This is a genomic window from Streptomyces sp. NPDC030165 (genome assembly GCF_055573595.1).
This window is the reverse complement of sequence record NZ_JBVIBD010000028.1, coordinates 1-93,484: the sequence shown is the minus strand read 5'-3', so window position 1 is coordinate 93,484 and position 93,484 is coordinate 1. Positions and strand designations below refer to the sequence as shown.

At 72.2% G+C, this 93,484-nt stretch carries 74 protein-coding genes, 1 tRNA gene and 1 pseudogene; 31 read left to right on the top strand and 45 right to left on the bottom strand.

The window, feature by feature from the left end; genetic code table 11:
- Window positions 1-92: 92 nt before the first annotated feature.
- Window positions 93-896 carry a polyphosphate polymerase domain-containing protein gene (locus ACZ4Z1_RS36240; RefSeq protein WP_468490926.1) on the bottom strand — a complete coding sequence of 268 codons (804 nt, stop codon included), beginning with the start codon at window positions 894-896 and terminating at the stop codon, window positions 93-95.
- On the bottom strand, window positions 893-1,567 hold the full coding sequence (locus ACZ4Z1_RS36235; RefSeq protein WP_468490925.1) for a DUF4956 domain-containing protein: 675 nt from the start codon (window positions 1,565-1,567) through the stop codon (window positions 893-895). Before ACZ4Z1_RS36235 ends, ACZ4Z1_RS36240 begins: the two co-directional genes overlap by 4 nt.
- A gap of 212 nt (window positions 1,568-1,779) precedes the next feature.
- On the opposite strand from ACZ4Z1_RS36235, the gene ACZ4Z1_RS36230 reads away from it, so the two are divergent.
- The 3 genes from ACZ4Z1_RS36230 (at window position 1,780) to ACZ4Z1_RS36220 (ending at window position 5,014) form a co-directional block, all read left to right on the top strand.
- The gene (locus ACZ4Z1_RS36230; protein ID WP_468490924.1) at window positions 1,780-2,448 is read left to right on the top strand and encodes a DJ-1/PfpI family protein; all 669 of its coding nucleotides are present in this window, start codon (window positions 1,780-1,782) and stop codon (window positions 2,446-2,448) included.
- Window positions 2,445-2,948, top strand: a complete 504-nt coding sequence (locus ACZ4Z1_RS36225) for a MarR family winged helix-turn-helix transcriptional regulator (RefSeq protein WP_468490923.1) — start codon at window positions 2,445-2,447, stop codon at window positions 2,946-2,948. Before ACZ4Z1_RS36230 ends, ACZ4Z1_RS36225 begins: the two co-directional genes overlap by 4 nt.
- Window positions 2,949-3,190: 242 nt before the next feature.
- Window positions 3,191-5,014, top strand: coding sequence for a serine/threonine-protein kinase (locus ACZ4Z1_RS36220; RefSeq protein ID WP_468490922.1), 1,824 nt, complete (start codon window positions 3,191-3,193; stop codon window positions 5,012-5,014).
- A 145-nt stretch (window positions 5,015-5,159) separates the two neighbouring features.
- Here the strand turns inward: ACZ4Z1_RS36220 and ACZ4Z1_RS36215 are convergent, their stop codons facing one another.
- Window positions 5,160-6,446 carry an adenylosuccinate synthase gene (locus tag ACZ4Z1_RS36215; protein WP_468490921.1) on the bottom strand — a complete coding sequence of 429 codons (1,287 nt, stop codon included), beginning with the start codon at window positions 6,444-6,446 and terminating at the stop codon, window positions 5,160-5,162.
- Window positions 6,447-6,681: 235 nt separating this feature from the next.
- Here ACZ4Z1_RS36215 and ACZ4Z1_RS36210 point away from each other — a divergent pair, with 235 nt between their 5' ends.
- Complete coding sequence (locus tag ACZ4Z1_RS36210; RefSeq protein WP_468490920.1) at window positions 6,682-7,608, top strand: diacylglycerol kinase catalytic domain-containing protein; 927 nt, start codon at window positions 6,682-6,684, stop codon at window positions 7,606-7,608.
- Between the two features lie 42 nt (window positions 7,609-7,650).
- Here the strand turns inward: ACZ4Z1_RS36210 and ACZ4Z1_RS36205 are convergent, their stop codons facing one another.
- The gene (locus ACZ4Z1_RS36205; protein WP_468490919.1) at window positions 7,651-8,169 is read right to left on the bottom strand and encodes a GbsR/MarR family transcriptional regulator; all 519 of its coding nucleotides are present in this window, start codon (window positions 8,167-8,169) and stop codon (window positions 7,651-7,653) included.
- 103 nt (window positions 8,170-8,272) lie between these two features.
- Here ACZ4Z1_RS36205 and ACZ4Z1_RS36200 point away from each other — a divergent pair, with 103 nt between their 5' ends.
- From ACZ4Z1_RS36200 to ACZ4Z1_RS36190, 3 genes are all read left to right on the top strand, one after another.
- Window positions 8,273-9,235 carry an ABC transporter ATP-binding protein gene (locus ACZ4Z1_RS36200; RefSeq protein ID WP_468490918.1) on the top strand — a complete coding sequence of 321 codons (963 nt, stop codon included), beginning with the start codon at window positions 8,273-8,275 and terminating at the stop codon, window positions 9,233-9,235.
- Entirely contained in the window at window positions 9,232-10,872 is a 1,641-nt protein-coding gene (locus ACZ4Z1_RS36195) for an ABC transporter permease (protein ID WP_468490917.1), read from the top strand. Before ACZ4Z1_RS36200 ends, ACZ4Z1_RS36195 begins: the two co-directional genes overlap by 4 nt.
- 214 nt (window positions 10,873-11,086) lie before the next feature.
- A complete protein-coding gene (locus tag ACZ4Z1_RS36190; protein WP_468490916.1) occupies window positions 11,087-11,776 on the top strand; it encodes a DUF6082 family protein in 690 nt (229 codons plus the stop codon).
- 28 nt (window positions 11,777-11,804) lie between these two features.
- On the opposite strand, the gene ACZ4Z1_RS36185 is transcribed toward ACZ4Z1_RS36190, so the two are convergent.
- The 13 genes from ACZ4Z1_RS36185 to ACZ4Z1_RS36125 form a co-directional block, all read right to left on the bottom strand.
- Entirely contained in the window at window positions 11,805-12,461 is a 657-nt protein-coding gene (locus tag ACZ4Z1_RS36185; RefSeq protein WP_468490915.1) for a response regulator, read from the bottom strand.
- The gene (locus ACZ4Z1_RS36180; protein ID WP_468490914.1) at window positions 12,458-13,816 is read right to left on the bottom strand and encodes a sensor histidine kinase; all 1,359 of its coding nucleotides are present in this window, start codon (window positions 13,814-13,816) and stop codon (window positions 12,458-12,460) included. The genes ACZ4Z1_RS36185 and ACZ4Z1_RS36180 overlap by 4 nt, the downstream gene beginning before the upstream one ends.
- Window positions 13,817-13,883: 67 nt before the next feature.
- Entirely contained in the window at window positions 13,884-14,648 is a 765-nt protein-coding gene (locus tag ACZ4Z1_RS36175) for an alpha/beta hydrolase family protein (protein WP_468490913.1), read from the bottom strand.
- Window positions 14,645-15,829 carry a kynureninase gene (gene kynU, locus ACZ4Z1_RS36170; RefSeq protein WP_468490912.1) on the bottom strand — a complete coding sequence of 395 codons (1,185 nt, stop codon included), beginning with the start codon at window positions 15,827-15,829 and terminating at the stop codon, window positions 14,645-14,647. The genes ACZ4Z1_RS36175 and kynU overlap by 4 nt, the downstream gene beginning before the upstream one ends.
- Window positions 15,822-16,682, bottom strand: coding sequence for a tryptophan 2,3-dioxygenase family protein (locus tag ACZ4Z1_RS36165; protein ID WP_468490911.1), 861 nt, complete (start codon window positions 16,680-16,682; stop codon window positions 15,822-15,824). The genes kynU and ACZ4Z1_RS36165 overlap by 8 nt, the downstream gene beginning before the upstream one ends.
- 225 nt (window positions 16,683-16,907) lie before the next feature.
- On the bottom strand, window positions 16,908-17,321 hold the full coding sequence (locus tag ACZ4Z1_RS36160) for a DUF3151 domain-containing protein (RefSeq protein ID WP_003979917.1): 414 nt from the start codon (window positions 17,319-17,321) through the stop codon (window positions 16,908-16,910).
- A gap of 733 nt (window positions 17,322-18,054) precedes the next feature.
- A complete protein-coding gene (gene fbaA, locus ACZ4Z1_RS36155; RefSeq protein WP_468490910.1) occupies window positions 18,055-19,077 on the bottom strand; it encodes a class II fructose-bisphosphate aldolase in 1,023 nt (340 codons plus the stop codon).
- 203 nt (window positions 19,078-19,280) lie between these two features.
- Entirely contained in the window at window positions 19,281-19,823 is a 543-nt protein-coding gene (gene pyrE, locus ACZ4Z1_RS36150; protein ID WP_468490909.1) for an orotate phosphoribosyltransferase, read from the bottom strand.
- 47 nt (window positions 19,824-19,870) lie between these two features.
- The gene (locus ACZ4Z1_RS36145) at window positions 19,871-20,719 is read right to left on the bottom strand and encodes an aldose epimerase family protein (RefSeq protein WP_468490908.1); all 849 of its coding nucleotides are present in this window, start codon (window positions 20,717-20,719) and stop codon (window positions 19,871-19,873) included.
- 113 nt (window positions 20,720-20,832) lie between these two features.
- A complete protein-coding gene (locus tag ACZ4Z1_RS36140) occupies window positions 20,833-21,609 on the bottom strand; it encodes an SRPBCC domain-containing protein (protein ID WP_468490907.1) in 777 nt (258 codons plus the stop codon).
- Between the two features lie 128 nt (window positions 21,610-21,737).
- Window positions 21,738-23,528 (bottom strand): spermidine synthase, encoded by a 1,791-nt coding sequence (locus ACZ4Z1_RS36135; protein WP_468490906.1) that lies wholly within the window; start codon window positions 23,526-23,528, stop codon window positions 21,738-21,740.
- Between the two features lie 194 nt (window positions 23,529-23,722).
- Window positions 23,723-24,241, bottom strand: a complete 519-nt coding sequence (locus tag ACZ4Z1_RS36130) for a DUF2617 family protein (protein ID WP_468490905.1) — start codon at window positions 24,239-24,241, stop codon at window positions 23,723-23,725.
- 347 nt (window positions 24,242-24,588) lie between these two features.
- Complete coding sequence (locus ACZ4Z1_RS36125) at window positions 24,589-24,864, bottom strand: hypothetical protein (protein WP_468490904.1); 276 nt, start codon at window positions 24,862-24,864, stop codon at window positions 24,589-24,591.
- A 266-nt stretch (window positions 24,865-25,130) separates the two neighbouring features.
- On the opposite strand from ACZ4Z1_RS36125, the gene ACZ4Z1_RS36120 reads away from it, so the two are divergent.
- Complete coding sequence (locus ACZ4Z1_RS36120; RefSeq protein ID WP_468490903.1) at window positions 25,131-26,315, top strand: pyridoxal phosphate-dependent aminotransferase; 1,185 nt, start codon at window positions 25,131-25,133, stop codon at window positions 26,313-26,315.
- Between the two features lie 80 nt (window positions 26,316-26,395).
- Here the strand turns inward: ACZ4Z1_RS36120 and ACZ4Z1_RS36115 are convergent, their stop codons facing one another.
- Window positions 26,396-26,746, bottom strand: coding sequence for a hypothetical protein (locus ACZ4Z1_RS36115; RefSeq protein ID WP_468490902.1), 351 nt, complete (start codon window positions 26,744-26,746; stop codon window positions 26,396-26,398).
- Window positions 26,743-27,219 carry a prevent-host-death family protein gene (locus ACZ4Z1_RS36110; RefSeq protein WP_468490901.1) on the bottom strand — a complete coding sequence of 159 codons (477 nt, stop codon included), beginning with the start codon at window positions 27,217-27,219 and terminating at the stop codon, window positions 26,743-26,745. The genes ACZ4Z1_RS36115 and ACZ4Z1_RS36110 overlap by 4 nt, the downstream gene beginning before the upstream one ends.
- A gap of 290 nt (window positions 27,220-27,509) precedes the next feature.
- Here ACZ4Z1_RS36110 and ACZ4Z1_RS36105 point away from each other — a divergent pair, with 290 nt between their 5' ends.
- Window positions 27,510-28,757 (top strand): hypothetical protein, encoded by a 1,248-nt coding sequence (locus ACZ4Z1_RS36105; RefSeq protein WP_468490900.1) that lies wholly within the window; start codon window positions 27,510-27,512, stop codon window positions 28,755-28,757.
- Between the two features lie 83 nt (window positions 28,758-28,840).
- On the opposite strand, the gene ACZ4Z1_RS36100 is transcribed toward ACZ4Z1_RS36105, so the two are convergent.
- Window positions 28,841-29,377: a YbjN domain-containing protein gene (locus ACZ4Z1_RS36100; protein WP_406523087.1), complete on the bottom strand. Its 537-nt coding sequence runs from the start codon at window positions 29,375-29,377 to the stop codon at window positions 28,841-28,843.
- A 185-nt stretch (window positions 29,378-29,562) separates the two neighbouring features.
- A complete protein-coding gene (clpB, locus tag ACZ4Z1_RS36095) occupies window positions 29,563-32,211 on the bottom strand; it encodes an ATP-dependent chaperone ClpB (RefSeq protein WP_468490899.1) in 2,649 nt (882 codons plus the stop codon).
- 439 nt (window positions 32,212-32,650) lie between these two features.
- Between clpB and ACZ4Z1_RS36090 the strand changes: the two genes are divergently transcribed.
- Window positions 32,651-33,055, top strand: a complete 405-nt coding sequence (locus tag ACZ4Z1_RS36090) for a TIGR03618 family F420-dependent PPOX class oxidoreductase (protein WP_468490898.1) — start codon at window positions 32,651-32,653, stop codon at window positions 33,053-33,055.
- A gap of 104 nt (window positions 33,056-33,159) precedes the next feature.
- On the opposite strand, the gene ACZ4Z1_RS36085 is transcribed toward ACZ4Z1_RS36090, so the two are convergent.
- From ACZ4Z1_RS36085 to dnaK, 4 genes are read right to left on the bottom strand one after another with little or no spacing between them, the layout of a single operon-like run.
- Window positions 33,160-33,615 carry a heat shock protein transcriptional repressor HspR gene (locus tag ACZ4Z1_RS36085; RefSeq protein WP_468490897.1) on the bottom strand — a complete coding sequence of 152 codons (456 nt, stop codon included), beginning with the start codon at window positions 33,613-33,615 and terminating at the stop codon, window positions 33,160-33,162.
- 5 nt (window positions 33,616-33,620) lie between these two features.
- Window positions 33,621-34,796, bottom strand: a complete 1,176-nt coding sequence (dnaJ, locus tag ACZ4Z1_RS36080; protein ID WP_468490896.1) for a molecular chaperone DnaJ — start codon at window positions 34,794-34,796, stop codon at window positions 33,621-33,623.
- A gap of 42 nt (window positions 34,797-34,838) precedes the next feature.
- On the bottom strand, window positions 34,839-35,501 hold the full coding sequence (grpE, locus tag ACZ4Z1_RS36075) for a nucleotide exchange factor GrpE (RefSeq protein ID WP_468490895.1): 663 nt from the start codon (window positions 35,499-35,501) through the stop codon (window positions 34,839-34,841).
- The gene (dnaK, locus tag ACZ4Z1_RS36070; RefSeq protein WP_468490894.1) at window positions 35,498-37,366 is read right to left on the bottom strand and encodes a molecular chaperone DnaK; all 1,869 of its coding nucleotides are present in this window, start codon (window positions 37,364-37,366) and stop codon (window positions 35,498-35,500) included. The genes grpE and dnaK overlap by 4 nt, the downstream gene beginning before the upstream one ends.
- 349 nt (window positions 37,367-37,715) lie before the next feature.
- On the opposite strand from dnaK, the gene ACZ4Z1_RS36065 reads away from it, so the two are divergent.
- The 4 genes from ACZ4Z1_RS36065 to ACZ4Z1_RS36050 all read left to right on the top strand — a co-directional run bounded on the left by ACZ4Z1_RS36065 (window position 37,716) and on the right by ACZ4Z1_RS36050 (window position 44,032).
- A complete protein-coding gene (locus ACZ4Z1_RS36065; RefSeq protein WP_468490893.1) occupies window positions 37,716-39,980 on the top strand; it encodes a (Fe-S)-binding protein in 2,265 nt (754 codons plus the stop codon).
- Between the two features lie 345 nt (window positions 39,981-40,325).
- The gene (locus tag ACZ4Z1_RS36060) at window positions 40,326-41,135 is read left to right on the top strand and encodes a trypsin-like serine peptidase (protein WP_468490892.1); all 810 of its coding nucleotides are present in this window, start codon (window positions 40,326-40,328) and stop codon (window positions 41,133-41,135) included.
- Window positions 41,136-41,443: 308 nt separating this feature from the next.
- Entirely contained in the window at window positions 41,444-42,454 is a 1,011-nt protein-coding gene (locus ACZ4Z1_RS36055; RefSeq protein WP_468490891.1) for an AraC family transcriptional regulator, read from the top strand.
- 576 nt (window positions 42,455-43,030) lie between these two features.
- Window positions 43,031-44,032: a Yip1 family protein gene (locus ACZ4Z1_RS36050; protein WP_468490928.1), complete on the top strand. Its 1,002-nt coding sequence runs from the start codon at window positions 43,031-43,033 to the stop codon at window positions 44,030-44,032.
- Between the two features lie 80 nt (window positions 44,033-44,112).
- On the opposite strand, the gene ACZ4Z1_RS36045 is transcribed toward ACZ4Z1_RS36050, so the two are convergent.
- The 4 genes from ACZ4Z1_RS36045 to ACZ4Z1_RS36030 form a co-directional block, all read right to left on the bottom strand.
- Window positions 44,113-45,621 (bottom strand): ricin-type beta-trefoil lectin domain protein, encoded by a 1,509-nt coding sequence (locus tag ACZ4Z1_RS36045; protein WP_468490927.1) that lies wholly within the window; start codon window positions 45,619-45,621, stop codon window positions 44,113-44,115.
- A 271-nt stretch (window positions 45,622-45,892) separates the two neighbouring features.
- Window positions 45,893-46,390, bottom strand: a complete 498-nt coding sequence (locus ACZ4Z1_RS36040; protein WP_030180867.1) for a phosphoribosyltransferase — start codon at window positions 46,388-46,390, stop codon at window positions 45,893-45,895.
- 16 nt (window positions 46,391-46,406) lie between these two features.
- Window positions 46,407-46,982: a dCTP deaminase gene (gene dcd / locus ACZ4Z1_RS36035; protein WP_468490890.1), complete on the bottom strand. Its 576-nt coding sequence runs from the start codon at window positions 46,980-46,982 to the stop codon at window positions 46,407-46,409.
- A 225-nt stretch (window positions 46,983-47,207) separates the two neighbouring features.
- On the bottom strand, window positions 47,208-47,366 hold the full coding sequence (locus ACZ4Z1_RS36030) for a hypothetical protein (protein WP_468490889.1): 159 nt from the start codon (window positions 47,364-47,366) through the stop codon (window positions 47,208-47,210).
- Window positions 47,367-47,589: 223 nt separating this feature from the next.
- Between ACZ4Z1_RS36030 and ACZ4Z1_RS36025 the strand changes: the two genes are divergently transcribed.
- The 7 genes from ACZ4Z1_RS36025 (at window position 47,590) to ACZ4Z1_RS35995 (ending at window position 51,816) form a co-directional block, all read left to right on the top strand.
- A tRNA-Gly gene (locus tag ACZ4Z1_RS36025) sits at window positions 47,590-47,663 on the top strand.
- A gap of 85 nt (window positions 47,664-47,748) precedes the next feature.
- Window positions 47,749-47,937 carry a hypothetical protein gene (locus ACZ4Z1_RS36020; RefSeq protein ID WP_468490888.1) on the top strand — a complete coding sequence of 63 codons (189 nt, stop codon included), beginning with the start codon at window positions 47,749-47,751 and terminating at the stop codon, window positions 47,935-47,937.
- A 42-nt stretch (window positions 47,938-47,979) separates the two neighbouring features.
- A complete protein-coding gene (locus tag ACZ4Z1_RS36015; RefSeq protein ID WP_468490887.1) occupies window positions 47,980-48,288 on the top strand; it encodes a hypothetical protein in 309 nt (102 codons plus the stop codon).
- A gap of 235 nt (window positions 48,289-48,523) precedes the next feature.
- Window positions 48,524-48,829 (top strand): hypothetical protein, encoded by a 306-nt coding sequence (locus ACZ4Z1_RS36010; RefSeq protein ID WP_468490886.1) that lies wholly within the window; start codon window positions 48,524-48,526, stop codon window positions 48,827-48,829.
- Between the two features lie 54 nt (window positions 48,830-48,883).
- Window positions 48,884-50,335, top strand: coding sequence for a putative T7SS-secreted protein (locus ACZ4Z1_RS36005; RefSeq protein ID WP_468490885.1), 1,452 nt, complete (start codon window positions 48,884-48,886; stop codon window positions 50,333-50,335).
- Complete coding sequence (locus ACZ4Z1_RS36000) at window positions 50,335-50,994, top strand: hypothetical protein (RefSeq protein ID WP_468490884.1); 660 nt, start codon at window positions 50,335-50,337, stop codon at window positions 50,992-50,994. Before ACZ4Z1_RS36005 ends, ACZ4Z1_RS36000 begins: the two co-directional genes overlap by 1 nt.
- 246 nt (window positions 50,995-51,240) lie before the next feature.
- Window positions 51,241-51,816, top strand: coding sequence for a hypothetical protein (locus ACZ4Z1_RS35995; protein WP_468490883.1), 576 nt, complete (start codon window positions 51,241-51,243; stop codon window positions 51,814-51,816).
- Window positions 51,817-51,892: 76 nt separating this feature from the next.
- Here ACZ4Z1_RS35995 and ACZ4Z1_RS35990 read toward each other — a convergent pair whose 3' ends face one another.
- Complete coding sequence (locus tag ACZ4Z1_RS35990; RefSeq protein ID WP_468490882.1) at window positions 51,893-52,876, bottom strand: D-alanyl-D-alanine carboxypeptidase family protein; 984 nt, start codon at window positions 52,874-52,876, stop codon at window positions 51,893-51,895.
- A 173-nt stretch (window positions 52,877-53,049) separates the two neighbouring features.
- Between ACZ4Z1_RS35990 and ACZ4Z1_RS35985 the strand changes: the two genes are divergently transcribed.
- The 3 genes from ACZ4Z1_RS35985 to ACZ4Z1_RS35975 all read left to right on the top strand — a co-directional run bounded on the left by ACZ4Z1_RS35985 (window position 53,050) and on the right by ACZ4Z1_RS35975 (window position 56,851).
- Complete coding sequence (locus ACZ4Z1_RS35985; RefSeq protein WP_468490881.1) at window positions 53,050-54,405, top strand: ATP-binding protein; 1,356 nt, start codon at window positions 53,050-53,052, stop codon at window positions 54,403-54,405.
- Complete coding sequence (locus ACZ4Z1_RS35980; RefSeq protein ID WP_468490880.1) at window positions 54,405-55,475, top strand: tetratricopeptide repeat protein; 1,071 nt, start codon at window positions 54,405-54,407, stop codon at window positions 55,473-55,475. The genes ACZ4Z1_RS35985 and ACZ4Z1_RS35980 overlap by 1 nt, the downstream gene beginning before the upstream one ends.
- Window positions 55,476-56,104: 629 nt before the next feature.
- Window positions 56,105-56,851, top strand: coding sequence for an AfsR/SARP family transcriptional regulator (locus tag ACZ4Z1_RS35975; protein WP_468490879.1), 747 nt, complete (start codon window positions 56,105-56,107; stop codon window positions 56,849-56,851).
- Window positions 56,852-56,970: 119 nt separating this feature from the next.
- On the opposite strand, the gene ACZ4Z1_RS35970 is transcribed toward ACZ4Z1_RS35975, so the two are convergent.
- From ACZ4Z1_RS35970 to sbnB, 7 genes are all read right to left on the bottom strand, one after another.
- Window positions 56,971-57,789, bottom strand: coding sequence for an ABC transporter permease (locus ACZ4Z1_RS35970; RefSeq protein WP_468490878.1), 819 nt, complete (start codon window positions 57,787-57,789; stop codon window positions 56,971-56,973).
- Entirely contained in the window at window positions 57,782-58,747 is a 966-nt protein-coding gene (locus tag ACZ4Z1_RS35965; RefSeq protein WP_468490877.1) for an ATP-binding cassette domain-containing protein, read from the bottom strand. Before ACZ4Z1_RS35965 ends, ACZ4Z1_RS35970 begins: the two co-directional genes overlap by 8 nt.
- A 5-nt stretch (window positions 58,748-58,752) precedes the next feature.
- Window positions 58,753-58,965, bottom strand: a complete 213-nt coding sequence (locus ACZ4Z1_RS35960) for an MbtH family protein (protein WP_468490876.1) — start codon at window positions 58,963-58,965, stop codon at window positions 58,753-58,755.
- A 37-nt stretch (window positions 58,966-59,002) separates the two neighbouring features.
- Window positions 59,003-66,211 carry an amino acid adenylation domain-containing protein gene (locus tag ACZ4Z1_RS35955; RefSeq protein ID WP_468490875.1) on the bottom strand — a complete coding sequence of 2,403 codons (7,209 nt, stop codon included), beginning with the start codon at window positions 66,209-66,211 and terminating at the stop codon, window positions 59,003-59,005.
- 29 nt (window positions 66,212-66,240) lie between these two features.
- Complete coding sequence (locus tag ACZ4Z1_RS35950; protein ID WP_468490874.1) at window positions 66,241-74,166, bottom strand: amino acid adenylation domain-containing protein; 7,926 nt, start codon at window positions 74,164-74,166, stop codon at window positions 66,241-66,243.
- Between the two features lie 88 nt (window positions 74,167-74,254).
- Window positions 74,255-75,256, bottom strand: coding sequence for a 2,3-diaminopropionate biosynthesis protein SbnA (gene sbnA, locus ACZ4Z1_RS35945; RefSeq protein WP_468490873.1), 1,002 nt, complete (start codon window positions 75,254-75,256; stop codon window positions 74,255-74,257).
- 48 nt (window positions 75,257-75,304) lie between these two features.
- Complete coding sequence (gene sbnB / locus ACZ4Z1_RS35940) at window positions 75,305-76,348, bottom strand: 2,3-diaminopropionate biosynthesis protein SbnB (RefSeq protein WP_468490872.1); 1,044 nt, start codon at window positions 76,346-76,348, stop codon at window positions 75,305-75,307.
- 262 nt (window positions 76,349-76,610) lie between these two features.
- On the opposite strand from sbnB, the pseudogene ACZ4Z1_RS35935 reads away from it, so the two are divergent.
- Window positions 76,611-77,249 (top strand): annotated as a pseudogene (locus tag ACZ4Z1_RS35935) (response regulator transcription factor); the annotation flags it as partial.
- Between the two features lie 94 nt (window positions 77,250-77,343).
- Here the strand turns inward: ACZ4Z1_RS35935 and ACZ4Z1_RS35930 are convergent.
- Genes ACZ4Z1_RS35930 through ACZ4Z1_RS35905 form a run of 6 tightly spaced genes read right to left on the bottom strand, consistent with a single transcriptional unit; the run spans window position 77,344 to window position 82,825 of the window.
- Complete coding sequence (locus tag ACZ4Z1_RS35930; RefSeq protein WP_468490871.1) at window positions 77,344-78,087, bottom strand: 4'-phosphopantetheinyl transferase family protein; 744 nt, start codon at window positions 78,085-78,087, stop codon at window positions 77,344-77,346.
- Window positions 78,084-78,935: a hypothetical protein gene (locus ACZ4Z1_RS35925; RefSeq protein WP_468490870.1), complete on the bottom strand. Its 852-nt coding sequence runs from the start codon at window positions 78,933-78,935 to the stop codon at window positions 78,084-78,086. Before ACZ4Z1_RS35925 ends, ACZ4Z1_RS35930 begins: the two co-directional genes overlap by 4 nt.
- On the bottom strand, window positions 78,932-79,198 hold the full coding sequence (locus ACZ4Z1_RS35920; protein WP_468490869.1) for an acyl carrier protein: 267 nt from the start codon (window positions 79,196-79,198) through the stop codon (window positions 78,932-78,934). Before ACZ4Z1_RS35920 ends, ACZ4Z1_RS35925 begins: the two co-directional genes overlap by 4 nt.
- A gap of 30 nt (window positions 79,199-79,228) precedes the next feature.
- Window positions 79,229-80,521 carry a type III PLP-dependent enzyme gene (locus ACZ4Z1_RS35915; protein WP_468490868.1) on the bottom strand — a complete coding sequence of 431 codons (1,293 nt, stop codon included), beginning with the start codon at window positions 80,519-80,521 and terminating at the stop codon, window positions 79,229-79,231.
- A complete protein-coding gene (locus tag ACZ4Z1_RS35910) occupies window positions 80,511-81,905 on the bottom strand; it encodes a preATP grasp domain-containing protein (RefSeq protein ID WP_468490867.1) in 1,395 nt (464 codons plus the stop codon). The genes ACZ4Z1_RS35915 and ACZ4Z1_RS35910 overlap by 11 nt, the downstream gene beginning before the upstream one ends.
- Before the next feature lie 26 nt (window positions 81,906-81,931).
- Window positions 81,932-82,825, bottom strand: a complete 894-nt coding sequence (locus ACZ4Z1_RS35905; protein WP_468490866.1) for a 3-oxoacyl-[acyl-carrier-protein] synthase III C-terminal domain-containing protein — start codon at window positions 82,823-82,825, stop codon at window positions 81,932-81,934.
- 363 nt (window positions 82,826-83,188) lie between these two features.
- Here ACZ4Z1_RS35905 and ACZ4Z1_RS35900 point away from each other — a divergent pair, with 363 nt between their 5' ends.
- The 4 genes from ACZ4Z1_RS35900 to ACZ4Z1_RS35885 all read left to right on the top strand — a co-directional run bounded on the left by ACZ4Z1_RS35900 (window position 83,189) and on the right by ACZ4Z1_RS35885 (window position 89,149).
- On the top strand, window positions 83,189-84,658 hold the full coding sequence (locus ACZ4Z1_RS35900; protein WP_468490865.1) for an MMPL family transporter: 1,470 nt from the start codon (window positions 83,189-83,191) through the stop codon (window positions 84,656-84,658).
- 97 nt (window positions 84,659-84,755) lie between these two features.
- Window positions 84,756-86,060 (top strand): sensor histidine kinase, encoded by a 1,305-nt coding sequence (locus ACZ4Z1_RS35895; RefSeq protein WP_468490864.1) that lies wholly within the window; start codon window positions 84,756-84,758, stop codon window positions 86,058-86,060.
- A gap of 164 nt (window positions 86,061-86,224) precedes the next feature.
- The gene (locus ACZ4Z1_RS35890; protein ID WP_468490863.1) at window positions 86,225-86,836 is read left to right on the top strand and encodes a GNAT family N-acetyltransferase; all 612 of its coding nucleotides are present in this window, start codon (window positions 86,225-86,227) and stop codon (window positions 86,834-86,836) included.
- A gap of 114 nt (window positions 86,837-86,950) precedes the next feature.
- Window positions 86,951-89,149, top strand: a complete 2,199-nt coding sequence (locus ACZ4Z1_RS35885) for an MFS transporter (protein ID WP_468490862.1) — start codon at window positions 86,951-86,953, stop codon at window positions 89,147-89,149.
- A gap of 55 nt (window positions 89,150-89,204) precedes the next feature.
- On the opposite strand, the gene ACZ4Z1_RS35880 is transcribed toward ACZ4Z1_RS35885, so the two are convergent.
- Window positions 89,205-89,738 (bottom strand): DUF6344 domain-containing protein, encoded by a 534-nt coding sequence (locus ACZ4Z1_RS35880; protein WP_468490861.1) that lies wholly within the window; start codon window positions 89,736-89,738, stop codon window positions 89,205-89,207.
- 492 nt (window positions 89,739-90,230) lie between these two features.
- Between ACZ4Z1_RS35880 and ACZ4Z1_RS35875 the strand changes: the two genes are divergently transcribed.
- Window positions 90,231-91,613, top strand: a complete 1,383-nt coding sequence (locus ACZ4Z1_RS35875) for an alkaline phosphatase (RefSeq protein ID WP_468490860.1) — start codon at window positions 90,231-90,233, stop codon at window positions 91,611-91,613.
- 112 nt (window positions 91,614-91,725) lie between these two features.
- Here ACZ4Z1_RS35875 and ACZ4Z1_RS35870 read toward each other — a convergent pair whose 3' ends face one another.
- Window positions 91,726-92,706: a PrsW family intramembrane metalloprotease gene (locus ACZ4Z1_RS35870; protein ID WP_468490859.1), complete on the bottom strand. Its 981-nt coding sequence runs from the start codon at window positions 92,704-92,706 to the stop codon at window positions 91,726-91,728.
- A 185-nt stretch (window positions 92,707-92,891) separates the two neighbouring features.
- Between ACZ4Z1_RS35870 and ACZ4Z1_RS35865 the strand changes: the two genes are divergently transcribed.
- Entirely contained in the window at window positions 92,892-93,347 is a 456-nt protein-coding gene (locus ACZ4Z1_RS35865) for a tellurite resistance TerB family protein (protein ID WP_468490858.1), read from the top strand.
- The last annotated feature ends 137 nt before the right edge of the window (window positions 93,348-93,484 follow it).

Below are 93,484 nucleotides of genomic sequence, written 5' to 3'. Positions count from 1 at the left end.
CGCCACCCGCTACGACAAGACCGCCGAGTCCTACCAAGCAGCCGTCACCCTCGCATCGCTCCTGATGTGGGCGTGACATTTGAAGACAGCTCCTAAGCCGCCGCCCGCGGAAACGCCGCCCGCACCGCCCGCCGCCACTGATTGGCCGTCAGTCCGGGCCGCAGCGCCGCCATCGCCCCGCAGTACTTGGTGAACTCCGCGGCGCGCAGCCCGTACGTGTGCAGCAGCCGGTCCGCCTCCGTCAGGTGGCCGGTGACCGGGGTCTTGGTCTCGACCAGGACCAGGCCGCCGTCGGCGCGTACGCTGCGGCCGGTGCCCGCGTCCCGGCAGACCAGGTCCGCGTCGCAGGTGATGCGCTGCTCGTCGGCGACGAACGTGGCGCGCCGGTAGTCGGTCACCAGCGACGGCACCAGTTCCTCGGGGGCGGTGATGCCGTACGTGCCGTGCAGGACGGATGCCAGGAAGGCGCGCGGTCCGCGCCCGAGCGTCGCCTCTCCGGGCAGCAGCGGCTGCCGCCGCTTGAGCGTCTCGCCGCGCCGCCCCTTGAGCTTGATCTCGAACTGGCGCTCCCCGGAATCCTCGTACAGCCGCTCGCGGATCTTGTAGCGGTACCGGCGGCCCTTCCGGTGGTCGTGGAAGGTCTGCAGGTCGGGGGTGTCGTAGTAGACCGAGTGGTAGCCGAACCAGCGGCGGCCGTTGATGCACAGCGCCTGGAAGGGGCCGCCCGGCCGCCGCGGGTCGGTCAGCCGGGCCGCGAAGTCCGCGAAGACCTCGACCGGTACGAGGTAGCTGTGGTCGATGCGGGCCATCAGCTCCGCGCGGGCCTGGAGCTCGGAGAGGGTTATCGGGCGCGCCGCCATGGCGGCGCGGGCGATCGCCCGTACGGCGGGAATCACACGGTCTCCTCGGAAAGGGGACGGGGCTGCGGGTGCGCGGGGGAACGGGTGATCGTGCGGGGCCGGTTGCGGTCGGCGTGCTGTGAGGTCGTACGAGCGGGCCTGCCGAAAGGTTCCGGCAGACGGAAGCGGACGTCCACGACCATCAGGTCCCGGACAAAGTCGATCTCCTTGACCGTCCAGTTGCAGGGCTCGCCGCCGAGGCGGCGTGCCAGGTCGTCGCGGAGCGCCTGCTGGCCGGTGTGGACGGCGTCGAGGGTGACGACGGTGCGGCAGGTGCGGGCCATCAGCCGCGGGTGGTCGGCGCCGTACATGACCAGGAGCAGCAGCCCGGCGAGTGACGCCGCGACGGCGAAACCGAGGTGCGGCAGGCCGCACAGCAGGCCGAGGACCAGGGTCGTGAAGTAGTACGCGACCTCCTCGTGCTGGATCGAGTCGGACCGCAGCCGGATGATCGACAACACGCCGAACAGGCCGAATCCGAGCGCCGTGCCGCCCTCGCCGACCTGGGCCAGCGCGGAGACGACCGCGAACAGCGCGACGTTCAGCGCGAGGTAGGCGGGCACCAGGTCACGGCGCCGGTGGCGCGGGTAGTAGATGGCGAACGTCAGCACGCTCACCGCGGCGAGGTCGAGCACGAGGTGGGCGGCAAGCTGCCCCATCGTCTCCATGGCGTGTCTCCTGTCGGTCGCTGATCGGTACGCGTCAGACGCTAGGAACGGACGGGTTAAGTCCACCCCTCTCCACGGGTTAACGCACGCGGCCCACCCGGACGGCCGACGCTCCGCACCCCTATTGACAGCTTGCTGTCATAGCGACAGGGTGCTGTCACGAGGTCCGTGCGGCACCGTGCGGCGCGGCCCGCTCACCAGGGGGAGCCACCATGGCCCGTACGACCGCCCGGCCCCGCACCACCGTCCACCTCGCCGTCTACGACACGCTCGCCGACTGGGAGCCCGGCTTCGCCACCGCCCACCTCCGCGAGGGCAACGCCTTCCGCGCCGGCCGCACCGGCTTCGACGTCGTGACCGTCGGCCTCGGGGACGGCCGCCCGGTGACCACCATGGGCGGGCTGCGGATCACGCCCGACCTCACACTCGACGCCCTCGCACCCCAGGACAGCGCGCTGCTGATCCTCCCCGGCGCCGGCCTGTGGGACATCGGCGACACCCTCGCCCCGTTCGCCCGTACGGCCCGTACGTTCCTGGAGGCGGGCGTCCCGGTCGCCGCCATCTGCGGCGCGACCGCCGGACTGGCCCGCGAGGGACTGCTCGACGACCGTACGCACACCAGCGGCGCGGCCGGACATCTCGCCGCGCAGGCCGGGTACGAGGGCGGCGGGCGCTACCGGGAGGCGGACGCGGTACGCGACCGCGGGCTGATCACGGCCGGGCCGACCGAACCGGTCGCCTTCGCCCGGGAAATCCTCGCCGAGCTGGAGGTGATGGAGCCGCACGTGCTCGACGCGTGGTTCCGGCTCTTCCGGCACTCGGACGCGAGCGCCTTCCCGGTGCTGGCGGCCGCGGACCGGGCGGCGGAGGGAGCGGCGTGAGCGAGCGCGCACCGGAGGCCGGCACCGCACCCCCGACGGGCCCGGAAACCGGCCCCGCCTCCACCGCCCCCGAACTCCTCAGCCGTACCGCCCTCGGCGTCTTCCGCCTCAACGGCCAGTTCCTCGCCGTGTCCGAGAGGCTGGCGCGCCCGGCCGGGCTGACCACCGCCCGCTGGCAGGTGCTCGGCGCCGTGGCGGGCGGTCCGCTGCCCGTGGCCGGGATCGCGCGGGCGATGGGCATCACCCGGCAGAGCGTGCAGCGGGTCGCGGACCTGGTGGTGGCGGAGGGGCTGGCCGAGTACCGGCCCAACCCCGCTCACCGGCGCGCCAAGCTGCTCGCGCTCACGGACGACGGTCTGACCGCTTTGCGCAGAATCACCCCGGATCATGGCGCGTTCGCCGCCGAACTGGCCGAACAGCTCGGCGGCACACCGGACTTCCGCTCGGTCACGGAGGCGGTGGAGACGCTGTCGCGCGCGCTCGATAACCTCGGCTACTGAGTCCACCGAAGTGTGGGCTCACGCCCGCGTCCTGACGACCGTTCCGACGCCCGCGCCCGGCCCGGCCGGCCCGGCCGCACCGCCACTCGCCGCGCACCACTCGGCCCGACCACGGCCCGTACGGACACCGGGGAACCGAAACGAAACCGGCGGCGTCGTCCAGAACGTTCGCGTCTGCGGCACCGTCCCCGCAGGGCACGTCCGGGAGCACAGGGCGAACAAGGTGAAAGGGCAAGCGGAACGTGAATGAGCGCGCAGAGCGCGGCCGCCTCGGGCAGCTCGGCCCCCAGGACCCGCCGCGGATCGGGGCGTACCGGCTGCTGGGGCGGCTGGGCGAGGGCGGTATGGGCCGGGTCTACCTCGCCCGTTCCGACCGCGGCCGCACGGTCGCCGTCAAGCTGGTCAAGACCGAACTGTCGGGCCAGGACGACTTCCGGGCCCGCTTCCGCCAGGAGGTGCAGGCCGCACGGCGGGTCGGCGGCGAGTGGACCGCTCCCGTTCTGGACGCCGACACCGAGGCCGCCACGCCGTGGGTTGCCACCGGCTACATCGCGGGCCCCTCGCTCCGGCAGGTGATCACCGAGGGCCGTACGCCGCTGCCCGAGCGCTCCGTACGCATCCTCGCCGGCGGGCTGGCGGGCGCGCTGCGCAGCATCCACGCCGCCGGCATCGTCCACCGCGACCTCAAGCCGTCCAACATCCTGCTGACCATCGACGGCCCGAAGGTCATCGACTTCGGCATCGCGCGGGCGCTGGAGGCGGTGACCGTCGGCGGCGGTCTGACCCGCACCAACCAGGCGGTCGGCTCGCCCGGCTTCATGTCGCCCGAGCAGGTGCGCGGCAGACCCGTCACACCCGCCAGCGACGTGTTCTGCCTCGGCTCGGTGCTGATGTTCGCGGCCACCGGGCGGCTGCCCTTCGGTACGTCCGACAGCGGTGTGCACGCGCTGATGTACCGCATCGCCCAGGAGGACCCGGATCTGACCGGGCTGCCGTACGGGCTGCACAGCCTGGTCGCCGCCTGCCTCGCCAAGGACCCGGCGCAGCGCCCGACGCCGGAGCAGCTCATCGCGTACACCAGGTCCGACGACGACGGCCACGAGCCCTGGCTGCCAGGCGCGCTCATCGCCGAGCTGGGGCGGCACGCCGTCCAGCTGCTCGACGCGGAGAATCCGAACGGCGCCGGGGACGAGCCCGGCGACCGGCCCTGGGAGCCCACCGGCCCCCACTCCGACCGCCCCTGGGGCCACTCCGAGGCGATCCGGGAGCAGACTCCCACGCCCACTCCGCCGCCCGCGTCGGTTCCGATGCCGCCCCCGGCCCCCGGGTCCGCGACCCCGCCGCCGTACGCGGCGGCCGGCACCCCGGCGCCCCCTGTCTCCTCGCCGTCCGCCTCGGACGCCACGCCTGCATCGCACTCCGCCACCACCACCCACGGGCGCCGCCGCAAGAGCCCCACCGGCCGCGTCGGCCACGGCGGCAGCTCCAGCCACAGCAGCCACAGCGGCGGCCGATCCGGACACACCGGCCGCGGCCGTACCACCGGCGCCGCCGGCCGTCTCCGCAACCGCACCGTCGGCCTGGCCGCCGCGGTCGGCATCGGCCTCGCCACCGCCGGCATCGGCATCGCGTACGTCCTGTTCAGCCCCGAGGACGAGGAGAGCCCCGCGAAGGCCGACGGCGGCACCGTGACCGCGGCGGACGGCAAGGTCGGCAAGGCGGCCGGCAAGGAGCCCGGGGTCATCCCGCAGAAGTTCCTCGGCGACTGGGAGACCAAGCGCGGCAAGGGCGGCAGCGACACCTACCGCTTCACCATCACCCAGGGCGCGGTCGGCGACACCGTCCTGGCCATGGAGGTGCGCGGCCCCACGTTCCGCTGCGAGTTCAAGGCCATCCTCATGAACGGCGGACCGCCGCTGCGCCTCGGCCCCACCACCGTCGTGGCGGGCCCGGCGACCAGCTGCAGCCCGGGCGCCCCCAGCACCCTGCGCATCCAGCCCGACGGCAAGCTCCGCCGGGCCTTCGACGACGGCAAGCCGACGTTCACGTACACGAAGAAGGGCTGATGCCCGGCCCGCGCGGGCAGCGGTCCGCCGGGCGGGCCGCCCCTCGGGGAGGGCCCGCGACACGCGAAAGCCGTGTCCCCGCTCCTGGGCGGAGCGGGGACACGGCTCACCTGCGGTCACCGCCACTCGGGCGGCATCGGACCCGTCAGTCCAGGAACGAGTTGATCTGGATCGTCTCGTCCCGGCCCGGGCCGACGCCGATCGCGGAGATCGGCGCGCCGGACATCTCCTCCAGCGCCTTGACGTACGCCTGCGCGTTCTTCGGCAGCTCGGCGAAGGTCTTGGCCTTGGTGATGTCCTCGGACCAGCCCGGCAGGGTCTCGTAGACCGGCTTCGCGTGGTGGAAGTCGGTCTGCGAGTAGGGCAGCTCCTCGACGCGCTTGCCGTCGATCTCGTAGGCGACGCAGACCGGGATCTGCTCCCAGCCGGTGAGCACGTCCAGCTTGGTCAGGAAGAAGTCGGTCAGGCCGTTGACGCGGGTCGCGTAACGGGCGATGACCGCGTCGAACCAGCCGCAGCGCCGGTCGCGGCCGGTGGTCACACCGCGCTCGCCGCCGATGGTGCGCAGCGCCTCGCCGTCCGCGTCGAACAGCTCGGTCGGGAACGGACCGGCGCCGACGCGGGTGGTGTAGGCCTTGAGGATGCCGATGACCCGGTTGATCTTCGTGGGGCCGACCCCCGCACCGGTGCAGGCTCCACCCGCAGTCGGGTTGGAGGAGGTCACGAACGGGTAGGTCCCGTGGTCCACGTCGAGCAGCGTGCCCTGGCCGCCCTCGAAGAGCACGACCTTGCCGTCGTCGATCGCGTTGTTCAGCAGGAGGGTGGTGTCGGCGACATAACCCTTTATCTGGTCCGCGTAGCTGAGCATCTCCTCGACGACCTGCTCGGCGACCACCGCGCGGTGGTTGTAGAGCTTGGCCAGCACCTGGTTCTTGAAGTCGAGGGCCGCCTCGACCTTCTGGTGCAGGATCGACTCGTCGAAGAGGTCCTGCACGCGGATGCCGGTGCGGTTGATCTTGTCGGCGTAGGTCGGGCCGATGCCGCGGCCGGTCGTGCCGATCTTCCGCTTGCCGAGGAAACGTTCCGTGACCTTGTCGACCGTGATGTTGTACGGCGTGATCAGGTGCGCGTTTCCGCTGATCAGCAGCTTGGACGTGTCGACGCCACGCTCGTTGAGTCCGCTCAGCTCGGAGAGCAGGACCGCGGGGTCGACGACGACACCGTTGCCGATGACCGGGGTGCACCCCGGCGAGAGGATTCCGGAAGGGAGAAGGTGCAGCGCGTATTTCTGGTCGCCTACGACAACCGTGTGACCGGCGTTGTTGCCGCCCTGGTAACGCACCACATAGTCGACGGACCCACCGAGCAGATCGGTGGCCTTTCCCTTGCCCTCATCACCCCACTGAGCACCGAGCAGCACAAGTGCGGGCACAGGCGTACACCCCTTCCGGGCGGGGCATGTCCAACGTGCGCGAAGCCTTACGCGTGCGGATGCGTGCGTGCGGCAACGCTGAAGCCGTCGAACCGGTGCCCCGGAATAGACGAAGCCCCTGGCGCAATAGCGCAAGGGGCTCTTGCACCGAGATGCTACCTGAGGAAGGACCGAGGTGTCGGCGCAGCCTTCTGGGCACTCTCTCCCGGACGGGGTCCGGGGGCACCCCCTGCTCGTGGTCATCGACCCGGCCGCCCGCAGTACGGACGGGGAATCCGTACGGATCGCCAAGGACGTCCTGTGCGCGGGCGCGGCCGCGAAAATCTGCCTCCCGGACGGCCCCGAGGAGTACGCGCGGGCGCTCGCCCGCCGCGGCCATCGCCGCCCCGTGGTGATCGGCGACGACCACGCCCTGCTGCGCGCCGTGGCGCTGCTGCACAAGGAGCGCGATCTGACGGGCGTGGCACTCGCGGTGGTGCCGGTGGGCGCGCCGGGCACGGTGGAGCTGACCCGCGCGCTGGGCGTGCCGACGGACACCGTCGCCGCCGCCCGCGCGGTCCTGGACGGTACGGACCACAGCCTGCACCTGCTCACGGACGACAGCGACGGCATCGTGCTGGGCGGCCTGGACATCCCGTCCGCCACCGAGCCGGAGTCGCGGGCCGGGCCGGGCCGGCGGCACCGGTGGCAGGGCCCTGAGGTGCGGCGGGGGCGGCGCCTGCCGGGCCCGCGCGCCGGCGCGGAAGCGGGCTCCCGGCCGGGTTCCCGCGCGCCCTGGTGGGCCCTGCTCGCCCGTGGGGCCCGTACGGCCCTGTCGCGGCTCACGGCCACTACCGGCACCCCGGCCCCGCCCGGCAGCCGGCGCTCCCGCCCTGCGGGCCACCGGCTGCGGGTCGAGGCGGACGGCGTGGTGCTGGCCGACCTGGACCGGCCGGTGCGGTGGGTCTCGGTGACGCCCGGCGACGGTGACGGCACCGGGCTGGCCGAGGTCGTCGTGCACTGGCAGGAGGCCGGGCCGCCGGTACGGGCACGGGCGCGGGCGGTGACGGTGTCGGGCGCGGACTTCCGCTACCGGGCGGACGTGGCCGTCGGCGGCCCGGTCAGGACCCGTACGTGGACGGTGCACCCGGACGCGTGGCGGCTGACGCTGCCGCACGGCTGACACGGCAGCGGGGCCGGGAGGAGGCCCCTCGGACGCGGGCGCTCAGCCCTCGCCCCGCAGCTCCTTGTCCCGGTGCTCGCGCCAGCGCTCCAGCATCCTGCTCAGCTCGCCCTGCATGAACTCGAAGAAGGCCACGGTCTCGGCGACCCTGGCACCGGCCGGGGTGTCGGCGCCCAGCGACTTCGCGCCCTCCCGGAGGACGCCTTCCCAGCGCGTGAGCATGTGGTCGCGGCTGCCCAGCGTCTCGTACCAGAGTTCGTTGAAGAGCCGGTAGCGGTCCCGGCGGGTGCCCGGCTCGCGTTCCCGGATCACCATGTTGACCTGCACCAGGTAGCGGACCGCGCCGGAGACCGCGGCGGGGCTGACCTGGAGCCGTTCGGAGAGTTCGGCGGAGGTGAGGGCGCCGGCGTCGGAGGCGAGCAGCGCCGCGAAGACCCGGGCGGCCATCCGCTGCATGCCCGCCTCGGTCAGCTCCGCCGCGAAGCGCTCCACGAACCGGGAGACCGCCTCCTCGTCCCGTCCTGTGGTCCCGCTCTGGTGCTGCTCTGCCTGCTGGTTCACCCTCTGATCCTCTCCCCGGCCCCCGGCCCGACGCTCCGCCCCCACCGACTTTATACGCTTCCTTAACTTCACAAGTTTGTGAAGGAAGCGTACGTTCAGAAACATGACGAAGGCAATCTCGGTGTCCGGCCTCCGCAAGGCCTTCGGCCGGACCCGCGCGTTGGACGGCCTCGACCTCGCCGTCGAAGCCGGTGAGGTGCACGGGTTCCTCGGCCCCAACGGGGCGGGCAAGTCCACCACCATCCGCGTCCTGCTCGGACTGCTGCGCGCCGACGGGGGTGGCGCGCAGCTGCTGGGCAAGGACCCGTGGCACGACGCGGTCGCCCTGCACCGCCGCATCGCGTACGTCCCCGGGGACGTCACCCTGTGGCGCAACCTCTCCGGCGGCGAGGTCATCGACCTGTACGGGCGGCTGCGCGGCGGCCTCGACACGGCCCGCCGGGACAGCCTCCTGGAACGCTTCGAACTGGACCCCACCAAGAAGGGCCGTACGTACTCCAAGGGCAACCGCCAGAAGGTCGCCCTGGTCGCCGCATTCGCCTCCGACGTGGACCTGCTCATCCTGGACGAGCCGACCTCCGGGCTGGACCCGCTGATGGAGGAGGTCTTCCAGGACTGCGTCGAGGAGGAGCGCGACCGCGGCCGTACGGTGCTGCTCTCCAGCCACGTGCTGTCCGAGGTCGAGGCGCTGTGCGACCGCGTCAGCATCATCCGCAAGGGCCGTACGGTCGAGTCCGGCTCACTCGCCGACCTGCGGCACCTGACCCGTACGAGCGTGACCGCCGAACTGGCCGGCGCGCCGAACGGCCTCTCCGGCCTCCCCGGCGTGCACGACCTCGACATCCAGGGCCACCGGGTCCGTCTCCAGGTGGACACCGACAAGCTGGACGCGGTGCTGCGCTCGCTCAGCCAGTCCGGCGTGCGCAGCCTGACCAGCACACCGCCCACACTGGAAGAGCTGTTCCTGCGCCACTACCAGGACGACACCCGTGCCGCCCGGGACACGGCATCCGCCACCTCGGCTTCCGCTTCGGCTTCGGCTTCCGGAAAGGCGACCGTGCGATGACTGCCGTGACACTCCCCGCCGCCGCCCGTACCGGCAGCTCCCAAGACCTGGCCGGCACCGGCACCCTGCTGCGCCTGGCACTGCGCCGCGACCGGCTGATGATCCCGGCCTGGGTGGTGCTGCTGGGACTGACCGTCGTCAGCACGAGCAGCGCTCTGGAAAAGCTCTACGACACACCCGCCAAGCGCGCAGAAGTGGCGGGTTCGATGACCGCCAACGGCTCGCTGCGCGCCGTCTACGGGCCGGTGTTCAGCGACTCCCTCGGCGGCCTGACCGCCTGGCGCATCGGCGGCTTCGCCGCGCTGCTGGCCGGCGTGATGAGCCTGCTCATCGTCGTACGCCACACCCGCGAGGAGGAAGAGACCGGCCGCCAGGAACTCCTCTCCGCCGCCATGGTCGGCCGGCGCGCCCCGCTCGCCGCGGCCCTGCTCGCCGCGCTCGTCGCCGACGCAGCGCTGGCCCTGCTCATCACCGCCGGGCTCGCCCAGGCCGGACAGCCGGCCGCCGGTGCGCTCGCCCTCGGCCTCGCCGTCGGCGGCACCGGCCTGGTCTTCGCCGGGCTGGCGGCGATCACCGCGCAGCTCACCGAGAGCGCGCGGGCCGCCAAGGGCCTGGCCGGTGCCGTACTGGGCGCGGCCTTCGTCCTGCGGGCCGCGGGCGACGCCGCGACCGAGGACGCCTCCTCGCCGCTCACCTGGGCCTCACCCGTCGGCTGGGCCGAAAACCTGCGCGCGTTCGCCGGCGAGCGCTGGTGGGTACTGCTGCTCTTCCTCGCCGGCACGGCCATCACGGTCGGCGCCGCGTACTCCCTCACCGCACGCCGCGACCTGGGCATGAGCTTCCTGCCCGCCCGCCCGGGACCGGCCCGCGCACCCGCCTCTTTGAGCGGCCCCTTCGGCCTGGCCTGGCGCCTGCAGCGGACCACCCTGCTCGGCTGGTCGGCCGGCTTCCTCGTCGCCGGCGCCGTCTTCGGCGGCATCATCGACGGCGCGTCCGACCTGGTCGGCGGCAACGAACAGACCCGCGAGATCTTCCAGCGGATGGGCGGGCAACAGGGCCTGACCGACGCGTTCGTGTCCGCGCTGACCGGAATGCTCGGCATGGTCGCGGCCCTCTACGCCGCGGGCGCGGCCCTGCGGCTGCGGAGCGAGGAGGCCGGTGACCGCGCCGAACCGGTGCTGGCGGGCGCCGTCGGACGGCTGCGCTGGGCCACCGGGCACCTGGCCGTCGCCTTCGCCGGCGCGGCCCTCATCCTCCTCCTGGGCGGCCTGGGCCTCGGCTTCACGTACGGCCTGACGGCCGGCGACGTCGGCGGACAGCTCGGCCCCGCGGCCGGCGCGGCACTGGCCCAGGTCCCGGCGGTCTGGGCCCTCACCGGCCTCGCGGTCCTGCTCGTCGGCGCCCTGCCCAAGGCGTCGGCCGCCACCTGGGCCGTGGTCGGCGGCTGCCTCGGCATCGGCTGGGTGGGCCCGGCCGTCCGGCTCCCCCAGTGGGTGATGAACCTGTCCCCCTTCACGCACCTCCCGAAGCTCCCGGGCGCCGAGGCCACCGCGCCCCCGTTCCTGTGGCTGCTCGGCCTCACCGCGCTCCTGGTGACCACGGGCCTGGCAGGACTGCGGCGCCGCGACATCGGCTGAGAGCCCGCGCCGTCACCCCACGGCCGCCCCCGTACGTGCGGCGCCGGAGCCGTAGCGGACTCCGGCGCCGCACTTTCCCGTACGCCGCCGCTGCGTCGGACGGCGGGGTTGTGCGCAGCACGAACCGGGCACAACCCCCGCGAGCGGTGATGGCGGTGCGGACAGCCGACCGACGCTCCGCCGATTCGCGCCCATCTGCGGGCGGAGGTGCCTCGTGAACCGACGCACGGCGCTCGACGTACTCCGCGATCTCGGTTTCGTGCTCGCGGCAGGCGCCCTCTGTGTACTGCTGAGCCTGATCATGACGCTGGTGCCGGTGCTGCGCACCGCGGGAAGCGGCAACGCGGGCCAGGCTTTCGGCGCCGCGGCCTCCTTCAGTGCCGTACTCGTGCTCTTCTACGTGGCGCGGACCCAGCGCCTGCACCAGGCCGAACTGGAGCTGCAACGAGCCGAGTTCCGGCATTCGGCCACCGCGCTGAACCGCAGCGCCGAAGCCGACCTGCGCCGGCTGCACATGGAATTGCTCAAGATGAGCATCACCGATCCCGAGCTGGCCGACGTATGGCCGGAGTATGCGCCCGGCCTGTCCGCGAAGGAGAACCGTCAGTACCTCTACGCGAATCTGATCTACAGCCACACCATGCTGGTGCACAAGCTCGGAGTGGCCGACGACCGCGAAGTGATCGGCCACCTCCGTTACATCACCGACACCCCGGCGTTCCGCGGCTACTGGGAGGCCGCCCGTGCCATGCGGGGCGAGATAGCGGCCGACTCGCACGAGCGTCGCTTCGCCTCGCTCGTCGACGAGGCCATTGCGCAGGCGGACAGCCGGAGAGCGCGCCCGGTCCCAGGTGCGGCACACGGCCGGGGCACGGCCGCTTCACCGTCGTCAGAACCTGCGTGACGACCTGCCTGGTCGGCAGCCCTCACGCTCACCCGCCCGGCGTGACCAGCCGGGCCTCGTACGCGAAGACCGCCGCCTGGGTGCGGTCGCGCAGGCCCAGTTTCACCAGGATCCGGCTGACGTGCGTCTTCACCGTCGACTCGGCCACGACCAGATGCTCGGCGATCTCACCGTTGGACAGGCCCTGGGCCACCAGCACCAGGACCTCGGTCTCCCGTTCGGTGAGGTCGCCGACGCGTTCCTGGGTGGGTGCCCTGGGCGTGTCGAGCTTGGAGAACTCCGAGATCAGCCGCTTGGTGACGGCCGGCGCGAGCAACGCCTCGCCGTTCGCCACGATCCGTACGCCCTCCGCGAGCTGGCCCGCCGAGGCGTCCTTGAGCAGGAAGCCGCTCGCCCCGGCCCGCAGCGCCTGGTAGACGTACTCGTCGAGGTCGAAGGTGGTCAGCACCAGCACCTTGGCGTCCGCGTCGGCGGCGACGATCTCACGGGTCGCCTCCAGCCCGTTCATCTGCGGCATCCGGATGTCCATCAGCACCACGTCGGGCCGCAGCTCGGCGACCTTGGCCACCGCCTGCCGGCCGTCCACGGCGGCGCCGACGACCTCGATGTCCGGCATCGCGCCCAGCAGCACCGAGAAGCCCTCCCGGACCATCTCCTGGTCGTCCACGATCAGTACCCGGATCACGCCGTCTTCCCCTCCGCCGCACCCGGCGTCGCCGACACCGGGATGAAGGCCGCGACCTCGAACCCGCCGTCCTCGGTGTGGTCCGCGGTCATCTCCCCGCCCAGCATCTGCACCCGTTCCCGCATTCCCAGTACGCCGTGCCCGGCCCCCGGTGACGGTTTGGCCAGGCGGCTCGCCTTGCCGTTGACGATACGCAGTCCGAGCCCGCCGAGCACGTACGAGATCTCCACCCGCGCCTCGGCGCCCGGCGCGTGCCGCAGAGTGTTGCTCAACGCCTCCTGGACGATGCGGTACGCGGACAGCTCGACGCCCTGCGGCAGCGGCCGCGGCGAGCCGGTGACCACGGCCTCGACGACCAGTCCCGCGCTGCGCACACTCTCCAGCAGCGAGTCGAGGCTGGCCAGGGTCGGCTGCGGTGCCTCGGGGTCGGCGTCGGCGAAGGCGTCCGGGTCCTCGGACCGTACGACGCCCAGGATGCGGCGCAGCTCGGTCAGCGCGGCAACCGCGTTCTCCCGGATGGTCGAGAAGGAGGTGGCCAGCTCGGGCGGGGTGTCCTTGACGCGGTACGGGGCGGCCTCGGCCTGGATGGCGATGACGGACATGTGGTGCGCGACCACGTCGTGCAGCTCGCGGGCGATCAGGGCGCGCTCCTCCAGGAGGGTGCGCCGCGAGCGCTCCTCGGCGGTGGCGGTCCGGGTCTCGACGACCTGCCGCCGCTCCTCGCGCCAGGCGCGGATCGCGGCGGCGGGGACCAGCACGAACACCGTGAACACCGCGTACGCCACCACGTCCGTGATCCGCTGCGGCAGGAACACCACCATGAGGCCGCCCGCGGCCATGGTGGTCAGCCACATCTCGGCGGCCAGCCGGGGCCGGGTGCGGAGCACGACCAGGGCCATCACCGCGATGTGGAGGGCGGAGCCGATCTCGTACCCGGCGGAATCGGACCTGTTGACGGCGTACACCAGCATCGTGCAGAACAGCGCCGCGCCCGACAGCCAGAACGCGCCGACCGGCCGGAAGAGCGTGAGCACGATCGGCGCGGCGAGCAGGAAGCTCTGGACCACCGTCAAGAGCAAGGACAGCGGGCCGGAGCGGGCCAGCACGCTCGTCGTCCCGAGGAACACGACGGCCGCGACGCCCGCGAGCACGAAGTGCGGGGCCCAGCGCACATGGCGGCGCAGCCGCTGGGGCGCCCACGACCAGCCGGAGACGCGCGCGTCGTCCAGGGGCAGCATCGGGCGGAAGGCGAAGGCGTCCACGACCAGGTCCTGGCGCAGCCGGTTCAGCGCGCCACGGACGAGTCGGGCTTCCGAGCGCAGGTCGTCGCGCTGCGAGTGGGTCGTCTGGTTCACACACACCACGGTAAGCAGCGGACGGCCCCCGGTCGTCCCCTCCTGAGCGGATCTGCGGGCGTCCTCCTCAAGTACTACGCAGGGTGGCGAGGAGGGCGTGGAAGGCAGCGGTGCCGGGAGTGACGGCCGCGTAGTGGCCGGTGCCGGCCTGTTCGCGGAGCAGCGGCGCGGTGCCGCCGGCGGTCTCGGCGGCCCGTACGTAGCGGCGGGACAGTTCGACGGGCACGTCGGGGTCGGCGGTGCCGTGCAGGATCGTCACGGGCACCGTACCCGGCAGCCGGCGCACCGGGTCCGCCGCGGCGAGCCGGTCCGCCCACCCGGGGCCGTCCCCCAGGAACTCCGCCACCGCGCCGTCGCTCAGCCCCAGCTCGTGGGCGTACGCGAGGTCGGCGACGGGCGCCACGGCGATGATCCGCAGCGGGGCGTCCGGTCCTCGACGGTCCGCACGCGCCGCCGCGAGGAGCAGCGCGAGGTGCCCGCCCGCGGAGTGCCCCACGGCCACCACGGGCCGCCCGACCGCTGCGGTCGCGGCCACCACGTCCTCGTAGGTACGCGGCCAGCCTCCGCCCGCGCCCACCCGGCGGTACTCGGCGAGGGCGACCGGCAGCCCGTGCCGGGCCAGCTCCGCGGCGAGCGGCGACAGATGCGTACGGTCGTACGCGGCGCGCCAGAAGCCGCCGTGCAGCAGCAGCACCACCGGCCCCTCGTTCCGCGGCCCGTACAGGTCGATCACCTGGTCCGGGTGCGGCCCGTACGCCCCCGTCGCGTCGGGCGCCACGGGGGCGAGGCCGAGCAGCGCCGCCTCCTCGCCCGCGGCGCCCGGAGCGTTCACCCCACGACCTCGCCCAGTACCCGCGCGGCCCGCGCCACGTCCGCGAAGGACGTGTAGAGCGGGGTGAGGCCGAAGCGCAGCACGTCGGGGTGGCGGAAGTCGCCGACCACCCCGCGCCGGATCAGCTCCGTCATCACCTTGCCCGCGTCCGCGCAGGCCAGCGCGATCTGGCTGCCCCGCAGCGGGTGCTCGCGCGGGGTGACACAGCGCACCCGCCCCTCCGGCACGTATGCGTCCACGCACTCCAGGAAGAAGTCACCGAGCGCGAGACTCTTGGCCCGTACGGCCTCGACGCGCACGCCGTCCCAGACGTCCAGGGCCGCCTCCAGGGCGAGCATGGACAGGATGTCGGGCGTGCCGACGCGCCCGCGAGTGATGCCGTCGGCCGGGGCGTACGCGGCGTCCATGCCGAAGGGCACCGCGTGCGAGTTCCAGCCGGGCAGCGGCGAGTCGAACCGCGCCTGGAGCTCTTCACGCACATACAGGTACGCGGGCGCACCCGGGCCGCCGTTCAGGTACTTGTACGTGCAGCCCACCGCGAAGTCGACGCCGTGCGCGTCCAGCCGGACCGGCAGGGCGCCCGCGCTGTGGCACAGGTCCCAGGCCGCCAGGGCCCCGGCCTCGTGCAGCGCGGCGGTGGTGCCGGGCAGGTCGTTGAGCCGACCGGTGCGGTAGTCGACGTGGTTGACCAGTGCGAGCGCGGTGCGGGGGCCTGCCTCGGCGGGGATGCGGTCGGCCGGCAGGGCCCGCAGCGTGCAGCCCGTCATCCGCGCCGCCGACTCCGCGATGTACCCGTCGGTCGGGAAGGACGCCTCGTCGGCCAGGATCTCGTCCCGGCCCTCGCCCGCCATGCGTACGGCGCCGACCACCGCCTTGAACACGTTGACGCTGGTCGAGTCGCCGACCACCACCTGCCCCGGCGCGGCGCCCAGCAGCGGGGCGATCCGGTCGCCGACGCGTTCCGGCGCGCTCCACCAGCCCGACTCCTCCCAGGAGCGGATGCGCAGCTCGCCCCACTCCCGGGTGATGACGTCCGCGATCCGTCCGGGCACGTGGCCGGGCAGCGCGCCGAGCGAATTGCCGTCCAGGTACACGCAGTCGTCCAGGGCGAACCTGTCCCGGACGGGCCCGAGTTCGTCCTTCGCGTCCAGCACCGCGGCGCGCTCGTCCTGTTCAGACATGACTGCGCGCCGTCCACAGCTCCGGAAAAACGTTCTTGCTGGCGCGCTTCTCCAACCACGCCACGCCTGCCGAACCGCCGGTGCCCATTTTGGCTCCCATCGCCCGCCGCGTCGCCACCAGGTGATCGTTTCGCCAGCGCCACACCAGCTCCGCGACGTCCGTCAACGCCTCGCCGAGCCGCACCAGTTCGCTGTCGCGCGGCCCCGTGTATACCTCGGCCCACACCGCCTCGACCCGCGCGTCCGGCTCGTACCGCGCCGTCACGTCGCGCTCCAGCACCTCGCGGGGGATCCCGTACCCGCGGCGCGCCAGCAGCCGCAGCACCTCGTCCCACAGACTCGGCTCCTGCAGCGCCTTCTCCAGCTCCGCGTGCTCCCGGGGCGCCCCACGATGCGGTACGAGCATCGACGCCGACTTCTCGCCCAGCAGGAACTCCAGCCGCCGGTACATCGCCGACTGAAACCCCGAACCCTCCCCCAGCGCCCCCCGGAACGCGTTGAACTGCGCCGGCGTCAGCCGCGCCAACGGCTTCCACGCCGCATTCAGCGCCTCCAACTGATGCGTCGAACGCTCCAGCGCCTCCATCGCCACCGGCAGATCATCCCGGCGCAACGCCTGCGCCGCGGTATGCCACTCGTGCACGACGACCGTGAACCACAACTCCATCACCTGGGTCGTCACCAGAAACGCCATCTCGCCCGGATCATCGGACAACGGATGCTGAAGGTGGGTGAGCACATCGGCATGGACATAATCCTCGTACGGCGTCGTCCCCGTACTGCCGATGCTCAGATCGGGCCGCCGGACCTCGGCGGCCTCCGGCCGACCCTGCGGGGCGGACTGCTGCGACATGAGGAACTCCTCGATGCTGCCGGCTTCCGGGTAGCGGTCCGCTCCTTCCCGTCGGCAAACGGAGCCCCGGTCCCCTCGGGCACGGAATCTTCCGGCCCACTGGCATCATCCGTGCTCCACCGAAGGCGCGCAAGAGGCCGCCGACGGCGCGCAAAGGGCCGGCCGCGCACGCGCGACCGGCCCGCGATCCTCCCCGGCCCTCAGCCGGAAACGCAGCTCAACGCCCTACGAAAGGGTGTCCGCCGCGGTCGGCGACGAATCCCGCAGGAACGTCGTGCAGCGCTCGTACTCCTCCTGCTCACCGATCGCCTGCGCGGCACGGGCAAGCGCGTGCAGGGCACGCAGGAAGCCCCGGTTCGGCTCATGCTCGAACGGCACCGGACCGTGCCCCTTCCAGCCGGCCCGGCGCAGTGCGTCCAGCCCCCGGTGGTAGCCGGTACGCGCGTACGCGTACGACTCCACCGTGCGCCCCGCCTGGAACGCGTCGTCCGCCAGCTGCGCCCAGGCCAGCGAGGAGGTCGGGTACTTCGCCGCGACGTCGGTCGGCGCGGCCCCCGAGGCGAGGAGCTCGCGGGGCTCGGGGTCGTCGGGCAGTTCGGTCGGGGGCGGGCCCCCGAGCAGGTTTTCGTGAATGGCCATGGCTCCATCTTCCCGGAGGGGGGTGGGGGGCGTGTACCGGGCCGCTGGCGCGGCGGGTGGGCCGGCCCTCTGCGCTTCGCGCGAGGTTTTGCGCTGTCGCGCGGATCGCATTTGTTTGTGCGGGGGCGGGGGTGCGCAGGGGGCCAACTCCTCGGCACCGTTGAGCCCCACTAGTGCGGATTCGGTGGCCGGGAACCCGGCTGCCTGCGGGGATGGCCCCCTACACACCCCCTCAGGCCGGTTTGGCGAGTCCGGGACAGCTGGGGGGAGTCTGTCGATGATCCTGGTGCCCGCTCTCCTGGGGGTGAGGTCCCTGGCGGTGGGGCGGGAAGGCAGCCCGTTGCCCGGCGCTCGGCATTGTCACGTGAGCCCGGTGGGCCGCAGCTACCCCAACACGTCCGCCGGATGGGGCTCGGCTTGTGCATGCCCCCAGCCCAGATGCTCGGAAAGCCGCATACGGCGCGGGCTCGGGGCCATACAGGGGTCTCCCCGCAGGCAGCCGGGTTCCCGGCTACCGAATCGCATTAGAAGGGCTCAACGGTGCCGTGGGGGTCCCCCCGGCCGAAGGCTGGGGGAGAGTGACCCCTGTGTGGCCCCGAGCCCCCACCCACCGGCAGATCGCGTACCAAGCCCGTCCGGCGTTTGAGGACACAGGAACGCGCACCCCCACCGGGGGCACACACGACGGCCCCGGTCCGCCGAAGGCAAACGCGGGGCCGTGGCACCAGGGGCGTTACTTGATCTTGGTGCCGGTGGAGCGGAGGTTCGCGCAGGCCTCGGTGATGCGCTTGGCCATGCCGGCCTCGGCGAGCTTGCCCCAGCTGCGCGGGTCGTAGGTCTTCTTGTTGCCGACGTCGCCGTCGACCTTCAGGACGCCGTCGTAGTTGCGGAACATGTGGTCCGCGATCGGCCGCGTGAACGCGTACTGCGTGTCCGTGTCGAGGTTCATCTTCACGACGCCGTTCTCCAGCGCCGTGGCGATCTCCTCCGCCGTGGAGCCCGAGCCGCCGTGGAAGACGAAGTCGAACGGCGAGGACTTGCCGTACTTCGAGCCGACGCCCTCCTGGAGGTCCTTGAGGAGCTCGGGACGGAGCACGACGTTGCCCGGCTTGTAGACGCCGTGCACGTTGCCGAACGAGGCGGCGAGCAGGTAGCGGCCCTTCTCGCCCAGGCCCAGCGCCTCAGCGGTGCGCAGCGCGTCGTCGACGGTGGTGTACAGCTCGTCGTTGATCTCGTGGGTGACGCCGTCCTCCTCGCCACCGGTCGGGGTGATCTCGACCTCAAGGATGATCTTCGCGGCGGCGGCCTGGGCCAGCAGTTCCTGGGCCACGGACAGGTTGTCGGCCAGGGTCTCGGCGGAGCCGTCCCACATGTGGGACTGGAACAGCGGGTTCTGGCCCTTGGCCACCCGCTGCTCGGAGACGGCCAGCAGCGGACGGACGTAGCCGTCCAGCTTGTCCTTGGGGCAGTGGTCGGTGTGCAGCGCGACGTTGATGTCGTACTTCTCGGCGACGATGTGCGCGAACTCCGCCAGCGCGACGGCGCCGGTCACCATGTCCTTGTTGTGCTGGCCGCCCAGGAACTCCGCACCACCGGTGGAAATCTGGACGATGCCGTCGCTCTCGGCCTCGGCGAAACCACGCAGCGCTGCGTGCAGAGTCTGCGTCGAGGTCACGTTGATGGCCGGGTAGGCGAACTTGCCTGCCTTCGCCCGGTCCAGCATCTCGTTGTAGACCTCGGGAGTTGCGATGGGCATCTGTCCGCTCCTTGTGATGTGCGGGTGTGCGTTCTGGGCCCTGACCAGGGGGCGACGACATCGCCGTAGCTCATCTTCCCAGACTCGGCGGTTTGCTCCACATCCCGTACACGCCACCCGCACGCAAAGGGGTGGCCGGTTTCACGTGAAACCGGCCACCCCTTTGCGATAACCGCTGGTCAGCGCGGGACGGCGTCGGCGCCTCAGGCCAGGCCGAGGTCCCCGAGCCGGTAACCGGTGATGTACGGCAGCCCCGCGTCGGCGATCGCCGACTCCGCCCCGCGGTCGACGATCGTGGCGACCGCCACCACCTCGGCGCCCGCCTCGCGCGCCGCCTCGACGGCGGTCAGCGGCGAGCCGCCGGTGGTGGAGGTGTCCTCGACCACCAGGACGCGGCGGCCCGTGATGTCCGGGCCTTCGATCCGCCGCTGCATTCCGTGCGTCTTCTGCGCCTTGCGTACGACGAACGCGTCCAGCCGGCGGCCGCGCGCCGCGGCGGCGTGCAGCATCGAGGCCGCGACCGGGTCGGCGCCGAGCGTGAGCCCGCCGACCGCGTCGTAGTCCAGGTCGGCGGTGATGTCCAGCATCAGCTGCCCGACGAGGGGCGCGGCCGCACCGTCGAGGGTGATCCGGCGCAGGTCGATGTAGTAATCGGCCTCCTTGCCGGAGGAGAGCGTCACCTTGCCGTGCACCACGGCCTTGTCCTTGATCTGCTGCAGCAGATCGCCGCGTACGTCGTCAGTCATGCGCACGAGCTTAGATCGTGTCCCGGGCCCCGGCCGGTCGCCGGGGTTCAGGACAGGGCGCGCCAGCTCCAGGTGGTCGAGATCTCCAGCGGGTCGATGGGGGTGACCAGGCGCGGCATCGTGTTGAGGCCGTTCGGCGGGCCGGACTGCGGCTCCACGCAGACGGCCTCCTCCTGCTCGTCGTAGACCACGACCCACTCGGCGCCGCTGGTGACCTTCAGCTCCAGGCGGCCGGGCCAGGTGAGGGTGACGTCCACACCGTCCGGCATGCCGAAGCAGTCGTCCCAGGGGCCGGGCTGCGGGTCGATCCGCCGGCCGGTGGGCAGGTGGTCGTCGCCCCGCTCCTCCTGCCAGGCGGGGGCGAAGTCGATCCGTACGTCGTCGCCGCCCGGTCCGTCCCCGTCCAGGCTGCGCAGGAACCACGGGTGCCAGCCGGCCTGGGCCGGGAAGGAGTCGGCGCTCGCCTCGATGCCCATGGTCAGGGTGAGGGAGCTGCCGTCCTCGGCCAGCTGGACCAGCTGGGTGACGCGGCCCGGGTACGGCCAGGGGGTGGCGGCCGGGTCGAGGAGGTCGTAGGTGAACGCGGCGCCGGCGGCGTCCGTGCGCGCCGTCGTCCAGGCGACGTTGCGGCCGGTGCCGTGGATCGCGTGCGGCGGGGAGTTGACCGGCATCCGGTGCGTCTCGCCGCCGTTGCGGAAGCGCCCGTCCTCGATCCGGCCGCACCACGGCACCATCGGGAAGGAGCCGTACTTGGCGCCCTGCCGCAGCAGTTCCGTACCGCCGATGCGCAGGCTTGCGAGCCGGCAGCCGTTGGCGGGGTCCACGGTCACTTCGGCGTCGCCGGCGGTCAGCCGCACCTGGCCCTGCGCGGCGTTTCGCGTGTCGTTGTCACTCACGGTCCGACCCTAACCGGGAGCCGGCGCGGTACGGCGGCGTGGCAGGCGCGGTGTCGCGCGCGGCGCGGACGGGCCACGTACCCGCATCGGGCCACGCCCCCGCACCGGTCGGCTCAGCGGCGGCGCCGCAGTACGCGCCCCACGACGACCGCCGAGGCGAGCGCGAGGGCCGCGGCCGGTGCCGCCCAGCGCAGGGTGGCGGAGGTGGTCGCCGCCTGCGGGGCGGGGACGGGGGCGTACCGGCCGCGCGGCGGTGCGTGGTCGACTTCCTCGGCGCTGCGGCCGATCATCGTGCGCCGCGCGTGCGCGGCCTCGGCGGGCGGGGTGCCGTCCTGCTCGTCGGCGTCGGCGAGCGGGTCGAGCGACGGCGGCGGGACCTCGGAGTCGAAGACGGTCGCGGCGGCGGGCGGCGCGGCCGGTGTGCCGCTGTCCTCGGCGGCCGGCGAATTGTCGGTGAGGTCGGCGGCGAGGTTGGCGGCGAAGCGGTCCAGGACGCGGCGTCCGGCGGACTCGGCCGTCTGGTCGCCGGCCTCGGCGAGGCGGCCCGTGCTGGTGACCGTACCGGCGCACCGCAGGACGGTCGCGGCGGAGTCGTCGGGCGCGGCAGCGAGCCGTACGGTCAGGGACAGCTCGGCGGAGCCGTCACCCCGCGACTCCATGCCGCTCGCCTCGACCAGGACCGTGTCGGCGCCGCGGCCGGTGACGGTCAGCGTGCCGCGGTAGGTGATGGTGGAACTCCCGATGCGCAGCCGCAGCCGCCCGCCGGGGGTGCCGGGGTCCGCGTCGGCGTCGAGTTGGCATCCGGGGATGCAGCGCGCCACGCGCTCCGGCTCGGTCAGCGCCTGCCGCACGGTCTCGACGGGAAACGGAACGTACACCTCGTGCTCCATGGCATGGGAGCCTACCCAGCCCTCCCGGCCCACGTGCCCGGCCCGGCACCATTTTTCTCCCGCGGGCGAACGCGGGAGCGAAAGCAGAACGCCGCCCCGGGCTTCGGTACGAAGCGCCCGGGCCGGTCTCAGTCCAGGTACCGCGGATGCATCAGCGTCGACGGCGGCAGGCCGGGGATGCGGGTGCCGGTGAGGGAGCGGGCGGCGGCCTGGAGGGCGGCGGGGGTCAGGGAGTGGAGGGCGGGGGTGTCCGGGGAGAGGGTCAGGCGGGGTGGCTGGTGCGCTGCAAGCAGGAAGCCCCAGCCGCAGGCGGTGCGGTGGGTGGCCGGGCGGTCCGGTCCGCAGGAGCGTTCCGGCGCATCGGTGCGGGGCGGGGTCCGGGGCACGGTCCGCCCGGGGATGCGGTACGGGACGGTGCGCAGGCCGGCGGCCCGTACGGTCGCGTCGACCGTCCAGAACGCACGCGGCCGGGAGGCGGGCTCCCCGGCGTGCACCGCCAGCCGGCCGCCCACGGCCAGCGCGCGGGCGGTGAGGCCGTAGAACTCCTGTGAGTAGAGCTTGGTACTGGCTGTGCTCACCGGATCGGGGAGGTCGGCGATGACGACGTCGTACGGGCCGCCGTTGCGGTCCGCGGCGCCGCCCCGCCGCAGCCACTCGAACACGTCACCCGCGACCACCCGGACCCGTGGGTCGTCCAGTGCGTGCCCGTTGAGCGCAGACAGCCCCGGGTCCGTGCGGGCCAGGTGTGCCACGCCGGGGTCGAGTTCGGCGACCGTCACGGACGTGACGCCGGGGTGGCGCAGCACCTCGCGGGCGGCGAGGCCGTCGCCGCCGCCGAGCACCAGGACCCGGCGGTGCGGACCGCCGGCCATGGCCGGGTGCACCAGCCCTTCGTGGTACGGGCGGTCGTCGGCCGCGCCGGCACGCAGCCGGCCGTCCAGGTAGAGCCCGAGCGGCCCGCCGGTCCTCCCGGCCGCTGCGCCGCCCTTGCCGTCTCCCGGCCCGGGCCGCTCGCGTGGGGACGCGTCCCGGCCCGACCTGTCCACGTGATTCCCGGTGGCCCCGGCGCTGCCCGTGCCGTCCGGGCCCGCACCGCCCGTGATCACGACTTCCTGGATGCCGGTACGCACCGCGACCCGCGCCGCCGACCCGTACACCGCGTCCCGCGCGGCCCGTTCGAAGGGGGACACCAAGGCCGTCCCGGCGGCGAGCAGGGCCAGCACCAGCACGTTGGCGGCGATCAGCGCCCAGCGGGCCCGTACGGACAGGTCGCCGCGGAAGAGCCAGAGCACCAGGCCGCCGCCCGCCGCCGCGTTGACCGAGCCGGTGAGCAGCGCGCCGGAGACCTGACCCAGCACCGGCAGCAGCAGGAAGGGAAAGGCGAGGCCGCCGACCAGGGCGCCCACGTAGTCGGCCGCGAACAGGTCCGCCACCGCGCCCCCCGCGTCCTGGCGGCGGACCCGCTGGATGAGCGTCATCAGCAGCGGCACCTCGGCGCCGATGAGCATGCCTATGGCCAGCGAGAAGGCGACCAGGACGGAGCGGGACTGGCCGAACCAGGCGTAGCAGGCGTAGAGCGCCATCGCGGAGAAGCCGCCGACGAGCGCGAGGACCGCCTCCAGCGCGCCGAAGCCGACGGCCGCCCGGCAGCGCAGCCGTTTGGCGAGCAGCGATCCGATGCCCATCGCGAAGACCATGACGGACAGCACGACGGAGGCCTGGGTGACCGAGTCGCCGGTCAGGTAGGAGGCGAGCGCGACCAGTTCGAGTTCGTAGACGAGGCCGCAGGCGGCGCAGACGAAGGCCGTGGCCAGGACGAACAGCCGGCCGAGCCCGGCGGGTACGGGCAGCCGTGCCGGACGCTCCGCCTCGGGCGGCACGGGGGAACCGCGATGGACTGGATCAGGCGGATCGATCATGTCGTGCAACGCTACGTGACGGCCGGATGGCCCTATGTCACCCACACGAGCGTAGTGCGCGTCCCACACGGGCGACTTGGAGCACGACGGGCACGCGGCCGGCCCCGCGAGCCAGTAGGAGCGCCCGCGGATATCGCGGTCGAAGGCTGCGCAGTCGCCGTCCCCGTCGCCGACAGGGCGGTCGCCGTCGCCCGTCAGATGGCCGCCGCCATCCGGACGCCCACCCGCGTACGCGTCGCGACCAGCCGCCCTTCCTGCGGATAGGCGTGCCAGGTACGCCAGCGCACCTGACCGTCCTCGCGCTGCGCCAGCATCGCGGTGAACGCGTGCGGCGAACCGGGGAATGTTCCGGCAAGGCCGAGGGGGTGCTCGGCGACCAGGGCGAGCAGCTCCTGGGCGCGCCCGGCGAACGAGCCCTGCGAGAGCGTCTCGACGTGGGCCGCGAATTCATACTCCCAGTCGCCAATGCGTTTCGCCACGCCGAGCGGAAGCGGGGTGCTGCTGCCGGGTATGCAGGCGACGGTCTCGGAGCAGGTGCCGCGCTCCTCCTCCAGGAGCACCTGGTGGGAGGCGCCGAGCAGCCTCAACTGAACGCGGGCGTCGCCGAGTTGCAGGTCGAGCACGGCCAGGGCCGGCAGCGGCTCCCTGCCGAGCGCCCAGGCCAGGTCGGATGCGCGGGTATCGGTGTAGGCCGTTTTCAGGGTCGTGAGCATGGGTCGGCTCCGCAAGCACGCAGTGGATGGTGGGCCGGCCTGCCCCGGAGACGGGATCAGGGTTACGACTGTCTGCCGGCTCGTGCCCACGTGGGGTCCGAGAACTGGGATTCTCTAAGGAGAGGGAATCATGAAACGAGCGGGGCCCACAGCGTTTTTACCCATCTTCGCCGGGTTTCCATCCCTCAGAGGGCCACTCAGTTCAGTTGTTCAACAACCCACCTCTCAGCGGGCGTTGACCCTGCTGGGCGCATATGCGGACCGGCATGGGCCCCATGCATGTCTACGGGGCAGCAACGCTGCCGGGACCACCCCCGGCCCCTCCCGGAACCGGCCCCCGGACTGCCTCAGGAACCGCCCCCACCGCAGCCGCCACCACCACCGCAGGACGACGACGAATGGTGCCCGCCACCACCCCCGCCGCAGGAGGAGCTTCCGCCGCAGGAGGAGTGGCCGTGGTGGTGTCCGCCGCCCACGCCCGGGTCACCGGCCACCCACCAGCCGGTGCCGTCCCGCCCGCGCTTGCCGAGGCTGCGGCGGCCGCCGCCGTCGCGGCTCTGCGCCGCCGTGGCCACCAAGGCCGCGACCACCACACAGATCACGAGGAAGACCACAAAACCCATCGTCGCCCCACACTCCTTTCCGTCCCCCGAAGCGAGGCACCCGCTCCGCCCGGCGCCGTGTCCCGCGGCCCGGGCGGAGCGCTGTCGTACGTGTCGTCCGTGTCCTTCGATCCCTCTCCGGTCCGCGCTGATCCACTCCGGTTCCGGCGACCTCTTTCGGGCCGTCCGGTCCCGCGCCGTGTCATCGGTGCGGGGCTCCTGCCCGGGCTGGCCGGGCCGCAAAGCACAGTTGAGGAAGTCCAGAGGTTCGGCGGAGGATGGCGGACATGTCACGACCGCTGCTCAACCGCCGCCTCGCCGAGTTCGGTACGACGATCTTCGCCGAGATGTCCGCACTCGCCGTACGCACCGGATCGATCAACCTGGGACAGGGTTTCCCCGACACCGACGGACCGGAGGAGGTCAGGGAGGCGGCGGTCCGCGCACTGCGCGACGGACGCGGCAACCAGTACCCGCCGGGCCCCGGCGTCCCCGAACTGCGCGCCGCCGTCGCCGCGCACCAGCACCGCTTCTACGGCCACCTCGGCGTCGCGTACGACCCCGACACCGAGGTCCTGGTCACCGCCGGCGCCACCGAGGCCATCGCCGCCTCGCTGCTCGCCCTCCTGGAGCCCGGTGACGAGGTCATCGCGCTGGAGCCGTACTACGACTCGTACGCCGCGTGCATCGCGATGGCGGGCGGCACCCGCGTCCCGGTGACGCTGCGCCCGTCCGCGGAGGACGGCACGTACGCCCTGGACCTCGACGAACTGCGGGACGCCGTCACCGACCGCACCCGCCTCATCCTCCTCAACACCCCCCACAACCCCACCGGCACCGTCCTCGACCGCGCCGAACTCACCGAGATCGCCCGCCTCGCCGTCGAACGCGACCTGCTCGTCATCACCGACGAGGTGTACGAGCACCTCGTCTACGAAGGCGAGCACATCCCGCTGGCGTCCCTGCCCGGCATGCGCGAACGCACCGTCACCATCGGCTCGGCCGGCAAGACCTTCTCCTTCACCGGCTGGAAGGTCGGCTGGGTCACCGCGAGCCCGGAGCTGGTCGGCGCCGTCCGCTCCGCCAAGCAGTTCCTCACGTACGTATCCGCCGGGCCGTTCCAGTACGCGGTCGCCGAGGCACTGGCCCTGCCCGACAGTTACTACACCGGCCTGCGCGACGACCTGCGGGCCAAGCGTGACCTGCTGGCCGACGGCCTCGCCGCCGCCGGGTTCCGCGTCTTCCGCCCGTCCGGCACGTACTTCGTCACCACCGACATCCGCCCCCTCGGCGAGGAGGACGGTTTCGCCTTCTGCCGCGCCCTCCCGGAACGGGCCGGCGTCGTGGCCATCCCCAACGCCGTCTTCTACGACCACCAGGACCAGGGCGCCCCGTACGTCCGGTTCGCGTTCTGCAAGCGGAGGGAACTCTTGGATGAGGCAGTAGCCCGCCTCAAGCGGCTTACGCCCTGACGGGCGTCGGATACATGTACTGAGGGGTCACAGGGGCCCGGGCTTGCGCGAGAGACCATCGCCCCTGGACCAACCCCAGGTCATTCGGTGTCCTTCGGGTGCTGTGGGGAGGCGTACACGAGAATCACTGTGGACGTCTCCACGCTGACCAGGTAGCGGACCCGACCGCCGCTGGTGACCTCGTACTCCCACTGCTCCAGATCGGAGCCTTTCCACGCCTTGGTCGCATGCCTTCCGCGTAGCTGGTGCTGACGGCTCCAGTTCGACCGGCTCAGCGGATCGGCGCGCAGTGCGTCCAGGCAGCGATGCGCGCTCGGCAACGCCACGCGGCACAGTTCTTCCCAGCCCGTCACCGCCTCCGTGGTGCCGAAGACGACGTTCCACCCGTTGAGGGGCGGAACGCTGACTCGATCCCCTTTCTTCGGGCTCACCCACACACCTCGACCTGACCGAGGTCATCACCATCGAGTGGCCGCAGCGAATCCCTGAGCTGGTCGGGATCGGCATTGATGCGAGCCGTGGCGCGCCAGGAGACGATCGCGCGGTGCACGGCCTCTCCCGCCCCTAGTTCGGCGGCGTCCGACAGGGCTTCCAGAAGCTCGACGGTGAAGGACCGGACCTCTTCCGCGTCCAAGTGCCGCACCCAGGGGAACACCTCAGGCAGCGCGAGAAGCAGCGACTTGGCACCGTCGTCCTGCTTCATCAGTGCGAGGAAAAGCCGTGAGGCAGTGGTCAGATTCTCCTCGGCGTGCTCCGCGCGCACAGCCGTGGTCAGCACCATGTCCGGCGCGTCCCGATGGGTGACGCGAAGACGTCCCAGGGCGGCAGCTCTGGCCGCTACGCCTTTGGGGTTACGGGAGAGGTCGGTGAAGGAGACGGATTCCGTTTCTGCTTCCAGACGCACAGTAGACATAATCAGAGCGTACTCAGATCGTGCTCTGAGTTCTAGTCCAAGGGGCTCGCCTGTCAGCGCGCACGCCTTCCCTTTCTGCAAGCAGGAGAAGATCCTCCGGGAAGCGGTCGACCGCCTGCGCGGCCTCTGACGGCACGGCCCGTCGCGCGCACCCGAAGGCCACCCGGTCGGCCTACCGGGGTCGCGGGGCGGCCGGACGCCCCCGAGAGTCGTGGTGTCGGGGTGCGCCGGGCGCGCGAGGGCCTGGTGTGTGGCTGCCGCGCGCGTACCGGAGGTGTTTCGTGTCCGCCGAGACCGTCGACACCGCAGCCGCCGCGGCGCCACGGCCCGGTTCCGTACGCGTCCACGTCCGGGCCGCCCTGCGCCGCGCGGCCCCCGCCCTCGCGCTGTTCGCGGCCGTCCGCTGCGCGGGCGTCCTGTGCACGGCGCTCTGGGCATGGCACACCGGCCGCCACCCGCGGGACCTGCTCGGCGCCACCTGGGACTCCAACTGGTACCTGAGCGTGGCCCGGTACGGCTACGGCTCCCCGACGCCCCACCACATGTGGCCGCCGGACCCCCTCGCCGACCTGGCCTTCTTCCCCCTGTACCCGGGGCTGATCCGCGGCGTGTCCGCCGTCCTGCCGGTCGGTGCGCTCGACGCCGGGCTGCTGCTCGCTTGGGCGGCCTCGGCCCTGGCCGCCTGGGGGATCTTCGCGGTCGGCGCGCACCTGTACGGGCGGCGCGCGGGCACGTTCCTGGTGGTGCTGTGGGCCCTGCTGCCGCACGCCGTCGTCGAATCGCTGAGCTATACGGAACCGCTGCTCACCGCGTCGGCCGCGTGGGCGCTGTACGCCCTGCTCACCGGCCGTCCACTGTGGGCCGGCGCCCTGGCGGTGCTCGCCGGACTGGCCCGGCCGAACGGCCTCGCGGTGGCCGCGGCGGTCATGGCGGCAGCCGCCGTACAGACCTGGCGGCGCGGGCAGGACCCGGACGGCGGACCCGTACCGCGGGAACAGGCGGCCGACCGTCCACCCCGGAACCGCCGCCCCCTCTGGCCCTACTGGACCGCGGCCCTGATCGCCCCCGCGGGCTGGCTCGGATACGTCCTGTGGGTGGGTGTCCGGACCGGCGCGGGACCGCGCGGCTACTTCCAGGTGCAGGAGATCTGGGGTTCCCGTTTCGACTTCGGCCGGGACGCCCTTCGGTCCGTGAAGCGGCTGTTCCTGCACGACGCGCCGCTGGCGCAGTACATGGCCGCCGCGGTCGTCGCCGTATCGGTCCTGCTCCTCGTCCTGCTGGTGCTGGACCGGCCGCCCCTGCCGCTGCTCGCCTACACCGCGGTGCTGGTGGCCATGGCCCTGGGCGGCACCGGCTACTTCCCCTCCAAGCCACGGTTCCTGCTGCCGGCCTTCCCGCTGCTCGTCCCGGCGGCGGTCGCGCTGGCCCGCGCCCGCCCACGCGCCGTCGTCCTGGCGACGGGCTCACTGGCCGTGCTCTCCCTCGGCTACGGCCTGTACCTGCTGACGATGGCGCCCGAGCCGCTGTGAGCGGCCGCGCCAGGAAAAACGGCGACGGGCCCCGGAGCACATCGCTCCGGGGCCCGCCTACGCCTGTGGTCCACGCGGGAGGCTCACGCCTCCGCGTCACCCGGCTTCTCGTCGCCTTCACCCTCGACGTCGGCCTCCAGGCCGAGCTGCTCGACAATCCACTTGTCGAACTCGATCGAGGCGCGGACCCAGCTGACCGTGCTCGACACGAAGTGCTCAAGGGCGACGCCGGTACCGATCAGCATCGACGCCTCGCCGATCAGCCGGACCGTGCCGTCGTCGTGGGTGTGGGTGTAGGCCTTGGGCCACAGCGTCCGGCGGTTCCAGTCGTCGAGCGCCTCCAGCAGCTTCGGCTTGTCGTCGATGCCGTGCGGGCGGTCGTAGAACGTGCGGACGGAGAAGATCTGCTGCTCCTCCTCGCCACGGAACATGAAGTACGTGCGGAACTGCTCCCACGGGGCGGCGAGGTCACCCTCGTCGTCGACTACGTACTTCAGCTCCATCTGGTCGAGGAGCTGCTTGACCAGGTCCTGGTCGGGCAGGACGGGACCATCAGGCCCCGACGGCTGCGGTTCGGGCTGGCCCCCGAAATTCGGGATCGAGGACGGGTCGATGCTCACCGTGGAATTCCCTTCGTATGGTCTTCGCCATCCTCCCCCATCCCGGCCCCGTCATGGCAAGCCCGCCGCCCGCTCTCCGCTGCGGGCTGAAGACCCGGAGGGAGGAACGGCGGGCCGCCCCGTGCGACGGCGGCCGGCTGCCGGCGGTCCGCCTCGGCCGTCCGGCCCCGGCGGTCCGGTGCGGCTCACCGTACGGGACCGACCTCCAGCGACCTGCCGTCCGCGGCGACATCCACCCGTACGGTGTCGCCGTCCAGCACCTCGCCCGCCAGGATCGCCTTGGCGAGCTGGTCGCCGATGGCCGTCTGGACCAGGCGGCGCAGCGGGCGGGCGCCGTAGGACAGGTCGGGCCCCGAAGAGACGGCCTGCGGCCGGTCGACGACCGGTTCCTGGCCGAGCCAGGCGAGCCAGGTCAGGGCGCGGTCGGTGACGTCCAGGGTCAGCCTGCGGTCGGCGAGCCGGCGCTGGAGGTGGTCGAGCTGGATGCCCGCGATCCGCTGGAGCTGGTCGGTGCCGAGCGGGTGGAAGACCACCAGGTCGTCCAGCCGGTTGAGGAACTCGGGCCGGAAGGACGCCCGTACCGTCTCCAGCACCTTCTCCTTCTTCTGGTCCTCCTTCAGCAGGGGGTCCATCAGGAAGGTGGATCCCAGGTTGGAGGTCAGGATCAGGATCGTGTTGCGGAAGTCGACCGTACGGCCCTGGCCGTCGGTGAGCCGGCCGTCGTCCAGCACCTGGAGCAGCACGTCGAAGACCTCGTGGTGGGCCTTCTCCACCTCGTCCAGCAGGACGACGCTGTACGGGCGGCGGCGGACCGCCTCGGTGAGCTGGCCACCCTCCTCGTAGCCGACGTAGCCGGGCGGGGCGCCGACCAGCCGGGCCACGCTGTGCTTCTCGCCGTACTCGCTCATGTCGATGCGGACCATCGCCCGCTCGTCGTCGAAGAGGAAGTCGGCGAGCGCCTTGGCCAGTTCGGTCTTGCCGACGCCGGTCGGGCCGAGGAAGAGGAACGAGCCGGTGGGGCGGTCCGGATCGGCGATACCGGCGCGGGTGCGGCGCACCGCGTCCGAGACGGCCCGGACGGCCTCGGCCTGCCCGATCAGCCGCTTGCCCAGCTCGTCCTCCATGCGCAGCAGCTTCTGCGTCTCGCCCTCCAGCAGGCGCCCGGCGGGGATGCCGGTCCAGGAGCCGACCACGTCCGCGATGTCGTCCGGACCGACCTCCTCCTTGACCATCGAGGACTTCGCGTCCTGGGACGCCTCCTGCTCGGCCTCGGCCGCCGCGGCCTCCTCCAGCTCCCGCTCCAGGCCCGGGATCTCCCCGTACAGCAGCTTGGAGGCGGTGTCGAAGTCGCCGTCGCGCTGGGCGCGCTCGGCCTGGCCGCGCAGCTCGTCCAGCTTCTCCTTCAGCTCGCCGAGGCGGTTGAGGCCCTGCTTCTCCTTCTCCCAGCGGGCGGTCAGGCCGCGCAGCTCCTCCTCCTTGTCGGCGAGGTCCTTGCGCAGCTTCTCCAGGCGCTGCACGGAGCCGGCGTCGGTCTCGTTCTTGAGCGCCAGCTCCTCCATGCGCAGCCGGTCGACGGAGCGCTGGAGTTCGTCGATCTCCACGGGCGAGGAGTCGATCTCCATACGGAGGCGGGAGGCCGCCTCGTCGACCAGGTCGATGGCCTTGTCGGGCAGGAATCGGGAGGTGATGTAGCGGTCGGAGAGGGTGGCGGCGGCGACCAGCGCCGAGTCCGCGATCTGCACCTTGTGGTGGGCCTCGTAGCGGCCCTTGAGCCCGCGCAGGATCGCGACCGTGTCCTCGACGGTCGGCTCGGCGACCAGCACCTGCTGGAAGCGCCGCTCCAGGGCCGGGTCCTTCTCGATGCGCTCGCGGTACTCGTCCAGGGTCGTCGCGCCGACCATGCGCAGCTCGCCGCGGGCCAGCATGGGCTTGAGCATGTTGCCCGCGTCCATGGCGGAGTCGCCGCCCGCGCCGGTGCCGACGACCGTGTGCAGCTCGTCGATGAAGGTGATGATCTGGCCGTCGCTGGACTTGATCTCCGCCAGGACGGTCTTGAGCCGCTCCTCGAACTCGCCGCGGTACTTCGCGCCCGCCACCATCGCGCCCAGGTCCAGCGCCACCAGCCGCTTGTCGCGCAGCGACTCGGGGACGTCGCCCTTCACTATCCGCTGCGCCAGGCCCTCGACCACGGCGGTCTTGCCGACGCCGGGCTCGCCGATGAGCACCGGATTGTTCTTCGTACGCCGCGAGAGCACCTGCACCACGCGGCGGATCTCCTGGTCCCGGCCGATGACCGGGTCCAGCTTGCCCTCGCGCGCGGCCGCCGTGAAGTCCGTGCCGAACTTCTCCAGCGCCTTGTACGTGCCCTCCGGGTCCGGGTTGGTGACCCGCCGGCCGCCCCTGCTGTCCTCGAAGGAGCTCAGCAGCTTCTTGGCCGTGGCGCCCTGCTCCGTCAGCAGCTCGCCCGTACGGCCGCCCTTCGCGGCGATGCCGATGAGCAGGTGCTCGGTGGAGACGAACTCGTCGCCCAGCTCCTTCGCGCGCTGCGCGGCGTCGGCGATGACGGCCAGCGTGTCGCGGTCGGGCTGCGGCGGGGCGACTGTGGAACCCTGCACGCTGGGCTGTGCGGCCAGCAGGCGCCCGGCGCCGGAGCGCAGCGCGGCGGCGTCCGCCCCGACGGCGGCCAGCAGGTCGGTGACGTTCTCGTTGTCCGCGCCGGCGAGGAGGGCGAGCAGCAGATGCGCGGGGGTCATGTCCGCGTGTCCCGCCGTCACCGCCCGCTCGTTGGCGGCGCTCAGCGCCTCGCGGCTCTTGTTGGTCAGCTCGGCGTCCACTCGCGCGCTCCTCCTTGGGCTCGGGTGCGTGATCGGTGCCATGGTCCGGCAGCGAAACCTGCTCAACTCAACGTCCGATAAGTTGAGTCTATTCCACTCAACGCGGTTTCGGGGACTTCCCCGGTGCCTTCCGGCCCTTCTACGGGTGCACCGGGTGGCACGGACCATGCCGCCGTGCCGCCAACCGGTCCTCGCGGAGGCGCTCTCCGGTCCGCCGTACGGGCACCGCCGCTGCCCGGCCGTCCCCGCCCGACCTGCCTCCGTCGTCCCGATCCGGACCGTCCGCCGCCGCACCGGAACCGGTCGGCGTCTTCTGCTCCCTCACCCGGGCGTACGGCGGTCCCACGGCTCCTTCACGCCTCCTCCACGTTCCCTGCGCTGTCCCTTTGCAGACCCTCCGCACGGCGCCCCCACAGAATCCCCAATTACTCTTCCGGTCATGGCCCACGACCTGGACGACCTCAGCCCCGAGTACCTCGCCTTCTGGAGCGAGCACCTCCTGTGCACGCTGACCACCCTGCGCCCCGACGGCACGCCGCACGTCGTCCCGGTCGGTGTCACCTTCGACGCGAACCAGCGCATCGCCCGCGTGATCACCCGCAAGGACAGCAGCAAGGTCGGCCATGTCCTCGCCGGCGGCCCGGACGGCGCCCGGGTCGCCGTGTGCCAGATGCAGGGCAGGCGGTGGGCCACCCTGGAGGGCGTCGCCCGTATCCGTACGGACGCGGACGTGGTGGCGGACGCGGTACGGCGCTACGCGGAGCGGTACGGCCGCACCCCGACCCCCAAGCCGGACCGGGTGATGATCGAGATCACCGTCCGCAAGGCGCTGGGCCGGGCCTAGGGCGGGTGCCGCCGTCGGCCGGCTGCAACGGCCGCCGAAACGGCAGAGGGGCCGGGCTGCCCACGGCAATCCCGGCCCCACGGCCTGCGACCTGCGGCGGTCCGCTAGTCGGACCGTTTCTTCCCCGGACGCCACACGACCAGCGCACTGGTCTGCTGCACGTCCTGATACGGCACCAGGTCCCGGCGGTACGAGGCGTGCACCGCCGCCTCCCGCTGCTGGATGGCGGCGGCCGCGCCCTCGACCGCGTGCTGGAGCTCGGCCACCCGCTGGCGCAGCGCCGTGACCTGGTTCTCCAGTTCGATGATGCGCTTGATGCCGGCGAGGTTGATGCCCTCGTCCTGCGACAGCCGCTGCACTTCCCTGAGCAGTTCGATGTCCCGGGCCGAATAGCGCCGGCCGCGCCCTGCCGTACGGTCGGGCGAGACCAGCCCCAGGCGGTCGTACTGACGCAGCGTCTGCGGATGCAGACCCGAGAGCTGAGCCGCGACGGAAATGACGTACACCGGCGACTCTTCGGTCAGTTCGTACGGGTTCCGACGCCCGCCCCGGCCATCCATCCGACTCAAGCTCCCTTCGCGGCCTGGAACAGCTCCGCCCGCGGGTCCTCACCCGCGGTCGCCTCGCGGTAGGACTCCAACGACTCCCGTGCGGCGTCGCCGAGGTCCTTGGGGACGCTCACCTCGACGGTGACCAGCAGGTCGCCGCGGGTGCCGTCCTTGCGCGACGCGCCTTTGCCGCGCACGCGCATCGTACGTCCGTTGGGCGTCCCGGCCGGCAGCTTGAGGGTCACCGGCGGGCCGCCGAGTGTCGGCACCCGCACCTCGCCGCCCAGCGCCGCCTCCGGGAAGGTGACCGGGACGGTGACGGTCAGGTTGTCGCCCTTGCGGCCGAAGACCGGGTGGGCCTCGACGTGCACGACGACGTACAGATCGCCGTTGGGGCCGCCGCGCTCGCCCGGGGTGCCCTTGCCGCGCAGCCGGATGCGCTGCCCGTCGGAGACGCCCGCCGGGATGCGCACCTGCATCGTGCGCGAACTGGTCGCCCGACCGCTGCCCTTGCAGACGTCGCACGGGTTCTCCGCGATCAGGCCGCGGCCCTTGCAGTCCACGCACGGGTCGGTGAGCGAGAAGCCGCCACCGCCGCCGCGGCTGACCTGTCCGGTGCCGACGCAGGTCGGGCACACGCGCGGCGTGCCGTTCTTGTCGCCGGTGCCCGAACACGCCTTGCAGGGCGCCTGGCTGGACATCCGCAGCGGGACCGTGGCCCCGTCCGCCGCCTCAGTGAAACTGAGCGTCACCTCGGACTCGACGTCCTGGCCGCGGCGCGGCTGCGTACGCGTGCCGCCGCCGCGGTTGAACAGGCCGCCGAAGACGTCGCCGAGCCCGCCGCCGAAGCCGCCGCCCGCCGTGCCGCCCTGCGCACCGCCACCGAAGAGGTCGCCCAGGTCGAAGTTGAACGATCCGCCACCGGCGCCGCCGGGGCCGGCCCGGAAGCCGCCGTTGCCGAACAGCGCCCGCGCCTCGTCGTACTCCTTGCGACGCTTGGGGTCACCGAGGATGTCGTTGGCCTCGGAGATCTCCTTGAAGCGCTCCTCGGCCTTGGCGTCCCCCTTGTTGGCGTCCGGGTGGAACTCCCGGGCCAGCTTGCGGTACGCCTTCTTGATCTCCGCCTCGGTGGCGTCCTTCGGGACGCCGAGGACCTTGTAGTAGTCCTTCTCCACGAAGTCCTTGGTGTTCATCCCCGACGTCCCTCCTCCCGAACTGCTGTGCGCGCCGCCGCGTCAGCCCTCCTCAGGGCCACCGCTCTCCTCGTCCGAAGCCTTCGCGTCGTCCTCCGAGGCGGCCTTGCCGGACTGCGCGCCCGGCTGCGGCTCGGCGACCGCGACCCGCGCGGGGCGGATCGTTCGTTCACCGATGCGGTACCCCGGCTGGAGGATCGCGACGCACGTGGTCTCCGTGACATCCGGAGCGTACGAGTGCATCAGGGCCTCGTGGATCGTCGGGTCGAAGGGCTCGCCCTCCTTGCCGAACTGCTGGAGGCCCAGCTTCGCGGCCACCGTCTCCAGCGACTCGGCCACCGACTTGAAGCCGCCGACCAGCTCGCCGTGCTCCCGGGCCCGGCCGATGTCGTCGAGCACGGGCAGCAGCTCGGTGAGCAGATTCGCCGCGGCGATCTCCTTCACCGACACCCGGTCCCGCTCCACCCGGCGACGGTAGTTCTGGTACTCCGCCTGGAGCCGCTGGAGGTCCGCGGTGCGCTCGCTGAGCGCGGTACGCACCTGGTCCAGCTGCGCCGTGAGAGCTACGTCCTGGTTCGCATCCCCGGCCGGGGCCGAGCCCGCCGTGTCGGCGGACTCGGCCTGCGCCGCGTCATCAGGGGTCTGTGCGGCATCGGCGGGGACGTCGGGCTTCTTGTCCTCGAAGCCCGGAGTCTCCTCCGTCACGCGGCACCATCCTTCTTCGGCTTCTCGTCGTCCACGATCTCGGCGTCGACGACATCGTCCTCGGCCTTGGCCTGCTGGCCGCCCTCGGCACCGGCGGCACCCTCGGCACCGCCCGCGGCCGCACCGGCGGCCTGCGCGTCGGCGTACATGGCCTGGCCCAGCTTCTGGCTGACCGCGGCGACCTTCTCGGTCGCGGTGCGGATCTCGGCCGTGTCCTCGCCCTTGAGCTTCTCCTTCAGCTCGGCGACGGCGGTCTCGACCTCGGTCTTCACCTCGGCGGGGACCTTCTCCTCGTTGTCCTTGAGGAACTTCTCCGTCTGGTAGACGAGCTGCTCGCCCTGGTTGCGGGACTCGGCGGCCTCGCGGCGGCGGTGGTCCTCGTCCGCGTACTGCTCGGCCTCCTGGCGCATCCGGTCGACCTCGTCCTTCGGCAGCGAGGAGCCGCCGGTGACGGTCATCTTCTGCTCCTTGCCGGTGCCGAGGTCCTTCGCCGCGACGTGCATGATGCCGTTCGCGTCGATGTCGAAGGTGACCTCGATCTGCGGCACGCCGCGCGGGGCCGGGGGCAGGCCGGTCAGCTCGAACATGCCGAGCTTCTTGTTGTACGCCGCGATCTCGCGCTCGCCCTGGTAGACCTGGATCTGCACGGAGGGCTGGTTGTCCTCGGCGGTGGTGAAGATCTCCGAGCGCTTGGTCGGGATCGTCGTGTTCCGCTCGATGAGCTTGGTCATGATGCCGCCCTTGGTCTCGATACCGAGGGACAGCGGGGTGACGTCCAGCAGGAGGACGTCCTTGACCTCACCCTTGAGGACACCGGCCTGCAGCGACGCGCCGATGGCGACGACCTCGTCCGGGTTGACGCCCTTGTTGGCGTCCTTGCCGCCGGTCAGCTCCTTGACCAGCTCGGCGACGGCCGGCATCCGGGTCGAGCCGCCGACCAGGACCACGTGGTCGATCTCGGACAGCTCGATGCCGGCGTCCTTGATGACGTTGTGGAACGGGGTCTTGCAGCGCTCCAGGAGGTCCGAGGTGAGCTGCTGGAACTGCGCCCGGGTGAGCTTCTCGTCCAGGTGCAGCGGGCCCTCGGCGGAGGCGGTGATGTAGGGCAGGTTGATCGTCGTCTCGGTGGACGAGGACAGCTCGATCTTCGCCTTCTCCGCGGCCTCGCGCAGGCGCTGGAGCGCCATCTTGTCCTTGGAGAGGTCGACGCCGTGGCCGTTCTGGAACTGCTTGACCAGGTAGTCGACGACGCGCTGGTCCCAGTCGTCACCACCGAGGTGGTTGTCACCGTTGGTGGCCTTGACCTCGACGACACCGTCGCCGATCTCCAGCAGCGAGACGTCGAAGGTACCGCCACCGAGGTCGAAGACCAGGATGGTCTGGTCGTCCTTCTCCAGGCCGTAGGCCAGGGCCGCGGCGGTGGGCTCGTTGACGATGCGCAGGACGTTCAGGCCCGCGATCTCACCGGCCTCCTTGGTGGCCTGGCGCTCGGAGTCGTTGAAGTACGCCGGAACGGTGATGACCGCGTCCGTGACCTTCTCGCCGAGGTAGGACTCCGCGTCGCGCTTCAGCTTCTGCAGGATGAAGGCGCTCATCTGCTGCGGGTTGAAGTCCTTGCCGTCCAGGTTGACCTTCCAGTCAGTGCCCATGTGGCGCTTGACCGAACGGATCGTCCTGTCGACGTTGGTGACCGCCTGGCGCTTGGCCACCTCGCCGACCAGCACCTCGCCGTTCTTGGCGAAGGCGACGACGGACGGCGTGGTCCTGGCGCCCTCGGCGTTGGTGATGACGGTGGGCTCACCGCCTTCGAGAACACTGACGACGGAGTTCGTCGTGCCCAGGTCGATGCCGACCGCACGTGCCATTTTCGATTCCTCCATGACTTGAGTGGAACAGGCTCAAGCGTGCAGCACCATCGCCAGCCTGTCAATTGACCTGAGCCGATCACACTCAACTTTTATGTCGGGCTTACCGTCACACCCTCTTCGGGGGACGCGGCAATGGGTGGGAAGGGTTGCCTGCGCGACACAGATCACCGGCCGGGCGGCTTCATGGGGCTGGGGATACTGGGTAACCTCAGCGCAGACCCGAAAAGTTACTGCTTAGTAATCGCTGTAGTCCTTGTACCGCGGACTCCGCGTACCCCTCGTATGTACGCGCAGCCCCTCAAGTATTCCCCGTAACCCCCGCACTCGCAGGCCCGAGGAGCCACCCATGCAACTCGCCGCGATCATCGTGTCGCTGGTCCTAATCGCGGTCGGCGTAGCACTGTTCGGCCGTGCCATCCTGCAGATCGTCCGCCAGCTGCGGCTCGGGCAGCCCGTCCCGGCCGGCACCCGGACCGACGACCCCACGCAACGCACGGTCACGGTGGTCAAGGAGTTCCTCGGCCACACCCGGATGAACCGCTGGGGCGTCGTGGGCGTGGCGCACTGGTTCGTGGCGGTGGGCTTCTTCTCGCTGCTGCTGACGATCGTCAACGCCATCGGCCAGCTCTTCAAGGCCGACTGGCTGCTGCCCGTCATCGGCGAGTGGGCGCCGTACAACGTCTTCGTCGAGTTCGTCGGCACGATGACGGTGCTCGGCATCCTGCTCCTGATCGTCATCCGGCAGCTCAGCAAGCCCGGCAAGGCGGGCCGCAAGTCCCGCTTCACCGGCTCCAACTTCGGCCAGGCGTACTTCGTCGAGGCGGTCATCCTGATCGTCGGCGTCTGCATCTTCATGCTGCACGCCCTGGAGGGCGCCCAGCACCACGTGGACGGTTACGAGGCGTCGTTCTTCATCTCGTACCCGGTGGTCTCGTGGCTGGAGGGCCTGGACGTCGCCACACTCCAGAACCTCACCTACTTCTTCGCCGGCCTGAAGATCGCGACGTCCTTCATCTGGATGATCACGGTCGCGCTGAAGACCGACATGGGTGTGGCCTGGCACCGCTTCCTCGCCTTCCCGAACATCTGGTTCAAGCGCGAGGCCGACGGTGACGTGGCGCTCGGCGCGCTCCAGCCGATGACCAGCGCGGGCAAGCCGATCGACTTCGAGGACCCCGGCGAGGACGACCAGTTCGGCGTCTCCCAGATCGAGCACTTCTCCTGGAAGGGCCTGCTCGACTTCTCGACCTGCACCGAGTGCGGCCGCTGCCAGTCGCAGTGCCCCGCCTGGAACACCGGCAAGCCGCTGTCGCCGAAGCTGCTGATCATGGCGCTGCGCGACCACGCGCACGCCAAGGCCCCGTACCTGCTCGCCGGCGGCGGCAAGGACGAGGAAGGCGCCGAGAAGGCGACCGCGGCCCAGCTCAAGGACGTGCCCGCGGCGGCGCTGGCCGAGGCCGAGCGCCCGCTGATCGGCACCCTGGAGGAGAACGGGGTCATCGACCCGGACGTCCTGTGGTCCTGCACCACCTGCGGCGCCTGCGTCGAGCAGTGCCCGGTCGACATCGAGCACGTCGACCACATCGTCGACATGCGCCGCTACCAGGTCATGATCGAGTCGAGCTTCCCCAGCGAGGCCGGCACGATGCTGAAGAACCTGGAGAAGAAGGGCAACCCCTGGGGCCTGGCCAAGAAGCAGCGGCTGGCGTGGACCAAGGAGATCGACTTCGAGGTCCCCGTCGTCGGCAAGGACATCGAGGACCTCACCGAGGTCGACTACCTGTACTGGGTCGGCTGCGCGGGCGCCCTGGAGGACCGCGCCAAGAAGACCACCAAGGCGTTCGCCGAACTGCTGCACATCGCGGGCGTGAAGTTCGCGATCATGGGCGGCGACGAGGCGTGCACCGGCGACTCGGCCCGCCGCCTCGGCAACGAGTTCCTCTTCCAGCAGCTCGGCCAGCAGAACGTCGAGATGCTGAACATGGCCTTCGGTGAGGACGCCGACGAGGGCGTCACCGTCCCCAAGGCCAAGAAGAAGATCGTCGCGACCTGCCCGCACTGCTTCAACACGATCGCGAACGAGTACCCGCAGCTCGGCGGCGAGTACGAGGTCATCCACCACACCCAGCTGCTCCAGCACCTGATCGACGAGGGCAAGCTGATCCCCGTCACCCCGGTCGAGGGTCTGATCACGTACCACGACCCCTGCTACCTGGGCCGCCACAACAAGGTCTACACGCCGCCGCGCGAGATCATCGCCAAGGTGCCGGGCCTGCGGAACGAGGAGATGCACCGCCACAAGGAGCGCGGCTTCTGCTGCGGCGCGGGCGGCGCGCGCATGTGGATGGAGGAGCGCATCGGCAAGCGCATCAACAACGAGCGCGTCGACGAGGCCCTGTCCCTCAACCCGGACATCGTCTCCACCGCCTGCCCGTTCTGCCTGGTCATGCTGACCGACTCGGTCAACGGCAAGAAGAACGACGGCAAGGCGAAGGAATCCGTCCAGGTCGTGGACGTGGCCCAGCTGCTGCTGGACTCCGTCAAGACTCCGGCCGACCCGGCGGGCGAGGAGGCCACGGCGAACGCGCCCGAACCGGAGCCGGTGAAGTAACCGGTTCCCCTTCCACCTGAACACGGCCGGTCCCGCTTCGGCGGGGCCGGCCGTGGGTGTTTGGAGAGGGGGAGGGAGGTGGGGGGGGGTGGCGTCGTCGCGACGTGCCGGGGGTGGTGCGTCGTGCCGGGGGCGTTGCGTCGTACCGGTAGCGTCGCTACGCACCGGGGCCCGCCTCGACGTGCCGGCCACGTCCCGGCGTACGGAGGGCTTACGACGCACCGTAGGCGTAACGACGCACCGCCACCGTCCCGACGCACCACCCCCGTACCGACGCACCGCCCGCGTGACGACGTACCGAAGTCGTCGCGGCGTGCTGGGCCGGTACGTCGTACCGTCGCGTACATGAGATCCGCTTCCGCCGCCCTCGCCACGGCCGCCGCGCTCGCCGCGCTCGTCACGCTGACCGGGTGCGGCGGCGCGTCGCAGGCGGCGGATCCCGCGCAGCCGGCGGCGCGGCCCTTCGAGGGTCTGCCCTTCGTCGGTGTCCTGATCGCCGGCGGCGAGCACTACTGCACCGCGAGCGTCATCGACAGCCCGAAGGGCAACATGCTGGCCACCGCGGCGCACTGTGTGCACTTCGACGGCGAGGACGCGTCCGACGGGTACGAGCCCGGCCCGGTCACCGGCGACATACAGTTCGCGCCACGCTTCTCCGGGGCCGGGGAGGGCACCTTCCCGTACGGGAAGTGGAAGGTCAGCGGCGTCCACGTGCCCAAGGCATGGACCGAGGACGACGACGACCGCGGTGACTACGCCTTCCTGACCGTCGAGCCGGACGCGCAGGGCCGCTCCGTGCAGGAGGTCGTCGGCGCGGCCACCCCCGACTGGTCCTCGGGCCCTCGCCGGCACGTCACCGTCGTCGGCTATCCCAACGAGGCGTACAACCCCGGCAACAGCCCCATCACCTGTGCCACGGACACCCGGCGCGACGACGACGAGCCGTACCTGCTCCAGATGAGGTGCGGCGGTTTCTACGACGGCACCAGCGGCGGTCCCTGGCTCGCCGACCACCACGACGCCCGCCGCCCCGGGCGCCTGATCGGCGTGCTGAGCGGCGGTGACACCGACGCCGAGTCGACGGCCGTGCTCTTCGACAAGGGGGCGCGGGAGCTGTACGAGCGGGTGGCGCGGGGCGCGGCGAAGTCGGCCTGACCGGCACCGCCGTCCTCGCCCTCCCCCGCCCCCTCGACCTCGCCGCAATCCTCCTCACCGCCTGCGGCCCCACCGGCTCCAGCCTCACCGCCCAAGCCGCCTTCACCACCGCCCCCTTCAGCGGCGGCTGACGCCCGCTGTCCCGGCCGCGCCTCCTGAGCGGAGCCCGCCGTACACGGAACGCCGCGTATGCGGATATCCCGCCTCGGCGCCTGGAGGATGCACCTATTCTTTCCCCCGTGCGCAGGTGAGGCGGCCGGAACCGGACGGACGGTTCTGTCTGCCCCGGGGGAAGGGTCGTACTGAACATGTCTGCGGAGCCGGAGGCCGCCACCCCGCCCGTGCCTTCTGTGCTGTCCCTGCGGACGGCGGACCTGGACGAGGCGCGGTGGGCGATCGGCGAGACGTTCTACGCCAACCACATCGACCGGCTGTCCCGGAGCGAGGACGTGGGCGCGTCCTTCGACGTGGTGCGGCTCGGGGCGGTCACCGTCGGCGAGGTGGGGTTCGGCGCCGAGCTGCGGCTGCGGTTCGGCGAGTTGGGCGCGTACCACGTGGACGTACCGCTGAGCGGCTCCATCCAGTGGCGGCAGGGCGCGCGGGAACCGCAGACCATCACGCCGGAGCGGGCCGGGGTGTTCCAGCCGGACGGCGTCACCACCATCGACCGCTGGGACGGCGGGTGCCGGCTGCTGGCGGTGAAGATCCGTACGGCGGACCTGGAGCAGCACCTGGAGCACCTGCTGGGCAGGCCGGTCCGCACGCCGGTGCGCTTCGCCCCCGGCCTCGACGTGTCCCGGGGGCCGGGGCTGAGCTGGGCCCGGCTGGTCCGGACGGCCGTACGGGACATCCAGGACGCGGGCGCGCTGATGCACCAGCCGCTGGTTGCGGCGCCGCTCCAGGAGGCGCTGCTGAGCGGGCTGCTGCTGGCTGCCGACCATCCGCACCGCGAGGAGCTGACCCAGCCGTCGGCTCCGGCGGCGCCGTCCTACCGCCCGGCACCGGTCAAGCGCGCGCTGGACGCCATCCAGGGGCGGCCCGAGCACCCCTTCGACACCGCCGAGCTGGCCGCCGTCGCGCGCGTCAGTGTGCGGTGGCTCCAGGAGGGCTTCCGGCGGCACGTCGGCATGTCGCCGATGGCGTACCTGCGTGACGTACGGCTGAGCCGCGTACGGGACGAGCTGAGGCGGGCGGGGCCCGGCGAGCTGAGTGTGGGCGAGGTGGCGTACCGGTGGGGTTTCGTGCACCTCGGGCGGTTCGCACGCAGTTACCGGGAGCGGTTCGGGGAGTCGCCGTCACAGACGCTGCACGCACCGTGAGGGAGCGGCGGACCGAGCGCGACCGGGGCGCACCCCGCGGCGAACACGCAGCGTGATCCGGATACCGGCTGCGCAGAATGGATCATGCCCGCGTTCCCGCACCGCTACGGTCTGGGGTGCCAGGGCCGAGCCGGCGTTGCCGATGCGTTCGTCCGTCAGTGCATGCCGACGGCGGTATGCACCGGTGGACCGGCCCCTGGATCCCGGCCGGTATCCCCCCGTAACCGTAGCCGGGCCCGCCCGTGAGGCGTCGGACGACGATGATCCGATGCCTCATGGGCCGGCGGAACCACCGGCCGGAGCCGCCTTCCCGGCCCGCCCTCCCGGGCTCCCGTACGGGCCCACCCGTCCGGGACCACCTGTCCAGGCCCACCCGTCCGGACCCACCCGCCCTTCCGGCATTTCCGCACCCCGCACGCATCTCCCGCATCCTCCGTAACCCCCGTATCCCCTCGGGGACCGGCCCCCTCCCCCTTAGGGGATGTCACAGGTCGGCAGCAAAGCCGCCCCGTGCCCCCGGGCCCGGCCACGTGGCCTCCGAGACCAGGTACGTTCGATGACGTGGCTGGATTCAGGATGGGTCGCGGACGGGACACCCGTTCCGCGCAACAGGGGCAGCAGCAGGGGCAGCGGGCTCCGTACGGGCAGCAGGGACAGCCGTACGGGCAGCAGCCCCCGTCTCCGCACGGGCAGTGGCAGCAGCAACAGCACCGGCCGCCGCAGCCCCCGCAGCCGTACGGCGGCCCGCATCCCGCAGGCCCGCACGTCGGCGACGGGCACGGCGAGCCCGAGTACTTCGGCGACGGCGGCTATCAGCCGCAGCAGCAGTCCTACGCCCCGTACGCCAACGACAACAGCCCGGGCCACACCCAGCAGTTCAGCGTCGGCGAGGCCCCGGACGCGTACGGCGGGCACCCCGGGGGCCCGGCGAACGGCGGGTACGACAACGGCGGATACGGCGGCGGCCAGTACGGCGACGACGGTTACGGCGACGGCGGCACCTACCGCGCGGGCCGGGCCACGGCCCCGCCGGCCGGTCCCCGCCTGCCCTGGAAGCAACTGCTGACGGGTCTGGTCACCCGCCCGAACCCGACGTTCTGGCAGATGCGCGACCACCCGGTCTGGGGCCCGGCCCTGATCGTCACGTTCGTCTACGGCCTGCTCGCCGTCTTCGGCTTCGACAAGGCCCGCGAGGACGTGCTGAACGCCACGCTCTCCAACAGCATCCCGTGGGTGCTGATCACCGCCGTGATGTTCGTCATCGGCGGTCTGATCCTGGGCGCGGTCACCCACACCCTCGCCCGCCAGCTCGGCGGCGACGGCGCCTGGCAGCCGACCGTCGGCCTGTCCATGCTGATCATGTCGGTCACGGACGCGCCGCGCCTGCTCTTCGCGATGTTCCTGGGCGGCGACAGCACCCTGGTGCAGATCGTGGGCTGGGCCACCTGGCTGGCCGCGGGCGCGCTCTTCACCTCGATGGTGAGCAAGTCGCACGACCTGCCGTGGCCCAAGGCGCTGGGCGCCTCCGCCATCCAGCTGGTCGCGCTGCTGGCCCTGGTCAAGCTGGGCACACTCTAGCCGTACGCCCGCGCCACGCGCGGAAGGCCCCGCTCCGGGTATGGAGCGGGGCCTTCCGTCTGAGCGGGTGTGCGCGCCCGTTACGCGAACCGCTGCGCCGCCGACCCGTCGCACTTCTGGAGCCGTACCGCGTCCTTGGCCGAGCCCAGCGTCAGGCACAGCCCCGGCGCGGCCGCCGGCCGGACCGATCCGCTCGCGGCGTCCTTCGTGAACTGCTGGTTGGCCGCGCCCGAGCAGTTCCACAGCACCAGGCCGGTCCCGGCCTCGTACTTCGCGCCCGGCACGTCCAGGCAGCGGTCCTGCGTCAGCCCCACGTGCACGGAGCGCCGTTCCGCGTCCTGCCACCAGTCCTGGTTGCGCTGGCCGTTGCAGTCCCAGCCCACCACCGCCGTACCGTTACCGCTGCTCGCGCCCTTGGCGTCCACGCAGCTGCCGGTCCCGGCGTTCTTCAGTGGCTTGTACACGTCGTCCCAGGCCAGCGGGTACAGCTTCGGCTGCCCGGTGCTCGCCGGGTCGGCGCAGGACGCCTCGCGCCGGTCCGACGCGTACAGCTGCGTGAGGCAGGAGGCGAAGGCGCCGTGGCCGCGCGCGTTCGGGTGGAAGGACTGCCGTACGGAGTTGGCGTCCGGCGGGAACGGGTTCGTCAGGTTCACGTACAGCCCGCGGGCCCAGGTGTCCTCCATGCACACCTCGTGCCCGTGGAAGAGCCGCGAGTTGTCGAGGTACGTGGCGCCGGTCTGCGCGGCGACCTTCCGCATGCCCTTCTCGAACGTCGGAACGGCAACGTTCCGTCCCCACGCGGAGTCGGAGGTGTAGCCCGTGCACCCGCCCGGCAGCTTGCCCGGGAAGTTCGGGTTGTCCTTGATGTCCGGCCCGATGGGGCTCGGGTAGCCCATCACGACCAGCTTGTAGTCGCTGTCCGCGTACCCCGCGTCGCGCATCACGGTCCGCAGGTCACGCACGCTCTTCTCGACCTTGGGCACCAGCGCGTCGACCCGGCCCTGCCACCCCGGGTCGTACTTGGGCTCGCACGGGCCCTGCAAGGTGAACCAGCGCGTGACGCAGTCCGTCATCACCGGCCCGAACTGCAGGTCGTCGTTGGCCCCGGCGACCAGCAGCACCATCTTCAGCCGGGTGTTGCGGGCCTTGATCGCCAGGCTGTCGCTCTGCACCGGCTCGTCGGCGTACTGCTTGGTCCCGCCGATGTTGATGTTGCCGGTGTACGCACCGGAACAGGCGACGTTGTACGTCACGTCGGCCCCGATGCCCGTGCGGTGGATGGCCGCGTCGGGCGAACGGTGACACCAGTTGTCGGGCCCGTCCGTCCCCTGCTCGTACGTCCCGACGCCCTCGCCCGATATCTCACTGTCCCCCAGCGAGATCAGCGAGGTCTTGCGCTGTCCGACCGGCCGCTCGGCCGCGTCCCCGTACAGCTTCACGGCCTCGGCCGCCCGGATCTTCTCCAGCTCGGGCGGCAGCGGCTTGGCCGCCGCGGTCCCCGCCCGGGCGGCCACCGCCGTACCGGCGCCCACCCCCGCGACCACACCCGTTCCGCCGAACCCCACCGCCAACGCCGCTGCGGCGGCCATCAGCCGCCCCGCTCTCGCACGCACCCTTGGGCCTCCCCTCCGGTCTGCTGTCACCGCCGGTTTCTACTCGGAGGTAGTGACCGGTGGAACACCCGGAACGGAATTGGCCCGAAAACACAGGCCGCCCTCTAAACACGGCGGGCACGCCGGAAACAGCCGGAGCGTCTCGTCACGGACGACAAGAAGCGCACCGGGCCGTCACCGCCCGATGCGCTTCCTCCGCCCGGCCACCCGGCCGGACTCGAACCCTTACGGTCCCCGGACCGCCCCCTCAGGCGTCGAGGATCTGCCCCTCGCGCCGCACCACCGGCGGCTCGACGCTCCACGGGAAGTTGATCCACTCGTCCGTGCGCTTCCACACGTACTCGCACTTCACCAGCGAGTGCGACTTCTCATAGATCACCGCGCTGCGGACCTCGGCCACCGTCCCCAGGCAGAAGTCGTGCACCAGCTTCAGCGTCTTGCCGGTGTCGGCCACGTCGTCCGCGATCAGCACCTTCTTGTCCGAGAAGTCGATCGCGTTCGGTACGGGCGCCAGCATGACCGGCATCTCCAGCGTCGTACCGACCCCGGTGTAGAACTCCACGTTCACCAGGTGGATGTTCTTGCAGTCCAGCGCGTACGCCAGACCGCCGGCCACGAAGACGCCACCGCGCGCGATCGACAGCACGATGTCGGGCTCGTACCCGTCGTCGGCGATCGTCTGCGCCAGCTCACGAATCGCGCCGCCGAAGCGCTCGTACGTCAGGTTCTCCCGCACACCACTCACTGGTTCTCTCGCACCCTCAGACCTGTGTCCGATGAAAATTCTTGAACGACCGCGAGGGCGTCGGCCCCCGCTGGCCCTGATACCGCGAGCCGTACTTCTCGGAGCCGTACGGGTGCTCGGCGGCCGACGTCAGCCGGAACATGCACAGCTGGCCGATCTTCATGCCCGGCCACAGCTTTATCGGCAGCGTCGCGACATTGCTCAGCTCCAGCGTGACATGCCCGCTGAAACCCGGGTCGATGAAGCCGGCGGTCGAGTGCGTCAGCAGCCCCAGCCGGCCCAGCGAGCTCTTGCCCTCCAGCCGCGACGCGAGGTCGTCGGGGAGCGTGATGACCTCGTACGTCGAGGCGAGCACGAACTCACCGGGGTGCAGGATGAAGGCCTCGTCCCCCTCCGGCGTCACCTCGCGCGTCAGATCCTGCTGCTCCACGGCAGGGTCGATGTGCGGGTACCGGTGATTCTCGAACACCCGGAAAAACCGGTCGAGGCGCACATCGATACTCGACGGCTGCACCATCGACTCGTCGTAGGGATCGATGCGGACCCGGCCCGCGTCGATCTCGGTCCGGATGTCCTTGTCTGAGAGAAGCACGCATCGAGGATACGCGCCCGGCCCCACCCTTCCCGCACACCACCGCCCCACCCGGCCCGCCCGCCGGTACGGCGAGGGCCCGGCCCCCACCACAGGGGACCGGGCCCTCGCCCACAACGTTCACAGCTCTCGCAGCCGCTCCACCGGCTGCCGTCCGCTCCGCCTCCGGCCCACCACGGGACCGCCGCCATCACAGCGCGCGGTCAGGGCCCGGCGACCTCGGCTTCAGCGCTTCTCGCACTCCACCGGCACCGAATGCCGCAGCCGCGCACAGCGCGGACACCGCAGCAGCCGGCCGGGGCCGAGCCGGTCCGTGGTCTGCATGGGAAACGAAGCGGTGCTGAACACGTGCCCTTCGGCACAACGTACGACGGTGCGCTCCATCAAGTCCTCTCCCGAATGCGTGGACAACAAAAGCCACATTAGGGGATGAACTGGGCGCCACCACACACGGCACTCCGCGCCCCCACCGTACGCCCCAACTCCCGCACCCCACACCGCAACCCACCCCCCACACACGACCGGACCCCACGGCCAACTGCACCGGGGGTCTGCGATGAGGTAGAGTGTGCGACGCTGCACCGCCCTTACTACGGGCGGCGCTCAAGCGGGTGTAGTTTAATGGTAGAACATGAGCTTCCCAAGCTCAGAGCGCGGGTTCGATTCCCGTCACCCGCTCCAGCGACTCAGGCCCGGCCCAGAGGAACAATTCCCCGGCTGGGCCTTTGTGTTACCCAAGCGCTCCGCAGGAGACCCCAGGAGACCCATGGCCAGAAGGCGGTACGTCGCCCGAGGAGTCCCCGGTGGCTACCGGATCCGGGACAACCGGGGACGCCGCTGGTGGGGCGACCTCTACGAACTGTGCCCGGACGATCTCGTCGAGGAACTGAACGCCGGAGCCGACCCCGCGAAACTCACGGCCCTGCTGAAGCGGTACCGGGCTCTGAAGCGGTAGGCGCCGCTCGTGGCGTTTTCGGGTTGAGGTCTCAGGAGCCCGGTGAGTGAGATGAGTGACCCGGCAGCACCCGATGCCGGCCGCGTCCTGAAGCCCCATGCCGCCCGCCTGAAGCCTCACGTCGCCGTACGCCTCGCCGTCGGCGTTCTCCTGCTCGCCGTGCCATTCCTGTGGCCCGCCGGAGCCGCGCCGTCCTTCGTCGTGACGCTGCCCCTGCTCGCCGGATTGTGGGTGCTCTTCCTTCTGGTGGGCCGGGTCGCCAATGGGCTGCGGTCGGGGGTGTGCGAGAAGGCGCTGCGCTTCTATCCGATGGAGTACCGGACGCGGGTCCGCTCTTCGGTGGGGTGCTGATCGTCCCGGCAGCCTCGACGTGCTGTTCGTGCAGCCCACGCGGTGGAAGAGGGGGCGCGCGGGAGCGTGTGCGGGCCGGCTCCGCGCGGATCGCGCAGGCTGAGGCAGGGCCTCGGTTCCTTCCCGCACCGCGCCCGCCGGAACGTTCCTGCTGCTCCTTGTGCGGTCGGACGCACCGCCCGGCGGTAACGTGTGGGGCAGCTGTGCCTAGACGTGGGGACGCCAAGGAGGGTGCATGGGCAGCTATTTCAAGGTCGAGGCGGAGAATCTCGGACGCCTGCTGAAGGACCTGCACGACAGTCAGGACAACATGCGCAAGGCGCTGAGCGCGCTGAAGGACACCGGCCCGAAATCGACCGGGGCCGAGGCGCTGGACAACGCCTGCGACGAGTTCCATGACAGCTGGGACAACGCGATCAAGAAGATCGCCGACGGCACCCAGGCCATCGAGGAGAAGCTGAAGCAGGTCAAGCAGAACTACGAGTCGCTGGAGCACGCGCTGCGCGACGCCTTCGCGAAGAACGCCAAGAAGGCGGCGTGATGTGCAGGTCCGTACGCAGTGTTCCGCGCTCCATGACCTCCGGCAGGTGACCCGATGACTCAGCAGGACTTCCCGGCGCTCGGATTCAATCCGGCGCCCGGCGATCTGGGCTCCGTCGACGCCCTCAACAGCAAGCTCGACGCGGCCAAGCGCTCCCTGGACTCGGCCCACTCCGTGCTCTCCCGCATCGGCAAGGGCGGCGGCGACTGGGAGGGTGACGCGGCGAAGGCGTTCTCGGAGAAGGTCGGTGATCTTCCGAAGTACGTGAGCGACAGCCGCGACGCCATGGGCGACGCCGTCACCCAGCTCCGCGCCTGGCACACCGCACTGTCCTCGTACCAGACCAAGGGCAAGCAGTACGAGGCGGAGGCCGCCGCGGCCAAGCAGACGGTCGCCACCCGCAAGAAGGAGAACGAGCGCGCGGTCGGCGCGTACAACCAGGCCGCGGCCGACCCGGACCTGCGGCTGGCCGGCACGTACTACACCGACCAGGCCGCCCTGGACGCCGCGCAGAAGAAGATCGACGCGGCCAGCGCCCGGCTGAACAAGGCGGACGCCGCCCTCGACTCCGCCCGCAGTCAGCTGGACACCGCCACCCAGGAGCTGGAGGCGATCGTCAAGAAGGCCGAGGGTCTCCTCGGCAACCACCAGGACGAGGCCCGCAACATCGCCGAGCGCATCCGGCGCGCCACGGAGAAGGCTCCCGACCCGGGGTTCTGGGAGAGCCTCGGTGACTTCTTCACCAGCATGGGCCACAGCATCCAGGAGTGGTGCACCAAGCACGCCGACCTGCTGAAGCAGATCGGCGACTGGCTCTCGATCGCCTCCAGCATCCTGGGCGTCGCCTCCCTGCTGACGCTGTGGTGCCCGCCGCTGTCCGGCGCCCTGGCCCTCGCCAGCGCGGGCGCCTCCCTCGGCGCCCTGGCCACGCACGGGGCGGCGAAGCTGGGCGGCGCGAACGTGAGCGTGATGGACCTGGTGGGGGACGGCATCGGCGTGATCCCGTTCGGGAAGTTCGGCTCCGTCGCGATGAAGGGCGCCAAGGTGCCCATGAAGCTGGCGCAGGTGGAAGGCCGTACCGTCGCCTCGATCGACAAGGTCAACAAGATCCGCGCCCTGCGGGACGCCGGATTCACCGGCCGGGCCCTGGAGGGCAAGTCGCTGCTCGGGATGGGCAAGGAGTACGTCGGCGGCAGCAAGGTCTTCACCACGACCGGCTTCGGCAACCGCATGAAGCTGGCGTGGAACAGCCATGTCCAGGACGTGGCGGGGGCGAGCATCAAGGAGGCGGGCATCAGCAAGGGCCTCAACAAGGTCCTGGAGAGCAGCCTGACCCCCGAGGGGATCAAGTCGTCGCTGCGCGGGGCGCTGCGGGCCGACGGCTCCATCGACCCGGTCTCCTGGTGGTCCAGGGGCCCGCAGGTGGCCCAGCAGGTGCCGGGCATCGCCATCGGCGCCCACAACCAGCTCACCGATCCCGGTACGCCGGCCGCGGGGAGGCTCTGATGACCGCGTCTCCGCAGAGCGTGTCGCTCACCCTGGACACTCCGGAGGGTTTCCACGAGCTGCCGCTGCACCTTCCCCCGGACGTCCTCGACGCCGCCCTGTGGGAGCTGGCGGAGAAGATCTGGCCGGGCGGTACGGAGTTCCAGCGCGAGACCACCGCCCTGGTGTACTCCGACCTCACGGCCGCGCTGACCGCCGACGACGTCCTTCACGCGTCGGTCGCCCTCTACGAGACGGAGGACGGCGCGGCGAGCACCGCTCACTTGCTCGTACGGGCGGAGGCCGTGGACCCGGACGCCCCGGACATCGTCGCCGCCTCGCTCCAGGAGGGCCTCGCCCTCGAAGAGCACCGCAGCGTCGACCGGGTGGACCTGCCCTGCGGCCCCGCCGTGCTCTCCCTGCACGCCACGGAGACGGAGGGTACGGGCATCCTTCCGGTACTGGAGTTCGCCCATGTCGAGCTGTACGTACCGGCTCCGGTGCGCGGCTGGCTGGTGGTGCTCGCCCTCTCGACGCCGTGCTTCGCCGACCTGCCGCGGTACACCGGCCTGTTGCGGCAGGTCGGGGAGAGCCTGGACATCCGCCCGGCGGCGCAGGCGGAGGACGAGGACCGTGCGGAAGCGCCGGCGCCCGGCGGCGTGCGCGCGGTGTTCGGTTAGGGCGTTACTGATGGATCTCCGTGGAGGGCATCGAGCGGCGTTCGGTGCGTGCGCTTGGGGGTCCCCCCTGCTCGAAGAGCTTGGGGGAGTGCGGTGTGAAGGGTCATGTGGCGGAGCCACCTGTCCCTTCGCGCCGTGCGGCGAGAGTGCGTGCCGGGCGTCGCGAGGCCACGGAGATCCATCAGAAACGCCCTAGGGCGGCGGTATCTTCCGGCACCTGACCGACGCGACGAGACGGATCACTCCATGACACTCGCCTTCACCCGCCACCCCGATCCCAAGGCCTACGAGCTGCGGCCCCGGGGTGCCGCCCCCGTCCACGTACGCCGGGGCGCTCCCGACGGCCACTCCGTCCCCAAGGGGTGCAAGCCGCGCTTCACCCTCGCCGCCGACCCGTCCGGCGCCTCGCCGCTCGCCGTGGTCGTCCGGACGGACGGCGGCCGCCTCGCCGTTCTCACCCCGGACCACCAGCACCTGGCCGAACTCCGCCTGCCGCCCCGGAAGAAGCGGTGGCGCCCCGCGTACGAGATCCACCTGCCCGACGGGACGGTGCTGCGCGGCCGCGAGGGCACCGTGCCGTCGCTGCTGCTGTGTCTGGTACTGCTGCCGTTCGTGCTGCTCTACCTGGTCGGCCTCGCGCTCTCCGACCTCCCCTCCGAAGACGTCGGCTCCCCACTGCGAACGGCCTGGAAGCGGCCGGGTGAACTCTTCGGCCGGTCGGTCCTGACCGAATCCGCGCGCGGCCGCTTCCGGGCGCGGGGCGATCAGCTCGACCACCGGGTGGCGTACGCGCAGGCGGTGGCGAAGTACTGGGAGCGGTGAGCGGGGGCGGTTCCGGAACGTACGGGGCGCGACCATGCCGGTGGCCGCGCCCTTCGTCCCGTGCCGGGCGGAGTGATCAGTCGCGCTGGGTGTTCGCCGGGAGGGCGCGCAGCTTCATCGCCTTCGCCTTGGTGGTGCCGAAGCCGTGGTCGAGCAGCTTGGCGGCGTCGGCGTAGCGGTCCTTGCTGTTCAGGACGGTGCCGATGAGGGTCTTGTCGCCGCGGGTGGCGGCGAAGACCAGGCAGTCGCCGGCCGGGGTGGTCGTGCCGGTCTTGATGCCGATGACGCCGTCGTAGGAGCCGAGCAGCTGGTTGGTGTTGTTCCAGGTGTAGTAGCGGGTGCGGCCGTTGGCCGCGGGCGCCTCGCCCTTGTACTGCTTGGTCTTGACGACCGTACGGAAGGTGTCGTTCTTCATGGCGTAACGGGCGAGCCTGGCCAGCTCGTTGGGCGTGCCGGCGTCGGTGCCCGCGCCGTCGAAGGAGTCGAACGTGGTGTGGGTGAGGCCGAGCCCGGCGGCCTTGTGGTTCATGCGGGTGATGAAGGAGGCGGTGCGTTCGGTGCTGGTGGCGCCGGTGCCGAAGGTGTCGGCAAGGGCGTACGCGGCGTCCGCGCCGGAGGGCAGGAGGGTGGCGTAGAGGAGCTGGCGGACGGTGACCTTGTCGCCGGTCTGGAGGTCCGCGGTGCTGGAGCCGTGCTGGGCGACGAAGTCCCGGTACTCCTGCTTGATGGGGACCTGCCGCTCCAGGTCGACGCCCTTGGTGTCGAGCACCACGGACGCAACCATGATCTTCGCGGTGCTGGCTATGGGGCGGACGGTGTCCGCGTCCTTGCCGAAGAGGGTCTTGCCGGTCGCGCCGTCGGCCAGGGACGCGCCCTTGGCCGCGATGACGGGGGCGGTCTGGGTGGGGCGGGGGACCGGCGGGGTCTGGGTGGAGGGTGCGTTCTGCGTGGGGAACGTGTCCTGAACGGCCTGAGCGGCCTGAGCGGTCAGGGGGGAGAGAGCGAGCAGGGTGCCGCCGGCGACGGCCGCTACGCGCGAAGTGAAAGCTCTGGCAGTCACGTTGGGACGCTCCATAACTGTCGTGCTCGGTGTCGAACCGTGCTCCCGTGAAAGGCAAGCATGCAGAGATGATGCCCTATACATGAAACGCTGCGGGAGGCCGTACGTGATCTTCGGGCCGCTGCCGGGCTCCCCGCGCCGGGCGGGATCGGTGCGCTGCATAGGCTGTGGGCATGTCGGAGGACTCGTCGCTGATCCAGAGTTTGCGTGCGGCCGTCGCGGGGGCACCGGGGGACGTGCCGCTACGGCTGCACCTCGCGGAGCTGCTGCTGGGGGCGGGGCGGCAGGACGCCGCCGTCGCCGAAGTGGCGGTCGCGTTGCAGCACGCGCCCGGGGACGAGAAGGCCCGGGAGCTGATGGGGCGGGCCATGGGGGTTCCGGCACCCGGACCGGTCCAGGGGGCGACCACCTCGGTGCAGACGTCCACGCCGGTGGAGACGGCCACCCCGGTGGAGACGGCCACCCCGGTGGAGACGGCTGCGCCGGTACGGGAGAAGCCCGCCGACGGCCCGCGTGACGGTTTCGACTGGCGGGCCGCCGAAGGGCAGGTGCGCGACGTGGTGCCGCCCCGGTTCGTGGAGAGCCCGTCGTCCGCGGAGAGCCCGCTGACCGTGGACGGGAGCGGCGACCCCGGCGACGCGGAGGCCTGGGAGGTGGACGCCCCTGGGACGGTACGGCTGGCGGACGTCGGCGGTATGCAGGACGTCAAGGACCGGCTGGAGGCCGCGTTCCTGGCGCCGATGCGCAATCCGGAGCTGCGCAGGCTGTACGGCAAGAGTCTGCGCGGCGGGCTGCTGCTGTACGGGCCGCCCGGCTGCGGCAAGACGTTCATCGCCCGTGCGGTCGCCGGTGAACTGGGGGCGAGCTTCCTGTCGGTGTCGGTCAACGACGTGCTCGACATGTGGATCGGCAACTCCGAGCGCAACATGCACGAGATCTTCGCGGCGGCCCGTCGGCAGGCGCCCTGCGTGGTCTTCCTCGACGAGCTGGACGCGCTCGGCGGCAAGCGCAGCCGTACGCAGCACAGCGGGATGCGCAACACGGTCAACCAGCTGCTGACCGAGCTGGACGGTATCGACGCGCAGGCCAACGAGGGCGTCTTCGTGCTGGCCGCCACCAACCTGCCCTGGGACGTGGACCTCGCCCTGCGCCGCCCCGGCCGCCTCGACCGCACGTTGCTCGTACTGCCGCCCGACGCTCCCGCGCGCGAGGCGATCCTCCGCTACCACCTGCGCGACCGGCCGATCGAGAACGTCGACCTCGGCAGGCTGGCGAAGGCCACCGACGGCCTCTCGGGCGCCGATCTCGCCCATGTCTGCGAGAGCGCGGCCGAGACGGCGCTGCTCGACTCGGCGCGCACCGGCACCGTCCGCATGATCGGTATGAAGGACCTGCTGGGCGCGGTGAAGGCGGTGGTGCCTTCGACCGGGGCGTGGTTCTCGTCCGCGCGGAATGTGGCGATGTTCGCCAACGAGGGCGGTACGTACGACGATCTGCTCGCGTACCTGAAGAAGAAGCGGAAGCTGTGATGAGCCAGCATCCGCTGGTGGACCGGGGCGAGATGCTGGTCGACCTCGGCCGGTACGACGAGGCCGAGGCCGTACTCGGCTCCCGCTTGCGGGAAGAGCCGGAGGACCTGTGGGCGCTGCTGGAGCTGACGCGCTGCCACCTCGCCGCCCAGCAGCCTGACCGGGCCGTCGAGGTGTCCGAGCGCGCGCTGACGCTGGCACCGCGGGACTACGCCACTTTGCACATGCGGGCCCGTGCCCTGCGCGCGGCCGGCCGCATGGAGGAGACCGGCGCCGTACTGCGGGAGGCGATACGCGTCGACCCGCTCCGCTGGACCGCGTACGGGACGCTCGCCGAGATCCAGCCCTGGCTGTCCGACGGCGACCGGCGGGAAGGGGTGCGTTTCGGGCTGGAGGCCGTACGGCTCGCGCCCGAGGAGCCGAGGGCCTACGAGTCGCTCTACAAGGCCGCGCTCATCGCCGGGGACCACGAGCGGGCGCGGCAGACGCTCGTCACCCTGCGCCGGCTCGACCCGGCGAACCCGCTCGCCGTGGTCATGCAGACGGACAGCGCCGCGAACGCTCCCGGTGTGAAGGCCGCGGCGGCGGCCGACCTGTACGCCGACGCGCTCTCCACCCTCCCCGCATCGCAGTGGCTGCGCGGCGGGCTGGACGCGGCGACCTACCGGCTGCTGCGCGGCACGCGCTGGCTGGCGCTGCTGTGCGTGGCGGAGGCGGGGGTGCTGCTCGACCTCTTCCCCCAGGACGGGGAGGTGCCGCGGGCCCTGCCGGTGCCGCTCGGCAACCGGCTCTGGACACTCGTACCGATGGCGGCGCTCTGGGGTTTCGGCGCGCTCCTGCGGTACCGGCGGCTGCGGACCGGCGTTCAGCTGAACGTACGGTCGCTGGTGCGCCGTGCCCGCTGGGCCCGCGTCGTGCTCGCGCAGGGCGCCTGGGCGATGTTCTGCGCCCTGCTGATCGCCCAAATGCCGTGGACGGAACGAACTGTTCCGCAGGTGCTGTTCTGGGCCGGAATCGTGCCGACGCTGGCCACGGTCTGGTTCGACCGGAGGAAGGCCGGTAAGGGGTAGGGGGCGTGGCGGGGGCGGCAAGGGCGCAGGCGGGTGCGGGATTTCGGCGGCTGTCCCCGGCGTAATACGTCGGCGTCGGGAAGCCGCGTAAATGGGCTCCGGACGTATTCGCCACCGCGTGTAGTTGACCGTTGAATGGGTCGGCCAGGTGAAGAATTCGTTGCGGGAAATATACGCCGGACGGCTTGTGGAATCAGCTGCTCCGGTCTCTTGTCGGGCTTGTGGGCAATGATCCCGGCCCTCGGGGAAGGATGCGGGGCCGGGAGCGGGCGGACGGCACGCCACGGGCGGTCCGGACAGGAGGACTTGGCTAAGATGACTTTAAATCTCAGGCGTTTCCCTGTTCTTTAGCGGATTTATGCACCTTTCCCGACGCTTGACAGGCATCATCGAAGACGGGAAGATCTCAATGGTCTAGGTATAGACCATCAAAGAGAGTGTCAAAAAGCTTCAAGAATCAAGCTGCGTACGTAGCGTTGGCATTCGCGATGGCAGCGGGAGCCCAGGGGGTAGGGCGCTGCCGATGAGCTTCCGCTCCCTGCTGGACCGGAAGGCAGTCGCCGGCAGATGCGGCTCTACGCGCACCAGCGGGGATGGGAAAACCGGTGCTGATCAATGTTCTTGGCCCGATGGGCGTCGAACACGGGGGAAAGACCTACCGGATTCGGGCGAAGAAAGTTCGCACACTGTTATCCGTACTGGCGCTGCACGCCGGGCGGACGGTTTCCTGGGACACGCTGGTCGGTGAGCTGTGGCCGGACAAGGACCTGGCGAACAGCAGGAACGCGCTGCACGCCAACACCGTACGGCTGCGCAAGCAGCTGGAGGCCTGGGACCTGGGAGCGCATCCCAACGACGTGGTCGTGACGGCCAACAACAGCTACCTGCTCGCCGTACCGCCGGAGTCCACGGACGCCGCCCGCTTCCTGCGGCTGGCCTCCCAGGGCGCGGAACTGCTCCGCGAGGCCCCCGCGCGGGCGGGCGAGGTACTGAAGGAGGCCCTGCAACTGTGGCGGGGGCCCGCCCTGCTGGACGCGGGGGAAGGGGTGCTCTGCCGCTCCACGGCCGCGCAGCTCGAAGAGCGGCTGATGACCATCCGCGAGGACCTGGTGATGGTGAAGCTGCACACCGGCGGCGAACGCGAAGTGATCGCCGACCTCCAGGAGCTGGTCGTGGCGCACCCCGGACGGGAGCGGTTCAGCGAGCAGTTGATGATCGCGCTCTATCGCTGCGGGAGACAGAGCGAGGCGCTGGACGTGTACCAGCGCACCCGCGCCTGGCTGGTGGACGAACTGGGGCTGGACGTCGGGCGTTCGCTGCGCGAGCTGTACCAGTCCGTACTCGCCCAGGACCCGGTGCTGGACGCGCGGGCCTGAACGGATGTCCAGCTGCTCGCTTTGTCAGCTGAGATGGGCGGGGCGCAACTGCGAGGCTCACACGAGCTTCCGGGGCGCCCCGCCCCGCCGTCCTCCCGAGGCGCCCCGCCGACACACCGTCACGCCTTGCGGTACGCCCGCAGGCTCAGCGGTACGCACACGGCCAGCAGTACGGCCAGCGTGCCCGCCGTCACCAGGACCGGGTGCTCCGCCGGGAACCCCGTGCCGGCCACGACCGGGTTGCCCCACAGGGTGCGGCAGGCCGTGACGACCGAGCTGACCGGGTTCCACTCGGCCAGCGGCCGGATCCACGACGGCAGACCCTGGACGGAGAAGAAGGCGTTGGACAGGAACGAGAACGCCACCAGCACGATCGCGCCGACCGAGTCGATGGTCTCCGGGGACCGCAGGAGCAGGCCGAGCAGCACGCCCACCCAGAGCATCGCGTAGATGAAGGCGAGGATCAGCGCGAAGCCGCCCGCCACCGACAGCGGGTCCGCGTGCGGCCGCCAGCCGACGGCCAGGCCCACCAGCATCACGATCACCAGGCCGAGCGCCGAGACGATCAGGTCGGAGAGCGTCTGGCCGACCAGTACGGCCGTACGGGAGACCGGCAGCGACCGGAAGCGGTCGACCAGGCCGCCCCGCATGTCCATCGCCACGCCGATGGCGGTGGGCCCGATGCTCGCCAGGCCGACCTGCACGGCCACACCGGCCATCAGGTACTCCTGGTAGTTGCCGCTGCCGGGCACCGAGATGGAGTTGCGGAACAGGTAGCCCACCGCGATCAGCAGGATCAGCGGGTTCATCACGATGCCGAGGAACTTCCCCGGCGCCCGCCGCAGGTGCAGCAGGTGCCGCCCGGCCAGGGCGGCCGTGTCGGCCAGGCCGGTGAACGCACCGCCCGGCGGCACGGTCGCGACGCGGAGTTCACTCATGGACGCCCACCTTCGGCTCACTACGCTCGGTCAGTTGGAAGAACACGTCGTCGAGGGTGGGACGCCGCACCTCGAAGTCGGTGACCTCGACGCCCGCGGCCCGCAGCGCGCCCGCGAGGGCCGCGACGCTCTCCAGACCGGCGTCGAGCTGGACGGTCAGCCGCAGCGCCTCGGTGTCCACCACCGGCTCGGCCCCGGTCAGGGGGGAGACGGCGGACAGCGCGGCGGACAGCTGGCCGGGGCGGGCCACGGCGACCTGGAGGTGGTCGGTGCCGACGGCGCGCTTGAGTTCGGCCGGGGTGCCCGCGGCGATCACCCGGCCGGTGTCGATCACCACGATCTGGTCGGCCAGCTGGTCGGCCTCCTCCAGGTACTGCGTGGTGAGCAGCACGGTGATGCCCTCGTCGACGAGGTCGCGCACCACCTTCCACAGCACGGTGCGGCTGGTCGGGTCCAGGCCGGTGGTCGGCTCGTCCAGGAACAGCACCGGCGGCCGGGCGATGATGCAGGTGGCCAGGTCGAGTCGGCGCCGCATCCCGCCCGAGTACGTGCCCACCGGGCGGTCGGCGGCGTGCTCCAGCTCGAACCGCGCGAGCAGTTCGGCGGCCCGCTGCCGGGCGCCGCGCCGGCCCTGGCGCAGCAGCCGGCCGAGCAGGACGAGGTTCTCGCGGCCGGTGAGCAGTTCGTCGACGGCCGCGTACTGCCCGGCCAGGCCGATCCGGCGGCGCACCTCCTTGCTCTGGCGCACCACGTCGTACCCGGCGACGGTCGCGTGTCCCGCGTCCGGCGCCAGCAGCGTGGACAGCACCCGTACGGTCGTCGTCTTGCCCGCCCCGTTGGGGCCGAGCACGCCGAGCACCGAGCCGGCGGCCACCGACAGGTCGACGCCGCGCAGCGCGTGGTGGCTCTTGTAGCGCTTGTGCAGCCCTTCCGCGTAGACCGCGGTGTCCGCCCCCATCGCGGTCAGCTGCCGGAGTGCGCGGTGACGAGGCTCTTGGGCCGCATGTCGGTCCAGTCGCGCTCGACGGCGGCCAGTGCCTCGGCGCGCGGGCGCGCTTCGAGGGTCACCTTCCAGCCGGGCGGTACGTCGGCGAAGACGGGCCAGATGCAGTGCTGGCCCTCGTCGTTGACCAGGACGTGGAAGGTGCCGTCTTCGTTGTCGAAGGGGTTCGCCATGGGGTTCTCCTTGAGTGGGGTCGGGTACGGGCGTGGATCAGGTGTGCAGGCGGCCGAGTTCGGCGGTGACGGTGCGGCCGATGACGGCCTGCGGCCCGGAATGCATCATGAATTCGTGGCCGCACGGGACCGGGTGGACGACCGGGCCGCCGTCTGTGTGCGCGGACCACCGGCCGGGCCGGGCGGCGGATTCCTCAGCGGGCAGGCCCAGTTCCGCGACGAACAGGTGCATCGGTGCCCGTACGCGCCCGGGCGTGTGCTCCCGTACGAGGCGGACGTGGTTGCGCATGACGTCCAGGAGCCGGGGGATGTCCAGGTCGCCCAGCGGGCTGTCGGCGCGGCGCAAGGCGTCGCGGACCGACGCGGGCGTCGGGCCGCCCGTGCCGCCCGGCCCGGGCGCGTCGTGCTCCAGGCCGCAGTATTCGAGGACGGCGCTCAGCAGCTCCGCGTCCGTGGGGACGGGCTCGGCCAGATCGGCCGGGTAGCTGTCCAGGTTGGCGAGCAGGGCCACCTCCTCGCCCGCGGCCTCCAGCTGGACGGCCATCTCGTGGGCGACGATGCCGCCGTACGACCAGCCGAGCAGGTGGTAAGGGCCGGCCGACTGGATCTTCCGCAGGCGCTCGACGTACGTGGCCGCGGCCTCGCCGATGCTCTGCGGCAGCGGATCGGAGCCCGCGCCACCACCGGTACCGGTGAGGCCGGGCGCCTGGAGCCCGTACACCGGGTGGCGTTCGCCGATGTGCGCGGTGAGGCCGAGGTAGGGCAGGGCGAAGCCCATGCCGCCGTGGACGCAGAACAGCGGCGGCAGGTCGCCGCTCGTGCGCAGGGGCAGCACCGGGCCGTACGGGTCGAGCGGCGCGTCGTCGGCGGTCGGGTCGTCGAGCCGCTGCCGTACGCGGTCCAGGAATGTGGTGCCGGCCGCGCGGTCGGCCCGCTCCAGGGCGGCGGCCAGCGCCTCGACGGTCTTGTGCCGGAAGACGTCGGGCAGCGCGAGGCCGAGTCCGGCCTTGCGGGCCCGGCCGACGACCTGGACGGAGCGGATGCTGTCGCCGCCCAGCTCGAAGAAGTCGGCCTCGGCGCCGACCTCCGGCAGGTTCAGGACCTCGGCGAAGACCTGGCACAGCAGCGTCTCGTGGGCGGTGCGCGGGGCCCGGCCGTGCACGGCCGCCGCGGTGGTGTCGAGGGCGGGCAGGGCCTTGCGGTCGACCTTGCCGTTCGGGGTGAGCGGCAGGGTGTCCAGCGTCACGAAGGCGCCGGGGACCATGTAGTCGGGCAGCAGCCCGGACAGGTGCTCGCGCAGTGCGGCGGCGGGCACCGGCGCGTCCTCGGGGACGAGGTAGGCGGCCAGTCGCCGGTCGCCGGGCCGGTCCTCCCGTACGTCGGCGACCGTCCGGGCGATGCCGGGGTGTGCGGCCAGCGCGCTCTCGATCTCGCCGAGTTCGATCCGGAAGCCTCGCAGTTTGACCTGGTGGTCGACGCGTCCGGCGTATTCGAGGCTGCCGTCCGGCGTCCAGCGCGCCAGGTCGCCGGTGCGGTACATCCGGGCGCCCGCCGGGCCGAACGGGTCGGCCACGAAGCGTGCGGCGGTCAGGCCGGGGCGGCCGAGGTAGCCGCGCGCCAGCTGGGCGCCGGCCAGGTACAGCTCGCCGGTCACGCCGGGCGGCACCGGGTTCAGCCGGCCGTCCAGGACGTAGGTGCGGGTGTTGTACAGCGGCCGGCCGATGGGCGGTTTGCCGTCGCCGGTCAGCGGATCGCTGGAGGTGGCGCAGACGGTGGACTCGGTGGGCCCGTAGCAGTTGTACAGGGCCCGGCCGGCCGACCAGCGGGCGGCGACCTCGGGTGGCAGCGCCTCGCCCGCGGTGATCAGGGTGAGGTCGTCCGGGAGCGCGACGTCCTCGGGGAACGCGGCCAGCACGACCGGGGGGAGTACGGCGAGGTTGACGCCGTTACGGGTGATCAGGTCGGCCAGGGGTTCGCCGGGGCCGCGGCTCTCGGGGGTGGCCAGGACGAGCGTGCCGCCGGACAGCAGGGCCATCGACAGTTCGGCGGTGGCCGCGTCGAAGCTCGGTGAGGCGAACTGGAGCACGCGGGAGCGCGCGCCGAGTCCGAAGCGCCGGATGTGGTCGGCGGCGAGGGCGGCCACGCCCGCGTGCTCGACGACCACGCCCTTGGGACGGCCGGTGGAGCCGGAGGTGTAGATGACGTACGCGGCGTCGCGGCGGGTCAGCGGACGGGTACGGTCGGCGTCGGTGAGGTCGGTGTCCGCCACCGTGCGGTCCGCGAGGCCCGTGAGGCCGCCGTCGAGTTCGATCACCTGCGCGCCGCTGTCCCGCAGCGCCCCGGCCGTCCCGGGTGCCGCCAGCACACAGACCGGTCCGGCGTCGCCGGCCATGTACGCGATCCGGTCGGCCGGATAGTCCGGGTCGAGCGGCAGGTAGGCCGCGCCGGACTTCAGGACGGCCAGGACCGAGACGATCATCTCGACCGAGCGGGGCAGCAGCAGCCCGACGAGGGTGCCGGGTCCGGCGCCGTACCCGGTCAGCACGCGGGCCAGCCGGTTGGCGCGGGCGTTCAGCTCCCCGTAGGTCAGCGTCTCGTCGCGGAAGGCGACGGCCTCGTGGTCCGGCTGCCGGGCGGCGTGCTCCTCGAAGAGCTGCGCGACGGTCCGGGCGGGCACCTCGGTGGTGGCGCTGTTCCAGTCGGTGACGACGCGCCGGCGTTCCTCGTCGCCCAGGATGTCGATGCTGCTCAGCGGCGCCTTCGGGGCGGCGGCCACGGTGGTCAGGACGCGGCTGAAGCGCTCGGCGAGCGCCCGTACCGTCTCCGGCCGGAACAGCTGGGTGCTGTACTCGACGAGCAGGTCGATCCCGCCGAACTCCTCCCCCGCGTCGCCGCCTCGTGCCCCGGTGGCGCGCTCGGTCAGCTGGAACGCCAGGTCGAACTTGGCCGTGGCGCTGCCGACGGGCTCCACGGCCGCCGTCAGCCCCGGCAGCGCGGCCTCGGCCTCCGCCGTGTTCTGGAAGGCCAGCATCACCTGGAACAGCGGCTGCCGGGCCAGCGAGCGGACCGGGTTGCAGACCTCGACCAGCCGCTCGAACGGCACGTCCTGGTTCTCGTACGCGGCAAGGTCCGTCTCCCGTACGCGGCGCAGCAGTTCGGTGAAGGCGGGATCGCCCGAGGTGTCCGTACGCAGGACGAGGGTGTTGGTGAAGAAGCCCACCAGGTCGTCGAGCGCCTCGTCCGTACGGCCCGCGATCGGGCTGCCGAGCGGGATGTCCTCCCCGGCGCCCATGCGGGTCAGCAGCGCGGCCAGTGCGGCCTGGACGACCATGAAGAGGCTGACGCCGTGTGCGCGGGCCAGCCCGGCCAGGGCGCGGTGCAGGTCGGGCCCGATGACGGCGGCGTGCTCGGCGCCCTCGTGCCCGGCGACGGCCGGACGCGCGAAGTCCGCGGGCAGTTCGATCTCCTCGGGCAGCCCGGCCAGCGCGTTCTTCCAGTAGGCGAGCTGGCGGGCGGTGAGGCTGTCGGTGTCGTCCTCGTCGCCGAGCACTTCGCGCTGCCAGAGCGCGTAGTCGGCGTACTGGACGGGCAGTTCGGACCACTCCGGTGCCGTGCCGTCGCGCCGTGCCGTGTAGGCGCGGGCGAGGTCGCCGGCCAGCGGGGTCAGGGACCAGCCGTCGCCCGCGATGTGGTGCAGGACGAGCAGCAGTACGTGCTCGGTGGCGGACAGCCGGAACAGGTCGGCGCGCAGCGGGATCTCGCGGGCCAGGTCGAAGCCGCGGGCGGCTTCACCGGCCAGCAGGCCGCTCAGCCGCGCCTCGTCGGTGGTGTGATCGCGCAGCCCGAACTCTGCCTCCGCCAGCGCGAGTACGTGCTGGCGCGGCGTCCCGTCGCGGTCCGGGAAGACCGTGCGCAGGCTCTCGTGGCGGCCCACGAGGTCGCTCAGTGCGCCGCTCAGCGCGTCCCGGTCGAGGTCACCGGTCAGGCGCAGGGCGAGCGAGATGTTGTACGTGCCGTGCGCGCCGTCCAGGCGGTTGAGGAACCACAGCCGCAGCTGGGCGTAGGACAGCGGTACGTCCTCGGGGCGGACGCCCGGTCGCAGCGCGGGGCGGGCGGCGCCGGCGCGCGGCAGCCGCTCGGCGAGGCCCGCGGGCGTGGGGGCCTCGAACAGCGCGCGGACCGGGACGTCGGTGTCCAGGACCGTACGGATGCGGCTGACCACGCGCGCGGCCAGCAGGGAGTGCCCGCCGTGCTCGAAGAAGCTGTCCTCGGGCCCGAACCGCGGGAGGCCCAGCACCTCGCCGAACACCTGGCACAGCAGGTCCTCCTGCGGACTGCGCGCGGCCCGCCCGGTGTTCCGGGACCGGAGTTCGGGGTCGGGCAGCGCCTTGCGGTCGACCTTGCCGTTCGGGGTGAGCGGCAGGGCCTCCAGCGTCACGAACGCGGCGGGGACCATGTACTCGGGCACTCGCTCCGCCAGGTAGGCGCGGAGGGCGCCGGGCTCTGGTGCGGCGGCGCCGTCGGCCGGGGTCAGGTAGCCGGCCAGCAGGGCCTCGCCCGGGCGTGCCTCGCGTACGGCGACGACGGCCTGGGCGATGTCCGGGTGTCCCGCCAGGGCGTTCTCGATCTCGCCCAGCTCGATGCGGAAGCCGCGGATCTTGACCTGGTGGTCGGCGCGGCCGACGTACTCCACCTGCCCGTCCGCGCCGAGGCGCACCAGATCGCCGGTCCGGTACATCCGGCCGCCCGCCGGGTCGGCCGGGTCGGCCACGAACCGCTCGGCGGTCAGGCCGGGGCGGTCGAGGTAGCCGCGGGCGAGGCCGTCGCCCGCGATGTACAGCTCGCCGACGACGCCGGGCGCGACCGGCCGCAGCCAGTCGTCCAGGATGTGCAGCCGGGTGTTGGCGACCGGGAAGCCGATGGCGGGGGCGCCGGGGCGGACGCCGTCCAGCGGCGGGGCGCCGGTGGACCAGATGGTGGTCTCGGTGGGCCCGTACAGGTTGGTGATGCTCGCGGTGGCCTTGCGCAGCGCCTCGCCCAGCGGCTCGCTCAGGGCCTCGCCGCCGACGAAGCCGCGGACGCCGCCGAGCACGTCCGGTGCCGTGGTGACCAGGGCCTGCCACAGGCTGGGCGTGGCCTGCAGGACCGTGGCGCCGGTCGTGGTGACCGCGCGGCCCAGCGCGGCCGGGTCGCGTACGGTCTCCCGGTCGGCGAGGACCAGCCGGGCGCCGCTGACCAGCGGCCCGAACAGTTCGGTGTTGGCGATGTCGAAGCCGAACGTGGTGACGCTCAGCAGGGTTTCGCCGCGCTCCAGGGCGTAGCGGTGCCGGATGTCCTCGACGACGTTGGCGAAGCCGCCCCGGGTGACCACGACGCCCTTGGGGCGGCCGGTGGAGCCGGAGGTGAACAGGACGTACGCGGCGTCGTCCGCGCTGATCGGGCGGGCCCGGCCGGCGTCGGTGGGATCGGTGTCCGGGAAGCCGGCCAGCAGCGCGGCGACGTCCGCGCTGTCCATGATCCAGCGGGCCTGTCCGGCGTCCGGCAGCGCGGCGTCGGTGGCCGTGGTGGTGAGCGCCAGGACGGGCCGGGTGTCCTCCAGGACGACGGTGTTGCGCTCGGCGGGGTGGTCCGGGTCGACCGGCAGGTAGGCCGCGCCGGACTTCAGTACGGCGAGGGCCGCGACGACGAGGCCGGTGGAGCGGGGCAGGGCGATGGCGACGGTGCGGCCGGGCCCGGCGCCGTGGGCGACGAGGGCGTGCGCGAGGCGGTTGGCCCGCGCGTTCAGCTCCCGGTAGGTGAGGGCGTCGTCGCCGCACACCACGGCGGTGTCGTCGGGCAGTTCCCGTACGCGCTCCTCGACGGCGTCGGTGACCGGGCGGGCCGGTGCGGCGGTTGCCGCGGCCTCCCCGGCCGCCTGGAGCAGCCGCGCCTCGGTGGGCTCCAGCACGCCGATGCGGGCGAGCGGCTGCGCGGGGTCGGCGGCGATCGCCGCCAGGACGCGCAGCAGGCGCCGCCCGAACCGTTCGGCGTCGGCGGGCCCGTACAGGTCGGGCGCGTAGTCGAAGCGCAGCGCGAGGCGGGTGCCGGGGCCGGGCAGCACGGCGAGGGCGAGCGGGTAGTGGGTGACGGAGCGGATGGCCGCGTCCGCGACCCGCAGGCCCGGCAGCGACGCCGCCAGCTCGTCCTCGTCCATCGGGTAGCTCTGGAAGAGCATCACCGTGTCGAAGAGTTCACCGATGCCGGCCTGCCGCTGGATGTCGGCGAGCCCGACGTGCTCGTACGGCATCAGCCCGGACTGCCGCTCCTGTACGTCCGCGAGCAGCGCGGCCACCGACTGGCCGGGGCGGGCCGTCACCCGTACGGGAACGGTGTTGGCGAACAGGCCGACCATCGTCTCGACGCCGGGCAGCTCGGCCGGGCGCCCGGCGGTGACCGTGCCGAAGACCACGTCCTCGCGGCCCGTGAGGGCGCCCAGGACGAGTGACCAGGCGCTCTGGAAGACGGTGTTGAGCGTGACGCCGAGGCCGCGCGCCCGGGCCGCGAGGTCCGTCGCCAGTTGCCCGGGCACGTCCATGGTCAGCGACTGCGGCAGCACCGGGGTGCGGCCTTCCGCGGGCGCCAGGCGGGTGGGCTCGGCGAGTCCGGCGAGCGCCTCCCGCCACGCGGTGTGCGCGGCGTCCTCGTCCTGCGCCGCCAGCCAGGCCAGGTAGTTGCGGTACGGGGCGGCCTCCGGCAGCCCGGCGCCGTCCTCCTTGCCGCCGTGCGCGTACAGCGTGAACAGGTCCTGGATGAGCATCGGCAACGACCAGCCGTCGGACAGGCTGTGGTGCAGCGTCCAGATGAACGTGTGCCGCCGCGCCGCCTGCCGGACCAGCACGAAGCGCATCAGCGGCGGCCGCGCCAGGTCGAAGCGGCGGCCCCGCTCCTCGTCGGCCGCGGCGCGCAGCCGCTCGGTGTCCGCGTCCGGCAGGTCCAGTTCGCGCCACGGCAGGCCGACCTCGTGCGGGACGAGCTGTACGGGGTCGCCGGTGGCCCGGCGGCGGAAGCAGGCCCGCAGGTTGGGGTGCCGGCGCAGCAGGCCCTCGCACGCGGCGCGCAGGGCGCCGGTGTCCAGCGGCCCGTCGAGCTCGACGCTGAGCTGGAGCGAGTACGCGTCCGCGCTCCGCGGGTCGTACTCGGACAAAAACAGCAGGCCCTTCTGCAGCGGCGCCAGTGGCAGTACGTCGCTGATACCCGAACGCTTCACGGCGCCCTTCCCTTCGTCTTTCGCCGAACTCACTGAAAGTCCCCGAATTCCATGTCGAACTCGTCGAGTTCGTCGTCCGACAGCGCGACCAGCGGCTGGTCGGCGGCCACCGGCTCGTATGCGGCCGGCGCGTCCTGGACCGGTTGCGCGGCGGCGGCGAGCGCGGCCGGTGTCTTGTGCAGGAACACGTCCCGCGGCGTGATCACCAGGCCCGCCTTGCGGGCGCGGCCGACGAGCTGGATGGAGCTGATGCTGTCGCCGCCGAGGGTGAAGAAGTCGGCGTCGGCGGCGACGGACGGCAGGTCCAGCACCTCGGCGAAGGCGGTGCAGAGGATCGATTCCTCCGGGGTGCGCGGCGCGCGGCCGGTGCTCGTCAGCACGGTTGCCTCGGGGGCGGTGAGGGCCTTGCGGTCGACCTTGCCGTTGGGAGTGAGCGGCAGGGCGTCGAGGACGACGAAGTCTCCCGGCACCATGTACTCGGGCAGCACCCGCAGCAGTGCGGCGCGTACCGCGTCCGCGCCGGCCGGTCCGACCAGGTAGCCGACCAGCCGCTTACGGCCCGAAGCGGCGTCCGTGTGCACCTGCGCCGCCGCATCCGCGACACCGTCCACCGCCCGCAGCGCCGCCTCGATCTCCCCCAGCTCGATCCGGCGCCCCCGGATCTTCACCTGGTGATCCAGCCGCTCCAGGAACTCCAGCTGACCGTCCGGGCGGTAGACCACCCGGTCACCGGTGCGGTACATCCGCTCGCCGGCCGGGCCGTACGGGTCGGCCATGAACGTCGCAGCCGTCCGCCCCGGGTCTCCCAAGTAGCCACGGCCGACGCCGGTCCCCGCCACGTACAGCTCGCCGGGCACGCCCACCGGCACCGGCCGCAGGGCGTCGTCCAGGACGTAGAGGCGGGTGTTGCGCACCACACGGCCGATCGGCACCCGGGAGCCCGTCAGGTCCGTGTCCGCGGTCAGCACCGCGTGCGTCACATCGTCGGAGCACTCGGTCGGCCCGTACGCGTTGACCAGCGGGATCTGCGGGTAGCGGGCGAACCAGCGGTGGCACACGTCCACCGGCAGCGCCTCACCCGTCACCACCAGATGACGCAGCTTCGGCAGCGACGGAAAGCCACCGGCCGTCTCCCACGCGTCCAGCGCTGCCCGCAACAGCGACGGCACGACCTCCAGCACCGTCACGCCCTCATCGGCGGTCACCGCGAACAGCGCGTCCGGGTCGGCTGCGGTCACCCGGTCCACAACACGCGTCGTCCCGCCCGCCACCAGCGCGGCCAGCATCTGCCACACCGAAATGTCGAACGTCACCGGCGCGTTGTGCACCAGCACATCACCCCCGGCCATGCCCAGGTCCTCCACCTTGGCCAGGAGGTGGTTGACCATGCCGCGACGGTGCACCATCGCACCCTTCGGACGGCCCGTGGAACCGGACGTGTAGATCACATACGCGAGATCGTCCTCGCCACCGCGCACCGGCCCCAGGCCCTCGGCCCGCGCGCCGGCGGCCGGGAACGGCTCGTCCAGGCACAGCACGCGCAGCTCACCCTCATACGCGCCGGCGATCTCCCGCGCGCGGGCCAGCTCGCCCGGCCCGGCCAGCAGGAACCGTGCGGCACTGTCCGCGAGCAGCCCGGTCTGGCGGGCGGTCGGCGCGTCCACGTCCAGCGGCAGCCACGCCGCCCCCGCACCCAACACACCCAGCACCCCGCCCACATACCGGGCTCCCGGCTCACCCAGCACCGCCACCAGCGACCCGACACCCGCACCGGCCTCCGCCAGCCGCCCCGCAACCCCGTCGGCCCACACGGCAAGCGCCCCGTACGAAACCGGGACCCCACCATCGGACACGGCCACCGCGCCCGGGCGAGTGGCCGCATGCTCACGCACCCGCTCCACCACCCCCGCGAAACCACCGGCCCGCTCGGTGTCGTTCCACTCCACCAGCAGCCGCCGCGACTCCGCCTCGTCCACCAGGCCGAGTGCGGCCAGCGGCCGGTCGGCGGTGGCCGGGACGGCGGCGAGGAGGTGCAGCAGCCGGGCGCCGAGCCGTTCGACGGCGTCCCGGGGGAAGGCGCCGGGCGCGTAGTCGAAACGCAGGTCCAGCCGCCCGCCGGCGCCGGGCAGGACGGCCAGGCTCAGCGGGTAGTGCCGTCCGTCGCGGGCCTCGGCGTCCAGGAGCCGCAGGCCGGTCGCGGAGGCGCGCACGCTCTCCTCGTCCAGCGGGAAGTTCTCGAAGAGCAGCACGGTGTCGAAGAGGTCGCCGACACCGGCCCGGTGCTGGATCTCGGCGAGCCCGACGTGCTCGTACGGCATCAGGGCCGACTGCCGTTCCTGGATACCGGCGAGCAGGCCGGCCACGGTCTGCCCGGGCCGGGGGCGGACCCGCACCGGCACCGTGTTGAGGAACAGGCCGATCATGCTCTCGACGCCGGGGACCTCGGCCGGGCGGCCGGAGGTGACCGCGCCGAACACGACGTCGTCGCGGCCGGTGAGGCTGCCCAGCAGCAGGGCCCAGCAGCCCTGGAAGACGGTGTTCAGGGTCAGACCGCGGTCGCGGGCCCAGGCGGCGAGACCGGTGGCCAGACCCTCGGGTACGGCCATGTCGACCGTGTCCGCGTGGACGGCCGTGTGCCCGGTGTGCTCCGGGGCGGCCAGCGTCGGTTCCTCGACGCCGTGCAGCGCATCCTTCCAGGCCGCGAGCGCCGCTTCGGTGTCCTGCTCCGCCAGCCATGCCAGGTAGTCGCGGTAGGGCGCGGGCTCGGGCAGCGCGGCGCCGCCGGCACCGGCCGCGTACAGCGTGAACAGCTCCTGGACCAGCAGGGGCATCGACCAGCCGTCCACCAGGCTGTGGTGGATCGTCCACAGGAAGCGGTGCCGGTCGGGGCCGGTGCGAGCCAGCACGAAACGCATCAAGGGGGCCTGTGCCGGGTCGGAGAGGTCGAAGCGGCGGGCGCGTTCCTCGTCGGCGAGGCGGGTGACAGCGGCGGCGCCGTCGGACCGGGTGCTCAGGTCCGTCTCCCGCCACGGCACCTCCACCGCGTTCGGTACGAGCTGGACGGGCGCGCCGGACTCGCGGTGGCGGAAGGTGGCCCGCAGGTTGGGGTGCCGGTGCAGCAACCGCGCGCAGGCGGCGCGCAGCCGGGCGGCGTCGACGTCACCGCCCAGTTCCAGGTTGAGCTGGAGGACGTACGCGTCCACGCCGTCGCCGTCCCGCTCGTACTCGGACAGGAACAGCAGGCCCTTCTGGAGCGGCGCGAGCGGCAGCACGTCCGCGAGGCCGGAGGCGGCCAGCTCGGCCTCGTAAGTGTCCAGTTCGGTCTGCGAGACCGACACCAGGGGCAGGTCGGACGGCACCCGGCCGCCCGCGCCCGGCCGGGCCGCGTGGGTCACCAGCAGTTCCAGAGCGCGGAACCACGTACGGGCGATGTCGTGCGCGTCCTCGTCCGGCAGGATCTCCCCGGCCCAGAGCCAGTCCGCGACCAGGTGCGGGCCGTCGGGGCGGTCCTCGGTGACCGGGGTGACCTCCAGGACGTGCTGGAGCGGCATCTCGGGAGCGGCTGCGGTGCCGACCGCGGCGCCCTCGCCGGACAGCGACCAGTCGGCCGCTCCGGCGGCGCCGAACCGGCCCATGTAGTTGAAGCCGATGCGCGGGCGCGGGTGGCGGGCCAGCAGGGCGCTGGTCTGCGGGTTGAGGTAGCGCAGCAGGCCGTAACCGAGGCCGTGGTCGGGGAGGGCCCGCAGCTGCTCCTTGATCCGCTTGAAGGCGGTGCCGACGGCGTCGCCGCCCGCCCACACCTCATCCCAGTCCAGCTCTCCGGGGGCGAGGCGAACGGGGAAGGCGCTGGTGAACCAGCCGACGGTACGGGACAGGTCGGTGTTGTCCACGACCTGCTCGCGGCCGTGGCCTTCGAGTTCGATCAGCGTGTCCGTGGTGCTGCCCTCTGCGGCGTTCCTGCGGCGGCGCCAGTCGGCCACCGCCAGCGCGAGGCCGGTCAGCAGGACATCGTTGATCTCGGCGTGGAACGCCGGTGCCACCTCGGTCAGCAGGGCCGCGGTCTGCTCGGTGGGCAGGACCAGCCGCAGGCGGCGGGCGGTCGCGTAGGTGTCCCGCGCGGCGTCCAGGCCGCGCATCCCGGGCAGCGGGTCCGGGGCGCTCGCGTGCCCGGCCCACAGCGGCAGCTCCGCGGTACGGGCGGCGGTGCGCGCGTCGTCGGCCAGGAGCCGCGACCAGCTCCGGTACGAGGTGCCGACCGGCGCCGGCTCCGGCGTACGGTCCGCCTCGACGGCCGACCAGGCGGCGGCCAGGTCGGGCAGCAGCACCCGCCAGGACACGCCGTCCACGGCCAGGTGGTGCACCATCAGCAGCAGTCGGCGGGGCTGTTCGGGGCCGGCGTTCAGCAGCACGGCCCGTATCAGGTGGCCGGCGGTCGGGTCGAGGCGCCGCTGGGCGACGGCGGCCTGCTCGACGACCACGGTGTCACCGTCCGCGCCGGCCGGTACGGCGACCTCGGACACCGCGCCCGTCAGGTCGGCGCTGCCCCGCGGCCGTACCTTCAGCGTCCACAGGCCTTCCACGGGCACGTCCAGTTGCATCCGCAGCGCGTCGTGCCGGTCGGTCACCGCCCGCAGCGCGCGGGCCAGCCGCTCGGTGTCCACGTGGCCGGGCACCCGTACGACGATGTACTGCGCGAACGAGCCCACCGGACCGGCGACCGGGCCGCCGTCCTCCCGCAGCTGGTGGGCGATCGGCATGATCTCCAGCTCGCCGACGCCGTCGTCCGTGCCGACCACCGCCGCCGCGTCCTGGGCCGCCTGCGCGGCGGCGGCGAGCGCGGCCGGCGTCTTCCGCAGGAACACGTCGCGCGGCGCGAACACCAGGCCCGCCTTGCGGGCGCGGCTCACCACCTGGATGGAGCTGATGCTGTCCCCACCGAGCGCGAAGAAGTCGGCGTCGGCGGCGACGGACGGCAGGCTCAGCACTTCGGCGAAGGCGGTGCAGAGGATCGATTCCTCCGGGGTACGGGGTGCCCGACCCGCGCTGCTCGTGGCCGTGGCCGCCTCGGGGGCGGTGAGGGCCTTGCGGTCGACCTTGCCGTTCGGGGTCAGCGGCAGGGCGTCCAGCGTCACGAACTCGCCCGGCACCATGTACTCGGGCAGCACCCGCAGCAGTGCGGCGCGTACCGCGTCCGCACCGGCCGGTCCGACCAGGTAGCCGACCAGCCGCTTACGGCCCGAAGCGGCGTCCGTGTGCACCTGCGCCGCCGCATCCGCGACACCGTCCACCGCCCGCAGGGCCGCCTCGATCTCCCCCAGCTCGATCCGGCGCCCCCGGATCTTCACCTGGTGATCCAGCCGCTCCAGGAACTCCAGCTGACCGTCCGGGCGGTGGACCACCCGGTCACCGGTGCGGTACATCCGCTCACCCACGGCCCCGAAGGGGTCCGCGACGAACGTCGAGGAGGTGCGGCCCGGGTCGCCGAGGTACCCGCGCCCGACCCCGGTACCCGCTACGTACAGTTCGCCCGCGACGCCGACCGGCACCGGTCGCAGGGCGTCGTCCAGCACGTACAGGCGGGTGTTGCGCACCACGCGCCCGATCGGCGTGCGCGTGCCCAGTTCGCCGCCGGCTTCGATCACCGCGTGCGTCACATCGTCGGAGCACTCGGTCGGGCCGTACGCGTTGACCAGCGGGATCTGCGGGTAGCGGGCGAACCAGCGGTGGCACACGTCCACCGGCAGCGCCTCACCCGTCACCACCAGATGACGCAGCTTCGGCAGCGACGGAAAGCCGCCCGCCGTCTCCCACGCGTCCAGCGCTGCCCGCAGCAGCGACGGCACGACCTCCAGGACGGTGACGCCTTCGGTCACGGCCACGTCGAACAGCGCGTCCGGGTCGGCTGCGGTCACCCGGTCCACAACACGCGTCGTCCCGCCCGCCACCAGCGCGGCCAGCATCTGCCACACCGAAATGTCGAACGTCACCGGCGCGTTGTGCACCAGCACATCACCCCCGGCCATGCCCAGGTCCTCCACCTTGGCCAGGAGGTGGTTGACCATGCCGCGACGGTGCACCATCGCACCCTTCGGACGGCCCGTGGAACCGGACGTGTAGATCACGTACGCGAGATCGTCCTCGCCACCGCGCACCGGCCCCAGACCCTCGGCCCGCGCCCCCGCCGCCGGGAACGGCTCGTCCAGGACGAGGACCCGTACGCCGGAACCGGCCGCCGCCACGATCTCCTCGGCCCGCGCCGCCTGTCCGGGCCCGGCCAGCAGGAAGGCCGCACCACTGTCCGCGAGCAGCCCGGTCTGGCGGGCGGTCGGCGCGTCCACGTCCAGCGGCAGCCACGCCGCCCCCGCACCCAACACACCCAGCACCCCGCCCACATACCGCGCACCCGGCTCACCCAGCACCGCCACCAGCGACCCGACACCCGCACCGGCCTCCGCCAGCCGCCCCGCGACCCCGTCAGCCCACACGGCAAGCGCCCCATACGAAACCGGGACCCCACCATCGGACACGGCCACCGCGCCCGGGCGAGTAACCGCATGCTCACGCACCCGCTCCACCACCCCCGCGAAACCACCGGCCCGCTCGGTGTCGTTCCACTCCACCAGCAGCCGCCGCGACTCCGCCTCGGTGAGCACCCCGACGCCCGCCAGCGGCCGGTCGGCCGCCGCCTGCGACAGGGCGTCCAGGAAGGCGGTGAACCGGTCGCGGTGCGCGTCGAGGTCCGCTGCGCTGTACAGCTCGGGGTTGGCGTTGAGGTGGATCTCGACGTCGTCGCCCGAGGAGTCGGAGACCGCGAACATGAAGTCGTTGACGATGCCGGTGGACAGGTTCGTCAGGGTGACCGCGCAGGGACCGAAGGCGAGTTCCGGCTCGGGCGGCAGGACGTTGACGAACGGGCCGAAGGGGCGCCGGTCGTCGGCCCGAAGGCCCATGTCGCGGCGGACCCGGTCGCCGCGGTACCGCTGGTGGCTGAGCGTCCGCAGCAAGGCGTCGGCGACCGTGCGCAGCAGCTGACCGGGCGTGGTGCCGGGGGCGATGGCGACGCGCAGCGGCAGGTAGTTGGCGACCATGCCGGGCACCGACCGGCCCGCGGCGCTGGTGCGCGCGTTGACCGGCAGGGTCAGCAGGATCTCGTCGGCACCGGTCAGCCGCTGGGTGTACGCGGCGGCCGCGGCGATGACCAGCGTCGGCCAGGTCACCCGCGCGCGGCTCGCGGCGGCGCGCAGGCGCTGGACGACGGGCCGCGGCAGGGTGGTGGTGCGGCGTAGGAAGCCGCGGGCGGCGGTGGGCTCACGGCCGGAGAAGGTGACCGGGCCGGGGGCGTCGGCGTACGCACGGGACCAGTACGCGCGGTCCCGCTCGGCGCGCCGCGACGACGCGTACGCGCTCTCGTCGTCCACCAGCGTCTTCAGGGGCGGCAGCTGCCCCTCGTCCGTGGGGCGCCCTTCGTGCAGGGCGGTGTAGAGGCCGGCCAGCCGCCGGTAGAACAGCGGGCGCACGAAGCTGTCGCTGACGATGTGGTGCGCGCACAGGTAGAGGAACGCACGGTCCGGGCCGAGGGTGAGCAGGGCCGCCCGCAGCAGCGGGAAGGACCTCACGTCGATCGGCCGGTCCAGGTCACGGGCCATCCAGGCGCGGGCGGCGGCCTCGGGGTCCGTCTCGCCGCTCAGGTCGACGGCGGTGTACGGCAGGGTCTCCAGGGGCTCGACGGTCTGCCGGGGCTCGCCGTCCTCCTCGGTGAGGCGTACGCGGAAGCATTCGGCCTCGCCGAGGGCCAGGCGCAGCGCCGTTTCGAGTCGGGCGGCGTCCAGGGGGCCGCGGATGTCGAAGTGGTCGGCCATGTTGTAGGCCAGGTGGCCGTCGGCGAACTGCTCGTCGAACCAGATCTCGGTCTGGGCCGCGGTCAGCGGCAGACCCGGCTCGATACGTGCGGTCATGACAGCAACCTCCTGGAGGACCTGCGGATGAAAAGGGTTCGGTGCGGTGGGCCGGCGGCCCGGTGGGGCGGGGTGACGGGCTGGGGCGTCACGCGGTGGCCGGGAACGCCTCGGGCAGCCCGTCCAGCCCGGCCAGTCCGTCCGCGTCCAGGCCGTAGATGTCCTGGAGCCACTTCTCCTGGTAGACGGTGTCCAGGTAGTGGTCACCGAGGTCCGGGGAGATCGCCACGCCGACGATGTCGCGCTCCGGCCGGTTCTCCGCGATCCAGCGCCGGGCGCCGCTGAGCACGGTGCCGGTGGAGCCGCCGAAGACGTAGCCGTGCCGGACCAGGCGGTGGCACATGCGCAGGGTGTCCGGCTCGGGGACGTGCACCACGGCGTCCACGTAGGACTCGTCGAGGAGCTGCGGCCGGACGCCGGCGCCCAGGCCGGGGATCATGCGCGGGGCCGCCGGGGTGCCGAAGGTGACCGAGCCGACGCTGTCGACGGCGACGACGGTGACCGAGGGCTGGTTCTCGCGGAAGTAGCGGGCGCAGCCCATCAGGGTGCCGGTGGTGCCGGCGCCGATGAAGAGCACGTCCAGGTCGGGGAACTGGGCGGCGATCTCGGGCCCGGTGGTGCGGTAGTGGCTCGTCCAGTTGCCGAGGTTGGCGTACTGATTGAGCCAGGCGTAGCCGTCGCCGCTCGCGCACAGTTCCCGTACACAGCGGATGCGGGCGCCGAGCAGGCCGCTCTCCGGGTCGGGCTCGGTGATGATCCGTACCTGGGCGCCGAGGTTCTCCATGCGCTGGCGGTTGGCGAGGGTGCAGCGGCTGTCGGTGACGCACACGAAGCCGTAGCCCTTGCTCCTGGCCACCAGGCTCAGGGCGACGCCGAGGTTGCCCGACGACGATTCGACGAGGGTCATGCCGGGCCGCAGGGTGCCGTCCCGCTCACCGCGGGCGATCATTTCCACGGCGGCCTTGAGCTTGATCGATCCGGCGAAGTTGAATCCTTCGCACTTGAGGTAGAGATTCTCTCCGAGGACGCTGTTCAGGTCGACGAAGAGATCCGGCACATTGAATTCGTGCGGGGCGGATATAACGGGCACGTCCGGTCCTCCCAACCGCAGGCGTGTGGTCCTGTCGTGGGGCGGCGGTTATTTCTTTCCGTGCCGGGACAGTTCGTGGAAGAACCCGTCGACGGCGTGCAGGCCGCCGTCGGCCGCGAGTTCGTCGTAGACGTGCTTGGCGACGGTCAGGTCCAGTACGCCGAGTCCGAAGGGCGAGAAGACGACGGGGCGGTCCCGCGGAATCTTCACCATGCCCGTCATCACGTTGTGCAGGGTGCCGTTGATGAAGTAGCGGTTGCCGACCTCCTGCTCGACGAGGTGCACGGAGGTGTCGGCCTTCATGACGTGCTCGACGTCGTCCACGAAGTTCGACGACGCCTTGATGACCTCGGGGCCCAGGTCGCGCAGCGAGACGTGCAGTACCACCGGGTTGTGCGCGAACCAGGCCGGGCTGGTGACGTGCGGGGTGCCGGCGACGGTCGCGAAGACGACCAGGTCGCTGTTGCGGATCAGGCTCTCGGCCGAGTCGTGGATGACCGTACGGGCCGTGCTGCCGGCGCCGTTCAGGTGGTTCTCGAAGCCCGCGGCGTACTCGTCGCTGAGGTCGTGGACGCCGATCTCGTCGAATTCCCAGCCGGTGCCGGCCAGGTAGGTGTGGATGTAGCGGGCGATCAGGCCGGTGCCGATGAACCCGACGCGCTTCGGGCGGCCGCGCTCGCGGGTCAGCCAGTCGGCGGCCAGCGCCGCCGACGCCGCCGTACGCACCGCGCTGATGATGGAGCTCTCCATGCACGCGAAGGGATAGCCGGTGTCGCGGTCGTTGAGAATGAGCACGGCCGAGGCGCGCGGCAGGCCCGAGTCGATGTTCTCGGGAAAGCTGGATATCCACTTGATGCCGTCGACACCGACGTCGCCGCCCACCGAGGCGGGCAGGGCGATGATGCGCGCCGACGGCCGGTCCTCGAACTTCAGGAAGTACGACGGGGGATTGACGGTGTCGCCGACGCCGTGCACGCGGTAGGCGTAGTCGACCAGGTCGACGATCTGCTTTTCCTGCCCGTGCAGAACTCGGGAGACCTGCTCACCCGAAACGACGGAGAACGACGGTACCTCAGTGCCAGAGGAGGGCATGGAAACTCCACCATGGGTCAGGGACTGACGGGGCAGCGCGGGGCGCGGGCGCGTCAGGGGGCATCGGTGCCGGGAAGCCACACTTCCCGACTCCACTGACAGTTCGATGACCAGTCGATTACCGCTCCGGCTGCCCGCGCGGTGGCCGGATTCGTCATCGGTCCGTCACTGGGACGTCAGGGGACGGCGGTAAGGTCCGGTTCCTAGAGGCGCTGTGTGCGGTGGGCGGCGTCCACGACCGGCTGCCGCGGGGAGGCCCATGATGCGTGTCGTCCTCGGAGAAGACCTGTTCCTCCTGAGGGAGGGCATGGAACGTCTGCTGACGGCCCATGACTGCACGATCGTCGCGTCCGTCGACAACGCGCCGGAGCTGCTGCGCGCCCTGCTCGACGAACGCCCCGACGTGGCCATCGTGGACGTACGGCTGCCGCCCACCTTCACCGACGAGGGCATCCAGGTGGCCCTGGAGGCCCGCCGGCAGATCCCCGGGCTGCCCGTCCTGGTCCTGTCGCAGTACGTGGAGCAGCTGTACGCCCGCGAACTGCTGGCCGACGGCACGGGATCGGTCGGCTACCTGCTCAAGGACCGGGTCCTGAACAGCGGCCAGTTCATCGAGGCGGTCCGCCGCGTCGCCGACGGCGGCACGGCCATGGACCCCAAGGTCATCGAGCGGCTGCTGCACAACGGGTCGCGCCGGGAGCCCCTGGGCAACCTGACCCAGCGAGAGCTGGAGGTGCTGGGCCTGATGGCGGAGGGCAAGTCCAACGCCGGCATCGCCGAGTCGCTGTTCGTCACGGACAAGGCGATCGGGAAGCACATCAACAACATCTTCAGCAAGCTTCAGCTGCTGCCGTCCAAGGACGACAACCGGCGGGTGCAGGCCGTCCTGACGTACCTCAACAACGACTCGTCCCGGGTCGGCGCACTCTCAAGGACGGCCCCCGGGGCGACCGGGCCGGGCTCCGGTGCGCCTCTCGGCACGGCGTCCAGAGCGCCTAAGGCCCCGCCGCGGCTGCCGCCCGGTGCGTTCGCCACTGCCTGACCTCCACCCGTACGGGCCGCGCCGTCGGCCCGGCCGCCACGGCGAGCGCCGCCGTATAGCCTTCGCCCGCCGGTACGCCCGTCAGCGTCCACCGTCCTGGAACGCGCCCTTCGGCGTCGTGCACCACGGCGCCGTCGCGGAGCCCCGGCCCCACCGGCAGCCGCAGACCGTGCACCATGCGCCCGCCCGCGGCCTTGACCCACGCTTCCTTTCGGGTCCACAGCAGTGCGTAGCGCGCGGCCGATTCGTCGTGGTCACGCGCCGCGCGCACGTACGCCGCCTCCTCGGGCCGGAACCAGCGCTCTGCCTTGCCGGACCGGTCGGCCGGGCGTACGCGCTCCACATCGATACCGACGGCGCGGTGTGCGGCGACCGCCAGCAGGGCGAGGCCACCGGAGTGCGAGAGATTGAAGCTCAGTTCGGGGTGGCCGGCGAGGGCGGGCTTGCCCCAGCGGCCGTAGGTGTGGCGCAGGTGCTGTGGTGGCCGTCCCACATAGGCGCCGAGAAGCGCGCGGGCGGCGCCGTGCGCGATACAGAAGCGCGTGCGGTCGTCAGGCAGGGCACGTGCGCAGCGCTGCCGCTCGCCGGGGCCGAGCAGGGCGGCCAGGTCGCTGACGAGGTGGGGCGGAGCGGACAGCGGTATCCGCCAGACGTGCACCGTGCCGTCCGGCGGACCTTCCGTATCCGTACCCGTCACGCCGTCGCGGCCCCGAAGTCGACGACGCAGAAGGAGAGTTCGCCGCCCTTCTCCTCGTCGGTGCCCTGCGGTACCCAGTCGGCGAGGACGACCGGGCGCCGCCGCACGGCGAGGTCCGGCAGCCGTTCGGCCAGCAGGGCCCAGACGCCGCTGCACGGGAACTCGCCGGACGCGGATTCCACCGTCACCCCTGGCGGCACGGTGACCCGCTCCGGGTCCAGGCCGCCGCCCAGGAAGAGCGCCGACAGGCCGCCGGGCAGCGCCTCGCCCAGCAGGGCGTGGGCGTCCGCGCGTGTCAGTCCCCCGTACTGCCGCACTCCGGTCGGGGCCCCGGGCCCGTCGGCGGACAGCAGCAGCGCCGCCGCGCCGTCCCGGGCGTCCTCGCCCTGCCGGGGCGGTTCCGGGTTCGCGGGCGTCGTCGTCTGGTCGATGACCGCGACCAGGGTCCGGCCGGCCCTGCCGTCGGCGGCGTACTGCCCGGCCAGCCGCAGCGCCGTGTACGGCGCCGCGTCACCCTGGTCGCACAGCGCGAAACCCGGCGGCATACCCGGCAGCGCGTCGGTCAGGTACGAGATCCCCGAGACCCGGGGGTCGAAGTCCGGCACGGCCGAGGCGACGACGACCAGATCGACGGGGTCGGGGTCCGGCTGCGGCGGCAGCGCGTCGAGCAGGCCCCGCGCCATGTCGGTGAACGTGTTGCGGTTGGCGCGCTCGAAGCGCTCCTGGTCGAAGACGGTGCCGTACAGCTCCGCCATGTCGGAGTAGACCCGGACCAGGTAGGGGTCGGCGGGGGCGGGCGTCCGGCCGTCGAAGGCGCGGTGCGCCGCCCCCGTGAGGCGGAGCGTCACTGTGCGGCGGCCACGTACTCGGCCAGCGTGCGTACGGTGGCGAAGTGGCTCATCTCCAGCTCCTCGGTGTCGAACTCGACGTCGAAGACCTCTTCGAGGCGCATCAGCAGGTCGAGGACGCCGGTGGAGTCCAGGCCGTAATCGTCGAAGAGCTTGGCGTCGGGGCCGAGGTCGGGCAGCTCGCGCTCCAGCACGTCGCCGAGCGCCTCGCGGACGGCGGTGATCGTCTGGTCCTGCGCGGTGCTCTCAGCGGTCTGCGGCATGTCGGTGTCTCCTTGCGGGGGTCGGTCGGGTCAGTTGGCGGTGTCGGCGGCGGGCGCCTCGTCCGTGTACAGGCGCTGGCGCCGCAGCAGGTCCTCGGGGTGCTCGCGCTCGCCGATCAGGTGGTCGCGGCCGCCGGTCACCAGCACCTCGGCCGGGTAGCCGTGGCTGAGGAAGTGCACCGGCGAGGCGGTCGGCCCGTACGCGCCGGAGCGCAGCACGCCGATGAGGTCGCCCGGCCGCAGCGGCGGCAGCTGGACCTTCTTGCCGAGGGTGTCGTTGGGCGTGCACAGCGGGCCGGTGATGTTCCAGCTCTCCGTCTCTTCCCCGCCGGCGCGGTCGAGCAGCCGGATCGGGAAGTTGCGCTTGACGAAGGAGCCGATGCCGACGGCCGCCATGTGGTGGTTGGTACCGCCGTCGACCACCGCGAAGTTCTCGTGCATCGAGGTCTTCACGTACCGCACGCGCGAGACGTAGGTGCCGTACGGGGCGGTCAGGTAGCGGCCGAGTTCGTTGATCAGCCGGGTGCCGGGGTGGCGTGCGGCGAACTCCTCGACGACCGGGTTGAGCAGCGCGGTCAGCCGCTCCTGGTCGAGGTCGCGCTCCCCGTCGAAGTACGCGACGCCGAAGCCGCCGCCGAAGTCGACCAGGTCGAGGGCGAAGCCGAGCTTCTCCGACAGCCGCTCGGCGAGGTCGAGGATACGGCCGGTGTTCTCGGCCACGACCTCCTCGCTGAGGATGCGGGTGCCCATGTAGACCTGTACGCCCATGAGGCGGACGTTGGCGTGGCGGCCGGCCAGGTCGGGCCGGTCGAACAGGACGGTCTCGTCGATGCCGAACTGGCGCGGCTTGCCGCCCATGGTCAGTCCGGAGCCCTTGACCGCGAAGCTGGGATTGACGCGCAGCGCGACCGGGGCGGTGATACCGCGCTCGCGGGCCAGCTCGTCGATGATCTCCAGCTCGCCGAGCGACTCGCAGACGATGGCGTAGATGCCCTCGTCCAGGCAGGCGGCGATCTCGGCGCGGCTCTTGCCGGGGCCAAGGAAGATGATGTCGCGCGGCGCGATGCCCGCCCGGCGGGCGGTGACCAGCTCCGTCATGGAGGAGATCTCGGCGCGGGCGCCCTGCGCGCCGAGCAGGGCGCAGATGGAGACGTTCGGGTTCGCCTTGAGCGAGAAGAAGATCTCCACGCGGGGGTGCATGCGGTCGCGCAGCGAGCGGAAGTTCGCGGCGAGCGCGTCACCGTCGTACACGTACATCGGCGTGCCGTGGCGCTCGGCCAGCTCGGTGATGCCGATGCCCTGGATCTCGTACTCAGCCGGCATGGACGGCTCCTTCCGTCACCGCGGCCAGCCGGGCGGTGATCTCGGTGTCGATCGCGTTGACCTGGTCCGCGGTGTCGCCCACGACCAGGCCGTACAGCCGCCCGTCGGCGGTGGCGCCGGGCTCGGCGAGGGTCTGCACGGCGGCGTTGACGGTGGCGTAGTTGTTGACGAGCAGTCCGGCGCCGTCGGGGCGCTCCAGCAGCAGGCCGTCGAGCGTGCGGCGCAGCTCGTCAAAGGGCAGCGGCGCGCTCAGTTTGAGCGGGTAGTGCCGGGCGAGGGCGATACGGCCCTCGCCGACGAAGGCTTCCTGGAGCCGCACCTGATACGTGGACATGTTGTTGCGGGCGTTGATCTCGATGACCGGGAAGACCGTGCCGTCCGGCAGCAGCAGGGCGTCCATGCCCGCGACGCCGAAGTAGCCGTCGGCGGCGAGGCGCGCGCCGATGCGCAGGCCGGCATCGGTGATCTCGTCGCGCTGGGCCGGGGTGAGGCGGGCGGGCATCCGGTGGCCCTTGTGCGTGCCGTTCTCGGTGATCGCTTCCTTGACGAAGTCGAACCGCACCGAGCCGTCCCGGCCGACCGTGACCTGGTAGTTCAGGTCGGTCTGCTTGGTCACCCACTCTTCGAGGACCAGCCCGGCCCGGTCGCTGCCGGACGCCTCGGCGCGAGTCAGCACCATGCGGTGCACCCGGTCGAGCCGCCGCTCGCTCTCGATGACCATGATGCCCTTGCCGGACACGCCGTAGGCGTCCTTGAGCACCAGCTTGCGGCCCTGCGTCAGGAGTTCGCGGGCCTCCTCGACGGCCTGCGTCAGCTCGGCGACGGTGTCGCACGCCCAGCCCCGGGCCTGGCCGATGCCCAGCTCGTCGGCGACCCGGCGGCTGTAGATCTTGCTGTTGACGTCCTTGCACACCGCGGCCGTCGGGTGGGCGAGCGGCAGCCCCGTACGCTCCGCGAGCTGCTCCTCCACGGCGGAGACGCCGTGCGCGTACAGCATCAGTCCGGCCCCGGCCCGGGCGAGTTCAGCGTGCAGCGCCGGGTCGGCCAGCGCGTCCTGGGAGACCGTACGCGCCGGATCGGACTCGGTGACGACGTGCACGGTGGGCAGTGCGAGGCCCAGGCCGCGCAGGTACGCCAGGTAGCCGGCGTCCGGCCGGGCCTTGAGGACGACGTGGTCGCCCTCGCCCGCCAGCAGCATGGCGAACTCGTCCATCGAGTTCACCACCGCGCCGCCGCCGGTGAAGCCCATGCGCGGCAGGCCGGGTTCGCCGACCGCCCACTGTTCCTCGACCTCGAAGTTGCCGAGGAAGACGAACGCCGCCGTCCCGTCCCCGGCCACGGCCGCCTTCAGACGGGCGGTGAAGCCCGGCAGCAACGATTCCATGATGTCCCCTCGCCCGGTGTGGCCGGTCAGTGCTCGACGACCATCGCCGAGAACGTCGCGCCGAGTCCGACGGCGGTCAGCAGATACCGCGCGCCGGGGCGCAACCGGCCGAGCTGTCCGGCCGTCCCGTAGTTGATGAAAGGGTCCGCACTGAAGCAGTGGCCGGTCACCGGGATGTTGTCCAGAAAAATGCGTTCCACAGGAAGTCCGAGCCGGTCGGCGACCGCTTTCCAGGAAATGGTGTTGACGCTGTGCGGAATGACCAGATCGATATCGCCGAGGGTGATCCCGGCATTCTCACAGGCCGCCAGCAGCACGTCGGCGAGCGCCGTCGGGTAGAGCTTGTTGAACTCCGCGGACGACGCCAGACCGGTCACGACATCGTCGTGGTAGCGCCCGTGCAGGTGCACGGCCCGGCCGAGCACCCGGTCGCCGTCCGCCGCCCCGCCCTCGCGCACCAGCACGGCCGCCGCGGCCTCGCCGCCGATGTTGCTGCGCGGTACGCACCGGGCGACCGGCGTGAAGGTCTTCTCGCCGGCCAGCAGCAGCGCGAGCGCGTCCGGGTCACCGTCGGCCGCCAGCAGCCGGCCGCACAGGTCGACCGCCTGCAGGCCGCTGGCGCAGGCCTGGCCCGTCACCGCGAGAGCGGTGGCGTTGACCAGGCCCAACTCCCCGGCGACGCGCCGCAGGGCGCTGGTAGGGTTCGGCCTGCTGTTGGGGAAGGTACGGGCCTGGACGACGTACCGGACCCGCTCCTCCTGCCCGCGCAGCGCGTCGAGCTTGTCCGCGGCGGCGAGCAGCAGACCCTCCTCGTCACGCTCCGGGTCCCGGCACACCGCGGCCAGCCCGTAAAAGCGCTGGAAGCGGCGGATCATCCCCGCGTCGAGCGGGGAATCCTCCCGGAGTTCGGCGATCGGCACACTCGGGGGGAGGTACGTTGAAACAGCTGCGAATGATGTCATCCGGCCGCTCCGGAAAGTCTCGGCACGCGCGCGCTCCCCGTCTGTTTGTCTTTTCCAGCGATGCGCTTTCCGGGCCAGTCTGGCCAATTGTGCTGACAGTCCAGTGACCGGTTGATGACGGACCCGCCGTACGCGGGCGTGTACTGCGGAAATCCCCGAAGTCCGGTAGTGCTAGCACTACTTCCGCAGGCGTCCTAGTACCTGTGCGCGCCCCGAGCCGCACCCCTGAGCATGGAGAACGCCCTTCCCGGCCCGGCCCTTCGGCCCCGGGAGGGAACCCGGGACCCGGGTGAGGAGCGACAGAGAGGTGGACCGGTGGGTGTGACGGGCCTGAAGGCGGCCGTGGGCAGGATGGCGGGCTGGAGCGCGGGGCATCCGTGGCCGGCCCTGGCCCTGTGGCTGGTGGTCGTCGCGGTGTCCACGGCAGGCGGGGCCCTGGCCCTGCGCACGCCGGCCGGGGACCTGTTCGGCGGCGGCTCCACGGGCCGGCGCCTGCTCTGGTACGCCCTCGCCGGCTGCGCCGCGGTCCTGCTGCTGCTCGTCGCGCTGCTCGCGGCGATCACCCCGGCCGTGGTGGCGCTGCTGGTCAGCCTCAGCGCCGTCGCCGTCGCCATCGGCTGGTGGAGCGTGGTGGCCCGGCTGTTACCCGGGCAGTCTCCGTCCGCCTCCGTCTTCGCCCTCGTCGCCGTGCTGGGCACGGCGCTCGGCGTCACGTACTGCCTGCTCTATCTGTGGGCCGAGCGGCAGGCCCGGCGGCACGGGGCGCGACGCCCGCGCGCCGCCGACACGGCCGCCGCGTCCAGCCGGGCCGTGCTGCTCTCCAGCCTGGTGACGGTCGCGATGGTCGGCGGGCTCACCGTGTCGGGGGACGCGATGCTCTCGGCGGTCGCGGTCGGCGTGTTCCTCACCGTCGCCGCGGTGATGCTGGCCGCGGTCACCGCGCTGCCCGCGGTGACCGCCCGTTTCGGGCGGCGGCTGGGCTGGCCCCGGCTGCCGGTCCTGTGGCGGCTGACCTACCGGCTCGGCCCGCCGCGGCTGTGGCCGCTGCTGCTGCGCCCCGGCACCCGGCGGCCCGGCTGGACCCTCACGGCCTCGGTGGTGCTGCTCGCCGCCCTGGCCCTGCCGCTGGCGTGGTGGCGCCCGGAACTCCCCGGCCATCCGGCCGCCTTGCTGCACACCGCCGAGGCCGCACGCGCGCACGGCATCCCGGCCTCGACCATCGTCGCGGTGATCGCGTCCACCGTGCTGCTGGGCTTCGCCGCGCTGACCGCGGTGTTCCGGTCGGCGCCCGCGGCCGTCGCCGTGACGGTCCCCTGTGCCCTGGCCTCCGCGGCGGCGTGCGGCGCGGCGACGCTGATCCTGCGGGCGTGGAAGCCCGGGCAGGCGCCCGGCTCCTGGGGCCACAGCACCCCCGCGGCCTGGGCGCCGCTGCTCAGTTTCGCCCTGGCGCTGGCCGTGTCGGTCCTGCTGCTGCGCCACGTCGTCCTGCGGATCACCGAGCTGCGGGGCGCCGGCATGTCCCCGCGGGAGGCCACGGCCCGCGCGGTCATCTCCACTTCGGACGGTGTGAGCGTCACCGCCGTCATCATGAGCACCGTCTTCCTGCTCGCCGAGCGCACCGGGTCGGTCGAGGTGGGGCGGCTGAGCGTCGTCCTGGTGTGTGCCGTGGTGCTGACGGCCACCGTCGTACGGGCGTTCACGCTGCCCGCGCTGGCCGTGCTGCTGACCGGCAGCCGGTTCTGGTCCCGCGACGACGCGCGGCACCCGGGGCATTCCCTCCCCCAGAAGTAGGCCTAGCACCACTGATTCCCGGCGCCGCGCGTCGGACGATGGTTACGCACGACGCCGGGACCGCCCTGCACCGAGCACAGACACGGAGACGAGTGAGATGTCCGAACATTCGAAGAACGCCGCGAGCGGTGCGCGTCAGGGACGCAACTGGTTCACCGCCGGCTGGATAGCCATGGGCCGTGGACTGACCATGTTCTTCCTCGGTCTGCTGGCCGTCTTCCTGGCCTGGTTCGCCCTCGTGGGCATGTCTTTGACGCTCCTCGGTTTCGGCCTCTTCCTCGTACCCGGCCTGGTCGCGGCGCTGCGCTGGTCCGCCAACACCCAGCGCCGCCTGACCGGGAACAGCGGCGTGACCATCGCCGAGCCGTATCCGCCCACGCCCCGTACGGAAGGCGGCTGGAAGGGCGCCTGGCGCAAGTGCGAGGCGATCTTCACGGACAGCGCGACCTGGCGCGACATGCTGTGGGCACAGTGCGCCGTCACCGTGACCGGCCTCTTCGCGATCATCCCGTTCGCGATGCTCGCCCACGGCCTCTTCGGCATGGTGCTGCCGTTCATCTGGCAGCCGGTGATCGAGGCCTGGGACGGCACCTGGTACATGTTCGTGCCGGTGCGCAGCCAGGACGCCGCCTGGATCGCCGGCGGCCTCGGCCTGATCGAGATCCCCATCGGCCTGCTGATCGCCCCGTACGTACTGCGCCTGCACGCCCGCATCACCCACTCCCTGCTCGCGCCCACCGCCAAGGCCGAGATGGGGCTGCGCGTCGAGCACCTGTCCCGCACCCGCACCGACGTCGTCGACTCCTCCGCCGCCGAGATCCGCCGCATCGAGCGCGACCTGCACGACGGTGCGCAGGCCCGGCTGCTGGCCATGGGAATGAAGCTGGGGGCCGCCGAATCGCTTCTGGACGAGAACCCGGAAGCCGTCCGCACGCTGCTGGCCGAGACCCGCGACGCCTCCGTACGCGCTCTGGAGGAGCTGCGGGACCTCGTACGGGGCATCCACCCGCCGGTGCTCGCCGACCGCGGCCTCGTGGACGCCGTCCGCTCGCTCGCGCTGGAGAGCCGCCTCCAGGTCCAGGTGACCGCGAACCTGCCGTCCCGCCCGGAACCGGCCGTGGAGTCCGCCGCGTACTTCGCCGTGTGCGAGTTGCTGGCCAACGCGACGAAGCACTCCGGGGCGCGCCGCGTACTGGTCGACATCCAGTACCGGGCCGGGGCGCTGGCGATGAGCGTCACCGACGACGGCAACGGCGGCGCCGGCCTGGAGTCCGGCAGCGGCCTCCAGGGCATCCAGCGGCGGCTGGCCGCCTTCGACGGCACCCTCGGCATCAGCAGCCCGATCGGCGGCCCGACGACCGTCAGCCTCCAGGTCCCCTGCACCCTGACGGTCATGCCCTGACCTGCACACCGTCACGCGGGGCCCGGGCCGGTCACCGGCCCGGGCCCCGCGCGTTCGGCGGCCGGGCGCGCAATCGGCCGGGACGCCCAGACTTCAGGGCCGGTAACCGGCCCCTCTTGCTTATTGGCTTGCGAAGCCGCCGCCGCCTGTCCTTATCTGATCGGGTGATCCCCGCGACCCCCGACACCCCCGCAGCCCGTCCAGCCACCCGCGACGACCTTCCCCGCATCCTGCGCACCCTGGACCGCGCGTTCGCCGATTACGCCTTCACGCGGCACACCATCGCGGCCGACGGTCACGCCGACCGCCTGCACCGCTTCAACGAACTCTTCGTCACCCGCGTCGGTCTGGACCACGGGCGGGTGTGGGTGGCCGACGACGGTGACGCGGTGGCGGTGTGGACCACTCCGGAGACCGCCGGAGCGGGTGAGGTCTTCGGGGAGCTCGGGCCGCGGTTCGCGGAGATCGCCGGGGACCGGGCCGAGGTGTCCGCGCAGGCCGAGGCCGCCATGGGCGTGCACCGTCCGGCCGGACCGGTGTGGTTCCTCGGCTCGGTGGGTGTCGACCCCGGGCGCCAGGGCCAGGGGCTGGGCGGCGCGGTGATCCGCCCCGGGCTCGAAGCCGCCGAGGCGGCGGGGCTGCCCGCCTTCCTGGAGACCTCCGACGCACGCAACGTGCGCTTCTACGAGCGCCTCGGGTTCGAGGTGACCGCCGCGTACCCGCTTCCCGGCGGCGGCCCGCGTACCTGGGCGATGTCCCGCGAGCCGGGCGTCTGACGGCAGTTCGCCGTCGTCACCGGCCTCGGGCCGCCTTTTCGGGAGGCGTTGGAATGTCCACCGCGGCAAAAGCGTTCAAGGGGCATCCACTTGCACCCACCGGAGGCCGCCCCCATGCCGCAGACGACGGACCGACGCGCCGGGGAACCGGCGCCCACCGCCGCGCACCCCCGGCCCGACTCCACCGCAGCGTCCCCCGAGGCACCCCGGGGGACCCGGCGGACCGGCAGCGGCGCCGTCGTCCCCGTACTCGCCTTCGCCGGCATCGTCGTCGCCGTCATGCAGACGATGCTCGTACCGGTCATCAAGGACCTGCCGGCCCTCCTGGCCACCGCCCCCAGCAACGCCACCTGGGTGATGACCGCGACGCTGCTGACCGGCGCCGTCGCCACCCCCGTCATGGGCCGGCTCGGTGACCTGTACGGCAAGCGCCGGATGTTGCTGACGAGCCTCGCGTTCATGGTCGTCGGCTCGCTGATCTGCGGCTTCACGGTTGACATGGCCACGATGCTGGTGGGCAGGGCGCTGCAGGGCTTCGCCATGGGCGCCATCCCGCTCGGCATCGGCATCATGCGCGACGAACTGCCCCGCGAACGCCTCGGCTCGGCCATGGCGCTGATGAGCTCCTCCATCGGCGTCGGCGGCGGCCTCGCGCTGCCCGCCGCGTCCCTGGTCGCCCAGCAGGCCGACTGGCACGCGCTGTTCTTCGGCGCCGCGGGTCTGGGCGTACTGGCCATGCTGCTCAGCGTCGCCTTCGTCCCCGAGACCTCCGTACGGGCCACCGGCCGGTTCGACGTACTCGGCGCGATCGGCCTGACCGGCGGCCTGGTCTGCCTGCTGCTGCCGGTCACCAAGGGCAGCGACTGGGGCTGGGGTTCGCCCACCACGCTCGGCCTGCTCGGCGGCGCGGTCGCCGTCCTGGTCCTGTGGAGCGTCTTCGAACTGCGCACCGTGGCACCGCTGGTGGACCTGCGGACCACCGCCCGCCGCGAGGTGCTGCTCACCAACCTCACGTCCATCATGGTCGGCGTCGCCTTCTACGCGATCTCCCTCGTCCTGCCGCAGCTCCTCCAGCTCCCCGCGTCCACCGGGTACGGCCTGGGCCAGTCGATGGTGGTGGCGGGCCTGTGCGTGGCACCGCTCGGCCTGACGATGATGCTCACCGCCCCCGTGTACGCCCGGATATCCGCGCGGCGCGGCCCCAAGGCCACCCTCATGCTCGGCATGCTGATCATCGCCGTCGGGTACGCCGCCGGGCTGGGCCTGATGAGCGCGGCCTGGCAGACCGTGATCATCTCGGTCGTGGTCGGCGCGGGCATCGGCCTGGCGTACTCCTCCCTGCCCGCCCTGATCGTCGGCGCCGTCGACCCCTCGGAGACCAGCGCCGCCAACGGCCTCAACACCCTGATGCGCTCGATCGGCACGTCCGTGTCGAGCGCCGTCATCGGCATGGTGCTGGCCCACATGTCCGCACCGGCGGGCGCGGTCCCGGTGCCGACCATGGCCGGCTTCCGCACCTCGTTCGTCATCGCCACCGGCGCGGTCGCCGTCGGCCTCGTGCTGGCGGCTTTCCTCCCGTCGCCGCGCGCGGCGTCCCGCCCCCAGCTGCTCGCGCGGAGCGGGGAGGAGACCGGGGAGTTCGAACTGGTCGTTCCGGAGGGCGGGGAGCAGGATGCTCCCACCACGGCGGTGTCCCGGACGGACACCGCGAAGGCCCCTGGCACCGCGGACACCGCGGGCGCCACCACGCCCGCGTCCACCCACGTCACCTCACCCCGGCCCGGCTCCCGCCGCGTCCACGGCATTCTCCTCGGGGGCACCGACGGCACGCCGCTCGACGGCGGACGCGTGGTGCTCACCGACGCGTACGGCGAGGTCGTGGCCACCACGACAGCCGACGCGCAAGGCAGTTGGGAGCTGACCGGACTTCCGCCCGGGGACTTCACCCTGGTACTGAGCGCCGCCGGTCACCGTCCGCACGCGCGCTCGCTCATGTCCTCCGGCACACCCGGACGCCAGGATGCCCGGCTCGTCCCGGAGGCCGCGGTCCGCGGCACCGTACGGGACCCGCACGGACGCCCGCTTCCGGACGCCACCGTCACGCTTCAGGGTCAGGACGGCTGCCTCACCGTCCACACCGTGACCGGCCCGGACGGCACCTTCGCCGTCACCGGCCTCGCCTGCGGTGCCTACACCCTGACGGCCGCCGGCTTTCCGCCGTACGCCGACCGGGTCACACTCGCCGCGGGTGACCGGGAACGCCGCCTCGACTTCGACCTCACCCATGAGGCCGCCAGGAGGCCGCTTCCGTGAGCCGGTTGCTCCGGCACCTGAGCGGTCGCGCCCAGGCGCACGCACTCGGTACGGCTCAGGCCGGGCAGAGAACGCGCTCGGGGCGACGGGCGGCGGGCACCGCGCCGCGGGCCGACGGCACCGCGGTGGGGCGGGCCGGCGGCGCTCCCACGGGCCCGGTGTACGGGGCGGGGGCATCGAAGGCGTCGGACTGCACGCAGCGGGAGCTGGGCGCCGCGCCGTGCGCCTCGGCGTGGATGCGCTGCTTCATCGTCGGCGGCAGGGTCCGCCCGTACATCATCCGGGGCGCGGCGAACAGCGGCGCGGCCGGCGGATGCCCGAAGTCCCGTCCCTGGTCACGGGTTTCGGGGTCGGCGGTCTCCCACGCCGCGTCCGTCCTGCTGCCGGGCGGCGCGGCCGCCTCCCGCACTCCGGACGCGCTCGTGGCCCCGGCGGCGAGCGCTGCGGCCGTGCCGTGCGCCTCCTCCTCGGCCGGGGCGGGGGCAGCGGAGGAAGCCGTGGCGGGGGTGCGGAACCCCAGCGCGGCGAGGAACTTGAGGATGACGACGGTGAAGGCGGTCCAGAGTCTCGTGACCTTGGTGGCGGCCATGATCCCTCTCTTCTCTGCTCGGTCCTGCTCGGTCCTGCGATGGTTCGGGGCCTCGGGGCGGTGCCGCGGTGAAGCGGTGGCACAGCGCCACTGAGGCGCTTGTCCCGATGACCGATTTGCGTACTTTCCTCATGATGTGTAGGCGCGACAGGAAGACGAGGACCGACGACCGCGATTCGCCGTTCTTCCGATGAACACCACCCGGTCGGCCGAGTCGGGGCGGCATCAGCCGATCGGACCGCCCGGGTGGCGGGCCCCGGCCCGGCCGCCGACCCTGACCGGGCCCGCCGCACCCCGGGGCCCCGGCGCCGGGAATACGCGCCCCGCGCGAGCGGGCCGCCGCGGGCCGATTGCACGGTCCGGGACGCGGACGCCCCCCGTTGGGGTGGCGGCGGTCGAGACGCCGTGTGGTGGTCACCTGGGGTTCACCGTGGGCTGGTGGGCTTCGCTGCGTCGGCATCCGGCCGACGTGCGAAGAGGAGAACTGAACTCATGCGAAGACTGCGCCTGTCCCGCCGCAGCGTCCTCACCGGTGCCGCCGTGGTGCTCGCCACCGCCGCGGCCGTGCCCGCGGGAGCCGCCGCGTTCGGGTCCGCGGACCAGGCGGAGCGGGCGGTCAGGGGTGGCGCGGCGAAGAACGTCATCCTGCTGATCGGTGACGGGATGGGCGACAGCGAGATCACCCTCGCCCGGGACTACACCGTGGGGGCAGCGGGCCGGCTGAACATGGACAGGTTCCCGATGACCGGCACGTACACCACGTACGCCGTCGACCGGCACAAGAAGCCGGACTACGTCACGGACTCCGCGGCCAGCGGCAGCGGCTGGGCCACCGGCCACAAGACGGTCAACGGCCGGATCTCCAAGACGCCGGACACCGACAAGGCGCTGCCGACGATCCTGGAGCTGGCGCAGAAGAACGGTTACGCCACCGGCTCCGTCACCACCGCCGAGCTGACCGACGCCACCCCGGCCGTGCTCGCCTCCCACGCCACCGACCGCAGCTGCCAGGGCCCGGCCGACATGGCCAAGTGCCCCACCGACACGATCGGCAAGGGCGGCCCCGGCTCGATCGCCGAGCAGAGCGTGAACCACAAGGTGGACGTGCTCCTCGGCGGCGGCAGACAGCGCTTCGACCAGAAGATCACCGAAGGTCCGTACAAGGGCTTGACGGTGGCCGAGCAGGCCCGCAAGCTGGGCTACCAGGTCGTGACCGACCGGGACGGGCTCCAGCGGGTGCGCAGCGTCGCGGGCGGCAAGCCGGTGCTCGGGCTCTTCGCGCCGGGCAACGTGCCGGTGGAGTGGACCGGCAAGCCCGCCGCCGTCGGCGGCACCGCCCCGCAGCGCTGCACGACCTCCAACCCGCAGCGGCCCAAGGGCACCCCCGCCCTGGACGAGCAGGCGGCCAAGGCCATCCAGCTCCTGGAGAAGAAGCAGCGGGCGCAGCGCGGCCACGGCCGGGACAAGGGCTTCTTCCTCCAGGTCGAGGGCGCCTCGATCGACAAGCAGGACCACGCGGCCGACCCCTGCGGGCAGATCGGTGAGACCGCGGCGTTCGACCGTGCGGTGAAGGTGGCCCGGGACTACGCCGCCAAGCACCCCGACACGCTCGTCGTCACCACCGCCGACCACGGCCACTCCAGCCAGATCGTGCCGCTGGAGGCCAGCCCGCCCGGCCTGTCCTCGACGCTCGTCACCGACGAGGGCGGCAAGCTGAAGGTCAACTACTCGACGAACACGCCGGGCACGTCCCAGGAGCACACCGGTACGCAGGTCCGGATCGCCGCGCAGGGCCCGCAGGCGTACCGCGTGCTCGGCGTCACCGACCAGACACAGCTGTTCTCGACGATCCGCGGCGCGCTGCGCCTGCGGTGACGGGCGGGCAGCGGGTTCAGCGGGTTCCGACCATCTGAATCTCCCGAGGGGGGCTTTCGGGGGAACGGGGGGATGCGCAGGGCCGGGGCCGGTGCCCCGGCCCTGCGCACGTTCAGGGCCGCAGCGGCCCGTACCGCCTGCGCTCGCCGCTCGCCAGCGACACCAGCCAGGCCACGGCGATCAGCGAGATCAGCACCAGCCCGCCGACGGAGAACAGCGTGAACAGGTGCTGCTGCGCGCGGGACGGATCGGGCAGGTAGCCCTGGTCGAACAGCACGCGGTCCAGTCCGGACGTGGTCAGCCGGGCGACCAGCCAGAGCGCGATGCCGTGCATGGAGTCCCACAGGGCGTGCAGCAGCGAGACGCCGAGATACGCGCCGGTCACCGGCCCGGCGAAGCGGAACCGCCCGTCCGGCTCGCGGAACCTCAGCAGGACGCCGCCCGCGATCGCCGTCCACAGCCCGTGCCCGAAGGGCGCCAGCAGGCCGCGCAGGATCTCCGTCTCCAGCAGCGCCCGCAGGTTGAGGCCGTCCATGGTGACGACGGCGTTGAAGGCGTACCCGGAACTCTCGAACGCGGCGAACCCGAAGCCGACCGCGGCGCCCAGCACCAGCCCCGCCCGCAGACCCCGCAGGAGCGGCCACCGGCGGACCACGAACATCAGCGCGCACAGCTTGGCCGCTTCCTCGATCAGCCCGACGCCGACGAACATCCACAGGGAGGGGTCCAGGAGGTAGTACTCCATCACCGAGGCGCCCAGCACTCCCAGGACACCGCCGACGACGAAGCAGCTGAGCAGGGTGTGCGCGCCCAGGGCGCGGCCGTCTTTCTCGTACGCCCACAGGACGAAGGTGACCGGGACGAGGAAGCTGCCGAGGAGGATGAGGGTGGGCAGCAGTGTGGTGTTGCGGGTGGCGTAGGTGACGACGGCGGTGAGCACCCAGAGCGCCAGGCCGCCCCACAGGCACCGTTTCCACAGGCCGGGGCGGGCGGGTGCGGGCGGGAAGCCGGACGGGTCCTCGGGCCCGGTGGGCGGCGGGCCGGGCGCGGCCGGCGGTGGCCCAGGTGCGGCGTGCGGCGGGACGGAACCCATGGAACCCCCTTCATCGAGCCCGTTTTGCCCCACATTACGATCAGTTGAACGGGTGACGCAGCTCGAACCGCGAGGCCACACCCCCGCCCTGGCGCGCCAGAATCTACAAGCCTGTAGATTTTACTTGCGCATGACTCGACCAGCAGCGATGCGCGGCACCACGCGGGAACGACAAGGAGATCCACATGGCTCTGTGGGACCGGATCAAGGATTCCGCCCAGACGATGCAGACCCAGCTCGTCGCGAAGAAGAACGAACTCAAGAGCGGCGCCTTCCGGGACGCGAGCATGGCGATGTGCGCGCTCGTCGCCGCCGCCGACGGACACATCGACCCCTCCGAGCGGCAGCGGGTGGCCCAGCTCATCGCCACCAACGAGGTGCTGCAGAACTTCTCCGCCGACGACCTGCGCCGCCGCTTCGACACTTACCTGGACAAGCTGACCGCCGACTTCGACTTCGGCAAGGTCGGCCTCATGCAGGAGATCGGCAAGGTGAAGAAGAAGCCGGTCGAGGCGCGTGCCGTCATCCAGATCGGCATCGTCATCGGCGGCGCCGACGGCGACTTCGACAAGACCGAGCAGGCCGTGGTGCGCGAGGTCTGCTACGCGCTGGACATCCCGCCGGCCGAGTTCGACCTCTGAGCCGACGCCTTTCCCGGCACACGGCTCCCGGCATACGGCGGCGGGGGGGGGGGGGGGGGGGGGGGGGGGGGGGGGGGGGGGGGGGGGGGGGGGGGGGGGGGGGGGGGGGGGGGGGGGGGGGGGGAGGGGGGGGGGGG

Excerpts from the sequence above, each read along its gene's own strand:
- ACZ4Z1_RS36060 (WP_468490892.1), top strand. The coding sequence starts at position 40,326 with ATGAGATCCGCTTCCGCCGCCCTCGCCACGGCCGCCGCGCTCGCCGCG.
- kynU (WP_468490912.1), bottom strand. The coding sequence starts at position 15,829 with ATGTCTGAACAGGACGAGCGCGCCGCGGTGCTGGACGCGAAGGACGAA.
- ACZ4Z1_RS36130 (WP_468490905.1), bottom strand. The coding sequence starts at position 24,241 with ATGCTCACGACCCTGAAAACGGCCTACACCGATACCCGCGCATCCGAC.
- ACZ4Z1_RS35950 (WP_468490874.1), bottom strand. The coding sequence starts at position 74,166 with ATGACCGCACGTATCGAGCCGGGTCTGCCGCTGACCGCGGCCCAGACC.
- ACZ4Z1_RS35985 (WP_468490881.1), top strand. The coding sequence starts at position 53,050 with ATGTCGGAGGACTCGTCGCTGATCCAGAGTTTGCGTGCGGCCGTCGCG.
- ACZ4Z1_RS36065 (WP_468490893.1), top strand. The coding sequence starts at position 37,716 with ATGCAACTCGCCGCGATCATCGTGTCGCTGGTCCTAATCGCGGTCGGC.
- ACZ4Z1_RS36050 (WP_468490928.1), top strand. The coding sequence starts at position 43,031 with ATGGGTCGCGGACGGGACACCCGTTCCGCGCAACAGGGGCAGCAGCAG.
- ACZ4Z1_RS36030 (WP_468490889.1), bottom strand. The coding sequence starts at position 47,366 with ATGGAGCGCACCGTCGTACGTTGTGCCGAAGGGCACGTGTTCAGCACC.
- ACZ4Z1_RS35870 (WP_468490859.1), bottom strand. The coding sequence starts at position 92,706 with ATGGGTTCCGTCCCGCCGCACGCCGCACCTGGGCCACCGCCGGCCGCG.
- ACZ4Z1_RS36165 (WP_468490911.1), bottom strand. The coding sequence starts at position 16,682 with ATGTCGCAGCAGTCCGCCCCGCAGGGTCGGCCGGAGGCCGCCGAGGTC.
- ACZ4Z1_RS35880 (WP_468490861.1), bottom strand. The coding sequence starts at position 89,738 with ATGGCCGCCACCAAGGTCACGAGACTCTGGACCGCCTTCACCGTCGTC.
- ACZ4Z1_RS35980 (WP_468490880.1), top strand. The coding sequence starts at position 54,405 with ATGAGCCAGCATCCGCTGGTGGACCGGGGCGAGATGCTGGTCGACCTC.
- ACZ4Z1_RS35995 (WP_468490883.1), top strand. The coding sequence starts at position 51,241 with ATGACACTCGCCTTCACCCGCCACCCCGATCCCAAGGCCTACGAGCTG.
- sbnB (WP_468490872.1), bottom strand. The coding sequence starts at position 76,348 with ATGCCCTCCTCTGGCACTGAGGTACCGTCGTTCTCCGTCGTTTCGGGT.
- ACZ4Z1_RS35895 (WP_468490864.1), top strand. The coding sequence starts at position 84,756 with ATGTCCGAACATTCGAAGAACGCCGCGAGCGGTGCGCGTCAGGGACGC.
- ACZ4Z1_RS35970 (WP_468490878.1), bottom strand. The coding sequence starts at position 57,789 with ATGAGTGAACTCCGCGTCGCGACCGTGCCGCCGGGCGGTGCGTTCACC.
- ACZ4Z1_RS36085 (WP_468490897.1), bottom strand. The coding sequence starts at position 33,615 with ATGGATGGCCGGGGCGGGCGTCGGAACCCGTACGAACTGACCGAAGAG.
- pyrE (WP_468490909.1), bottom strand. The coding sequence starts at position 19,823 with ATGACTGACGACGTACGCGGCGATCTGCTGCAGCAGATCAAGGACAAG.
- ACZ4Z1_RS36045 (WP_468490927.1), bottom strand. The coding sequence starts at position 45,621 with ATGGCCGCCGCAGCGGCGTTGGCGGTGGGGTTCGGCGGAACGGGTGTG.
- ACZ4Z1_RS35920 (WP_468490869.1), bottom strand. The coding sequence starts at position 79,198 with ATGCCGCAGACCGCTGAGAGCACCGCGCAGGACCAGACGATCACCGCC.
- ACZ4Z1_RS35910 (WP_468490867.1), bottom strand. The coding sequence starts at position 81,905 with ATGGAATCGTTGCTGCCGGGCTTCACCGCCCGTCTGAAGGCGGCCGTG.
- ACZ4Z1_RS36200 (WP_468490918.1), top strand. The coding sequence starts at position 8,273 with ATGACGAAGGCAATCTCGGTGTCCGGCCTCCGCAAGGCCTTCGGCCGG.
- ACZ4Z1_RS36125 (WP_468490904.1), bottom strand. The coding sequence starts at position 24,864 with ATGGGTTTTGTGGTCTTCCTCGTGATCTGTGTGGTGGTCGCGGCCTTG.
- ACZ4Z1_RS35885 (WP_468490862.1), top strand. The coding sequence starts at position 86,951 with ATGCCGCAGACGACGGACCGACGCGCCGGGGAACCGGCGCCCACCGCC.
- ACZ4Z1_RS36230 (WP_468490924.1), top strand. The coding sequence starts at position 1,780 with ATGGCCCGTACGACCGCCCGGCCCCGCACCACCGTCCACCTCGCCGTC.
- ACZ4Z1_RS36090 (WP_468490898.1), top strand. The coding sequence starts at position 32,651 with ATGGCCCACGACCTGGACGACCTCAGCCCCGAGTACCTCGCCTTCTGG.
- ACZ4Z1_RS36020 (WP_468490888.1), top strand. The coding sequence starts at position 47,749 with ATGGCCAGAAGGCGGTACGTCGCCCGAGGAGTCCCCGGTGGCTACCGG.
- ACZ4Z1_RS36140 (WP_468490907.1), bottom strand. The coding sequence starts at position 21,609 with ATGGAGCACGAGGTGTACGTTCCGTTTCCCGTCGAGACCGTGCGGCAG.
- ACZ4Z1_RS35875 (WP_468490860.1), top strand. The coding sequence starts at position 90,231 with ATGCGAAGACTGCGCCTGTCCCGCCGCAGCGTCCTCACCGGTGCCGCC.
- ACZ4Z1_RS35965 (WP_468490877.1), bottom strand. The coding sequence starts at position 58,747 with ATGGGGGCGGACACCGCGGTCTACGCGGAAGGGCTGCACAAGCGCTAC.
- ACZ4Z1_RS36055 (WP_468490891.1), top strand. The coding sequence starts at position 41,444 with ATGTCTGCGGAGCCGGAGGCCGCCACCCCGCCCGTGCCTTCTGTGCTG.
- ACZ4Z1_RS35915 (WP_468490868.1), bottom strand. The coding sequence starts at position 80,521 with ATGCCGGCTGAGTACGAGATCCAGGGCATCGGCATCACCGAGCTGGCC.
- ACZ4Z1_RS35960 (WP_468490876.1), bottom strand. The coding sequence starts at position 58,965 with ATGGCGAACCCCTTCGACAACGAAGACGGCACCTTCCACGTCCTGGTC.
- ACZ4Z1_RS36005 (WP_468490885.1), top strand. The coding sequence starts at position 48,884 with ATGACTCAGCAGGACTTCCCGGCGCTCGGATTCAATCCGGCGCCCGGC.
- dnaK (WP_468490894.1), bottom strand. The coding sequence starts at position 37,366 with ATGGCACGTGCGGTCGGCATCGACCTGGGCACGACGAACTCCGTCGTC.
- ACZ4Z1_RS35975 (WP_468490879.1), top strand. The coding sequence starts at position 56,105 with ATGGGCGTCGAACACGGGGGAAAGACCTACCGGATTCGGGCGAAGAAA.
- ACZ4Z1_RS36135 (WP_468490906.1), bottom strand. The coding sequence starts at position 23,528 with ATGATCGATCCGCCTGATCCAGTCCATCGCGGTTCCCCCGTGCCGCCC.
- ACZ4Z1_RS36120 (WP_468490903.1), top strand. The coding sequence starts at position 25,131 with ATGTCACGACCGCTGCTCAACCGCCGCCTCGCCGAGTTCGGTACGACG.
- ACZ4Z1_RS36000 (WP_468490884.1), top strand. The coding sequence starts at position 50,335 with ATGACCGCGTCTCCGCAGAGCGTGTCGCTCACCCTGGACACTCCGGAG.
- ACZ4Z1_RS35865 (WP_468490858.1), top strand. The coding sequence starts at position 92,892 with ATGGCTCTGTGGGACCGGATCAAGGATTCCGCCCAGACGATGCAGACC.
- ACZ4Z1_RS36195 (WP_468490917.1), top strand. The coding sequence starts at position 9,232 with ATGACTGCCGTGACACTCCCCGCCGCCGCCCGTACCGGCAGCTCCCAA.
- ACZ4Z1_RS36160 (WP_003979917.1), bottom strand. The coding sequence starts at position 17,321 with ATGGCCATTCACGAAAACCTGCTCGGGGGCCCGCCCCCGACCGAACTG.
- dnaJ (WP_468490896.1), bottom strand. The coding sequence starts at position 34,796 with ATGAACACCAAGGACTTCGTGGAGAAGGACTACTACAAGGTCCTCGGC.
- fbaA (WP_468490910.1), bottom strand. The coding sequence starts at position 19,077 with ATGCCCATCGCAACTCCCGAGGTCTACAACGAGATGCTGGACCGGGCG.
- ACZ4Z1_RS36010 (WP_468490886.1), top strand. The coding sequence starts at position 48,524 with ATGGGCAGCTATTTCAAGGTCGAGGCGGAGAATCTCGGACGCCTGCTG.
- ACZ4Z1_RS36235 (WP_468490925.1), bottom strand. The coding sequence starts at position 1,567 with ATGGAGACGATGGGGCAGCTTGCCGCCCACCTCGTGCTCGACCTCGCC.